Below are 114,999 nucleotides of genomic sequence, written 5' to 3'. Positions count from 1 at the left end.
ACTACTTCAACACACGTCATGACAGCCAGAAATACGCATGGACCCTGCCGGTCGGCGCCCTGGCGATGATCTGCCTGGCCTATGTCACCGGGCCAAAACCTGTGGCGACTGCACCGGATGTGGCCAAGGCGCCAGCGGCCATCGAGTATCAGCCGTTGCCGGAAACCGCAGTGGGCGGTGGTCTCAAGCCAGCCGCCCCTGCCGCTCCAGCCCCGGCCGCCGAACCGGCTCCAGCCCAGGCTTCGACGGACTTTGGCAAGGTCCACAGCGTGATTGAACAACGCTGCACCGTGTGCCATTCGGCCAAGCCCACCAGCCCGCTGTTCAGTGCCGCGCCGGCCGGGGTGATGTTCGATACCCCGGCGCAGATCCAGCAGCAGGCGGCGCGCATCCAGGCGCAGGCGGTTGCCAGCCAGATCATGCCACTGGGCAACATCACCCAGATGACCCAGCAGGAGCGGGAGTTGATTGGTAGTTGGATCAATCAAGGAGCACGCACCAATTAACTGATCAGCGCAGATCACACTGTAGGAGCTGGCAAGCCCGCTCCTACAGTTGAGAGGTGCAGTGTTTTGAAGATTGGGTTTCACCTGGCAATTGACTGCCAAACAACACAAAAATAAAAAAGATCCGAGGTGTTGCATGTCCGAGTTAGCCGAGCCGCAGATTCCTGCCGCACCCGCCATGGTGCGGCTGCCCCTTTTGCAACTGATCCTGGTAGGCCTGCAACATGTACTGCTGATGTACGGCGGCGCAGTGGCCGTGCCGCTGATCATCGGACAAGCCGCGGGCTTGAGTCGTGAAGAAATCGCCTTTTTGATCAACGCCGACCTGCTGGTGGCGGGGATCGCGACCATGGTCCAATCCTTCGGGATCGGCCCGCTGGGCATCCGTATGCCGGTGATGATGGGCGCCAGTTTCGCCGCTGTCGGCAGCATGGTCGCCATGGCGGGCATGCCGGGTATCGGCCTGCAAGGGATCTTCGGCGCAACCATCGCCGCCGGGTTCTTTGGCATGCTCATCGCGCCATTCATGTCCAAGGTGGTGCGCTTCTTCCCACCGCTGGTGACCGGCACGGTGATCACGGCCATCGGTCTTTCGTTGTTTCCAGTGGCGGTGAACTGGGCTGGCGGTGGTGCTACCGCCGTGCAATTCGGCTCGCCGATCTACTTGGCCATCGCCGGCCTGGTGCTGGCCACCATTCTGTTGATCAACCGTTTCATGCGTGGGTTCTGGGTCAATATCTCGGTACTGATCGGCATGGCCCTGGGCTACGCCTTGTGCGGACTGCTCGGCATGGTCGACCTCGGCGGCCTGGAGCAGGCGCCGTGGGTGCAAGTGGTCACGCCCTTGCACTTCGGCATGCCCACATTCGAATTGGCACCGATCCTGTCGATGTGCCTGGTGGTGGTGATTATCTTCGTCGAATCCACCGGCATGTTCCTCGCGCTGGGCAAGATCACCGGCCAGGAAGTCACCCCGAAAATGCTGCGACGCGGCCTGCTGTGCGATGCCGGCGCGTCGTTCTTTGCCGGGTTCTTCAATACCTTCACCCATTCTTCTTTCGCCCAGAACATCGGCCTGGTGCAGATGACCGGGGTGCGTTGCCGCTCGGTGACGATCATGGCCGGGGCCTTTTTGATTGTCCTCAGCCTGCTGCCCAAGGCGGCGTTTTTGGTGGCTTCGATTCCTCCTGCGGTGCTGGGCGGCGCGGCCATCGCGATGTTCGGCATGGTGGCCGCGACCGGGATCAAGATCCTCCAGGAAGCCGACATTGCCGACCGGCGCAACCAGTTGCTGGTGGCGGTCAGCATCGGCATGGGCCTGATCCCGGTGGTACGCCCGGAGTTCTTTGCCCAGTTACCGTTGTGGATGAGCCCGATTACCCATAGCGGCATTGCCATGGCCACGCTTAGCGCGTTGTCGCTGAACGTGCTGTTCAACATCCTGGGCGGCTCAGAACGCCCCGCAGTTGCCCATACGCATTGATTCCTTCGTTACGACAAAAATAACAACGAACAGGGAACATCCACATGCACACCCTAGACCTGGGGCCGGCCACACGCCGTGCCCCATTCTCGCCCCCCGCGCTCTTTTACAGCGCACTTGAGCACAGGCTCTGGAGCCAGTATTCTCCGCGCCCGCTCGAATCGACTCAAAAAAAAACAGCGAATGTAAAAGCTGACTTAAAGGCCAACTTATCCCGGCCTTATGTTGGCTGCCAAAGTGCGCAAAAGTCCTCTGTATCCGACTGCATCCCATGTAGCCGGCGGGGATTTTTTGGCTTTTCAAACACTTTGGCGCAGCTCTTGCTAAAAGCATTAAAGCTGACCGAACAGACGATTTTTGCAGCGAACCAAAAGGCGCCACACCAGAGCGCCTGCGTAGAAGAAAAACCACAAAACTTTAGCTCGGGAGCAACCGAATGAAACGTACCGTGAACAGCCTGATGTTGGCCGGATCCCTGCTGGCCGGGGGCCAGGCAATGGCGGGTGACTTGCTGCAGTGGCAGAACAACAGCCTGACTTACCTGTGGGGCAAGAACTTCAAGGTCAACCCAGAGATCCAGCAAACCGTCACCTTTGAACACGCCGATGCGTGGAAGTACGGCGACAACTTCTTCTTCCTCGATCGTATCTTTTACAACGGCAAGGAAGACGGCAACGTCGGCCCCAATACTTACTACGGCGAGTTCAGCCCACGGCTGTCATTTGGCAAGATCCTGGATAAGGACTTGTCCTTCGGCCCGATCAAAGATGTATTGCTGGCGTTCACTTACGAGTTCGGCGAAGGCGACAACGAGTCCTACCTGGTAGGCCCGGCATTCGACCTGAACATCCCCGGCTTCGACTACTTCCAGTTGAACTTCTACCAGCGCCAGACCGAAGGCAATCGCCCGGGTGATGGTGTCTGGCAGATCACGCCGGTATGGTCTTACACCATTCCCGTGGGCAACTCCGACGTGCTGATCGACGGCTTCATGGACTGGGTGGTGGATAACGACAAGAACGCCCGTGGTACTTACCACGCCAACTTGCACTTCAACCCGCAGGTCAAGTATGACCTGGGCAAAGCCATGAACTGGGGCGCCAAGCAGTTGTATGTCGGTTTTGAATACGACTACTGGAAGAACAAGTACGGGATCCAGGACAGCGGCGCGTTCGAGACCAACCAGGACACAGCCAGCCTGTTGGTCAAGTACCACTTCTAAGGCCTCCCCTGTGGGAGCGGGCTTGCCCGCGATAGCGGAGTGTCAGCCAGCCCAAGTATTGGCTGATTCACCGCCATCGCGGGCAAGCCCGCTCCCACACAAGCCCGCGCCCCGATTCAGTTCGGGGTCAGGCCCAGGAACCGCTGCAACTCCTCGCGCTTGGCCAATGCATCGCGCCGCCCCAACTCGATCAACTCGCTGCAATACCCTGCCTCGAACAACAGATAGCTGAGCACCCCTGCCCCGCTGGTCTTGGTCGCCCCTGGCCCACGCAAGAACAACCGCAATGCCGCCGGCAGTTCCTGGCGATGGCGGGCCGCTATTTCGTCGATCGGCTGGCTGGGCGCAATCACCAACACATCGACCGGTGAAAGCCCCCGCGCGGCGCTGTTGGCCGGTTGCAGATGGCTGAACTGGTTAAGACGCTCCAGCAACTCGATGTCACTCTCGAGGCTGTCAATAAAGGTGCTGTTGAGCATATGCCCACCAATCTGCGCCAGGGTGGGCTGCTGGCCGGTGTAGCTGCGCTCCTGCGGCGCCGAAGGTTCAGGGGAACGCGGGTTGCCACTGACCCCCACTACCAGCACCCGGGTGGCCCCCAGGTGCAGCGCAGGACTGATGGGCGCTGATTGCCGGACGGCACCATCGCCAAAATATTCCTGGTCCAGTTTGACCGGCGCAAACAGCAATGGGATCGCCGAACTGGCCAGCAGGTGCTCCACCGTCAACTGCGTGGGCAGGCCGATGCGCCGGTGGCGCAGCCAGGCGTCGATGGTGCCGCCGCCCTGATAGAACGTCACCGCCTGGCCCGACTCATAGCCGAACGCCGTCACCGCTACGGCATGCAGGTGCTTGTGGCGGATCGCCTCATTGATACCTTCAAAATGCAGCTTGTCTTGCAGCAACTCCCGCAACGGCGAGCTGTCGAGCAGCGCCACTGGCACCGGCGAGCCCAGGCCCAGCAGGCTGCGGGAGAGGAAACGGCTGGCCTGGTGAATCACCCCCGGCCAGTCGCTGCGCAGCACCAGATGGCTGCGAAAGCCCTGCCAGAATGCGGTGAGGCGCGCGATGGCGGCAGTAAAGTCCATGGCGCCACTGGCCAGGCTCACCGCGTTGATCGCCCCGGCCGAGGTGCCGACAATCACCGGGAAGGGATTGGCGGCCCCCGGAGGCAGCAACTCGGCAATCGCCGCCAGCACCCCGACCTGATACGCCGCACGCGCCCCGCCGCCGGAAAGAATCAAGCCTGTGACCGGTTCAGTGGGGCGCATTGCATAACTCCATGGGCGAGGGACAATCCGTTTGTTCAGCGGCGCTTTTCGTACAACTTGGGCTCGCCCGGTGGCCGGCTCTTGAAGCGGCGATGGGCCCACAGGTATTGCTCGGGGCACTCGCGCACCGCAGTTTCCACCCATTGGTTGATGCGCAGGCAATCGACTTCGTCGGATTCACCGGGGAAGTCGCGCAACGGCGGATGAATCACCATGCGGTAGCCGCTACCATCGGCCAGGCGCTGCTGGGTAAAGGGCACCACCAACGCCTTGCCCAGGCGCGCAAACTTGCTGGTAGCGGTGACAGTGGCGGCCTGGATGCCGAACAACGGCACGAAAATGCTTTGCTTGGCGCCATAGTCCTGGTCCGGCGCGTACCAGATCGCCCGGCCGGCGCGCAGCAGCTTGAGCATGCCGCGCACGTCTTCACGCTCTACCGCCAGGGAGTCGAGGTTGTGGCGCTCGCGGCCACGGCGCTGGATAAAATCGAACAACGGGTTGCCGTGCTCGCGGTACATGCCGTCGATGGTGTGCTTCTGGCCGAGCAAAGCCGCGCCGATCTCCAGGGTGGTGAAATGCAGGGCCATGAGGATCACGCCCTTGCCTTCCAGTTGTGCCTGCTTGAGGTGCTCCAGCCCTTCAACATGGGCCAGGCGCGCCAGACGCTGTTTGGACCACCACCAGCTCATGGCCATCTCGAAAAAGGCGATGCCGGTGGAGGCAAAGTTTTCCTTGAGCAAATGTTTACGCTCTTGCGCGGACATCTGCGGGAAGCACAGCTCCAGGTTTCGCGCGGCAATGCGCCGGCGTTCGCCGGCCACCCGGTACATAAACGCACCCAGCACACGACCAATGCCCAGCAGCGCCCGGTATGGCAGTTGGGTAATCAGCCACAACAGGCCGAGCCCCAGCCATAGCAGCCAGAAACGCGGGTGAAAAAATACAGCTCGAAAACGCGGGCGATCCATTACAGATTCCGGTAAAGACAGGGCCGCGCATTCTACAACGGTTCGACCCGGCTTGCGGCTAGCGGTTGTTCTCGTTATAAGTCTCGACACTTTTCGTGACAAGCCGCTTTGCCGACCATGAGCCAAACTGAATCGCTAGACCAAGATCCCGTATTCCAGCTCAAGGGCAGCATGCTCGCCATTACTGTGCTGGAACTGGCCCGTAACGACCTTGACGCCCTGGACCGCCAGCTCGCCGCCAAGGTCGCCCTGGCGCCGAATTTCTTCAACAATGCGCCGCTGGTGCTGGCCCTGGATAAATTGCCGGCCGGCCAGGGCGCGGTTGACCTGCCCGGGCTGATGCGCGTTTGCCGCCAACATGGCCTGCGCACCCTGGCCATCCGTGCCAACCGTATTGAAGACATCGCGGCGGCCATCGCTATTGAATTGCCAGTATTGCCACCGTCCGGTGCCCGCGAGCGTGTGCTCGACCCGGTAGAAGCTGAAGTGAAGAAAAAACCGGAAAAACCGGCAGAGCCGACGGTCAAGCCTACAAGGATCATCACCTCTCCCGTACGCGGTGGGCAGCAGATTTACGCCCAGGGCGGCGACCTGGTGGTGGTCGCTCCGGTCAGTCCCGGCGCGGAACTTCTCGCCGATGGCAACATCCATGTATACGGCCCAATGCGCGGTCGGGCACTGGCTGGGGTCAAGGGCGATACCAAGGCACGGATTTTCTGCCAGCAATTGAGCGCTGAGCTGGTGTCGATCGCCGGCCAGTACAAGGTTTCGGAAGATTTGCGCCGTGATCCGCTGTGGGGGGCCGGGGTACAAGTCAGCCTGTCGGGCGATGTGTTGAACATCATCCGTCTTTAACGGATACTGCCGCATTTTCCAAGCATCTCTGGACTCTGATAGCACAGCGAAACCGGCAAGACTTGTGTAGGAATAATTGAAAGCTGGCGTTTCCCTTACGGGAGGCACATCTTTTTCCTACGAAGGCTGTCCGCCTGCAGCGAGTTTCAAGAGATGTTTTTCAGGGACTGAGAGGTCCTTTTTCCTTAGGGGTGAAACACCTTGGCCAAGATTCTCGTGGTTACATCCGGCAAGGGTGGTGTGGGTAAGACCACCACCAGCGCCGCTATCGGTACCGGTCTCGCTCTGCGCGGCCACAAGACAGTCATCGTCGACTTCGACGTCGGTTTGCGTAACCTCGACCTGATCATGGGCTGCGAACGCCGCGTGGTGTATGACTTCGTCAATGTGGTCAACGGCGAAGCCAACCTGCAACAGGCCCTGATCAAGGACAAGCGCCTTGAGAACCTGTATGTACTGGCCGCCAGCCAGACCCGCGACAAAGACGCGCTGACCAAAGAAGGCGTGGAAAAAGTCCTGATGGAACTCAAGGAAACCTTTGAGTACGTGGTCTGCGACTCCCCGGCTGGTATCGAGACCGGTGCTCACCTGGCGATGTATTTCGCCGATGAAGCCATCGTCGTGACCAACCCGGAAGTGTCCTCGGTACGTGACTCGGACCGTATGCTGGGCCTGCTGGCCAGCAAATCCCGGCGCGCCGAGAAGGGCGAAGACCCGATCAAGGAACACCTGCTGCTGACCCGCTACAACCCTGACCGTGTCAGCAAGGGCGAAATGCTCGGCGTTGAAGACGTCAAGGAAATCCTGGCCGTGGCTCTGCTGGGTGTGATCCCGGAATCCCAGGCGGTGCTGAAAGCATCCAACCAGGGCGTACCGGTCATCCTCGACGACCAGAGCGACGCCGGCCAGGCGTACAGCGATGCCGTTGACCGCCTGTTGGGAAAAACCGTGGAACACCGCTTCCTCGATGTCGCGAAGAAGGGATTCTTCGAGCGCCTGTTTGGAGGCAACTAAACAATGAAATTTCTCGACTTCTTTCGCGCCAACAAAAAGCCAAGCACCGCATCGGTAGCGAAAGAGCGTCTACAGATCATCGTGGCGCACGAACGCGGCCAACGCAGCACGCCGGACTACCTGCCAGCCTTGCAGAAGGAACTGGTCGAGGTGATCCGCAAGTACGTCAATATCGGCAACGATGACGTGCATGTCGCCCTGGAAAACGACGGCAGCTGCTCGATTCTGGAACTCAATATCACCCTGCCTGATCGTTGATCGAACAGGCGGTCGCCACGGCGGCTCCGTCACCTTGATCCCCTTTGGGGAACCGGGTGGCCGAGCCGCCGTTGGCGTTTGTTACGAGGCTGTTTAATGCCGTTGTCCAATATCCATATCCTTCACCAGGATAACGCTGTCCTGGTGGTGAACAAGCCTACCCTGCTGCTGTCGGTGCCAGGTCGCGCCGACGACAACAAGGACTGCCTGATCACCCGCCTGCAGGAAAACGGTTACCCAGAGGCGCGTATCGTCCATCGCCTGGACTGGGAAACGTCGGGAATCATCCTGCTGGCCAGGGATGCCGACACCCACCGCGAACTGTCCCGCCAGTTTCACGACCGCGAAACAGAAAAGGCCTACACCGCCTTGTGCTGGGGCCAGCCGGAACTGGACAGCGGCAGCATCGACCTGCCGCTGCGCTATGACCCGCCGACCAAGCCGCGGCATGTGGTGGACCATGAGTTCGGCAAACATGCGCTGACCTTCTGGAAAGTCCTGGAGCGTTGCGGGGATTGGTGCCGGGTAGAGCTGACGCCGATTACCGGGCGTTCGCACCAACTGCGGGTACACATGCTGTCCATCGGGCACCCGCTGCTCGGTGATGGCCTGTATGCCCATGAACAGGCCCTGGCCGCCTGGCCGCGCCTGTGCCTGCACGCGAGCATGTTGAGCTTTACCCACCCGCAAAGCGGCGAGCGCCTGCGCTTCAAGTGCCCTGCGCCTTTTTGAAGTGGTAACCCAATCCTCTGTGGGAGCTGGCGTGCCTGCTCCCACAGAGGTCTTGTGTTGCACTTAAGAAAGTAGCTTCAAGCCAAATCCTGAGCCAATACGGTAAACTCCGCGCATTGCTGTCTGGAGCTACTTATGCGCGAAGCGTTGAATCAAGGCCTGATCGACTTCCTCAAGGCCTCTCCCACTCCCTTTCATGCCACTGCGGCCCTCGCCCAGCGCCTGGAAGCTGCCGGTTTCCAGCGCCTCGACGAGCGCGAAACGTGGACCACCGAGGCCAACGGTCGCTACTACGTGACCCGCAACGACTCCTCGATCATCGCCTTCAAGATGGGCCGCCAGTCGCCCCTGCACGACGGCATCCGCCTGGTCGGCGCCCATACCGACAGCCCGTGCCTGCGGGTCAAGCCGCAACCTGAACTGCAACGCCAGGGCTTCTGGCAGTTGGGTGTGGAAGTCTATGGCGGTGCGCTGCTGGCACCGTGGTTCGACCGCGACCTTTCCCTCGCCGGCCGCGTGACGTTCCGGCGTGACGGCAAGGTCGAAAGCCAGTTGATCGACTTCAAACTGCCGATTGCCATCATCCCCAACCTGGCCATCCACCTGAACCGTGAAGCCAACCAGGGCTGGGCGATCAATGCCCAGACCGAGCTGCCGCCGATCCTCGCGCAGTTTGCCGGTGACGAGCGAGTGGATTTCCGCGCCGTGCTCACCGACCAACTGGCCCGCGAACATGGGCTGAACGCTGATGTGGTGCTCGACTACGAGCTGAGCTTCTACGACACCCAGGGCGCAGCGGTGATTGGCCTGCATGGCGACTTTATCGCCGGTGCCCGCCTGGACAACCTGCTGTCGTGCTATGCCGGCCTGCAAGCCCTGCTCACCAGCGAGACCGACGAAACCTGCGTGCTGGTGTGTACCGACCACGAAGAAGTCGGCTCCTGCTCGGCCTGCGGCGCCGACGGCCCGATGCTGGAACAGACCCTGCGTCGCCTGCTGCCTGAAGGTGATGAGTTCGTACGGGCGATTCAGAAGTCGCTGCTGGTGTCTGCCGACAATGCCCACGGCATCCACCCCAACTATGCCGACAAGCATGACGCCAACCATGGCCCGAAACTCAATGCCGGCCCGGTAATCAAGGTCAACAGCAACCAGCGCTACGCCACCAACAGCGAAACCGCCGGGTTCTTCCGCCACCTGTGCATGGCTGAAGAAGTGCCGGTGCAGAGCTTCGTGGTGCGCAGTGACATGGGCTGTGGCTCGACCATCGGCCCGATTACCGCCAGCCACCTGGGCGTGCGCACCGTGGATATCGGCTTGCCGACATTCGCCATGCACTCGATCCGCGAGTTGTGCGGCAGCCACGATTTGGCGCACCTGGTAAAGGTGCTGAGTGCGTTCTACGCAAGCCGCGACCTGCCCTGAAAGGGGCGGCGCTTGCCCTCATGCCGATCAGTTCTCAAAGCAGCGAAGATCAAATGTGGGAGCGGGCTTGCTCGCGAAGACGTCCGCCCAGCAAACATTGATATTGACTGACTCACCGCTTTCGCGAGCAAGCCCGTTCCCACAGGGGATCTGCGCTTAACTGAACGGCATTAGGGCTTGCCCGCGATGGCGATTCCCACCGCACTGCGGCGCTATCTGACACACATCAAGGCACCCCGCGCCAATCCCGCCTAGACTGACACTCATCCCTCAACGACAAGGCCGTCCCCACCATGATCCCGATGTCCGCCTTCCACGCCATGCTCATCCCCATCCTCACGGGCATGATCCTGCTGGCCGTTGGCTTCAACTTCCGCGACAAAAACCTCGGTGTATTTGGCATGTGGATCGGCATGCTGCTGATCCTCGCCACCATCGTCTATCGGATCCTGGCGAAACTGGCCGAATAATAAATGCACTCGCATTGGGCATAGCGCCCTCGTACACTCGGGCGATCCATCGTATTCAAGGTTGACCGCCTCGTGCTTGCCCGTCTGTTTGCTCTGCCACACTGCCTGCTCCTTTGCCTGCTGATCCTGTTGCCCATCGCCCCTGCCCAGGCGGTCGGCCTGCCCGGCATCCTGGGCAGCACCACCAAAGCCCAGCCACAGGCCGACGTGCCGCTGGGGCAGTCTTTGGACGAGGTGATCAAGACCCTGGAAAACGACCAGCAGCGCACCAAGCTGCTGGCCGACCTGAAAAAGCTGCGCGAAGCCACGAAAAAAGCCCAGCCGGCTGCCGAGCAAGGGGTGCTGAGCCTGATCGGCGGCACCCTGGCCAGCCTGGAGCAACAGCTGTCCGGCGCCGACAGCCCACTCAATCGCTGGTCCGTCGAATTCGCCCAGGCCAGGACCGAGCTGGGCGCGCTGATGCTGCCCGCCAGCGAATGGCTGCCGATTATCTTTGGCTTTGCCGTGGTGTTGATGCTCTGGAGCCTGCTCGCGGCCGCGCTGATCTGGCTCAGCCATCGGGTGCGCCTGCGCTTTGGCCTCAGTGAAGAATTGCCGCAACACCCCAAGACCTGGGACATGCTGCGCTTTGCCCTGCGCAAGCTCGGCCCCTGGCTGATTGCCCTGGTGATCACCGTCTACCTCAGCTACGCCCTGCCCTCGTCCCTGGGCAAATCCCTGGCGATGGTGCTGGCGTACGCGCTGGTGGTCGGCACGTGTTTTTCGGCGATCTGCGTCATTGCCTTTTCCGTGCTCGACGGCCCGCACCGTCACCGGGCGCTGTATATCCTGCGCCACCAGGCGTTTCGCCCGCTGTGGCTGATCGGCAGCTTCGCCGCTTTCGGCGAGGCCTTGAGCGATCCGCGCCTGACCGAAGCCCTGGGTACCCACCTGGCCCACAGCGCCGCGACCGTCGCCAATGTCCTGGCGGCACTGTCCACCGGCGTGTTTATCCTGCGTTTCCGCCGGCCCATCGCCCACCTGATCCGCAACCAGCCACTGTCCCGGCGCCTGACCCGCCGCGCATTGAGCGATACGATCGAGATCATCGGCACCTTCTGGTACTTGCCTGCGCTGCTGCTGGTGGGCATTTCGCTGTTTGCCACCTTCGTGTCGGCCGGCGACACCAGCACCGCCTTGCGCCAATCATTGCTGTGCACGGTGTTGCTGGTGCTGTGCATGGTGATCAACGGCCTGGTGCGCCGCCACGCCCTCAAGCCCCAGCGCGGGCACAAGCGCCATGCGCTGTATTCCGAGCGCCTGAAAAGCTTTGTCTACACCCTGGCCCATCTGATGGTGTGGCTGGTATTTATCGAACTCGGCCTGCGGGTCTGGGGCTGGTCGCTGATCCGCTTTACCGAAGGCGACGGACATGAAATCAGCGTCAAGCTGTTCGGCCTTGCCGGTACCCTGCTGTTTGCCTGGCTGATCTGGATCCTCAGCGACACCGCGATCCACCACGCCCTCACCCGCTCGCGCAAAGGCCTGGCCAATGCGCGGGCGCAGACCATGATGCCGTTGATCCGCAACGTGCTGTTCGTGACCATCTTCATCATCGCCGCCATTGTCGCCCTGGCGAACATGGGCATGAACGTCACGCCCCTGCTGGCCGGTGCCGGTGTGATCGGCCTGGCCATCGGTTTTGGTGCGCAGTCACTGGTGGCGGACTTGATCACCGGCCTGTTCATCATCATCGAAGACTCCCTGGCCATTGATGACTATGTGGATGTCGGCGGCCACCTTGGCACCGTCGAGGGCCTGACCATCCGTACCGTGCGCCTGCGCGATATCGACGGCATCGTCCACACCATCCCGTTCAGCGAGATCAAGAGCATCAAGAACTACTCGCGGGAATTCGGCTACGCGATTTTCCGCGTAGCGGTGCCAGCCAGCATGGACATCGACACCGCGATCAAGCTGATGCGCGACGTCGGCCAGAAAATGCGCGCCGACCCGCTGCAACGCCGCAATATCTGGTCGCCCCTGGAGTTCCAGGGCGTGGAAAGCTTCGAGTCCGGCAACGCCATCCTGCGTGCGCGCTTCAAGACCGCGCCGATCAAACAGTGGGAAGTGTCGCGGGCGTTCAACCTGTCGCTCAAGCGCCACCTGGATGAGGCCGGGATGGACCTGGCGATGCCGCGCTTGAGCGTGCAAGTGGTGACGGCGGCGAGTGGGCCGCAGGAAGCTCAGGTCACATCCACCCCGACATGAATCGCATCATGGCGCCAGAACTCCAGATCGCAGTCGATCAGGCGCTGATGCTGATCGTAATTGACCCGGGCGATCCGCAGCCCGGGGCTGCCCGCCGAGACTTTCAAGGCGGCTGCCGCTTCTACCTGTAGAGAAGTCGGCACAATCTCAAAGCGCACGCGCCCGTAGTGCAGGTCGTACTTGCGGGCGTACAACTCAGTCATCGACTCGTTCAGGTCACACGCCAGGATCCCCGGAAAATACTGGGGGTTGAGGTAGTGCTCCACATACAGCACAAGCCGCCCATCAATACGCCGCCGCCGGCAGATCTGGATCACGCTGGACAGTGCCGGCAGTTGCAGCCACGCGCAGACCGCGGCCGAAGCCGGTTGCAGGCGTGCCGAGATGACTTCGGTAGAAGGCACTCGCCCCTGAGCGCTGACCATGGCGTGGAAGTGGCTGCGCTGCATCAGGTTGTAGGCCAACCGGGGCGGCGAGACAAACCAGCCACGGCGCTCCTCGCGGTAGATCTGGCCCTGAGCCTCCAGTTGCAGCAAGGCCTCGCGCACCGTAATGCGGGTGGTACTAAACAACTCACTGAGTTTGCGCTCGGCGGGCAGCTTGCTCGTCGGGCTCAACAAACCGTGGCTGATCTGCTCTTGCAGCGCCAGGCCAATGGCTGTCACCGCTTTGGTTGCCTCATCACGCATCAACGTTACCTATCTGGACTAGGCCAGCACTGTTTGGGTGCGCCAAATGCCCCTGGAATGAGCGGCGGCTGTTGCATGCCAGCCTAGGCATCACACATGACCGACAGATGACAGCGCCTCGTGACACTGCCCCACACGCCCTGCAATACATCGGCCAAGTCCAAGAATTACGGGGGCCTGGCCTTGGTCTACGCTTACCCGACAAGTACCTGCCCAGGCGCTTTAAAAACGACACCGACATAAAACTGTCATCCATCGCGCCTAAATTGGCTCGTGTATTGCTGACCTAGACCAAACCCACCGCGCCATCAAAAAATCGCAGCGTTGAAAACGCCCAAAGGAGCTTCGGATGAAACAGCTTTTCCTGGCATCACTGTTAGGCTCGACCATTGCCATGTGCACCGCCGCCATGGCCGCTGACACCGATTTGAAAACCCTGGAAGCTGCCGCCAAGGCAGAAGGCGCTGTGAACAGCGTCGGCATGCCCGATAACTGGGCCAACTGGAAAGGCACCTGGGAAGACCTGGCGGCCAAGTACGGCCTCAAGCACATGGACACCGATATGAGCTCGGCCCAGGAAATCGCCAAGTTCGCCGCAGAAAAAGACAATGCCAGCGCCGATATCGGCGACGTGGGCGCAGCCTTCGGACCGATTGCGGTCAAGCAGGGCGTGACCCAACCCTACAAGCCAAGCACCTGGGAACAGATCCCGGATTGGGCCAAGGACAAGGACGGCAACTGGGCCCTGGCCTACACCGGCACCATTGCGTTTATCGTCAACAAAAAGCTGTTGCACGGCTCCGAAGTGCCGACCAAGTGGTCTGACCTGAAAACCGGCAAATACAAGGTTTCGATTGGTGACGTGAGCACCGCCGCCCAGGCCGCCAACGGTGTACTGGCCGCCGCCCTGGCCACCGGCGGCGACGAGAAAAACATCCAGCCGGCGCTGCTGATGTTTGCCGAAATCGCCAAGCAGGGCCGTATCTCCCTGGCCAACCCGACCATCGCCACCATGGAAAAGGGCGAAGTGGAAGTGGGCGTGGTCTGGGACTTCAACGGCCTGAGCTACAAGGCCAAGATGGCCAACCCGGATGACTACGTGGTGCTGATCCCCTCGGATGGCTCGGTGATTTCCGGCTACACCACCATCATCAATAAATACGCCAAGCACCCCAACGCGGCCAAGCTGACCCGCGAATACATCTTCAGTGATGCCGGGCAAATCAACCTGGCCAAGGGCAATGCGCGGCCGATCCGTGCCGAACACCTGACCCTGCCACCTGAAGTGAAAGCCAAGCTGCTGCCTGACGAGCAATACAAAGGCGTGACTCCGATCAAGGACGCCGATGCCTGGGAGAAGACCTCCAAGGCGCTGCCGCAGAAGTGGCAGGAAGAAGTCATCATCAACATGCAATAAACCCTGGGTGGGAGCTGCCTTGCCGGCGATAGCGGTACGACATTCAGCACGTGTATCGGCTGATGCACCGTTATCGCAGGCAAGCCAGCTCCCACAGTTGATCCGGTTCCAGAAGATCCACCGAATCAAGCCCAATTTGTCGCGGAGCCCCTGCCCCTATGAAGCACAACGTCATCCTTGTGGTGCTCGACGGCCTCAATTACGAGGTCGCCCGGCATGCCATGGGGCATCTCCAGGCCTACGTCGGCGCCGGGCGCGCAGCGCTGTACAAGCTGGAATGCGAATTGCCCGCCCTCTCACGCCCGCTGTACGAATGCATCCTGACCGGCGTAACGCCGATCGACAGTGGCATTGTCCACAACAACGTTTCGCGCCTGTCCAACCAGCGCAGCATTTTCCATTACGCCACCGACGCCGGCTTGACCACTGCGGCGGCGGCCTACCATTGGGTCAGCGAGCTGTATAACCGCTCGCCGTTTATCGCCGCCCGCGACCGGCATACCGACGACCCGGCGCTGGCAATCCAGCACGGGCACTTCTACTGGAGCGATCATTACCCCGACGCTCACCTGTTTGCCGATGCCGAAAGCCTGCGCCTCAAGCACGCGCCGAACTTTTTGCTGGTACACCCGATGAACATCGACGACGCCGGCCACAGGCACGGCCTCGACACCGCGCAATACCGTAACAGCGCCCGCTCGGCGGACGTCATCCTCGCCGACTACCTGCAGGGCTGGCTCGACACCGGCTATCAGGTGCTGGTCACCGCCGACCACGGCATGAACAACGACCGCTCCCACAACGGCCTGCTGCCGGAAGAGCGTGAAGTCCCGCTGTTTGTGTTCGGTGATGCCTTCAGCCTCGAGCCCGAGGCCCAACCCAGGCAAACCGATATCTGCGGCACCATCTGCGCCCTGCTTGGCGTTGCCCACGACAAACCTGTCTGCCAGGAGCTGTTGAAGTGAGTTCAGTGATCCGTGGTAAGTGGCTGGCCGCCTTGTGCCTGGTGCCTTTCGCCCTGTTTTTTATCGTGTTCCAGATCGCGCCGCTGTTCTGGGTGATGGTCAACAGCCTGCAATCGGAAGAGTTCGGCTGGGGCCTGGCCAACTTCAGCAAGATCTTCAGCTCGAAGTTCTACTTGCAGGCGATCCAGTACAGCCTGGAGCTGAGTTTCTACTCCAGCGTCTTCGGCATCATCATTGCCGTGCTCGGCAGTTACTCGTTGCGCAAGGTGGATTCGCCGCTGCGCAACTTCGTCACTGCCTTCGCCAACATGACCAGCAACTTCTCCGGCGTGCCCCTGGCCTTTGCCTTCATCATCCTGCTGGGGTTCAACGGCAGCATCACCATCATGCTCAAGCAGGCCGGGATCATTCAGGACTTCAACCTGTACTCCAAGACCGGCCTGATCATCCTGTACACCTATTTCCAGATCCCCCTGGGCGTGTTGCTGCTGTACCCGGCCTTCGACGCCCTGCGTGAAGACTGGCGCGAGTCCGCAGCACTCCTGGGCGCCAATGGCTGGCAGTACTGGCGGCATATCGGCCTGCCGGTGCTGACGCCGGCGTTGCTGGGCACCTTCGTGATCCTGGTGGCCAATGCCCTGGGCGCCTATGCCACGGTGTATGCGTTGACCACCGGCAACTTCAACGTGCTGCCGATCCGCATTGCGGCGATGGTCTCCGGCGATATTTCCCTGGACCCGAACATGGCCAGCGCCCTGGCCGTCATCCTGGTGGCGCTGATGACCGTGGTCACCGTGGTCCATCAACTGTTGCTCAAGAGGAGCTACCATGTCTCGCGCTGAAGCCAGCCCCGTCGCCCTCTATCATCGCGTGGTGGTGTACCTGCTGTTCGCGATCCTGGTGCTGCCGCTGATTGGCACCCTGGTGTACTCCCTTGCCAGCAGTTGGTCGGCCACCATCCTGCCCGCCGGTTTTACCTTTGAATGGTATGTACAACTGTGGAGCGACCCGCGCTTTTTGCATGCCTTTGGCCAATCGCTGCTGGTGTGTGTCGGCGCGCTGATCCTTTCGGTGGTGCTGATCCTGCCGCTGCTGTTCGTGGTGCACTACCACTTCCCCAGGCTCGACGCGCTGATGAATATCCTGATCCTGCTGCCTTTCGCGGTGCCACCGGTGGTGTCATCGGTGGGCCTGTTACAGCTGTATGGCTCGGGGCCGCTGGCGATGGTCGGCACACCGTGGATCCTGATTGGCTGCTACTTCACCGTGGCACTGCCGTTCATGTACCGCGCGATCACCAACAACCTGCAGGCGATCAACCTGCGTGACCTGATGGACGCCGCCCAACTGCTCGGCGCCAGCACCTGGCAGGCGGCGATCCTGGTGGTGCTGCCAAACCTGCGCAAGGGCTTGATGGTGGCGTTGCTGCTGTCGTTCTCGTTCCTGTTCGGCGAGTTTGTGTTCGCCAACATCCTTGTCGGCACGCGCTACGAGACCTTGCAGGTGTACCTCAACAACATGCGTAACAGCAGCGGCCACTTCACCAGCGCCGTGGTCATCTCCTATTTCCTTTTCGTGCTGCTGCTCACCTGGGCCGCCAACTTCTTGAACAAGGACAAAAGCCAATGAGCTTCGTCAGCGTCCAGCACCTGCAAAAAAGCTACGCCGCCACCCCGGTGTTCAGTGATATCAACTGCCAGATCGCCAAGGGCGAATTCGTCACCCTGCTTGGCCCGTCCGGTTGCGGCAAATCCACGCTGCTGCGCTGCATCGCCGGGCTGACGCCGGTGGACAGTGGGCAGATCCTCCTGGACGGCCAGGATATCGTGCCGCTGAGCCCGCAGAAGCGCCATATCGGCATGGTGTTCCAGAGCTACGCGCTGTTCCCCAACATGACCGTGGAACAGAACGTCGCCTTCGGCCTGCGTATGCAGAAGGTCAACGCCGATGACAGCCACCAGCGGGTGCAGGAAGTGCTGCAACTGGTCGAGCTCAAGGACCTGGCCGGGCGCTATCCGCACCAGATGTCCGGCGGCCAGTGCCAGCGCGTCGCCCTCGCCCGCTCCCTGGTCACCCGCCCGCGCCTGCTGCTGCTCGATGAGCCGCTGTCGGCACTGGATGCGCGGATTCGCAAACACCTGCGCGAGCAGATCCGCCAGATCCAGCGCGAACTGGGGCTGACCACGATTTTTGTGACCCATGACCAGGAAGAAGCCCTGGTCATGTCCGACCGCATCTTCCTGATGAACCAGGGCAAGATCGTGCAGAGTGGCGACGCTGAAACCCTGTACACCGCCCCCGTGGACGCCTTCGCCGCCGGTTTTATCGGCAACTACAACCTGCTGGACGCCGAGCAGGCCAGCAAGCTATTGCAGCGTCCGGTCAGCAGCCGTATTGCGATCCGTCCCGAGTCCATCGAACTGAACCGCAACGGTGAGCTGGACGCTCTGGTGCGCAGCCACAGCCTGCTGGGTAATGTGATTCGCTATCGCGTCGAAGCCCGGGGCGTTGAATTGGTGGTGGACGTACTCAACCGCTCGGCCCAGGATCTTCACCCAGACGGGCAACGCCTGGCACTTTCCATCGATCCCAGCGCACTGTGTGAGGTAGCCTGAGGATGCAGTGTTTATTGAGGAAGCATGACTGATGGCTTTGGTAATTTTTGATCTGGACGACACCCTGATCCACGGCGACTGCGCCACCTTGTGGAGCGAACAAATGGGCCGCCTGGGCTGGGTGGACCCCGATTCGTTCATGCGCAAGAACAACGAACTGATGGCCGCCTACAGCCGCGGCGAGCTGGCCATGGAAGAGTTCATGGACTTCAGCCTGGAACCGATGATCGGGCGCACCCCGGAAGAAGTCGCGCACCTGGTCGAGCCGTGGGTGGAAGATATTATCGAGCCGCTGATCTACAGCGACGCCACCAAGACCATCGCCCGCCACCGGCAGAACGGGGACCGGATCCTGGTGATCTCGGCCTCGGGCACGCACCTGGTCACGCCGATTGCCGCACGCATTGGCATTGATGAAGTACTGGGGATTGAACTGGACGTAGCCCACGGGGTGTACAGCGGCAAGACCGTGGGTGTACTGACGTACCGTGAAGGCAAGGTCGCCCGCTTGACGCAATGGCTGGAGCAGGAAGGTGAAAGCCTGGAGGGTGCGTATTTCTATTCGGATTCGCGCAATGACTTGCCGCTGTTGAGCAAGGTCGATTTCCCGCAGGTGGTGAACCCGGACCCGGTGCTGCAGGCCCACGCAGAACAGGCCGGATGGCCGATCCACCAGTGGGCCTGAAGGCCCATTTTGGGCATTGAAACCCAATCAAATGTGGGAGCTGGCTTGCCTGCGATAGCGGTGTATCAAGTTAAGGTCTGTTACTGACACACCGCTATCGCAAGCAGCCCCGCTCCCACCTTGGGCTGCATTTCAACCCTGGACTGGCCTCAAACCAGGCTCTCGTCGATCACCAGCACCAGCTTCCCGGAAATCTGGTTGGTCGCCAGCTCCGCAAACGCTGCTTCCGCGTCCTTGATCGGGAAGGTCTTGGCCAACTGCGGGCTCAGCCGCCCTTCGCCAAACAACGGCCACACTTGCTGGCCCAGATCGCTCAACAGATCCGCTTTGAATTGATCATCACGGCTGCGCAAGGTCGAGCCCAGCACCTGCACGCGCTTGGCCAGCACCTGCGCCAGGTCCAACTGGGCCTCGCGCCCGCCCATCAAGCCGATCAATACCCAACGCCCATCGCGGGCCAGGAGTTTGAGGTTAATGGCCGCATAGTTGCCGCCCACCGGGTCGAGAATCACGTCGAACGGGCCAAAATCCCCCAGGCTCTCGATGCCGTCGGTACGTACCACACCGCCCTGGGCGCCGAGGTCTTCGCAATAGGCCAGGCGGTCCGCCGAGCCGACGCTGACCCAACACGGGCTGCCAAAGGCCTTGCACAGCTGGATCGCTGCCGAGCCAACACCACTGGCACCAGCGTGCAACAGCACCTTTTCCCCGGGCTTGAGCGCCGCCAGTTGGAACAGGTTGAGCCAGGCGGTGCTGTACACCTCGGGCAGCGCAGCGGCTTCGGCCAGGGACAGACCTTCCGGCACCGGCAGCACGTGGCGCGCATCCACCACCACTTCATGGGCCATGCCGCCGCCCGCCAGCAGCGCACAGACCCGGTCCCCCACTTGCCAGGACGAGCCGGCGCCAACCTCGCTGATTACCCCGGAACACTCCAGGCCCAGCACCTCGCTGGCCCCGGGCGGTGGCGGATAGAGCCCTGCACGCTGTAATAAATCCGCCCGATTCAGGCCGGCTGCCGCCACCTGAATGCGAACTTGCCCTACATCGCACGTAGGACTCGGGGTCTCAACCCACTCCACATGACCTTCAACGCCTTGCAATGCTTTCACAGTGCCTCCATAGTGAGTCTGGACTGAGCCCGTTGCTGTAGCGCCGGGCTTTTTGCATTATGCGACCGGCCCAAATGGAACCGGCGACTTCAAAGACGGCCTAATATGCGTTATCAATTGCCCCCGCGTCGAATCAGCATGAAGCATTTGTTCCCCAGTACCGCCCTCGCTCTTTTCATTGGTCTCGGCCTGTTGCCGCTGTCGACCAATACGTTCGCAGCCAACAGCTGGGACAAACTTCAGCCTGATCGCGATGAGGTGATTGCCAGCCTTAACGTCGTTGAGTTGCTCAAGCGCCACCATTACAGCAAACCGCCGTTGGACGATGCGCGCTCGGTGATTATCTATGACAGCTATCTCAAGCTGCTGGATCCCTCGCGCAGCTACTTCCTGGCCAGCGATGTGGCCGAGTTCGACAAATGGAAGACCCAGTTCGACGACTTCCTCAAGAGCGGCGACCTGCAACCTGGCTTCACCATCTATAAGCGTTACCTGGACCGTGTCAAAGCGCGTCTGGACTTCGCTCTGGGTGAGTTGAACAAAGGCGTCGACAAGCTCGACTTCACCCAGAAGGAAACCCTGCTGGTGGATCGCAAGGAGGCCCCATGGCTGACCAGCACCGCCGCCCTGGATGACCTGTGGCGCAAGCGCGTCAAAGATGAAGTCCTGCGCCTGAAGATCGCCGGCAAAGAGCCCAAGGCGATCCAGGAGCTGCTGACCAAGCGCTACAAGAATCAATTGAGCCGCCTGGACCAGACCCGCGCCGAGGATATCTTCCAGGCGTATATCAACACCTTCGCGATGTCCTACGATCCGCACACCAATTATCTGTCGCCAGATAACGCGGAAAATTTTGATATCAACATGAGTCTGTCCCTCGAAGGCATCGGGGCCGTGCTGCAGAGCGACAACGATCAGGTGAAGATCGTGCGCCTGGTGCCGGCAGGCCCTGCGGACAAGACCAAGCAGGTCGCCCCGGCCGACAAGATCATCGGCGTGGCCCAGGCTGACAAAGAGATGGTCGACGTGGTCGGCTGGCGCCTGGACGAAGTGGTCAAGCTGATCCGCGGGCCCAAGGGCAGCGTGGTGCGCCTGGAAGTGATTCCCCACACCAATGCGCCAAATGACCAGACCAGCAAGATCGTGTCGATCACCCGCGAAGCGGTGAAGCTCGAAGACCAGGCTGTGCAGAAGAAAGTCCTCAACCTCAAGCAGGATGGCAAGGACTACAAGCTGGGCATCATTGAGATCCCGGCGTTCTATCTGGACTTCAAGGCCTTCCGTGCCGGCGATCCGGACTACAAGAGCACCACCCGCGATGTGAAAAAAATCCTCACCGAGCTGACCAAAGAGAAGGTCGACGGCGTGGTCATCGACCTGCGCAACAACGGCGGCGGCTCGTTGCAGGAAGCCACCGAGCTGACCAGCCTGTTCATCGACAAGGGTCCGACCGTGTTGGTGCGCAACGCTGACGGCCGCGTGGATGTGCTCGAAGACGAAAACCCGGGTGCCTTCTACAAGGGCCCGCTGGCACTGCTGGTCAACCGTCTCTCGGCCTCGGCCTCGGAGATTTTTGCCGGCGCGATGCAGGACTACCACCGCGCGCTGATCATCGGTGGCCAGACCTTCGGCAAAGGCACAGTGCAGACAATCCAGCCGCTTAACCATGGCGAACTGAAGCTGACCCTGGCCAAGTTCTACCGGGTTTCCGGCCAGAGCACCCAGCACCAGGGCGTACTGCCGGACATTGATTTCCCGTCGCTCATCGACACCAAGGAAATCGGCGAAAGCGCCCTGCCTGAAGCCATGCCGTGGGACACCATCCGCCCGGCTATCAAGCCGGCGTCCGATCCCTTCAAGCCGTACCTGGCCCAGCTCAAGGCCGAACATGACCTGCGCTCCGCCAAGGATGCCGAGTTTGTGTTTATCCGCGACAAGCTGGCCCTGGCCAAGAAGCTGATGGCCGAGAAGACCGTCAGCCTCAATGAAGTGGACCGTCGCGCGCAGCACACTGCGATCGAGAACCAGCAACTGGCCCTGGAAAACATCCGTCGCAAGGCCAAGGGTGAAGACCCGCTCAAGGAGCTGAAGAAAGAAGACGAAGACGCGCTGCCGACCGAACCTGAAAAGACCAAGCCGGAAGACGACGCCTACCTGAGCGAGACCGGGCGGATTCTGCTGGACTACCTGAAAACCAGTAAGGCAGTCGCCAAGCAGTAGATGATGGCAATTTAATGTCTCCGCTCCACTGAGCGTCATCAAACAGACATCATTCTGTCGTGAAATAAAGGACCGGGTACCCCAGGCACCCGGTCCTTTTTTTTCGACCGAGATCATCATGACCATGACCGAACAGCTGCATGCCCTGGGCTCCATCCTGGCTCAAGGCAGTCTGCACAGTCTGTTCCAACCGATTATCAGCCTCAGCGAACGCCGTATCCTTGGCTACGAAGCCCTGAGCCGCGGCCCGTCCAACAGCCCGCTGCACTCGCCCCTTGCGTTGTTTTGCGTGGCGCGCCAGGCCGGACGCCTGAATGAACTGGAGATAGCCTGCAGGCAAAGTGCCTGCAAGCGCTTCAGCGAGCAGGCGCTGCCAGGCAAGCTGTTTCTCAACGTCTCACCCGAGTCCCTGCTGGAAACCACCCATCAACCGGGGCGCACCCTGCAGATGCTGCGCGAGTACGGAATCGCGCCCAGCCAGATCGTGATCGAACTCACGGAGCAAGCGCCGACCGACGACTTCCAACTGCTGCAGACCGCCCTGCACCACTACCGCGACATGGGTTTTTCGATTGCCCTGGATGACTTGGGCGCCGGTTACTCCAGCCTGCGCCTGTGGTCTGAGTTACGCCCGGACTACGTGAAAATCGACCGGCACTTTATCGACGGCATTCATCAGGATGCGCTCAAGCGCGAGTTCGTCGGCTCGATCCTACAGATCGCCAAGGCCTCCCGCGCACAGGTGATTGCCGAAGGCATCGAGTTGCCGGAGGAACTGGCGGTGCTCACGGAAATGGGCGTGGACCTGATCCAGGGCTACCTGCTGTGCCGTCCCCAGGAACATCCGCCGATCGAAGCAAGGTTGATGCTGGCCAAGCCTGACAGCACCAGCGTCTCGCTCAATGAAGACGCCAGTGACCTCAGCGCCCTGCTCAACGAGCAACCGGCCGTGGCCCAGGACACCGCCACAGCAAAAGTCCTGGAAGCGTTTCGCAGCCAGGCCAATCTCAACTCCCTGGCGGTCCTGGATGGGCGCGGCCAGCCCATCGGCATCGTGCATCGGCACTCGTTGTCCGACGTCCTGCTCAAGCCATTTGCCACCGACCTGTTTGCGCGCAAGCCGATCAGCCGCCTGATGAGCGACGACTTCCTGGCCGTGGAGTTGAGCCAGTCGTTGCAACAGGTCAGCCGCCTGCTGACCAGCCGCGCGCGGCAGCGCATCGAAGAAGATTTCATCATCACCCAGAACGGCAACTACCTGGGCCTGGGACGAGTGATCGACGTGCTCAAGCTGATTACCGAACTGAAAATCCAGCAGGCGCGCTACGCCAACCCACTGACCCTGCTACCGGGCAACGTGCCGATCCAGCAGTGCCTGACGCGACTGTTGCAGCAGCAGCGCGAATCGGTGATTTGCTATGTGGATATCGACAGTTTCAAGCCGTTCAATGACATCTACGGCTATGGCCGAGGCGATGAGGTATTGCTGTGCCTGGCACAGTGCCTGAACGACCGGGTGGACCCCAGCCGCGATTTTGTCGGGCATATCGGCGGCGATGATTTTCTCCTGGTACTGGGTGCCCAGGACTGGCGCAAGCGTCTCAACCAATTGGTGGACGATTTCCAGACCCAATGCCGGCGCTTCTACCGCAGCGAGCATTTGGACGCGGGCTGTTTTATCGCCCTGAATCGCCAGGGGGTGCGCCAGGAGTTTGCCTTGCTGTCGCTGTCCATTGGCGTGGTGCACCTGCATCCGCTGAGCTGTGGATATCTGGATGCCAGCCAGTTGGCGGAACTGGCCTCGCAGGCCAAGCATCACGCCAAGAACGTGGCCGGCTACAGCATCCACGTCCTCGACAGCCGCGAACTTCTGTAAGGCCGGCCCTTACAACTGCTCCAGGCGTATCTGCGCCAGCGGATGCCCGGCCTTGGCGGCAATGGTCCACCAGCGTGCGGCTTCGGCCGGGTCTGGGGCCTTGCCCAGGCTGCCCGCCAGGCTCAACACCCCCACCTGATAAGCGGCCTTGCCATCACCGGCCTGGCCCGCCAGGCGCAGCAAGCGCACGCCCTCTTCCCGCGCGCCAAGCCCTTGGCCGCGAAAGGTCAGGATATGCCCATAGAAACTTTGGGCCTCGACATTACCCAGGTTGGCCATGCGCGCAAACTGACCCTCCAGCCAGTGCCAGCCACGGGGCTGACGCACAAACCATGACCAATGAAACAACCTGCGGGCCAACCAATAGCTGGCGTACGCTTTAAGCTTCCAGAACACTCAGGCCTCCGCTGACTCAGGATATTCGTACTCGAACACACGCACCACTTCCGAGGCATGCCACGACGCCGCAGCAACGCCATCGGACGGTCCGCAAAAGCGCCCGAGGCGCTCGACACATTCAAAAAAACCGGTGCGCGGCAAGCGGCTGGCGCCCTGGCTGATCACCAGTGAACTGCGCAGCGGTTGATCCGCCTTGGCATCCAGAGCCGCCAGGTGCTCCAGGGCGGCGGTCAGGGTTTGCATGGCTGGCGTGGGGAATTGCAGACGCTCCAGCAACGCACGGTAGGTCAAAAGATGTCGCTGGCGACGGGCCTGATCGAGTTCATTGAGCAACCCATCCCAATGTTGACGACTGATGCGCACACTCACACTTCATCCCTCCAACCCGCAATCCCCAACTCCCAGGCCAGGCTGCGACGAATCGCAGCATCCGGCTGGCGCTCACCACTTTCAATCAACCCCAGGTAGGACGGGCTGATGCCCACGGTGCGGGCCAAGGTCTCGATGGCCAGGCCTTTGGCTTCGCGCAGGCTGCGCAATTGTGCCAGGGGACGCAGGTCCTGCTCGGTAGCGACGGGAGGGGTCTGTGCGGAAGAAGTGGCGGGTTGCGGCACACCGGCGGCTTTTAGCAGCGCCTGGTACTGAGCCCATGGCAGAACCGCGTATTCGGGTTCGCCATCCCGTGAAATGATTTGTATATCCATGACTGCCCCGTAGGATCACAACACTTACGAAGTAAGTACTTTCCTTAGGAGTGTAATCCTAACAGCCCCAAAGAGCGCAGGGGGATAATCCGCGCCTTCAGTTTTTTTTCGGGTTTTCCTGCTCCAGAAGCTGCGGCGTTGCGGGCAGACGCTCCACCACCACCAGCTTCTCCGGGCGCTGGCGTTCACGCCAGGCGCGGAAGGCACTCAACTCGCCGTCCAGGCTCTTCATGACCCAGGCCAGTACCGCAATGTCATCGAGCATGCCGAACATGGGCAAGAAGTCCGGGATCGCATCAATCGGGCTGAGGAAGTACATCAGCCCCGCCACCACCGAGATCAGCGCCTTGGGGCTAATAGCCCGGTACTCGCCACGCCAGTAGGCCAGGCACAGCGCCTGAAGCAGCTTCAGGTCGTCCTTGAGCTTACCCAGGCGATTGCCCTGGCTTGAGCCTTTGGCAGCCACAGCGAACAACAGGGTGGGCAGGCGCCCACGCCCGATCAGGCGGGCGGCCAACGGTAGGAAGCGGGTGAAATTCCAGGGTGCTTTCATCGTCACTCCAGTTCCAGGCAAGAGAAAAGGTTATCCACACAACTTGTGGATAACCTTGTGAACAGAGCCCATTTTCGCGGCTGAAAGCCACGTAATACAAGGCCCTGAGTCAGATCGGGCGTTTTTTGCGCACATAAAAAAAACCCAAGAATTCATTGACTTGAAGCGCGCCTGCGGCTAGCCGTGCCGAGGTATTGCATCAGACTGCTCTAAGTCGCAGGTGTTCGTTTTGATTTGCCCCACGGTCAACTGTGGGAGCTATCGAGCCCCAGCGAGGCTGCGATGGCGGCGGCATGGCCAACAGGAGTGTTGCCTGCACCGCTATCGCAGCCTCGCCAGCGCTCGACAGCTTCCATACGGATTGGATCAAGCCCCACACCAGAAACAACAACGCCCCGTAAAACGGGGCGTTGGGTGTTTTGCAGCGGCTTACTTGGCAGCCGGTGCCTCAGGCGCATCGGCCTTGGCCGGGTCCTTGATTGCCAGCAGCTCCAGGTCGAAGACCAGTACGGAGTTGGCTGGAATTGCCGGGCTCGGGCTCTGGGCGCCATAGGCCAGGTCGGACGGGATGTACAACTCGACCTTCTCACCCACGTGCATCAGTTGCAGGCCTTCGACCCAACCCGGGATCACGCCGCTGACCGGCAGGTCAATCGGGCTACCGCGATCCACGGAGCTGTCAAAGGTGGTGCCGTTGGTCAGCTTGCCGGTGTAGTGAACAGTCACTACGTCGGTTGGCTTGGGCTGGGCGCCTTCGGCTTTCTTCACGATCTTGTACTGCAGACCGGAAGCGGTGGTGACTACACCGTCTTTCTTGGCATTTTCTTCGAGGTATTTCTTGCCGGCAGCTGCCGACTCTTCACTCATCTTGGTCATGCGTTCTTCAGCACGCTTCTGCAGTGCGGAAAACGCTTCCACCAGTTCTTCGTCTTTCAGCTTCTGTTCTTTCTTGCCGACGGCATCTTCGATGCCTTGGGCCACGGCCTTGGAGTCCAGGTCGTCCATACCTTCCTGAGCCAGGCTTTTGCCCATGTTCAGGCCGATACCGTAGGAAGCTTTCTGCGCCGGGGTTTTCAGCTCTACGCTGGTTTGCGAATCACAACCCGCAAGTACCAGGCTAACCAGGGCCACCGCCGCCGCCAACCGATGCTGTTTCATGCTATTTCCTTGTTCATGCGCCAAAAGGGCATTCGAATAAAGTCGCGAGCTTATCAGGCGGCCACGACCAATGGCTACCGGCATGTGAGCAGGAAACTTCTGATAAGTTCACGTGTTTAAAAGCATTTTCATCTGCCCCAAAGCCCGGCGAAGGACAGCAGGCAAGCCGAAAACCGCCGCAACAGACCGATCATGGCTACTTGCCGCCTGCTACGCTCGGTGGCATAAGGACGCAACAACTCGACAAGGATAGTTATCTTGCGCATTTTTTCCCGTGTTTTACTCCTGATCCTGTCATTTATGGGACTGGCCCTGGCCGTGGTCCTCTATTACGTGGTCAACCCCAAGCTGCCGGATTACGTGCCGGTGCAGCAGGTGCACTACCAGGACCAATGGACCGCCACCGACCGCCAGGTCTACTACTTCACGCCCCAGGGCACCCAGGTCAAGGGCCTGCGCTATAACTGGTTCACCGCGCTGGAGCTGCCGTTTTCCCAGCAGCGTTTTGCCGAACCGGCCAACCTGGCGCGTTTCGGTTTCCTCGTGGACCCGCGACAACAGGCCACAGCCCAGAACCCTGGCAACCTGCCCGTCGGCTTCGCCCGGCACAAGAATGCCGGCAGCGACGACGAGTTTCTCGATATCACTTGTGCCGCCTGCCACACCGGCGAATTGCACTTCAATGGCCAGGCCCTGCGCATCGACGGCGGCGCTGCACAGCATGTGCTGCCCTCCAGCGTGCCGACCCTGCGCGGTGGCAGCTTCGGCCAGGCGTTGGTGGCCAGTCTCGCCTCCACCTATTACAACCCGCTGAAGTTCAGGCGCTTCGCCCACAGCGTGCTGGGGGATCAATACGACGCCCAGTACGATCAGTTGCGCCAGGACTTCAAAAAGTCCCTGGACAACTTCCTCAAGGTGGCCTGGAACGATACCCACCGTGGTCTCTACCCCACCGAAGAAGGCCCGGGGCGCACCGATGCGTTCGGCCGCATCGCCAACGCGAGCTTTGGTGATGCGATTTCGCCGGACAACTACCGCATCGCCAACGCGCCGGTGGACTACCCGCAACTGTGGGACATGTGGACCTTCGACTGGGTGCAATGGAACGGCTCGGCCCAGCAACCCATGGCGCGCAATATCGGCGAAGCCTTGGGCGTAGGCGCGACCCTGGCGTTCTTCGACAACGCCGGCCAGCCGCTCAAGGGCGATGCACGCTACCCTTCCAGCGTACGCGTGCGTGACCTGAACCGCATCGAAGAAACCCTGCAACGGCTCAAGCCGCCGACCTGGCCTGAAGCGCTGTTCGGCACCATCGACAAACCCCTGGCCGCCCGTGGCCGCGCGCTGTTCGCAGAGAACTGCGCAGCTTGCCATGTGCCCAGCGTGAGCGAAGTCAACGGGCGCCCGGTGCAGCAGTTGAAGATGCTGCCAGTGGACTACATCGGCACCGACCCAGGCACCGCCAGCAACATTGCCGACCAGCGCTACGACCTCAGCGCCCTGCAATGGGACCCGGCCGAACTGGCGCAGTTGAATGTGGAGTTGCACCCGACGCCGACCGAACCGCTGGACTTGCGCAGCCTGTCCGTGGCCAAGGGCCTGGCCTATGTCACGGCGTTTGTCGAAGAGCACGCCTACCGCGCCGCCGGCATCACCCCGGCCGAACGCCCGCGCCTGGACGGCTACGGCCTGCCTATCGGCGTGCGCGAACTGCGCGCCTACAAGGCCCGCCCCCTGGCTGGCGTGTGGGCCACGCCGCCGTTCCTGCACAATGGTTCGGTGCCGACGATCTACCAGTTGCTTTCGCCCCAGTACGAGCGCAGCCGCACCTTCTATAAAGGCACCTTCGATTACAACCCGCGTCACCTGGGTTATCGCACCGAAGCCTTTAAAAATGCGTTCCTGTTCGATACCCGCATCACCGGCAACCACAACAGCGGCCACGAATTCCGCGCCGGCAAGCGTGGCAATGGGGTAATTGGCCGGGGCCTGGAGCCTGAGGAGCGCTGGGCGCTGCTGGAATACCTCAAAGTACTGGGCGGCCCCCTGGAGCAACAACTGCCATGACTTCCCCATTTCGATACAAGGACCGTTCCATGCTCGCTCGACTGTGGCTGCGCCTCGGCGCGTTTCTCGGCAAGACGCTGTTATGGCTGGTGGGCCTGGGCCTGCTCGGCTGGTTGCTGGCGACCCTGTGGTTTGCCTGGCACCACCGCGGCCCGGTGTCGGCCGATGAACAGATTCCACCCGGCGAAGCCGCCATGACCCAAGGCATCATTCAGACGGCCGTGCGTATCGTCGACCAGCACCGCGAAGGCACCCGCTACCTGCGTGATGCCCATGCCAAGGCCCATGGCTGCGTGAAGGCCGAAGTCAGTGTGCTGCCAGGTCTCGACCCGGCGCTGCGCCAGGGCGTGTTCGCCGAGCCGGGCAAGACCTGGCAGGCGATGATGCGCCTGTCCAACGGCAACGCTTATCCACAGTTCGATAGCATCCGCGACGCCCGCGGCTTGGCGATCAAACTGCTGGACGTGCCGGGCAAGCAACTGCTGTCCGATCAGCAGGCGCGCACCGAGCAGGACTTTGTGATGTTCAGCCACCCCAACTTCTTTGTCAGCGACGTGACGGAATACGCGCAGAACGTCGGGGCCCAGGCCGATGGCAAGAAGGCCATGGCGTTTTTCCCCAGCCTCGACCCGCGCAGTTGGCAGGTGCGCCATCTGTTCATAGCCCTGGCGACGTTGGCGCCGGCCCCCGCCAGCCCGACCGAGGCGACATACTTTTCGGTATCGCCCTACAAATTTGGCACGGCCAACGCCAAGTTCCGCGTCGCCCCGGACCCGCAAAGCTGCCCGGAGTACAGCTTGCCCAAGCAGAACCAGGACTTGCCGAACTTCCTGCGCAGCGCCTTGAGCCAGCAGTTGTCCACCGACCGGGTCGACGCGTGTTTTGTGTTGCAGATCCAGCGCCAGAACCCACAGAAATACATGCCCATCGAAGACACCAGCATCGAATGGAAGGAAAGCGACGCGCCCTACGAGAGCGTGGCAAAAATCCGCATTCCGGCGCAGGACTTTGATACCCCAGCCTTGAACCTGGCCTGCGACAACCAGTCGTTCAACCCATGGTTTGGTGTGGAAGAGCACCGGCCGATTGGGGGGATCAATCGGCTGCGCAAGGCGGTGTATGAAGCGGTGAGTGATTATCGGCATAGCCGCAACGCCCCGTGAACAACGCCCGCGCTGACGTCAGCAAGAACGCCTCACCGCGTCATCGTTAACGATCATCGCGGGCAAGCCCGCTCCCACCGAACAGCCCCTGCGGCGTTGTATCGGACGCCGTCAGCAACCATTGCTGAAAACTACGCGCTGCCGAAGGCGGGTTGCGATGCTGTGGTTGCATCAGTTGCAGGCGGCCACGGCTGTGCATGTGGTGCGCCAAGGCCAGTTGCAGGCGCCCGGCAGCCAGCTCGCCTTCGAGCAAGCGCTTCCAGCCCAGGGCCACGCCATGCCCCATCACCGCCGACTGCATCAGCAACTGATAGCTGTTGGTGCGCAAAGCGTGCCGGGGCGTGTGGTATTGCGCGCCGATATCGGCGAACCAGTCGGTCCAGGTCAACCAATCGTGATAGTGGTCCTCGACGATCAACAAGGTATGGCTGTGCAACAGGTGTTGGGCGTCGCGTATCGCGCCATAACGCTCGATGTAGGCGGGGCTGCACACGGCGATGACCTGCTCGCTGGCAAACACCGGGGTCAGTTCCAGGCCAAGGGGCGCCGGCAGTTCGTCGAGGTGGTAGAACAGGCCCAGGTCATATTCGCTGACATCCAGGTGGCTCGGGCTTTCACTGCACAGGATGCGGATATCCAGGTCCGGGTACGCATGCTGGAACGCCGGCAGCAGCGCGGCGAGCCAGATCGAGCTGATGGTCGGCGTGCTGGCCAGGGTCAGTTGGCGATCGGCACCGCGTCGGCGCAGCTCCGCCGACTCACGGTCGAGCTCGCGCAGCAGGCGCTGGATGGTGCGAAAGTAACGCACCCCGGCCGGGGTCAGGCTCAGCCCCAACGCCAACCGATAAAACAGCGGCCGTGCCAGGTCCTCTTCGAGGCGCTTGATCTGCCGGCTCACCGCGCTTTGGGTCAGGTTCAGTTCGTGGGCCGCCTGGGTAAAGCTCAGATGACGGGCGGCCGCTTCAAACGTCTGCAAACAATTGAGCGGTGGAAGGTCGACATTTCGGCGCGACATGCAGGGATCCGTGGCTGATCAGATGAGCAGGCATCCTGCCATTTGCCCGCTCACAACGCGACCCGCGCGACCCGTTTGCTCCAGGTGCGGTGATGCACCTGCACCCCGTTTTCCAGGGCCTGCTGCTGCGCCTCAATGTAGAACCACTGGGCGTCGGCGCGCACCTGCAGGCGGCTGTCGACCGCCACCGACCACGGCGCTCGCTCGACGCGGTACTGCCAGTGGATATCGGCCTGGGTCGACAACGGGTCCCAGGGCAAGGTGCGATATTGCTCGGTACAGCGCTGGTCCACCGCCAGGCCATGCTCGGTGAAACGCACGGCGCCCAGGTCGTCCTCGATGGTGACGCAGACTTCGCCACTGCCCACATCCTCGCTCAAGGTGCGTTTAGGCGCTGCCGCCCGCAGCACCTCCAGCGCAACCGGGCTAGCCGCTTGCGGGGCCTCGAACGGGCACGGCACGGCCGCGCCGCTGAAGATCGGCAATTGCACACGCTGCACGGCGGGCAGCACAGTCAGGGTGGTCAACTCGCGACTGGGCCACAGCAACGGGAAGCTCGCGGTACTCAGGGCCAGGCGCAGGCGGTGGCCGGCCGGCACGCGCACGCCGACGTGATCCAGGTTCAATTGCACGTCCATGGGCTCGCCCGGCACAGGCGGCGTCAGACGGGAGAAATCTTCACGTAGGACAAGGTTAAGCACGCCGTAGGTGATCTGCGTGACTTGGCCGTCGGGCGCCACCGCATTCAGACGTGCCACCAGTTGCCCGCAGGGGGTATCGCTGGCCAGGCGCAGGTGCAAGCGCACATCCCCCAGCAGCGCCAGGGGTTCAGCCAACGGCGGCGAGTCGAAACACAGCGACTGCGCATCGTCGCGACGCTGATCGGTGGGGCCATCGGGGCCGAACCAGATGGCGCAGTACTCGCCCTGGTGCAGACCGGTGGTCAGTGGCGAACAGATACTGCGCGGGCCGCCCAGTGCCTGCTGGCCGGGGCTGAGGCCATGGTCGTTGAGGCTGTAGTCGGTCCATTGCACCTGGGGATCGGGCCAGCCCGAGGTCTGCACCCAGATCCCTGGGCGCTCGGCATAACTGCCCTTGGGTGCCAGCACATCCTGTAGGTAAAAGGTGCAGGCAGCGTCGTCCATCACCCGATTGTCGATACCTTTAAGCCAGTGGTCCCACCAGCGCCTGGCCTCCTGCAGGAAGCCAATGGCCGGGTTGGGCACGGCGAAGTGCGGGTACTTGTGAATCCACGGGCCGATCATGGCTTTCTTCGGTCCCGGCAGATGTTGCATCAGGCGCGGCACCGCATTCTTGTAGGCATCGCCCCAACCGCCCACGGCATACACCGCCGCCTTGATCGCCGAGTAGTCCTCGCAGACCGAACCGTGACGCCAATAGGCATCGCGGGTCTGGTGCTGCAGCCAGGTCTCGGCCAGCAGCGGCATGGCGTCGAGGCGTTGTTGCCACAGGCTTTTCCAGGCATCGCCGACCAGTAGCGGGTCGGGCGCCGCCGCGCTGAAGTTGAGCATGGTCGCGGCCCAGCCGAAGTTCTCCAGCAGCAGGTTGCCGCCCTTGTAATGGATGTCATCGGCATAGCGGTCATCGGTGAAGCACAGGGTGATGATCGCCTTCAATGCTTCGGGCTGGCGCGCGGCGACTTGCAGGCTGTTGAAGCCGCCCCAGGAGATGCCCATCATTCCCAGGTTGCCGTCGCACCAGGGCTGCTGGCACAGCCAGTCGATCACTTCGAGGGCGTCATCCTGCTCCTGCAACAGGTACTCATCGGCCATCAGGCCCTGGGACTCGCCATTACCGCGCATATCGACCCGCACGCAGACATAGCCCTGCCCCGCCATCCACGGATGGGTCAGCGCATCGCGTAGCGCCGTACCATCACGCTTGCGATAGGGCAGGTATTCGAGGATCGCCGGGAAGGCCTGCACACTGGCGGTGTCAGGCAGCCAGATACGCGCTGCCAGTTGCGTGCCGTCGCTCAGGGGGATCAGGCAGTGCTCGATTTCAAGGACCTTGTAGGCAAATTCGGTGACGATTTCCATCGGTAACTCCAGCAACAAAGAGGCAAGTCAGCGGGCAAAATCCGCCACGGGGCTGGCACCACGCAGGCCAGGTTCGACGTGGACCGCAGGGGCCTTTACGTCCAGCAGCGCGGGGTTCTTCAACCAGTAGAGCAACGACGTGCTGGCCAGCAGCACCAGGATCATTCCCGGCAGGCCGCCGAGGTTGGAGAGCATCTTCACCCCGTCGATGCCGACAAAGGCCACCATGACCCACGACACCGTGCCGATGATCACGCCCCAGACAATCTTCAGCAGCGGGTTGCCGTCCAGGTCCGAATCGGCGGTGACGCCTTTGCTGCACAGGTTGGCGATCACGTCGGTGCTGGAGTCGGCGGCGGTGACAAAGGAGATAAAGGCAACAAACAACAAAAACGCGATCATCAGGCCGCTGGCCGGCAACTGCTGGAACATCTGGTACAGCACATGCTCCACGCCTTGCTCGTTGAGCACGCGGTTCAAACTGCCATCGCCGAGGGCATCGAAGTACAGGCTGCTACCGGAGAAAATGCAGATCCACAGCGCGGTAAACAGCGCCGGGTACAACATATTGATCTGGATAAATTCGCGCACCCTGTAGCCCCGGCCGATCTTGCCGAGGAACAGCGCACTGACCGGGGCCCAGGCGAACCACACCGACCAGTAGAACACCGTCCAGCTCTGCGGCCAGCTGTCGCCACTGGCGGCACCGGTGGACAGGCTGCGGCTGAAGAAGGTGTCGAGGTACACCCCCAGGGACTCGACGCCCAGGCTGAAGATGTACAGGGTTGGCCCACACACCAACACGAACGCGCCCAGGGCCAGCATGATCCAGGTGTTGAACGACGACAGCATGACGATGCCGCGCTGCAGGCCGCTGGCGGCCGAGGCGACAAAGGTGAACACGATCACCGCGATGATCAGGCCCAGGCGCAACGGCGTGGTCTCACCGCCGATGTACTGGCTCAGGCCACCGGACAGGGTCAGCGCCCCGGTGCCCAGGGACGACGCCATGCCTGCGACCAGGGCGAACATCGCCAGGGTGTCGATCAACCCGGCATAGCGTTTGACCCGCTCGGCGCCGAGCAAGGGTTGCAACATGGCGCCAATCGAGAAGTGGCTGCGCAGGTTGTAGAACACCAGGGCAAACACCAGGGAGGGCACCAGGTAAATCGCGTAGGGCGTGAGGGTCCAGTGCAGGAACATTGTCGACAAGGCAAAGCTCTTGGCCGCCGCGCTGCCCGCCTCGATCGGCAGGCTGGAGGGTGGCGAGTACAGATGGTAGAGCGGTTCGGCCGTGGTCCAGAACAGCACGCCCACCGCCAGGGTGGTGCACAGCGCGACCATGAACCAGCGCCATTTGCTCAACAGCGGCGTGGCGCCCTCCCCGCCGATACGCACCTGGCCCAGGGGCGAAAAATACACAATGGCCGTGAGCACCAGCATGGCGAAAGAACCGGCACTGAATAGCCAGGAAAAGTTTTGCAGGATCACCGTATTGAGCTGTTTGCTCACGGCGAGGAATGCGGTGAGGTCAACGTAGCTGGCGATCACCGCCGCCAGCAAGATCAGAAAGGTTGGCCAGAAGACCAAAGGACGCAATGGGTATTTCATCTCGTGCGCTTCCCCAGACAGACTATTTTTATTGCCTTTGCAGGCCATTGTTAGAAGCGGGCACTGTGCCGCCTTGAAGTCTTCGCGTGGCTATAGATAAGCGTGGGTGCCGGCCGCGGTGCAATCGACCAATGGGTATGGGGGTATTCCGTCAGGTCATGGCTGAGCAAGAGCAAAACCGCGATTGCTGTGGCGAGCGGGCTTGCCCGCGTTGGGCTGCGTAGCAGCCCCAAAACCATCCCACCGGGTCTATCTGGAACACTCGGTGGCGGCCCTACTGGGGCCGCTGCGCGACCCAACGCGGGCAAGCCCGCTCGCCACAATAAGCCCGCTCGCCACAATTGATTCTCAGGTTTTAGGGTTTTTATCCGCCCCCCTGTAAAGAGTTCATATAGTTTGCCTGTTCGCCATAACGTTTACGTCGCCGCTATTGAGTAACTAAGTCCAAACCCTCTACCGTCACCTCCTACCCCAACACCCGTAGGAAGTTATCGTGGAAAGTTCAACTTTAGGCATGGTCGTCCTGTCGATGATTGCGCTCTTCGGCACTGCCGCGTTTTGCTTCGAACACCTCGCTACCCGCAGCGAGAAGAAAAAGAAAACCAAATAAGCGGGTCGTCAACCTCAGCAGCACCCCAGCGTTTAAATGACGGGGCTCGCCGTACTGATGGGCAAATGGCTGACCCGGGGCTTCACCGGAACCCACCATGCCTTGCCGGAACGTTATACCTATCGCCTGCTGGGCATCGACCCACAGGAAACAATGGGCTGGGCCCGCTTCGGTTCGGCGCTGTTGTTATCGAACGCGGCGTGCTGGAACTGGCCCAGCGCGATCGCCTGAACGACCCACAGGAACACCGCCTGGTGGAAGCCTGCATGAGCCAACTGGCGATTGCCCTGGAGCGTGTGCATTTCGTCGAAGTGGCGCAAAGCAACCTGGTGCAGATGGAAGGCGAAAAAATGCGCAACACCCTGCTCGGTGTCGCCGGGACCGCCTTGCGCCTGAACCGCCAATGGCACTCGCTGGAAGAAATCGTCGGCAGCGCGCCGGCCAATCTGTCATATTGCGCATCTACGGCAAAAGCTGGAGGTGGATCCGGCGCCGCCGCAGTACTTTATTACCGAATTGCAGGTGGGCTACCGGCTGGTGGGGTTGTAGGACAGCAAATCCCAGGCACAAAAAAGCCCGCTCAATGAGCGGGCTTTGCGTGGTGACCTGGCGTTCAGCGTTCCAGGTAACCGAATATGGCGCAGCGGACGGGACTCGAACCCGCGACCCCCGGCGTGACAGGCCGGTATTCTAACCGACTGAACTACCGCTGCGCGTAGCGTTGGACGTAATGGTGGGTGATGACGGGATCGAACCGCCGACCCTCTGCTTGTAAGGCAGATGCTCTCCCAGCTGAGCTAATCACCCTTTACGTTCGGTGCGGGGCGCATCATATACGAAAAATCCGCAATGTGTTGATTTAAATGCAATTTATTTAAAATATCTTTTCGCCGGCAGCCTACGCCCCGGAAAACCGGCGCGTGGAGCGGGTAAACGCGAGCCTATTGGTTACCCCGCCCCAGCCCCACAAAAGGACGACGCGGCGCTCTCAGGTGCTTCGCGAGCAAGCCCGTCCCCACAGAAAGGCAAACCCCAGACAGCAAAAAGCCCGCTCGATGAGCGGGCTTTCCGTGGTGACCTGGCGTTCAGTGTTCCAGGTTACCGAATATGGCGCAGCGGACGGGACTCGAACCCGCGACCCCCGGCGTGACAGGCCGGTATTCTAACCGACTGAACTACCGCTGCGCGTAACACATGAAGCGAATGGTGGGTGATGACGGGATCGAACCGCCGACCCTCTGCTTGTAAGGCAGATGCTCTCCCAGCTGAGCTAATCACCCTTCGTTTCGGTGTGGCGCGCATTCTACGGAGCGTCCCCTGGTCTGGCAAGCACTTTCTTAAATCTTTTTTTTCAGCCCTTCCAATGGCTTAGGCAGGGTTGGCCTCAGGCCTTATCAAGAGAATAATGCCCCACTTTGTATAAAGGAGAGACTCACCCCATGTGGTTCAAGAACCTGCTTATCTATCGCCTGACCCAAGATCTGCCTGTTGATGCCGAGGCGTTGGAAACTGCAATGGCCACCAAACTGGCGCGCCCTTGTGCAAGCCAGGAGTTGACCACTTACGGTTTCGTCGCGCCTTTTGGCAAAGGCGAAGACGCGCCCCTGGTGCACGTCAGCGGTGACTTCATGCTGATCGCTGCGCGCAAGGAAGAACGTATCCTGCCGGGTAGCGTGGTGCGTGATGCGGTGAAGGAAAAGGTCGAAGAGATCGAAGCCGAGCAAATGCGCAAGGTCTACAAAAAGGAGCGCGACCAGATCAAGGATGAAATCATCCAGGCCTTCCTGCCTCGTGCGTTTATCCGTCGCTCGTCGACCTTCGCTGCCATCGCGCCGAAACAGGGCCTGATCCTGGTGAACTCGGCCAGCCCCAAGCGCGCCGAAGACCTGCTGTCGACCCTGCGTGAAGTGATCGGCACCCTGCCGGTACGCCCACTGACCGTGAAAACCGCGCCGACTGCGGTGATGACCGACTGGGTCACCACCCAGAAGCCAGCCGATGACTTCTTCGTGCTCGACGAATGCGAACTGCGCGACACCCACGAAGACGGCGGCATCGTGCGCTGCAAGCGCCAGGACCTGACCGGCGAAGAAATCCAGCTGCACCTGACCACCGGCAAAGTCGTGACCCAACTGTCCCTGGCCTGGCAGGACAAGCTGTCGTTCATGCTCGACGACAAAATGACCGTCAAGCGCCTGAAGTTTGAAGACCTGCTGCAAGACCAGGCCGAACAGGACGGCGGTGACGAAGCCCTGGGCCAACTGGATGCCAGCTTTACCCTGATGATGCTGACCTTCGGCGACTTCCTGCCGGCGCTGGTGGAAGCATTGGGTGGTGAAGAGACCCCGCAAGGCATCTAAACGCGCACGCTCAATGTAGGAGCTTGGCCTGCGATGGCGGCGTATCAGTTACAGAGTCACTGACTGACACACCGCTATCGCAGGCAAGCCAGCTCCCACAGTTGATGGGGTTACCACTCCCAGTACTCTAATAATAAGGACATCGCCATGCGCGCACTCGCCGCCTTGAGCCGTTTCGCCGGCACTACCTTCGCCTACTGGGTGCTGATTTTTGCTGTGCTCGCCTTCCTTCAGCCCCACTGGTTTATCGACCTGAAAAGCGCCATCGTGCCGCTGCTGGGCCTGGTGATGTTCGGCATGGGCCTGACCCTCAAACTGGAAGATTTCGCCGAAGTCGCGCGCCATCCGTGGCGCGTGGCCCTGGGCGTGATCGCGCAATTTGTGATCATGCCCAGCGTGGCCTGGCTGCTGTGCCAGACCTTCAACCTGCCAGCGGAAATCGCCGTTGGCGTGATTCTGGTCGGTTGCTGCCCTAGTGGCACCTCTTCCAACGTCATGACGTGGCTGGGCCGTGGCGACCTGGCGCTGTCAGTGGCCATCTCTTCCATCACCACCCTCCTCGCCCCGCTGCTGACGCCGGCCTTGATCTGGCTACTGGCCTCGGCCTGGTTGCCGGTGTCGTTCATGGACCTGCTCTGGTCGATCCTGCAAATGGTGTTGCTGCCTATCGTGCTGGGTGTCTTGGCGCAGCGTCTGCTGGGTGAGCGCGTACGTCATGCCGTCGAGGTGCTGCCGCTGGTCTCAGTGGTCAGCATCGTGACCATCGTCGCTGCCGTGGTGGCTGCAAGCCAGGCGAAGATTGCCGAGTCGGGCCTGCTGATCATGGCGGTGGTGATGCTGCACAACAGCTTTGGCTACCTGCTGGGTTACCTCACCGCCCGCGTATTCGGGCTGCCACTGGCCCAACGCAAGTCATTGGCGCTGGAAGTCGGCATGCAGAACTCCGGGCTGGGCGCCGCATTGGCCAGTGCGCACTTCTCGCCACTGGCGGCGGTGCCCAGCGCGTTGTTCAGTGTCTGGCACAATATTTCCGGGGCGTTGTTGTCGACGTATTTCCGCCGGATGAGCGAGAAGGAAGATCGCAAGGCCCTCGCCGAAACTTGATCGGCTGCGGGCTTTTCGGCACTCTACGAACCTTCGCGGGGACGACCCCGCGACTCGTTTGAGCACTTACCAGGGGACGACCCCACTTCTAAAAGGAAGGTCTTTATGTCCTGGGTCATTCTGTTTTTCGCCGGGTTGTTTGAAGTTGGCTGGGCCGTCGGCCTGAAATACACCGACGGTTTCAGCAAGCCAATGCCCACCGCCCTGACGATTGCCGCCATGGCCGTCAGCCTCGGCCTGCTGGGGCTGGCCATGAAGGAGCTGCCGCTGGGTACCGCCTATGCCATCTGGACCGGCGTCGGTGCAGTGGGCACGGTGATTGCCGGGATTATCCTGTTTGGGGAGTCCATGGCGCTGTTCCGACTGGCCAGTGTGGCGTTGATCATTGCCGGGTTGATCGGGCTCAAGATTAGCGCGTAAGCCACTAACGCTATCGCAGGCAAGTCGAATCGTCGACTTGCCTGCGATGAGGCCCTTAAATCCGAAAACCTACCTGACACTCCCCCGCAACGCCCCAACCTGTTCCTGCAAGGCCTGTGGCGTCGCCTGCTCCACCGCCAACGGCGGCCCCGCCACCAACGTCACCCGCGACCAGATCCGGTGAAAGATCCCCTTGTTCGGGTCACGGCTGAAAAAGCTCCCCCACAACCCCTGCAACGCCATGGGAATCACGGGTACCGGGGTTTCCTCGAGAATCCGTGTCACGCCACTCTTGAACTCGTTCATCTCACCGTCGGCAGTCAACTTGCCTTCGGGGAAGATGCACACCAACTCGCCATCCTTCAGGTACTGGCTGATGCGCTGGAAGGCCTTTTCGTAGATCTGCAGGTCTTCATGGCGTCCGGCAATCGGAATGGTGCCAGCGGTGCGGAAGATAAAGTTGAGCACCGGTAAGCGGTAGATCTTGTAATACATCACAAAGCGAATCGGCCGACGCACCGCGCCGCCAATCAGCAATGCATCGACAAACGACACATGGTTGCACACCAGCAACGCCGCGCCTTCGTCCGGTATATGTTGCAGGTCGCGATGCTGCACGCGGTACATGGAGTGGCCGAGCAGCCAGATCATGAAGCGCATGGTGAACTCGGGAACAATCCTGAAGATGTAGGTGTTGACCGCGATATTAAGCAGCGACACCACCAGGAACAGCTCGGGGATCGACAGCTTGGCCACACTCAACAGCACGATGGTGACAATCGCCGAGACCACCATGAACAGCGCATTGAGAATATTGTTGGCGGCAATCACCCGCGCCCGCTCGTTTTCAGCGGTACGCGACTGGATCAAGGCATACAGCGGCACGATATAGAACCCGCCAAACACCCCCAGGCCGAGGATGTCAGCCAGCACCCACCAGGCCTGGCCGTACCCCAACACCGCCAGCCAGTCGTTGGCCTGGACGTTTTGCGGGAAGCCGCCGGAATGCCACCAGAGCAACAGGCCAAACACCGTCAGGCCGAATGAACCAAAGGGCACCAGACCGATTTCCACCTTACGCCCGGAGAGTTTTTCGCAGAGCATCGAGCCCAACGCGATACCGACCGAGAACACCGTGAGAATCAGGGTCACCACGGTCTCATCGCCATACAGCCACTCTTTGGCGTAGGCCGGGATTTGCGTGAGGTAGATCGCCCCGACAAACCAGAACCACGAGTTGCCGACAATCGAGCGCGACACGGCGGGCGTCTGCCCCAGGCCCAGGCGCAAGGTGGCCCAGGACTGGCTGAAGATGTTCCAGTCCAGGCGCATCTCGGGGCTGGACGCCGCGGCGCGCGGGATACCCCGGCTGGCCAGGTAACCCAGCACGGCAATCGCGACAATCGCAGTCGACACCACCGGCGCGTACTGCGCAGAGGACATCATGACCCCGGCCCCGATGGTCCCGGCGAGGATCGCCAGGAATGTGCCCATTTCCACCAGGCCATTGCCGCCCACCAACTCCTCTTCGCGCAAGGCTTGCGGCATGATCGAGTACTTCACCGGGCCAAACAGCGCCGAGTGGGTGCCCATGGCAAACAGCGCCAGCAGCATCAGTTCCAGGTGGTTGGTCATAAAGCCGACGGCCCCCACGGCCATGATCACGATCTCGCCGAGCTTGATTGCGCGGATCAACGCATCCTTGTTGAATTTCTCGCCAAACTGCCCGGCCAGGGCCGAGAACAGGAAGAACGGCAGGATAAACAGCAAGGCGCACAGGTTGACCCAGATCGAGCGGTCACCTTCGATGGTCAGCTTGTAGAGAATGGCGAGGATCAACGACTGCTTGAAAATATTGTCGTTGAACGCCCCCAGGGACTGGGTAATGAAGAACGGCAGAAAACGCCGTTTGCGCAGCAAAGTAAATTGCGAGGGGTGACTCATCGTCAGTGTTCCTGCGTGGCCTGAAGGCTTTATTGATTTTTCAGGCCACGACTTTACCTAATCCTGCTTACTTATTCCCCAATCCTGCAATGCACGGTGAAACAAACAGCTCACCTTTATAGGCACCCTGCACCGTGCGCTTGCTGACCACCAGCCACATCAGGGCCAGCGCGGCGACCAGCACGCTGCCGGTCACGCTGAAAAATGCCAGGTGCAAAGTACTGCCCAGTTTCAACGTGGTCAGGGCATACACCCCCAGCGGGAAGGTAAACCCCCACCAGCCCAGGTTGAATGGAATCCCGGCACGCAGGTAACGCAGGGTGATCAGCACCGCGATCAACATCCACCACAGGCCCAGGCCCCACAGGGTGATGCCGGCAACCAGCCCCAGGCCGGCGGCAATCTCGCCGATGCCGGCAAAGCCATTGGCGGCGAAGATCGCCGGCGCGTCCTGGCCCAGCAGCAACATGCCCAGGGCGCCGGTGCCGATCGGGCCCAGGGCCAGCCAGCTCGACGCGGCCATGTTGGCGTGGGGCAGTTTATGCAGGGCCATGCGCAGCATCAGGATCGTCAGAATGCTGAACGCAACCGGCAAAGAAAACGCCCAGAGCACGTAGCTGGTCACCAGCATCACCAGTTGCGAATGGGCGTCGACCAGATGCGGCGCCAACAGGCCACCACTGGCGGCGGCGACTTCGGCAGCCACCACCGGCAACAGCCAGACCGCTGTCATCTGGTCGATGCTGTGTTCCTGGCGGGTAAACATCATGAACGGGATCAACACCCCGCACGCCAGGGCCATGGCGACGTCCAGCCACCACAGGGCCTCGGCCAGTTGCACCACGCCCTCGCCCCAGCGCGGCAGGCCAAACAGCAGCAGGCCATTGATAATGGTCGCCAGGCCCATGGGGATGGTGCCGAAGAACATCGAGACCGTGGAGTGTCCGAAGATTCGCCGCGCCTCGTGAAAAAACATCACCCAGCGCGCCGCGTATAAACCGCTGAACAACACAAACAGAACGATCGTCAGCAGCCACAGCCCTTCGGCGATGGCATAGACACCCGGCAGTTGCACCGGCAATTGCGCCAGGGCCAACGCCAGCACGCCGGTGCCCATGGTGGCGGCGAACCAGTTGGGGGTGAACTGGCGAATCACTTCCCTGGGGGCGGCCAAATGGCTGAAAGGTTTGTAACTGGGGGTGATGCTATTGGGGCAGGTCATGGCTCAATCCTCTTCCTCGTATGAGGTTGAGCCCATGATAGAAGCCTAAGGAATATCTATATAACGGGTAATATCTCTAACTGTTATCTGTTTTACCTATATGAAGACCTGGCCGGCGCTTGCCTCATCAAGCCAATCAAGGCGCCGAGGGCCAATACGATCAACACCCCGCCGTAGCCATAAGTGGTAGCGATCAGGCCAAAACTGCGGGTCAGGTTGCCCGCCAACAGGGTCGGCAGGCAGAACGCCAGGTAACTGAGGACGTAGAACGCTGACATCAACCCGGCCCGCTCATGGGGCAAAGCCAGGGGGACTACACTGCGCAACGCGCCGAGAAAACCTGCGCCAAATCCGCTGCCAGCCACCAGCGTGGCGAAGAAAAACAAGCTCAGGTTGGCGCTGTGAACCGCACCGAGGATCAGTGTGACGCCCACGGCCAACAGGCCGGCTCCCAGGCGCAGCACCTTGTCCGCCGGGCGATTGCGCAGGCTGAAAATCATCACCGCACCGCTCAAGGTCAACACCGCGACCAGGCCGCCACCGATCAGGTTGGAGGTGGATCCGGTCGCCGCCCTTACCAGCGACGGCGCCAGCGACAAGTAGAAACCGCTCATGGCCCACACCGCGATATCCACCGGCAGCGACAGCCACAAGGCCCGGCGCGCCTGGGCCGGCACATGCAGGGTCGGCCATAGCGAGGCGAGCGCGCCAGGGATGGGGCTGACGCTTTCCGGCAAGCGCCAGACATACAGGCTCTGCAACAGCATCAGCGCGAGCAAGGCCCAATAGATCAACTGGGTCGGCAGCGGCGCGAACTCCACCAGCACACTGCTGCCCATGGCGCCACAGGCCATGCCCAGCAATGGCGCGACACTGTTGACCAGCGGGCCCTGCCGACGGTCGGTGTCGAGCAACGCAGCGCCGAGCACGGCGGTGGCCATGCCTGTGGCAACCCCCTGCAAAGTGCGGGCGGCGATCAGCCAGGCAACACTGTCGGCGTAGATAAACAGCAGCATCGCCAGCATATTCAGCACCAGCGCGGCGAAGATCACTGGCTTGCGCCCCAGGTAATCCGACAGCGAACCGACGGTCAACAACGCAGCCAGCAGGCTCAAGGCATAGACGCCGAAGATCAGCGTCAAGGTGCCAGCAGAAAAGTGCAGGCCCTCCTGGTAAAGGTGATACAACGGCGTCGGCGCGCTGGAGGCGGCGAGAAACGTCAGCATGGTGCTCGCTAGAAACACCAGGCTGGAACGATGAGAAGTGACACTGGACATGGGCACGCTCCGCTAAAGCTAATATTTTGCTTTTGTGGAGTGTGCTACTGGGTCGCGCTTAAAGCAAATTCTTTGTGTTAAGGTTTTGGCATGGCGATAAAAGAAGGCCTCCGCCCGGGGGGCCGTAGTGCCCGGGTACAAGAATCGGTTCATTCGGCGGTGCGCCAGCTACTGCAAGAGCAAGAGCGCGCCAGCGTGACAGTACCGCAAATTGCCGCACGCGCCGGGGTCACGCCGTCGACCATCTACCGGCGCTGGGGCGACCTCGCAGCCCTGCTCGCCGACGTCGCCCTGGCCCGCATGCGCCCCGACAGCGAGCCCGCCAACACCGGCAGCCTGCGCGGCGACCTGCGAGCCTGGGCCGAGCAGTACCTGGACGAGATGAGTTCGGAACCGGGGCGCACGATGATGCGCGATGTGCAGTGCAGCCAGACGCCGGGGTACTGCGTGACGATTCTGGGTGGGCAACTGCAAGTGATCCTGGACCGTTACCAAGGCAGCGGCCAGGCATTGCCCAGCGTGGATCGACTGATCAATCTGCTGGCGGCGCCGACGGTGTTTCGAATTCTGTTTGACGCGGCGCCGATGCGGGTTGAGGAGTTGCATGAGCTGATTGAGATTGCCCTGCACACCTGACCCGACTGTGTGTATGCGGGCTTATGTGGGAGCGGGCTTGCCCGCGATTGCAAGGTGTCAGTCAATACCTCTTTAACTGACCCGCCGCTATCGCGGGCAAGCCCGCTCCCACATATGCCCACACATCTTTAGACCTGGCTTAGGTACGCATCCCACGCCCGCTCACCAGCAGCCGTGCACAGCCCAGATACAACACCACCGTCGCCACGATCATAAAGGTGATCGCCACGCTGATCTTGATATCCGACACGCCCAGGATCCCGTAGCGGAAGGCATTGACCATATGCAGCACCGGGTTGGCCAGCGACACGGTCTGCCAGAACGGCGGCAGCAGGGTAATCGAGTAGAACACACCGCCCAGGTAGGTCAGCGGGGTCAGCACAAAGGTCGGGATGATCGAGATGTCATCGAAGTTGCGCGCAAACACGGCGTTGATAAAGCCCAGCAGCGAGAAGATTGTCGCCGTGAGCACCACCACCAGGATGGTCACCCCCAGGTGATGCACCTGCAGGTCGGTGAAGAACATCGACAGCACCGTCACAATCGCCCCGACCATCAAGCCACGCAGCACGCCGCCCAGGGTGTAGCCGATCAGGATGGTGTGTGGCGACACCGGCGAAACCATCAATTCCTCAATGGAACGCTGGAACTTGCTGCCAAAGAAACTCGACACCACGTTGCCGTAGGAGTTGGTGATCACCGACATCATGATCAGCCCCGGCACGATGTATTCCATATAGGTGAAGCCACCCATATCGCCAATCTGCCGGCCGATCAGGTTCCCGAAGATCACGAAGTACAGAACCATGGTGATCGCTGGCGGTAGCAGAGTCTGCGGCCAGATGCGCATAAAGCGCTTCACTTCGCGGTAGACGATGGTGTTGAGCGCTACCAAATTGGGTTGGAACTCGGAATTCATACCGCCACCTTCGCCAGATTCTTCTCCACCAGGGACACGAACAACTCCTCCAGGCGATTGGTTTTGTTGCGCAGGCTCTGCACTTCAATGTTCTGCAAGGCCAGTTGGCTGAACAGCGCGGTGATGCCCACGGTTTTATCGACCTGCACTTCCAGGGTATGGCTGTCCACCAGGCGGTTGGGGTAGCCGATCAGCGCAGGGGGCGCGGACAGGTTGTTTTTCAGGTCAAGCAGGAACGTCTCCACATGCAACTGGCCCAGCAAGTTACGCATGCTGGTGTTCTCGACAATGGTGCCGTGGTCGATGATGCCAATGTTGCGGCACAGCTGTTCAGCCTCTTCCAGGTAATGGGTGGTGAGGATGATGGTGATGCCTTTCTGGTTCAGCTCGGTGAGGAAGGTCCACATTGAGCGACGCAATTCAATGTCCACGCCGGCCGTCGGTTCGTCGAGGATCAGCAGGCGCGGCTCATGCACCAGGGCGCGGGCGATCATCAAGCGCCGCTTCATGCCGCCGGACAAGGAACGTGATGGCACGTCGCGCTTGTCCCACAACCCCAGCTGGGTCAGGTACTGCTCGGCGCGCTCCTTGGCGATTTTCGGCGGGATGCCGTAGTAACCGGCCTGGGTCACGACGATATCGAAGGTCTTTTCAAACTGGTTGAAATTGAATTCCTGGGGCACCACACCAATGCAGCGCTTGAGCGCGGCCGGGGATTTATCCAGGTCATGGCCAAAGATATTCACCGTGCCACTGGTCTTGTTGACCAGGGTCGACAGAATACCGATGGTGGTGGATTTGCCGGCACCGTTGGGGCCGAGCAATGCGAAGAAATCACCTTCGGCGACATCCAGATCAATACCACTCAGGGCCTGGAAACCGTTGCCGTAGGTTTTGGTTAGCTGCCGGATGGACAGAGCGGAACTCATATCGGATTACGCACCAAGGAAGGGAATAGAAGAAATAGATAAGGGCGCGCCACACCTAATACAACCGCAGCGCACGGCAAGCATGGTGCTTGCCTGCGCCGCACAAGTACAGTCACCTGTATTAATAGTCAGTATTAAGTCAACGCTGTCATTACCGCTTTTTGATAGGCCGGACGTTGCTGCAAACGCCGGTACCACGCCTCCAGATGGGGCATCGCCGGGCGTTCGATCGGCATCTCGAACCAGGCATAAATAAAGCTGCCCAGGGGAATATCACCCATGCCGATCTCGTTGCCGGACAGGTAGGGCTGCTCAGCCAGGGCCTGGTCCACGGTTTTCAACACCTCGATACAGGCATTGCGCCCGGCATGGATGCTGTCCCAGTCCTGCCGCTCGGCCGGCGTGCGCAAAATGCCCCAGAACACCGTCTTGAACGGTTCGGCAAAGGTCGAGGTGGTCCAGTCCATCCACTTCTCGGCATTGGCCCGCGCCTGCAGATCGGCGGGGTACCAGCTCGAAGCCTGTTTGGCGCAGAGGTAACGCACGATGGTGTTGGATTCCCACAACACAAACTCGCCGTCCTCGATCATCGGCACCCGGCCATTGGGATTCAATGCCCGGTACTGCGGTGTATCGACCACACCAAAGGCCCCGCCCGCATCAATTGCCTCATAGTCCAGGCCGAGTTCCTCGGCGCACCACAGTGCTTTCCTGACGTTTGACGAATTTTTACGACCCCAGATCTTCAGCATGACCGCCTCCCAGTGGATGAATGCCGGAGCAGCATACGCCGGTTCAGCCGCGACTCAAATCGCTCTGCATATCACCTAACAATTGCGGCGAATGCTCGCCAAACAGGTGCGGGTAACACTTTTCCAGGTGGGCAAAGAAGAATTCCTCGGGCACCTCGGCAAATTGCCCATGGTCCACCACATACTCCATGGAGCGCTGGCCCTGGCGGTTGAACGGGTGGAAAACGCTGTCGTTGATTCCGTCGAAATCCAGGGGCGGCACATCGAACAATTCGCACAATTGCTGGTTGAACGCCGGGGTCGCCTTGACCCAGCGCCCATCCAGATACAACTCCGTGTAGCCATGCATGGCGAACACATCACTCTTGAGCAACTCGATCAGGCGCGGGGTCGACAGATGGTTGCGCACATCGGCCAGGCCAATGCGCGACGCTATGCCGCAATGCCGGGCGCACGCCGCCAGCAGGGTGGCCTTGGGCACGCAATAGCTCTGCCCGGCAGCCAGGGCGTAGCTACCACGCAGGGTTTGCGGATCGCGGCTGAAGGTGTAAGGGTTGTAGCGCACCGCTTCGCGCACGGCGTAATACAGACTGACTGCCTGGTCACGGGGATCACGGCTCGAACCGCGATGTTTTTCGGCGAACTCCACCACCGTGGGGTGGTCACTATCGATGAAGCGGCTGGGACTCAAGTACGCATTCATGGGGATTTTCTCCGAGGCGAGCCTGGAGTCTAACCACAGGCCCGACCGAGGGTTAACGACGATTCGGCCAAATGTCGGCGCCTGCTGCCTGTGACTGTCGAGCACTTCCCGCCACACCACGTAACACCCTCAGGCACCGTTTTTCCGGATGCCGGCTAAGCTCTGAGGGTGCTTCTGCCCCTGGTTTCACGGAGGATTGAATATGCTGTTGTTGTGGATACTGGTTCTGGTGCTCGGCATTGCCTACCTGGCACACCGTCGTACCGCGCCCCTGCCCGCCCTGGGCGTGGTCGCCGTCTACCTGTTGGCGATGGGCGCCTTCAGCCATGCCCCGGGCTGGTTGCTATTGGTGTTCTGGGTGCTGCTCGCGGTAGTCGCCGCCCCCCTGCTGCTGCCCGACCTGCGTCGCCAGTATTTCACCGCACCGCTGTTCAACTGGTTCCAGAAAGTATTGCCGCCGATGTCCGAGACCGAGCGCGATGCCATCGACGCCGGGACCGTGTGGTGGGACGGCGAACTGTTCAGCGGCCGCCCCGACTGGGACAAGCTGCTGGCCTACCCCAAGGTACAGTTGACCGAAGAGGAACAGGCTTTTATCGACGGCCCCACCGAGGAGCTGTGCGCGATGGTCACCGATTGGGAAATCGGCCAGGCCATGGACCTGCCGGCAGCGGCCTGGGACCATATCAAGCAACACGGTTTCTTCGCCCTGATCATCCCCAAGGAGTTCGGTGGCAAGGGCTTTTCCGCCTACGCCCACTCCCAGGTGGCAATGAAACTGGCGACCCGCAGCGGCGACCTCGCCTCCACCGTCATGGTCCCCAACTCCCTGGGCCCGGCCGAGCTGCTGTTGCACTACGGTACCGACGAGCAACGCAACCACTACCTGCCGCGCCTGGCCCGTGGCGATGACATCCCGTGCTTTGCCCTGACCGGCCCGCTGGCCGGCTCCGATGCCGGCGCGATGCCCGACACCGGGGTGATCTGCAAGGGCGAATGGCAAGGCAAGGAAACCCTTGGCCTGCGCCTGAACTGGGAAAAACGTTATATCACCCTGGGCCCGGTCGCGACCCTGCTGGGCCTGGCCTTCAAGGCCTATGACCCGGACCATCTGCTGGGCGAGGAAGAAGACCTGGGCATCAGCCTGGCGCTGATCCCCACCGACACCCCCGGCGTGGAAATCGGGCGCCGTCATCTGCCCCTCGGCGCGGCATTCATGAACGGCCCCAACTCCGGCAAGGATGTGTTCATTCCCCTGGACTTCCTGATCGGTGGCCAGGAAATGCTCGGCAAGGGCTGGATGATGCTGATGAACTGCCTGTCGGTCGGCCGTTCGATCTCCCTGCCGGCGGTGGGCACCGGTGCAGCCAAGTTCACCAGCCTGGTGACCGGCCAGTACGCCCAGGTGCGCGAGCAGTTCAACGTACCGCTGTCCGCCTTCGAGGGCATCCAGGAAGCCCTGGCCCGTATCGGCGGGAATGCCTGGTTGATGGACAGTGCGCGGATGCTCACCGCCAATGCGGTCGACCTGGGGGAAAAACCTTCGGTGCTCTCGGCGATCCTCAAGTACCACCTGACCGAGCGCGGCCGCGAGTGCATCAGCCACGCCATGGACGTGCACGGCGGCAAGGGCATCATCATGGGCCCCAACAACTACCTGGGCCGCAGCTGGCAGGGGGCGCCGATCTTCATCACCGTGGAAGGGGCGAATATCCTTTCGCGCAACCTGATGATCTTCGGCCAGGGGGCGATTCGCTGCCATCCATTCGTCCTCAAGGAAATGGCCCTCGCCGGTCGTGAAGATCGCGACCAGGCACTCAAGGAGTTCGATGGGCTGTTGCTGCAACATATCGGTTTTGCGGTGAGCAACGCCGCCAGCACCCTGGTGTTGAACCTGGGCCTGGGCCACTTCGAAAAAGCCCCGGGCAACCGCTTGAGCCAGGGTTACTTCCGCGCCCTCAACCGCCAGGCCGCCGCGTTCGCCCTGCTGGCAGACCTGAGCATGATGCTGCTGGGTGGTGAGCTGAAGCGTCGTGAACGCCTGTCGGCACGGCTGGGGGATGTACTCAGCCATATGTACCTGGCCTCGGCGGCGCTCAAGCGCTACCACGACCTCGACTCCCCGGATCATCTGGAACCGCTGTTTGCCTGGGCCATGGAAGAAAGCCTTGGCCAATCGGAACGCGCGCTGGATGAGTTACTTAGCAACTTCCCCAACAAAGTGCTGGGCTGCCTGATGCGGGTCATCGTGTTCCCATTCGGGCGTCGCCATAAAGGCCCGTCCGATGCACTGGACGCTGAAGTCGCCGCAGTGATTGGCCGAGCCAAGGGCGACCCGACCCTGGAAGAACTGCTGGCTGGCTGCTATCGCCCGCAATCGGCGGAAGATCCGGTCGGCGCGTTGCAACACGCCTATGACCTACTGGGTGCCAGCCACCCGCTGCAAAAGAAACTCCACAGCGCCCTCAAAAGTGGCCAGGTCAAGCCGCGCGCCGGGGAACACGCCATCGACGCCGCACTGGAAGCAGGCGTGCTGCAACCGGCTGAAGCGCAAACCCTGCGCGACGCGGAAGTGGCGCGGCGCAAGGTGATCGACGTGGATGACTTCAGCAAAGAGGAGCTGGCCCAGGCGCCCGGCAGAGTCCGCTGAGACCAACCGTCATATAAAAACGGGCGCGAGAGCTATATACTCTCGCGCCCGTTTTTGCTTTTGAGGACTTACTCTCGTGTCCAACGTCGTTGCCGATCATCTCGTCTTGCTCGACCACCTGCGCAGCATCCTGGTTGCCGTCGGCGAAGCCGAACAGGTTCCCGAGGAAAGTCACGCGCTGTTCCTGGAACGCTTTGATGAACTGCGGGCCCTGCTGCCCATCGACCCGATCGAAAGCCAATACCTGGGCCAGGACATGATGAGCCAGGTCATCCTGCGCTACCCGCAGATTGCCCATCTGGTACCGCGCGACCTGTTGTGGTTCTTCGGCGGTGACTGCCTGCACTTCATGCCCGACGATGAACTGGACCTGTACCAGGCCCTGGAAGAACGTCGTTTCGAAGCCGAACAGAACGACGAACCGTTCGACTGGAACCAGGAAAAGCAATTGCTGGCCATGTCCAACGACCAGCCCAAGCACTGATCTCAAAAGCACCAAAGATCCAAATGTGGGAGCGGGCTTGTGTGGGAGCGGGCTTGCCCGCGATAGCGGTGTATCAGTCAACCAATGTATCGACTGACACTCAGCCATCGCGGGCAAGCCCGCTCCCACACTAACCTGCTCCACATTCTCGATCGCGCGCCTACCGCCGACGCAATGTAGGCTCCTTAGCCATGCACTCCACCAGATAATCAATAAACACCCGCAATTTCGGCGGCAGGTAGCGTGTGGGCGAATGCAGCAACCAGGCATCCCCATGGTACGAGGCAATGAAATCCCATTGCGCCAGGACCTGCACCAACCGCCCCTCCTCCAAGGCATGCCGCGCGGTGAAGTACGGCAAGCTGCCAATCCCTACATCCTGCAACACCGCATCCAGCCGCACCCCCGTGTGATTGGCCGCATACCGCCCGCGTACCCCTACCGTCACTGTCTTACCCGCCTGGCGGAATTTCCAGCGCGCATCCCCCGGCGTTTCGCCCAGGTAGATGCAACTGTGCCCCAGCAAATCATGGGGATGCAGCGGCGTACCGTGGGCGGCCAGATACTGCGGCGTGGCACACAATAAATGTTCAATCGGTAATAACTGGCGCCCTACCAACCCCGGTGGCGGGCTGTCGGTGATGCGGATGCTCAGGTCGACATTGTCATCAATCAAATCCACCTGCCGATCTTCGAGGATCAACTGCACATCGACCTTGGGATAACGCCGCAAGAACTCCGGCATATGCGGATGCACCACAAACCGCCCGACCGCCTTGGGCACACTGACCCGCACCAGCCCTTCGGCTTCGTGGGTGTACTGGCCGCTGATTTCCATCACCGAGCGCGCCGCGCTGACCATTTCCTGGCAGCGCTTGAAGACCTCTTCGCCACCTTCGCTCAAGCGCAATTTGCGTGTGGTGCGCTGCAGCAGCCGCGTGGCCAGGGCCTGTTCCAGGCGCGAGATGCTGCGACTCACCGCCGATGGCGACGCCCCCAGTTGGCGCGCCGCCTCGGAGAAGCTGCCGGTTTCCACCACCTTGACGAAAATCGCCATTTCGCCCAGCAGCGGCAAAGGAAGATTGATGCTCATGACGCACAAGTCCATTGAGATTTCAGCGGATTATCACCCATTGGCGCACTACTTATACTGCTGTTTAGAACCCTGATGCGGATGTAGACGATGACCCAGCGCCTGTTTTTTACCCATGACCACCTGGTTGCCGATGTTGATGTGCTGGAGTGCACGCCGTTTGAGCAGCAGTTTGCGGTGGTGCTGCACTCCACCATTTTCCACCCCCAGGGTGGCGGCCAGCCTTTTGATACGGGGTGGCTGGGAGACAGCAACGTGTTGAGAGTGGTGCAGGAAGCCGAGCGCATCGTGCACTACGTGGACCAGCCCGTCGCACTCGGGATCCAGCAAGCGCGGGTCGACGGCGAGCGCCGCGCCCTGCATACACGCCTGCATTCGGCAGGGCATCTGATTGGCAACGCCGGTGAGACCCTGGGCTGGATGCCGATCAAGGCCCACCACTGGCCAGGCGAAGGCAAGATCAGTTTTATCCGTGGGGAATTCGCCCAGAACATGGAGGCCGATGCCCTGCAACAACAGGTCAACCAATGGATCGCCGCAGATTTACCGCGCCAAATGACGCTGCAAAGCGGCTCCCGGGAAGTAGGTTTTGGTGATCTGCCGCCCTACGCCTGCGGCGGCACTCACGTACAGGCCCTCGCCCAAGTCGGCCAGGTCACGATCCTCGGCCTGTCGGAGAAGAAGGGCACGTTGTCGGTGCGCTACAGCCTCGACTGACAGATTGATGGCAGGCGGCGTTTTATTATTGAGATAGGACATCACCGCGCAAGGGGCTCCCCTGGAGCTTGTGGGTGATGCTAGTGTGTGAAAATGTTTCCGACATAAAAATCGGAAACCTCCTACTCACCACCTGCAAAGGAATGCCCCCAGCAATGGACTTCTCCCTCAAGCACCTGGCCGCCGCCACCCTGATGGTCGCCAGCCTGTCCGCCGTTACCGCACCAGCGTTCGCCAATATCACCCCGCAACAGAGCGCGACCATCCTCAAGACGTTCAATGACGCCTCGATCAAGGACTTCCGCACCTTCCTCGGCAGCCTGGCCAAAAGTGAACTGGGCAAAACCGCCGACTTGGGCCCGGCAATCAGTGCTTTTCTCGATAACAAACGCCTGTCCGCCGAACAGCAAAACGAAATTCATCGCCTGCTGGGCCTCTACGCCCGGGTGAAATACGGCGCGGCGGCTACCGAGACCCTGCGCGAGCTGGTGGCCATACCGACCTTCCAGGTAGAAGGCGTAGCCCAGCACGACAACCCTGAATTCATCAAGATCGCCGACAAGATCAAGAGCCTGGCCCAGGCGTTCAACCTGAAGTTCCGCAATATCGACAACCGCGTCTACGAAATTTCCCTGGAAGGTGCCGGCGACGAAGTTGTGGGCATCCACGCCCACGCCGACGTGGTGCCGGTGACCCCGGAAAACTGGGTACTGGCCGATGGCACCCGCCTCGACCCGTTCAAGGTCACGCTGATTGGCGACCGCATGTACGGCCGCGGCACCGAGGATGACAAGAACGGCATCGTGGTGACGCTGTATGCGATGAAAGTGATCAAGGAAGAAAACCTGCCCCTGGCACGCAACTTCAAGCTGCTGGTGGACACCACCGAAGAAACCACCGGCGACGCCATTCCCTACTACTTCGAACACAACCCGACGCCCAACTACAACCTCGCGCTGGACGGCGGCTACCCGGTCGTCATCGCCGAAAAGGGTTATGGCACGGTCATGGCCACCTTTGCCAAGCGCAAAGCCGACGGCAAAGGCGCCGAAATCATTGCCATGACCGGCGGCCTGGCGACCAACCAGATTCCTTCGGCCTCGGTGGCCACGTTGCGTAGCGACAGCCCCGCCGAACTGGCTGCCAGCCTGCAACAGGCCGGGAGTGCATTCGCCAAGGCCAATGGTGGCGATTTCACTGTAGATGCCAAGGTCGTCGACAAAGACGTCAAGCTGACCGTCACCGGGGTATCGGCGCACTCTTCCGAACCCGAATCGGGCATCAACCCGGTGGCGCGGATGCTGGTCTTTATCAACAGCCTGGACGGCAAGGTTGCGTTCAAACACAACGAGATTACTGACGCTGCCCGCTATGCCGCCGATAACTGGGGCCTGGATTACCTGGGCGGCAAATTGGGCGTGGGCTTTGCCGATACGTTCATGGGGCCACTGACCACCTCGCCGACCTTTGTCGGCATGGACGAAAAAGCCTTCAAGCTGGCGGTCAACCTGCGGGTGCCAAAAGGTAAATCCCCAGAAACGCTCAAGAAAGAGATCGCTGACAAGCTGAGCGCCTGGAGCCAAAAGACCCATATTGCGCCAGCCTTCGATTACTCGGTCGCCGCGCCGATGTACCGTAACCCCGAGGGTGAATGGGTCAAGGCGCTGCTGGCCGTGGCCACGGAAAACCTGGGCATGAAGCCTGAGTACGGGACTTCGGCTGGCGCAACCTCGGTGCATGACCTGCCCAATGGCGTGCAATTCGGCCTGGCCCGCCCCGAGGTCAAATACACCGGGCACACCGACAACGAGTTCAAGACCACCGAGCAGTTCCTGCTGGACCTGCAGATCGTGACGGAAATGATGGGCCGTATCGGGCAGTTGCCGAAACTCTGACCCAGCACCTGGACCCGCTTGTGCGGCGGGTCCATTTGCGCAGGCTTGAATTGCAGACAAACAAAAACGCCGCTCATCACTGAGCGGCGTTTTTGTTGAATATGGAGCGGGAAACGAGACTCGAACTCGCGACCCCGACCTTGGCAAGGTCGTGCTCTACCAACTGAGCTATTCCCGCAAATGGCGTCCCCTAGGGGACTCGAACCCCTGTTACCGCCGTGAAAGGGCGGTGTCCTAGGCCACTAGACGAAGGGGACACGCTAACTGAAACACATGGTGTGTATTCCAGTGCCCAGAGGCCTTGTCCGAAGACTTGGTCCTGGTTTCACTCAGTGCCGCCCGAAAGCCACACTGTTTAAAAATGGAGCGGGAAACGAGACTCGAACTCGCGACCCCGACCTTGGCAAGGTCGTGCTCTACCAACTGAGCTATTCCCGCAATGGCGTCCCCTAGGGGACTCGAACCCCTGTTACCGCCGTGAAAGGGCGGTGTCCTAGGCCACTAGACGAAGGGGACACACGTACAACATTCACTCCCTACCGCGTTTCGCTGTGTGCTTTACGCTGTAAGTGGCGCGCATTCTATGGATGGATTGAAAGGTCGTCAACCCCCAAGGATAAATTTATTTAAATCAATGACTTCGCCCCGCTTTACCGCCACTGTCGGAGTTTCTCGCCGTCCAGGCTTTGGCGCCTATATTCTGGCGCCCGACAAGACGTTATAGTCCTGACCCGCGAATGGTGGCAATGTGCATCTATTCAGAGTTACTACATATACAGATGAAAGCACTGACTCATCTCGTCGAAGAGTCCTATCCGCCGCAAGCGCCAATCACTACACTTCAACGCACATCCTACAAAGAGGTCACACCGGTGACACCACTCATGATCACCCTGCTGGTAATAGCCGGGATCGTAATACTGATCGCCATTGGCTACATGAACCACGTGGTGGAAAACAACAAACTGGAAAAAGCCCGGGCCCAGATTGAGCTCAATGATCGGCTGCGCCGCTGTGGCGAGATCACCGAGACGTTCCCCGGCCAACTGATGACGCCGCAGCTCAAGCTGCTGCTGACCCGCCTGGAACTGAACGTCAACCAACGCATGCTCCACCTCAACAAATCCAGCAGCACCATCAAGGCCCGTATTGCCGAGTTGGAAGCACTGGTGGGCCAGGGCGAGTCGATCCCGGTGAACAACCCTCCAGGGCCGATCCAGACCGAGGCCAAGGCCAAGGATGTACGCTTCCTGCTCGAAGCCCTGCACGGCCAGGTCACCCGCGCCGCCCAGGACGGCTTTTTGCCCACCAACGAGGCCAAGCACTGGATCCGCGAAATCCGTCACCTGCTGGTGCTGCTGCACATCGAGTTCTTCAACAATCTTGGCCAACACGCGCTGCAACAGGCGCAGCCCGGCCAGGCGCGCCTGGCGTTCGAGCGCGGCGTGCAATACCTGCGCAAGCAGCCTGAACCGGCCACCTACAGCCAGCACCTGCAACTGCTGGAAAAACAATTGGCGCGTGCCAACTCCATGGTGCTGACCAACAGCCAGCAAACCGCCGAAGAGACCAATGAGCTGACCGCAGGCTTGAAAGCCGATGACGCTGATGCCGAGTGGAAAAAGAAAGTCATCTACGACTGATCCTCTCCTGCCTTGATTCGCCGGGTGCATGCTTTGCACCCGGAGCCATCATCCTGCCTCTACCCCTCGCTGCAATAACTCGCGTACAAAAGTGCACTTCATTCCGTAAACGAAAGAGGCCTTCATGCCAAGTGTCATCATTGATGGTCAGCCCCTGCACTACGTGGACCAGGGCGCGGGCCCTGCTGTCCTGCTCGGCCAGAGCTACCTGTGGGACCAGCACATGTGGGCACCGCAGATCGCCGCCCTGTCGCAACAGTACCGAGTGATCGTGCCAGAGCTGTGGGGTCACGGTGAGTCTGGCCCGCTACCGGCACAGACCCGCACCCTGGACGACCTGGCACGCCAGGCCCTGGCCTTGCTGGACCATCTGGAGATTGCCCAGGTCAACCTGGTGGGTTTGTCCGTCGGCGGCATGTGGGGTGCGCCGCTGGCGTTGCTGGCGCCCGAGCGGGTCAACAGCCTGGTATTGATGGATACCTATCTGGGCGCAGAGCCTGAGGCCACCCGCGAACAGTATTTCGCACTGCTCGGCGCAATCGAGGCCGCGGGTGCTATTCCAGATGCCCTGCTGGATATCATCGTGCCGATCTTCTTCCGCCCCGGCATCGACCACGACTCTGCGCTGTATCAGGACTTCCGTCAGTCCCTGCGCGACTTCCCCAAGGATCGCCTGCTGCAAAGCATCGTGCCCCTGGGTCGCCTGATTTTCGGTCGTGGGGATGCGCTGGAAGGCTTATCCCGCCTGAATGCTGATACGACTCTGGTGATGTGTGGCAACGAGGACCAGCCGCGCCCACCCGCAGAAGCGCAGGAAATGGCCGATCTGATCGGCTGCGATCTGGTATTGATCCCGGACGCAGGGCATATCTCCAGCCGGGAAAATCCTGATTTCGTCAATGAGGCACTGCTGACCTTTTTGGCCAATCACGCCTGATCACACCTTGAGTATCTCCAATGTAGATGAGATGCCGAGGCGCGCAGCTACACTCCCCCTGTGGGAGCGGGCTCGCCCGCGATGGCGCCCGTGAGTACACCTCAGGGTGTCAGCTCCCCCAGGGAACTCGTTCCGGCCCTGAATATGATCACAGCCGGAAATGCCCCACCATCCCCTTGAGTTCCGCCCCCAGTTGCGCCAACTCGATACTCGATGCCGCATTACCCTGCATGCTCAGCGCCGATTGATCGGCGCTGGCGCGGATACTGGTGACGCTGCGGTTGATTTCTTCGGCCACCGAGCTCTGCTGCTCGGCCGCGGCCGCGATCTGCTGGTTCATCTGCTGGATCAGCGACACCGCCGCGGCAATGCTGCCCAACGCACTTTCGGTTTCCAGGGCATCGCTGACAGCCAGCTTCACCAACTCGCCGCTGTGCTGGATATCCCGCACTGAAGACTGCGCCGCGCTGCGCAAGGTGCTGACCAGACGTTCGATTTCCTCCGTCGATTGCTGGGTGCGCCTGGCCAGGGCGCGCACCTCATCGGCGACCACCGCAAAGCCGCGCCCTTGCTCCCCGGCGCGTGCCGCCTCGATGGCGGCGTTGAGCGCCAGCAGGTTGGTCTGCTCGGCAACACTTTTGATCACCTCCAACACGCTACCGATATTCTGGATTTCGGCGCTCAGGCTTTCGATGCTGGTGCTGGCAGAGGTCGCCGAACTGGCCAGCAGCTCGATGCGCTGCAGGCTCTGGCGTACCACCTGCTGGCCAGTGTCGACCTTGTCGTCGGCGGTCTGCGCCGCTTGTGCGGCCTGCTCGGCATTGCGTGCCACATCGTGCACCGTGGCGGCCATCTGGTTCATGGCGGTGGCGACTTGCTCGGTTTCTTCTTTCTGGCTACTGACTTCGAGATTGGTCTGCTCGGCCCCCCTGGACAATGACTGGGCCGAGCTGGCCAATTGTTCAATCCCCGCCTGCAGCCCGCTGACCATATTGCTCAGGCCCCCGCCCATCTGCTGCATCGCCTGCATCAACTGGCCCATCTCGTCCTGTCGGCTCACCTCCATGCGCCCGCTGAGATCCCCGGCCGCAATCTGCCGGGCCACGGCAATCACGCTGCGCAGCGGCATCACGATCAGCCGGGTAATCAGCCACGCGGCAATCACCCCGACCAATAAGGCCAGGGCCGATGACACAATGATCAGCAAGCTGCTCTTGGCCAACTGCGCCTGCATCGACTGGTCCTGCGCGGCATAGGCCTGGTTGACCTGCGCCACCACTTGCGCGGCCCGCTCATGCAACTGTTGGTAGACGATCTTTTCCTGGGCCAGCAGGCCGGTGTATTCGGTGAGTTTTTCGCTGAAGGCTCCGATATGCCCGACCACTTCATTGAGCACAGTCTGATAGCCAGGATCCTTGACCAGGGTCTGCAGTTGCCCGGCCTGGGCCAGGGCCTGATCGGCCTGCTCGATGTGGCCTTGCCCGGCACTGTCCGCGTCGCCCTTGCGGCTCTGATCCAGGCGCACATGGGCTTCGTTCATGGCCTGCAACATCAGGCGCGAAACCTGCCCCACCTGCCCGGCCTGCTCGATAAACTCGGCGCCCTCTTTGCCTTGGCTTTCCTTGAGGTTATAGGCCCCATCGTCGGCCAGGCCGGCCTGCAATACATCGAGGTTGTTGGCGACACTGGACACCGACCAACTGGCCATTTCCAGCGCCAGGTCCTTGGCCTGGGTCAGCTCGACAAATTCGTCAAATGCCTTGCGATAGGCGCCCAGCGCCTGCTCGACCTCGCTCATGTTGAGCGCCTGGGCTTCGGCCACCAGGCTATCCACCCGTTGGTGCAGGACCTCGACCGTACTGGCATCGCTGCGCAATGCATACTCCTGCTCAATCAAACGCACATTCAGCAGCCCCTCATTGAGCGAAGACATGCCCTTGAGCCCCACAAAACGCTGGCCAACGGTTTGCAGGGACCACACGCCAATCGCCGCCACCAGGGCCGTCAACAGCAATACCAGGGCAAACCCCAGCCCCAGCTTCCTGGCCAGCCCAAGGTTGGCAAATCGTCGTTGCACGGCCGAAATCATTGCGCAAAGTCCTCTTGGGGTGGCGAACGCCAGCAAGTCCAGTATTCGTACAACGAGATTCGCAATCCCGGGCCCTGCAACACAAGACGTTGGCGCCACAATAATGGCAAAAAGCTACATCCCCGTCGTTTTCAGAATGGTGGAGGTCGATCCTGTGGGGCCCATGGCCTTGAACAATGCCAGGGCCCGATGATCGCAGGCATAGGCCACATTGATCCGCAGCCAGTCAGCGTGCTCGCCGGTCGGGCTGAACAACTCGCCGGAAGACAGCAAGACCCCAAGCTGTCGGGCCCTTGCGTGCACCCTTGAGCCATCCCCTGAACCCGGGCGCGCCCACACAAACATGCCACCTGCGGGCACCGCAAAAACCTCCCACTCTTCATCCTCCAGCACCTGCAAGGTCTTCGCCATCTCCGCGCTCAGCCGTCGGCGCAAGCGCTGTACCCATTTGCGGTAGGTGCCGTTGGTCAGGAGACTGGCCACCATCGCTTCGGCAAAGCGGGAAGTGCCCATACCGGTCAAGGTCTTGAGCTTGAGCAATTGGCTGATAAGGGCCGTGCTGGCGGTGAGATAGCCAACCCGCAGGGCGCTGCTCAGGGTCTTGGAAAAGCTCGAGACATAGATCACCCGATCATCATGGGCCAACGCCGCCAGGCGGATACAGGAAGCATGTTGCAGGTCGCCGTAGACATCCTCCTCGACAATCAGGAAGTCCCGAGTGTGGGCCAGGTGCAACAGACGCTCGGCGACCACCCGCGACAGGCTGGTGCCCGTCGGGTTGTGATAGAGGCTGTTGATGAACAGGCACTTGGGGCGGTGGCGGGCCAGCAGCGTTTCCAGGGCCTGGATATCCGGGCCGCTGCGGGTTCTGGGCACCTCCAGCAACATGACACCGTGGAAAGCCAACTGACGATACAGGTTGCCGTAGCCAGGGCTCTCGACCACCACCGTGTCGCCGGCCTTGAGCAAGGTGCGGATCAGCAGGTCCTGGGCATGGGTCGCGCCGTGGGTGGTGAGGATCTGCTCGGCAGTGCTGGCCACCTGGATCTGTGTCAGGCGCTTGTGCAATTGCTCACGTAGCGCTGGCAACCCCAGGGGCGTGCTGTAATTGAAAACCCCAGCGGTATCGGTACGGCTGATTTCGCGAATCGCATAACTGATGTCATCACTTTCACGCCAGGAGTCCGGCAGCCAGCCGCACCCCAGCTTCAACTCTCCCAACTGGTTATCGGTAAAGGCCCCCCACCTGCGTTCTGCCCCCTCATACCACTGGCACTCCGCCAATGGGCTGCTGGTCACCGGTTGCTCGGCGATAACAAACCCCGAACCGGCCCTTGAGGCCAAGACCCCTTCGGCCACCATGCGCTCCAGCGCCTCGATCACACTGGATTGACTGAGCAGGTTGTCCTGGGCCAGTTGCCGGATGGAAGGCAGGCGCGTTCCGGGGCTGACCCCGCTCTCCCGAATCCATGCGGCAATGGCGCTGACAATTTGCTGAACCACCGGTACAAGGGCTTGTCGATTGATCCCTAAATCCATGAGCCACCCCCCTTCAACTGTTTGGCATTTAACTCAAAACAGTTAAGCACAGAAGGCCAGGATCACCCTGTTCATAAATTTATTAAATCATTGATTTTATTGGATTATTTACCTATTGAAACACAATAACCCAGGGCATTTTGCCACCTGCGGAAACGCCCCACAGCACTGGAAATCACTTTCTCAGTGGTGCACGACGACCCGTCCTAAATAGCCGTCGCACCGCCATCCACGGCCAATGCCTGGCCAGTGGTGAACGCCGCGCCATCGCTGCACAGATACAGCACCGCGCTGGCGATTTCCCCGACCGTGCCAATGCGCCCGACCGGGTGCATGGCGGCGGCAAACTCGGCCTTGCGCGGGTCGGCTTCATAGGCACGACGGAACATGTCGGTGTCGATCACCGCCGGGCACACGGCGTTGACGCGGATTTTCTTTTTCGCGTACTCGATGGCTGCCGACTTGGTCAGGCCAATCACCGCATGCTTGGACGCCGCATAAATACTCATCTTCGGCGCAGCCCCCAACCCCGCCACCGACGCGGTATTGACGATCGCCCCACCGCCCTGGGCCAGCAGCAACGGCAGCTGATACTTCATGCACAACCACACGCCCTTGACGTTGACCCCCATGATGGCGTCGAACTCATCCAGGGTGCCATCGGCCAACTTGCCCTGTTCAATCTCGATGCCGGCATTGTTGAACGCATAGTCCAGGCGACCATAGCTGTTCAGCACTTGCTGCATCAGTTGCTGCACATCCGCCTCCAGGGTGACGTTGCAGCGCACGAACAACGCCTCGCCGCCCGCCTCGCGGATCAACGCGACGGTGCCCTCACCGCCCGCCACATCCAGGTCGGCGACCACGACCTTCAAGCCTTCGCTGGCGAATGCCAGCGCCGTGGCGCGGCCGATACCGTTGGCAGCGCCGGTGACCAGGGCGACCTGGCCGGAAAACGTCATGCTCATTGCTTATATCCTTGGATGAATGCCCGTGGGCCCAGCATAGCCAGGGCCAGGCGCCACGCGTCAGCACTATCAGAGGGCCGGTTGAGCGCCCATGCACGGCAGTGATAAGCCTGCCGGGCCCACTATCAAGCCAGCCTATCGCCGGGCATTCGCAGGTATCGGCCGACCTTGCTCCTGGCGCCTGGAAGGTCTATCACTTGAGGTTCATTTATCCAGAGTCCTTGCCATGACTGCCCAGACCAACCGCCAATTCCTGCTTGCCAAACGCCCGGTCGGTGCGGCCACGCGGGACACCTTCACCTACCAGGAAGTGCCGGTGGGCAACCTGGCGGACGGCCAGGTGCTGGTGCGCAACGAATACCTGTCCCTCGACCCGGCCATGCGTGGCTGGATGAATGAAGGCAAGTCCTACATCCCGCCGGTTGCCATCGGCGAAGTCATGCGCGCCTTGGGCGTAGGCCAGGTCATCGCCTCGAACACGCCGAAATTCGCGGTCGGGGACTACGTGAATGGCGCCCTGGGTGTACAGGATTACTTCCTCGGCGAGCCGCGCGGTTTCTATAAGGTCGATCCGAAACTGGCGCCGCTGCCGCGCTATCTGTCGGCGCTGGGCATGACCGGCATGACCGCCTACTTTGCCCTGCTCGACACCGGCGCGCCCAAGGCCGGCGATACCGTAGTGATTTCCGGCGCCGCCGGGGCGGTGGGCAGCATTGCCGGGCAGATCGCCAAGATCAAAGGCTGCCGCGTGGTAGGGATTGCTGGCGGCGCCGACAAGTGCAAGTTTTTGCTGGATGAACTGGGGTTCGACGCGGCCATCGACTACAAACACGAAGACGTGCCGGCGGCCCTCAAGCGCGAATGCCCAAAAGGCGTGGACGTGTATTTCGATAACGTCGGCGGCGATATCCTCGACGCCGTGCTCAGCCGCCTCGCGTTGAAGGCGCGGGTGGTGATCTGCGGGGCCATCAGCCAGTACAACAACAAGGAAGCCGTGAAGGGGCCGGCCAACTACTTGTCACTGCTGGTCAATCGGGCGCGCATGGAAGGGTTTGTGGTGATGGACCATGCGGCGAACTTTGCCGCCGCCGGGCAGGAAATGGCCGGCTGGATGGCGCAAGGCAAGCTCAAGAGCAAGGAAGATATTGTCGCGGGACTGGAGACGTTCCCTGAAACGCTGATGAAGCTGTTCAACGGCGAGAACTTTGGCAAGTTGGTGCTGAAGGTCAACTGACACCCCACAGCGCCCTTGTGGGATCGAGTGCCAAGCGGCACACCGTAAGCAACTGTGGGAGCTGGCTTGCCTGCGATAGCATCACCTCGGACTGACTGAAAAACCGAAGTGCCTGCATCGCTGGCAAGCCAGCTCCCAGATTTTTAGCGCAAAGGCATCAGGCGATTTCGGCAACCACCGCCGCCAGGGCCTTGGCCGGATCGGCCGCCTGGCTGATCGGACGACCGATCACCAAGTAATCAGAACCCGCATCCAGCGCCTGGCGCGGCGTAAGAATCCGCCGCTGATCGTCCTGGGCGCTGCCCGCCGGACGAATCCCCGGGGTCACCAGTTGCAGCGTAGGATGGGCAGTCTTCAACGCCTGGGCCTCCAGCGCCGAACACACCAGGCCATCGAGGCCGGCTTTCTGCGCCAGGGCCGCCAGACGCAGTACTTGCTCCTGGGGCTCGATATCCAGGCCAATACCGGCCAGGTCCTCACGCTCCATGCTGGTCAGCACGGTCACACCGATCAGCAACGGCTTGGGACCGCTGCGCTGATCCAGCACCTCACGGCACGCGGCCATCATGCGCAGGCCGCCGGAACAGTGGACGTTGACCATCCACACGCCCATCTCGGCCGCGGCCTTGACCGCCATCGCGGTGGTGTTAGGGATATCGTGGAATTTCAGGTCGAGGAACACCTCAAAACCCTTGTCACGCAGGGTGCCGACGATTTCTGCGGCACAACTGGTGAACAGCTCCTTGCCGACCTTGACCCGGCAGAGCTTGGGGTCCAACTGGTCAGCCAGCTTCAGTGCGGCGTCACGGGTGGGGTAATCCAGGGCGACGATGATAGGAGTCTGGCAGACGGACATTGGAATGGGCTCTCAGGCAAGTCGAAATCGGCGCGGATTGTAGCGCAAGCAGCGGCTTTGCGGGATCCGATGATCGGTAAATCCTCGGCAAGCGCCTATTTTTCTGGGAGAACCGACTAATATTTCAAAGTAGATACATTCACGACACGCCTGCAACATGCCCCGACAGTAGCCTCGCCCGCAGGTGACGGCAAAAACGTGACTACCCTGGACCTAGCCATTGCCGGCTCCTGCAAAGGATCAGCTCACCTTGTCCTCGCGACGAACCTGCGCCTGAGTCGCGCTCCAATCCGTCAACAGGCTATACGCCACCGCCAACAAGGTCGGCCCGATAAACAAGCCGATAAAGCCAAACGCGATCAAGCCACCAAATACCCCCAGCAACACGATCACCAGTGGCAGGTTACCGCCGCGGCTGATCAGGTAGGGCTTGAGCACGTTGTCTACGCCACTGATGATGAATGTGCCCCAGACGCCGAGGAACACCGCGTAGGTGTAATCGCCCTTCCATACCAACCAGGCCGTGGCCGGGATCCAGACCAGGGGCGGGCCCATGGGGATCAGGCTGAGCAGGAAGGTGACGATGCCCAGCACCAGTGCCCCGGGCACGCCGGCAATCAGGAAGCCGATCAGTGCCAGCAATGCCTGGGCGGCGGCGGTGCCGATCACGCCGTTGACCACCCGTTGCACCGTACCGGCCACCAGGTCGATGTAGTAGCCGGCGCGATCACCGATCAAACGCTCCAGCAGCCGGTGAACGAACATCGCCAGGCGTGGCCCGTCGCGGTAGAAAAAGAATACAAACACCAGGCTGAGGGTCAGTTCGAGGATGCCGCCGCCGATCTGCGCGCTGCGGGCCAGCAGCCAGTTGCCGACCTGCCCCAGGTAGGGCTTGATCGTGACCATCAAAGCCGCGCCCTGCTGGTCGATACTGTCCCACATGGCCACCAGCCGCTCTCCCACAAACGGGATCGAGCCCAGCCAGCTAGGTGCTTCGGGCAGGCCGTCGACCTGGAGGTCCTTGATCAGCGCCACAGCATCGCGCACATGGTCGGCCAGGTTGAAGCCCAACCACACCAGTGGCACTGCCACCAGCAACATCCAGCCCAAGGTCAGGATCCCCGCTGCCAGGGACTCGCGGCCGCCCAGGCCGCGGGTCAACAGGCGCATCAGCGGCCAGCTGGCAAACGCCAGCACCGCGCCCCAGAACAGCGCCGACCAGAACGGCGCCATCACCCAGAAACTGGCACCAAACAGCACCAGGAGCAGGATCTGCACCAGCAGGCGATCATTGTTGAGCATGTGCTTTCTCGAAAAGAAGTCTGTTGAGGGAGAGCTTAGGCGAACGGCGCGGGTCCGTTCGCCCTGGAACGATCAGCGGATCACTTGCAGATGCAGGCCCTGGGTCTCGCCAGTAGCGGTTTCCAGGCGCGCCGCACGCACGCCCTTGTCGATCAGGCCCTGGCGCCAGGCTTCAGCGTTGGGTCCGCTCAAACTGACCCGCAAGGTGGTGTCGAGGTTCAATCCACGGGAAATCAGGGTCAACCATGTTGCGTCGGGCTCAGCCCCCAGCAAAGGGAAATCCAGGTCGCCGGTGCTTTTCAGTTCGCGCAGCAGTGTGGCAGAGGTCGGCAGCAATTGCCCCAATGGCGCGCTGGCGTCCATTTGCTCAACATGCAGGTAAGCCCGGCGATTGCCGCGGGTGATGCCGTACAGCGCCACCAGAGAGTTGTCCTGAGGGGCGGCCAGGCGCAGCAAGAGGAATTCCTGCTGGCCATCGGCGCCGACCAGCTTGGCATTGCCCAACACTTCATTGGCCCAGAGGCTGCTTTCGCCACAATCACGGGCCTGGCACCAGAACAACAACTGCGCGCCCTGTTCTTGCAACGCCTCGCGCGTGGCTTTGAAGGCCGTGCTGGAACTGTGCTCGGCAGGCAGTTCATAGGTGATGGCGGTTACTTGGCCACGGGCCGTGGCCTGACCGTCGTAGCGCAACTTGCCACTGATCTTGCGGATCGCGCCCATGGGGTAGATGCGTTCTTTTTCTTCGGTGGGACGGTAGTCGACAATCTGCGCATCCACCTGACGGGCCACGCTGGGCAGATCCTGGCTTCCCGGTAGATCAGCAGCGAAGACCAACGGGCTGATGCAGCACAGCCCAAGCACACGGATAATTCCCTTGGCACTACTCATCGGATCGGTGCGCCTTGGCCGGTGGATGCCTTCGCGGTATTCGGATTGTTCATGGTTGACTCCCTTTCAATCTGCCCAGCCTCGACAGTTGCCCCCGCCAAGTCAAGGCGCGGTGAAGAACCGATTGAAACAGTCTGCAACAAGAACCGCTCCCGACTCGTCATTCAGGTGCAAATGATGGCCACCTGCAAGGGTGGTGACAGTGAACGGCACCTGCGCAAGCAGCTCGGGATGTTTGGCCAGCATGCCTTCTTGCGCGACCACCAACTGTGCAGGGCACGCCACTCGACGCACGAAGGCCATGGCCTGTTCTTCCGTCAGGCGTATTGGCGAGGCCAGGGTCAGGCGGCTGTCACTGCGCCAGGTGTAGCCGCCCGGCACTGGCATCAAGCCGCGCTGGGCCAGGAGTTCCGCGGCTTCACGGCTGACGGCCACCACGCCTTTCATTCGCGCTTCCACCGCCCGGTCGAGGGTGCCGTACACCGGTTTGCGTTTGTCCTGCAGGTTGATTTGCGCCTGCAGGGCCATGCCCAGGCGCTCGGCGGGGTCCTCGCCGGTGGCGGTCGGCGGGATCACGCCGTCGATCAATGCCAAGTGCGTCACGCGCTCCGGCATGGCCCCGGCCAGCACCGTGGAAACGACTGCCCCCAGGGAGTGACCAAGTAATGCAAAACGTTTCCAGCCCAGCTGTTCGGCCACTTGCAGCACATCAAACACGTAATCCCACAAGGCGTACCCCGCCCCAGCCGGGCGGTGGGCCGAGTGGCCGTGACCGGCCATGTCCAGGGCGACAATGCGCAAACCCTGCAGCTTGGGCGCCAGGCGCGCAAAGCTGTTGGCGTTGTCCAGCCAGCCATGCAGGGCGATCACCGGCAGGCCGTCTTCCGGGCCGAACAGATGGGCCGCCAGCTCAATGTGCGGCAGGCTCAGGCGCACTTCTTCGACAGGCGTGGTCATGCGCAACTGCGCTCGCGGGCTTCCCAACGGGTAAACAGGTTCTTGATCAGGGTCGCCGTGTCCTGCGGCCGCTCCAGGGGAAACATGTGGCCGCCGGGCATGGTCAGCATCTCGCCCATGGGCAGGCGTGCGACGCCGCTGGCGTGATGGCGCATCACCACCCGGCTTTGCCGGCCGCGTACTACGGCCAGTGGCACTTTCAATTGGCGGGTCTGGCCGGGGCTGGTGTGTGGCACGCCCCGATAAATGCTGATTTCCGTGGCCGGGTCGAACCGCAGGCGCAGGCGATCGCCGACCTGGTGCAGACCATGTTGCAGGTAGGCCTCCAGGCAGTCCGGGTCAAACCCGCGAAACAGTGTCTTGCCGGAAAAATACTGACGCGCGGCGTCCAGGTCGCTGAACTCTTCGCGCCGGCCCAGGGTGCGGCCAGCCGGGGTCAGGCGGTCGATCAGGCCAAAACGCTTGGCCGCGCGGATCACCCAGCGGTCGGCCAGGGTCAGCACCGGCGAGTCGAGCATCACCACCCCGCGATACAACTGCGGGCAACGCAGGGCCGCGTGCAAATGCAGCACCCCGCCCAATGAGTGGCCGACGCCCCACACCGGCTCCGGTTGCTGCTCCAGGTGGTGGATCAGTTCGTCCACCAGGTTCTGCCAATTGTCATCCACCGGAAACCGCGGGTCGTGGCCGTGCTGCGACAGGTGCGCCACCGCGTACTCCGGGGCCAGGGCATCGAACAATTTGCCGTAGGTCGCCGAAGGAAAGCCATTGGCATGAGTGAAAAACACATGTTGCGACATAACCAACCCATCATCCAAAACAGAATTCGATTGTCCTCACGCCTGGCCGCTACAGCAATGACTGTAACTGCCAGGAATGATGACACTCACGCCACACCTATCGCGCCGGCGGGTTCTCGCCCAGGGGCACCACGGCCATGGTCAGACGCGACACACAACTGGCCTTGCCCTCGTCACTGGTCAGGCGGATGTCCCAGACATGGGTGGTGCGCCCGATGTGGATCGCCCGGGCCACCGCCGTCACCCGCCCGGAACGCAGGCCGCGCAGGTGGTTGGCGTTGATTTCCAGGCCCACGCAATAGAACTTGCTGGCGTCGATACACAGGTAGCTGGCCATGGAGCCAACCGTTTCGGCCAACACCACCGAGGCCCCACCGTGCAGCAGGCCATAGGGTTGATGGGTGCGGTGGTCGATCACCATGCTGGCGGTCAGGGACTGGTCGTCGAAGGTCTCGAAACGGATATCCAGCACTTCACCAATGGTGTTTTTCTGGATGGCATTGAGTTGTTCGATATTGGGGAGGGTGCGCCACAGGCTCATTGCAGTGTCCTTGTTGATTTTATTTGGGTGCTCAATCCTGCCACAGCACTGCCTCGGAACGTGCGCTCCAGGCCTGGAACTGTGGGCCGTAGGTTGACTCGATCACGTTGCGCTTGATCTTCAGGGTCGGTGTCAGAAAGCCGTTTTCCACGGCCCAACTGTCTTTCACCACCACCAGTTGACGCAAGCGCTCATGTTTATCCAGCACCTGGTTGACCTCTTCCAGCAGGCGCTCCAGGCTGCCATGCAAAGATTGCCGGGCCTCGCCGGCGGCCTCCTGCTGGCCCACTGCAGACAGCACGCACAAACCCATCGGCGCGCTCAGGCCATCACCCACCACACACACCTGCTCAATGCGCCCGTGCTCCGCCAGGCGGTTTTCGATGGGGGCCGGGGCGACGTACTTGCCCTTGCTGGTCTTGAAGATCTCCTTGAGCCGCCCGGTCAGGCGCAGGCGGCCTTCGGCATCCTGCTCGCCCTTGTCGCCGGTACGCAGGAAGCCGTCTTCGGTGAGGGTCTCGGCAGTCTTCTGCGGGTCCTTGAAGTAACCGAGCATGGTCGCGCCGCTGCGCACCTGGACTTCACCGGCCGGGTCAATGCGCACCTCCACGTCCGGGCACGGCAGGCCGATCCAGCCAATCTTCTGCTGGCCGGGGCGACAGACATGGGAATAACCACAGCTTTCGGTCATGCCATACACCTCCAGCACATCCAGGCCCAGGCGCAGGTACCAGCGCAGCAACGCCTCGGGCACCGGCGCCGCGCCGGACAGGGCCACCCGCACCGCGTCCAGGCCAAGCCCGGCGAGCACCTTGCGCCCGACGCGCTTGCCGATAAATGGCAGACGCAATAGCAGCTCCAGGCGTTTTTCCGGGATTTTGCCGTACACCCCCATCTGGAACTTGGTCCAGATGCGCGGCACGCCAAACAAGGCCGTGGGCCGGGCGCGTTGCAGGTCGGTGAGGAAGGTGTCGAGGCTTTCGGCAAAAAACACCGTTTGCCCGGTGTAGATCGCAGCCATCTCGACAAACATGCGCTCGGCCACATGGCACAGCGGCAGGTAGGACAGCAGCCGGTCGCCCTCCCCCAGGCCGAACAGCTCGGTGCCTCGGGTTGCCGCAAACGCCAGGGCGCCGAAGGTGTGCATCACGCCTTTGGGCAGGCCGGTAGTGCCGGAGGTGTAGATGATGGTGGCCAGGTCCGTGGCAGCCGGCGCCGGGTCATCCTGGATCGGTGAGCAGGCCTGCAGGTCGGCCCAAGTGAAGTCGAACGGGCCCTCGGGGCACAGCGGCAGGCTGATGGTCGCAAGCCCGGCCTTGATGCCTGGGGCCATGGCCGGCCAGTCGTCGAGCTTGCCGATAAACACCAACGCCGCCTCGGAGTGCTCCAGCACGTGGGCCACGGAGTCGGCGGTGAGGTTGGGGTACAGCGGCACCGAGACATGCCCGGCCATCCAGATCGCCAGGTCGGCGATAATCCAGTGCGCGCAGTTTTTCGAGATCAGGGCAATGTGCGAGCCCTGGGGCAACTCCCGTGCCCGCAGCCAATGGGCGGCGCAACGGGCCTGGTGGCCGACCTCGCCCCAGGTGAGGGTCTGCACCTCGCCGCCACCCGTGGGCTGGACCAGGAAGCGCTGGCGCGGATGGCGCGCCTCACGTTCAAAGAAGACCTGCAGCGGCAAACGAAAAGCGACAGACATGGGACGCGCTCCTGTGTGTTCCGATGGTAGCCAACCAAGCACTTGCTTGGTGGACTATTCCATGCACACAGGAGCACTGCAAGTCGCTTGCAGGCAGAACGCAATCAAACTGTGGGAAAGGGCTTGTGTGGGGGTGGGCTTACTCGCGATTGTGCCGTGTCAGTCGATACATTTAGCGACTGATACATTGCTATCGCGGGCAAGCCCGCTCCCACATTGTGCCCAGGTGCGCCTTGGGAACTAAGGGTTTTTCACGTTGTTGAGGCTCATCAGCCCCGCCAGCGGGAAGTCCCCTTCCAGCTCCGCCAGGCTGGCGGTGTGCATCGGTTGCGGCTGGCGCTGGTGCCCGTGCTGCAAAAAGCTGATCAGGTTGCCCACCAAAGGCTGATGGCTGACCAGCAGCACATTGTCATCGGTGTCGAGTTTTTCCAGGACTTGCAGGGGGTTGCCGTCCGGCGTCAGCCACGACACGGTGCGGATTTCTGGCACAAACCCCAACGCCTCGCGCACCAACTGGGCGGTCTGTTGCGCCCGCACATAAGGGCTGGCGATGATCGCGCTGATGGGCAGGCCGATCAGGTGCGCGGCGCTGTGCAGCACTTCTTCGCGGCCACGCTCGGTCAGGTTGCGCTGGGCATCGCTGGGTGCATGGGACTCGGCTTCACCGTGGCGCAACACCCACAGCTTCATAGCTTGGGCTCCTCATCGCGCACCGGGTGCGGGGCTGGCGGCACGCTGTGGGCGGCTTCGCCTTCCGGGGCGCGCGGGGTTGGCCAATCGGCAAAGGGCCAGGGTTTCTGCTCACTGTGGAAGCTGCCAAAACGGCCAATCTGCGCGAGGAACTGGCTGAGGCTGTCGCCAAAGTTCATCAGGCCCAGGTTCGGTGCGCCGTAGATCAGGCGGTAGATCAATTGCACCACCACCAACGCCCCGAGGATGAACTGCGCCACTTGCCAGACCAGGGCAAACACCAGCATCCACAGGATGCGCAGGGCAATGGATTCATACTTGGGTGCTGCTTTCGGATCGTTCATCGCGGGTTCCTCAGTTGAAACCACTGGTGGAAATAAAGTCGACATCAGTCTTGGGCTCGGCACGCATCAGCAACTCGATGACCTGGTTCAAGGTGCGCCCTTCGAACAGGATCGCGTGCAGGCCGGCGACCAACGGCATATAGACCCCGGTTTCCTGGGCCTTGGCCTTCAGTACTTTGAGAGTATTGACCCCTTCGGCCACTTCACCCAGGCGGGTGACGGCATCTTCCAGGCTCAGGCCCTGGCCCAGGGCGAAACCGACCTGATAGTTGCGGCTTTTCGGTGACGAACAGGTGACGATCAAGTCGCCCACCCCGGCCAGGCCAAGGAAGGTCATGGGGTTGGCGCCCTGGTTGACCGCAAAGCGGGTCATTTCCGCCAGGGCGCGGGTAATCAGCATGCTCTTGGTGTTTTCCCCCATGCCCAGGGCCACCGCCATGCCGGCGATGATGGCGTAGACGTTTTTCAGCGCGCCGCCCAGTTCTACGCCAAAGCGGTCAGCACTGGCATAGACACGGAAGGTACGGCCATGCAGCACGGCCTGCACCTGTTCGCACAGGGCTTCGTCTTCACTGGCGACCACCGTCGCGGTCAAGGCATGTTCGGCCACTTCCCGCGCAAGGTTCGGCCCGGAGAGCACACCAATGCGCGCCTGGGGCGCGATTTCTTCGAGGATTTCGCTCATCAGCTTGAAGGTCTGGGCCTCGATACCTTTGGTCAAGCTGACCAGCATCTTGCCCGCCAGCCGCTCGGCATGGGGCGCCAGCACCGAGCGCAGGGCACTGGAGGGCAGCGCAACGAAGCACAGGTCGCAGTCATCCAGGGTGGCCTGCAGGTCCGTGACCGGCGTGACCGCAGCGTGAATCTTGATGCCCTTGAGATAACGGGGGTTTTCGCGGTTGACCCGGATGGCCTCGGCCTGTTCGGGATCGCGCATCCACTGGCGCACCTGATGGCCGTTTTCGGCCAGCAGATTAGCCACGGCGGTACCAAAACTTCCGCCTCCCAGGACCGCAATTGGGCGCTGTTCAGTCATATGCAATCCGTTAATCCATAAGCAGTGGCGATGGCGGCATTATACGGGCCGGCCAGACGGCGACCAGCCCTTCTGTGTTTTCCGCATTTGTCGGAAAATGGCCGAATAGACCACAGTAATTGCGATGGTGCCGACTGGCAAAAGCGCCCGCCTCAGTTAACATGGGCGGCTATCCGCAATTATCAAGGCCGTGCCGTGTATTTGGGCCCTCCTCCTCGTTCATCTCTGTTTCTGGCGCTGTTGGTCAGCACGCCGTTGCTGGCCGACGATCTGTTCCTCGACAACCAGCCACTGCCCCAGGTCCTGACGGCGACCCGACTCAAGCAGTCGGCCGCCGCCGTACCTGGCAGCATGACGGTGATCGACAGCGAACTGATCAAGGCCAGCGGCGCGCGGGATATCGCCGAGTTGCTGCGCCTGGTGCCGGGGATGATGGTGGGCTACACCTCGGGCAACCAGGCTGCCGTCAACTATCACGGCACCAACGCCAGCGAAGCGCGGCGCATGCAGGTGCTGATCGACGGCCGCTCGGTGTACCGCGCCGGCCTGGCCACGGTGGACTGGAGCGATATTCCGGTGGCCATGGAGGATATCGAGCGGATCGAGGTGTTCCGTGGGCCCAATACCGTCAGCTACGGCGCCAATGCGCTGATGGCGGTGGTCAATATCCTCACCCGCTCGCCGGCCAACAGCCAGGGCACCCGGATGAAAATGATCCGGGGCGAGCGCGGGATCAACGATTGGTATGCCAGCCAGGGCCTGGGCTGGGACACCGGCAACCTGCGGCTGTCGCTGTCCGGGCAGCAGGATGACGGCTTTGACAGCGACCGCGTGGGTGCCGACTACCGCGACAGCCGGCGCCTGAGCCGCTTCAGCCTGAAGGTCAGCCAGACCCTCGACCAGCAGCAAAGCATCGACTGGCAGATCAACGCCAAGGAAGGGACCAACCAGCGGCCATACACCTACAAGCCGGTATTTGCCGGGATTACCGATGGCGGTACCGATTCCGACGTCAGCGCCAAGGACTACGCCGCCTCCCTGCGCTGGAACTTCGATTTCAATCCCGACCACAGCCTGTATATCCAGGGTTCGGCGCAGCAATGGGATCGCCGGCAGATCTGGAAGGCCTGTGATGCCAAGGTCTCGTTCAGCCCGCAGTTGACGCAACTGTGGCAAATGAACCCCAACTACGCTGAAAAGTTGGCGCGGCACATAAAGGATTTTGAAAACGGCAGCCCACCACCCGGCTCCCCTGCCGAGCAGGCATTGGCCGAAGAAGTCCTGAAACAATGGAATGAAGGCGGCAAGGAAAGTGTCTGCGGCAATATCGACCAAAGCACCAAGGAAAGCCGCTACGACCTGGAAGTGCAGGACACCCTGAGCCTGTCCGACAGCCTGCGTCTGGTCAGCGGCATGAATTACCGCTACGACCGCGCCGACTCCGACACCTACTTCAATGGCCGGCTGGACGACACCACCTGGCGCCTGTTCGGCCACCTCGAATGGCGCGCCAGCGAACACTGGCTGTTGCAGGGCGGGGCGATGTATGAAAACACCCAACTGAGCGATAGCTCGCTGACGCCCAGGGTCGCGATCAACTATCTGATCAACCCGCGCCACGGGCTGCGGGCGGTGTACTCCGAAGCCATCCGTTCGCCGGACATGTTCGAGAACAACGTCAATTGGAGCTATAAGGTCACGAACCTCAGCTCCCCCACCTACGGGCAGAACGCCGGCCAGTATTTCGTCAAGACCCGGGGCCCGGGCGACCTCGACAGGGAACTGATGCGCTCCCGGGAACTGGGCTATAACGGCTTTTTTGCGGATATCGGGCTGAACCTTGACGTCAAACTGTTCTATGACGAAATCACCGGCATGATCAGCGAGCCCCTGCGCAATAACCAGTACATCGCCAGTAACAGTAACAGCTCGCGGTTTACCGGCACCGAAACCCAGCTGGACTGGCACCTGAGCGCCGCCGACCGCCTGCGCCTGACCTATGCTTACGTGGATGCCCACGCCAGCAACGCGCTGGACCGGCAACAGACCGCGCGCAACAGCGGCTCGGCCGGCTGGATGCGCGAGTGGGGGCAAGGCTGGTCCAGCGCGTTGTTCTATTATGGCAACGATGCACTCAACCAATATCGCTTTGAACGGGTCGATATGCGGGTCGCCAAACGCATCGCCCTGGGCAAGGCCAACTTGGAGCTGGCCGGCATGCTGCAACAACGCCTTGACCGCCAGCCCACTACCCATGTCGACAATAACTACGACCAGCGCCATGTCCTCTACTTCAGCGCGGAGCTAGAGTTCTGACATGAACCCTGCCCAGTCAAGGATGACCGCCCTCTTCCGCGCCAAGTTCTGGCGCCGCTGCCTGCTGCTCGTCAGCCTGGCATTGGCCGTGCCCGCGTGGAGCGCCGAAATCCTGCTGACCGCCGCCGAGGATGGACCCGGCGTGCAGGCATTCACTCAGGCCCTGCGCGAACAGCGCCCCGCCGATAGCGTCACCTTCAAGGCCCTGCAAGACATGCCCGCCCCCGGCCAATTACCGACCAGCACCCGCCTGATCCTGCTGGACCTGCCGAGCCTCGACTGGCGCCTGCAGGACCCCCAGGGCCCGGCCACCCTGGTGCTGCGCATCAGTCGCCTGCAAGCCCGCGAGCGCCTGGGCAGCCATGTGCCCGGCAAGATCAGCCTGCTGTGGAGCGATCCGCCCCTGGACCGGCAGCTGCGCCTGATCGCCAATATCCTGCCCCAGGCCCGGCGCATTGGCGTGCTGTACGGTAGCGACAGCGAATTCCTGCTGCCGGAACTGCGCCAGCATGCCGCAGCCCTGGACCTGGAAATCGTCGCCCAGCACTGGGACAACATTAATGACAGCCGCCCGCTGCTCAGCCTGTTTAAAAACAGCGATGTGTTGCTGGGGCTGGATGATCCCCAACTGTACAACCCGAAAACCGTGAAAAACCTGCTGTTGAGCAGCTACGCCAGGCAACTGCCACTGATCGGCCCCAATGCCGGCTTCGTGCGGGCGGGCAGTCTGGCCAGTACCTACAGCGATCAGGCCGACTGGCTGAATGTGCTTGACCGCCTGCTTGATCACGCGCCGGCCGGCTGGCCGCGCTCGCTGTACCCGGAACACTTTAAAGTCGTGGGCAACCCGCAAGTGGCGCGCTCGCTGGGGATCGAAGTGGTGGACGAGACCACCGTCGCAACCCGATTGGCCGAAGGGGAAAAACACCCATGACCTTGGTTCGCCGCTGGGATATCAACACCCGCACCCAGATCATCACCCTGGGCCCGGCCCTGTTACTGACGCTGCTACTGATCAGCTTCTTTACCTTCGTACGGATCCAGGACTTGCGCCAGGAACTGGACCACACCGGCCAACTGATCGCCAACCAGTTGGCCCCGGCCACCGAGTACGGGGTGATCTCCGGCAACAATGACGTGCTCGACAGCCTGCTGCGGGCGACGCTGGCCACGCCCCATGTGCGTTTCCTGGAAATCCAGGACAGCGCGGAAAACATCCTGGTGTATGTCGAGCAGCCGTCGGAAAAGCACGACCGTTCGCTGTCGGTGAAAGTTTTCCAGGCGCCGATTCGCCTGCAGCATATCCAGTTGGGCAACGATTTTTTCCAGGACAGCACCGCGCAGCCCAAGGCGCCACAGGCCGACTATCTGGGGCGGGTGATTGTCGGCATGTCCAATGACGCCTTCAGCCAGCGCCAACAGGAAATCCTTTTCAAGGCTGGGATCCTCGCGCTATTCGCCCTACTGTTCACCTTCCTCCTGGCGCGACGCCTGGCCGCCAGCCTGTCGCAACCGATCAGCGCCATGGGCCATGCGGTCAACGCGATCCAGCAGGGTGATTACAAGACCCCGCTACCGATTGTCGACGACTCCGAGCTGGGCGACCTGTCACGGCATATCAACAACCTTGCCGAAGGCCTGCACCATGCCAGTCGCGAACAGCAGCAGGCCATGGCCCAGTTGATCCAGACGCGGGAGGAAGCCGAGCGCGCCAACAGCGCCAAATCCGACTTCCTGGCGATGATGAGCCATGAACTGCGCACGCCGATGAATGGCGTACTGGGCATGCTGCAACTGCTCGAAACCACCGCCATGACCGACGAGCAGACCGAGTACGCCGCGCTGGCCTCGGAGTCCACCGAGCACCTGCTCAAAGTCATCAACGATATCCTCGATTTCTCGCGTATCGAACGCTCGGCCCTGGAGCTTGAGCATATTCCGTTCAACCTGGTGGACCTGATCAACAGCTGCGCCCAGGCCTTCCAGCACAGCGCCATACAGCGCGGGCTGGTCCTGGAGTTGTCGATCCCGCCGGGCATGGAAGCGCTGCGCGTGCAGGGCGACCCGACGCGGATCCGGCAGATCCTGGTGAACCTGATCGGTAATGCGCTGAAATTCACCGAGCAAGGCACGGTCAGCGTCGAGCCGAACTGGCAGACCCTGGACCACGAACTGCTGTGGTTCACCTGCACCGTGCGCGACACCGGGATTGGTATTTCGGCCGAGCGACTGGAACTGATGTTCGACGCCTTTCAACAGGCGGACAGCTCTATCTCCAGGCGTTACGGCGGCACCGGCCTGGGCCTGCCGATTGCCCGGACCCTGGCCGAGCGCATGGGTGGCACCTTGCGCGCCCAGAGCGACGAAGGCCTGGGATCGGTGTTTACCCTGGAAATCCCCCTGGCGATCTGCCAGCAGAGCCTGCCGCAGATTGCTCCGGACGCGCAGCACAAAGCCGGCGCCGGTGAAGGCCGCCATGTGTTGCTGGTGGAGGACAACCCGGTCAACCGCACCGTGGTCCAAGCCATGCTGCGTAGCCTGGGGTTTGAGGTGAGCGTCGCCACCGACGGCGCCGAAGCGATCCGCAGTGCCGAGAGCCTGATCTTCACCGCGATCCTGATGGATTGCCGGCTGCCGGTGATCGACGGCTATGACGCCACCCGCCAGATCCGCCAATTGCCCGGCTGCGCCGACCTGCCGATCATTGCCCTGACGGCCAATGCGCTACAGGGCGATCGCGAAGCCTGCCTGGCCGCCGGAATGAACGATTACCTGGCCAAGCCGTTCAAACGCACGGATTTGCAGCAAATCCTACAGCGCTGGGTGCATTAGATGGGCAGCATCAGCCAACTGCGACTGGCGTGAAAGACGAAAGTGCGGCAGTCTTAGGCACCCGAGCGGGCCTATAAATGAGTCCGGTTTAAAATTTCAGTGCACAAGTGTACATTCATGTCCTTGATGCTGTGACTTTCACTACAACGCAATAGTCTACCTGTAGGCTGCCGACGTGAGGCAAGCACGCTTCAGTCGGTCGGGAAGATTTACCCGGCCCTGCCGCATGGGATTATTGAGGAGCTCGCATGACCAAACAAAACGCCTTTACCCGGGAAGACCTGCTGCGCTGCAGTCGCGGTGAGCTGTTCGGCCCAGGTAACGCGCAACTGCCCGCCCCCAACATGCTGATGGTGGATCGCATCACCCTTATCAGCGAAGAGGGTGGCAAGTACGGCAAAGGTGAATTGGTCGCCGAGCTGGATATCACCCCGGACCTGTGGTTCTTCGCCTGCCATTTCGAAGGCGATCCGGTGATGCCGGGCTGCCTGGGCCTTGATGCCATGTGGCAGCTGGTCGGCTTTTTCCTCGGCTGGCAAGGCCTGCCAGGTCGCGGTCGTGCCCTGGGTTCGGGCGAAGTGAAGTTCTTTGGCCAGGTCCTGCCGACCGCCAAGAAAGTCACCTATAACATTCAAATCAAGCGCGTCCTCAAGGGCAAGCTGAACCTGGCCATCGCCGATGGTTCGGTGAGCGTCGACGGTCGCGAGATCTATACCGCCGAAGGCCTTCGCGTCGGCGTGTTCACTTCCACTGACAACTTTTAAGGGTTATCCGCATGCGCCGCGTCGTTATCACTGGTCTGGGCATCGTTTCGTGCCTGGGCAATGACAAAGAGACCGTCTCCGCTAACCTGCGTGCAAGTCGCCCTGGCATCCGCTTCAACCCGGAATATGCCGAAATGGGTCTGCGTAGCCAGGTTTCCGGCTCCATCGACCTTCCCCTCGAAGAACTGATTGATCGCAAGATCTATCGCTTCGTTGGCCATGCCGCAGCTTATGCCTACCTGGCCATGAAAGACGCGATTGCCGACTCCGGCCTGAGCGACGACCAGGTGTCCAACGTCCGCACCGGCCTGATCGCCGGCTCCGGCGGCGCGTCGACCTTGAACCAGATGGAAGCGCTGGACATCCTGCGCGAGAAAGGCGTCAAGCGCGTTGGCCCGTACCGCGTCACGCGGACCATGGGCAGCACCGTTTCCGCGTGCCTGGCCACGCCCTTCCAGATCAAGGGCGTGAACTACTCGATCTCCTCCGCCTGCGCCACCAGTGCTCACTGCATTGGCACTGCGGTCGAGCAGATCCAGTTGGGCAAGCAGGACATCGTGTTCGCTGGTGGCGGTGAAGAAGAGCACTGGAGCCAATCGTTCCTGTTCGACGCCATGGGCGCATTGTCCACCCAGTACAACGAAACCCCGGAAAAAGCCTCCCGTGCCTACGACGCCAAGCGTGACGGTTTCGTCATCGCCGGCGGTGGCGGCATGGTGGTGGTCGAGGAGCTGGAACACGCTCTGGCCCGTGGCGCGAAAATCTACGCGGAAATCGTCGGCTACGGCGCGACTTCCGACGGCTACGACATGGTCGCGCCAAGCGGCGAAGGTGCCATCCGCTGCATGCAGATGGCCATGGCCACCGTTGATACCCCAATCGACTACCTGAACACCCATGGCACCTCCACTCCGGTGGGCGATGCCAAGGAAATGGAAGGCGTGCGTGCGGTATTCGGCGACAAGGCTCCGGCCATCAGCTCCACCAAGAGCCTGTCGGGTCACTCCCTGGGCGCCGCAGGCGTTCACGAAGCGATCTACTGCCTGCTGATGATGGAAGGCAACTTCATGGCCGGCTCCGCCAACATCGACGAGCTGGACCCAGCCGTTGCCGATATGCCGATCCTGACCAAGACCCGTGAAGATGCCACCATCAACACGGTCATGAGCAACAGCTTCGGCTTCGGTGGCACCAATGCCACCCTGGTGCTCAAGCGCTGGCAGGGTAAGTAATACCCCGCAGGTTGTGCTTATGAAAACGCCCCGACTGGTTCGGGGCGTTTTTTATGGGGTGGGGTTAACTTTAGACCGCGTCGGCTTCATCGCAGGCAGGCCAGCTCCCACATTGATCGCATTCCAACTCGGTCGAGTGTGGGCTTGCCTGCGATGGCGGTCTTCAGCCCTACACCGAAAACCTCGCCACCATGGTGTTCAGATCCACCGCCAAGCGCGATAACTCCTGGCTCGCCGAACTGGTTTGATTCGCCCCTGCCGACGTCTGCATCGACAGGTCGCGGATATTCATCAGGTTGCGATCCACCTCCCGCGCCACCGCTGCCTGCTGCTCCGAGGCGCTGGCAATCACCAGGTTGCGCTCGTTGATCAGGGTAAACGCCGAGGCAATCTCCTCCAACGCCGTGCCCGCTGACTTGGCAATCTCCAGGGTCGCACGCGCCCGGCCATTACTTTGTTGCATGGAACTGACCGCCTGATCGGTGCCCTGCTGAATCCCGCCGATCATCTGTTCGATTTCCTGGGTCGATTGCTGGGTGCGATGGGCCAAGGCCCGCACCTCATCGGCGACCACCGCAAAACCACGCCCGGCCTCGCCGGCCCGCGCCGCCTCGATCGCCGCATTCAACGCCAGCAGATTGGTCTGCTCGGCAATGGAGCGGATCACATCCAATACCTTGCTGATGCCGTACACCTTCTGCGCCAAATCCTCGACCTGGGTGGCATTGGCGGTCACATCGTCGGCCAGTGACTCGATCGACAGCACCGTCTGGTGTACCTGTTCGCGCCCGTGCTGGGCAATGCGATCGGATTCGCGCGAGGCCTGTGAGGTAGCTACCGCGTTACTGGCCACCTCCTCCACCGCCGCCGTCATCTGGTTGACCGCCGTGGCGGCCTGTTCGATTTCCTGGCTTTGCTGGTGCAGGCCACGGGTGGCGTCTTCGGTGACCGAACTGAGCTCCTCGGAAGCGGAAGCCAGTTGGCTGGAGGACTGGGAAATACGCTGGATGGTCTCGCGCAGGTTTTCCTGCATGCCCTTGAGCGCCTGCTGCAGGCGCGCTGGCTCGTCCTTGCCGCTGACGGTGATCTCGCCGGTCAAGTCGCCGCTGGCCACCCCTTGGGCGACCCTCAGCGACTGCGCCAGTGGCGACACGATGCTGCGGGTCAACAACACGGCCAGGCCGATGGTAATCAGCGCAGTCAGGGCAATCATGCCGATCACCCCTATCCGGGATTGACTGAACACTTGCTGGGCCAGTGCCGCCGCCTGATTGGCGCTGACCTTGTTGAGAGTGACCAATTCGCCCAGGGTACCGGCCATGGTATCGGCCAGATGATTCATCTCGCCATTGACCACCTCGATCGCATCTTCCAACTGGTTCTGCCGGGACAACGCCATGACCTGCTCCTGGCGTTGCAGGTACTGTTGCTGCTCAACCTTGAAGCGGTCGAACAGTACCTGGTCTTCGGGCAGCACAATCAACGCTTCATACAGCAACTGCGCGGTGTGCAACTGCTTTTTGATTTCGAGGATTTTTTGCTCATTCTGCGCCACCGCCTGAGGGTCGCGATTGACCAGCAGGCGCAGGGTCAAAGCGCGTATGCGCAGCAGATCCTGACTCATTTCACCGGCCGCCATCACACTGGGCAGCCAGTTGGTTTCCACCTGGTCGGACTGCTCGCGCATATTGGCCATTTGCAGCAAGGCGAACCCGCCCAGCACAAATACCATCAACGCCACCAATCCAAAACCCAGGCCTGCACGCGGAGCGATATTGAGACTTCTGATACTCATTGCGCTGATTCCTTTCAAGAGCGCTGCATCCACCTGCAGCGAGTTGCTCTTGAAAGGTATCGGCGTCTTCGGCTTTTTGCGTAAGACGAAAACGCGATATCAAAACGCCTTTATCTACTGAGTCTATTAGTGTAGCGATTCAGCGCACGGTAAAGCTCTTCTGGGTCAGCAGGCGATCACCCTGGAACACCATGAACCGCCACTCGCCCGGCACCACTTCGTGGCTTTCGGTGAACTCGTAGGCCATCACGTCCTGAGGCGCACCGGGCACCAGTTTCTGGGTCACTTCGAACTTGTCATGCCGCTGGCCATCGGCCGTGCGGATGCCTGGAGTGAAGTAGAGCAAAGTCAGCGGCGTGTCTTCGGCCACCTTGCCGAGCAACTGGTAACGCAGGCCAAACTTGGTCCCCAGCTTGGCCGGCACTACGGTGGTGGCCTGGATCTGCTCGTTGCTACGGCGCAACACGCGCTCGCCCGATTGCAGCTCGGCTTTCGGGCCTTCGAATACGCCGAATTCCACCGGGCCTTCGATACGGACTTCGGCACTGGCCAGGCCGCTGATCATCATCAATGCCGCCAGGGCGCTTAAACGGGTGAGGTGCATAGTGGGCTCCTTGAGTGAGATGGCGGGAGCTTATGACACCGGTATGACGGGACGATGACAAACCCGATCAACGCGCCTTGGGCAAAATCGCCAGGAAATTGTCCCGTGCGACTTTTCGCGCAACGTCTTCAGGCAAGGCATCGAGGAAGGGATTAAAGCTGCGCATCTCCTTACCCAACTTGTTGAACCGCCCTACTACATCAGACCCCAGCATAAAGCGCTCCGGGAAGCGCTCTACCAGCGCCAGCCATTGCGGACGGGGCTTTCCCGCCTCGTCCAGTAAATACGGGGTGAGCACACTCCAGGACAGGTCGATGTACAGGTTGGGATAGGCCTCCAGCATGCGGCTCAAGGTCGGCAACAGGAAGTCCAACTGCGTCTGGTGCCGGTGGATCTCCATGCTGGTGCCGGCATGGGCCCAGATAAACCGGGTATGCGGATGATTACGCAGTGGCTCTTCGATCTCCGCCAGGTACAAGGGGTTGCGCTCGCGCTTGGAGGTGATGTTGGAGTGCACCAGCACCGGCAGGTCATTTTCGGCGGCCAGGTGATAGATCCGCGTCATGGCCTCGTTATTGGCCCGAGGTGTGTCACCGGAGGTCAGCGCAGTCAGGTCATCATGGCGGGTGAAGACTTCGCCAATGCCCTGCCACAGGCCCGGATACAGGTCGAGCATGCGCTGGATATGGGCCTCGGAGTTCTTGTCGTTGGGGTTGAAGCCGCTGAGGAACGGGTGGAAATGCTGGCGCTGTTCGGGGGCCAGCTCGCTGACGGCTGCCGCGACGATTACATCGGTGGCGCTATACCAGTAGGCACCCGCGTCATCTCCGGCGTAATAGCGTGGGCGCTTGGGTTCGTCTTCGTGCCACTTCTTCGCAACCGGGACGCCGGAAATCATCACATGCTCGATGCGATTATCGGCCATGGCCTTGAGCAGCTTGTCCATGCCGGCCGTCTCCTGGAAGAAGTCGACGTAATGCAGGTGCGCGTCGCTGTAGGCATAGTCGCGGGCGTGTACGGTAAGGCTGCTGGCGGCGAGCAACAGGGCAAGACTCAGGCGGGTCCAGGGCACGATACAACCTCAATAAGGGATTAGTCAGGTAGACCAGCGGCGGCCTGCCGGGGTTCAGCCGATAAAAACACGGAACACTCAGGTGCCAGCATGCTCTATAACTGCATGATCTTCATCCTGCCACCCTGTGAGGTTTACCATGCCTGTTATCGTTAATACGCTGAACACCGAGAACTTTCGCCATAGCGTCAACATCAATAACCATGAGCTGTTTACCGACCTGCCCAAGAGCCTGGGTGGCGACGACTCGGCGCCCTCGCCCCACGATTACTTCGACGCCGCGCTGGCCTCATGCAAGGCCCTGACCGTCAAACTGTATGCGCAGAAAAAGGACATCCCCCTGACCGGCGTGACCGCGGAAGTCACCCACGACAGCACCGAGGAGCAAAAGGGCAAGTACAAGCTCAACGTCAAGCTGACCCTCAAGGGTGTGCTCACCGATGAGCAACGCACTGAGCTGCATCGCGTGGCCGACAAATGCCCGGTGCATAAACTGATGACCACCGCCGAGATCAGCATCGAGACCAAACTCGCCGAAGGTGCGTTCAGCCAGTAACACCGATTCCCTGCCTGGCGGGTTATGCTCAAGCCCTACAAACCCGCTCAGACAGGGATGCTCCATGACCACCGTGACTGTGATCCGCCCGCGCGCCGAAGATGTTGAAGGCCAGCCCATCCTGCGCCCGCTGCCCTCGCGGGAATGCCGTAGCGTCGGGCCCTTCGTGTTTTTCGACCATATGCTCCAGACCCGCTATGCCCCTGGCAGCGGCATGAATATCCGCCAGCATCCGCATATTGGCTTGTCCACCCTCACCTACCTGTTTGAAGGCGAACTCCTGCACAAGGACAGCCTTGGCTCCAATCAAGTGGTACAGGCCGGTGACGTCAGCTGGATGACCGCCGGCAGCGCCATTGCCCACGTCGAACGCACACCCGACGCGCTCAAGGCCAAGGGGTTCGATCTGCATGGCCTGCAAGTGTGGCTGGCCTCGCCCAAGGCACACGAGCAAGGGCCGGGGCATTACAGCCATCACCCTGCCGCCAGTTTGCCGGTCAGTGACAACCTCGGGGTGGTGATCCGCATGATCGCCGGCAGTGGCTTTTGCCTGGAATCACCGGTGCCAGTGCTGTCACCGACGCTGTATGCCGAGGTCCATATGCAAACCGCCACCACCCTGCTGATTCCGGATGAGCATGTGGAGCGGGCGGTGTATGTGCTGGAAGGTGATGCGCAGCTCGAGGGCGAACCCGTGGAACCCCATAGCCTGGTGGTGCTGCCGGCGGGCCAGAGCATGGCGCTGTTTGCCGAGACCGACTGCCATCTGGTGGTCTTCGGCGGTGCACCTCTGGATGGGCCACGGCGGATCAACTGGAATTTTGTCGCCAGTGACCCGGCATTGATCGAACAGGCTCGCCAACGCTGGGCGGCCGGGGATTGGCCGACAGTGCCGGGCGAGGCAGGGAGAATTGAGCTGCCTCTGAGATAGCTATCGCGGGCAAGCCCGCCCTCACACTTGGAATGCCCTCCAACATGTGCGGGCTTGCCCGCGATGGGGCCAACTCAGGCGCTAAATATTCAGCCCTTGAACACTTCATCCAACAAATTATGCATCGCCTGGAACGCTCGCCCAGCGGTCTTGGCGTCGTACATCATCTTGCCCGGCACATTCGCCTGCGGGTCAGTGAACGAATGCACCGCGCCACCGTAGCTCAGCAATTGCCAATCCACCCCGGCCGCGTTCATCTCGCCTTCAAAGGCAGGCAACTGCTCTTTGGGCACCAACGGGTCAGAAGCGCCATGCAGCACCAGCACCGAACCCTTGATGTTCTTCGCGTCTGCCGGGTTGGGCGTGTCGAGGGTGCCATGGAACGACACCGCCGCCTTCAGCGGCGCGCCGGTACGCGCCAGCTCCAGAGAGCAGCAACCGCCAAAGCAGAAGCCAAAGGTCGCCAGCTTCGAGGTATCGACAGCCGCTTCGGCCTGGCCTTGCAGTTGTTCAAGGGCCGCCTGCATGCGCTTGTTGAGCAGCCCACGGTCATTCTTCAACGGCATCATTGCCGCGCCGGCTTCATCACCGTTCGACGGGCGCACCTGTTGCCCGTATAGATCGGCGATCAACACCACATAGCCCTTTCCGGCCACGGCCTTGGCGATCTCTTCAGCGCCTGCGCTGACCCCCATCCAGTTCGGCGCCATCAACAGGCCCGGCAGCGGGCCCTGGTGGCTGGCATCGAAGGCCAGGCGGCTTTCATAAGACTGGCCATCAATCTGATAGACCACGGAACGCACGGTGACTTGGCTCATCATTTTCTCCGGTTGATATCCATGAAAACGAAAAACCCCGCCGAAGCGGGGTTTTCTTGCAGCGTTGTTAAACCGACAGTTCAACCAACAGCTTGTTCAGTCGGCGCACGTAGGCGGCCGGGTCTTTCAAGCTGTCCCCTGCGGCCAGGGCCGCCTGGTCGAAGAGGATGTGCGACAGGTCGCCAAAGCGCTCTTCACTCTGCTCGCCGTCGAGTTTCTCGATCAGCGGGTGAGCCGGGTTGAATTCGAAGATCGGCTTGGAGTCCGGCACCTTCTGCCCGCTGGCTTCCAGGATCTGGCGCATTTGCATGCCCAGGTCCTGCTCGCCAATGGCCAGGATCGCCGGGGAGTCGGTCAGACGGTGGGAAACCCGCACTTCGCTGACAGCATCGCCCAGGGCGGTCTTGATGCGTTCAACCAGGCCTTCTTTGGACTTGGCCACTTCTTCAGCGGCTTTTTTGTCCTCTTCCGAATCCAGGTTACCCAGGTCCAGGTCACCACGGGCCACGTCGACAAAGCTCTTGCCGTCGAAGTCGCTGAGGTAGCTCATCAGCCACTCGTCGATACGGTCGGTGAGCAGCAGCACTTCGATGCCTTTCTTGCGGAAGACTTCCAGGTGCGGGCTGTTCTTGACCTGGGCGTAGGTTTCGCCGGTCAGGTAATAAATCTTGTCCTGACCTTCCTTGGCGCGAGCCAGGTACTCGGCCAGAGACACCACCTGCTCGCCGTCTTCGCCTTGAGTCGAGGCAAAACGCAGCAGGCCGGCGATTTTTTCCTTGTTGGCGAAATCTTCAGCCGGGCCTTCTTTCATGACCTGGCCGAAGTTTTTCCAGAAGCCCTTGTACTGCTCAGGCTCGTTCTTCGCCAGTTTTTCCAGCATGTCGAGTACACGCTTGGTCAGCGCCGACTTCATGGAGTCGATGATCGGGTCTTTCTGCAGGATTTCCCGCGACACGTTCAGCGACAGGTCGTTGGAGTCGACCACGCCCTTGATAAAGCGCAGGTACAGCGGCAGGAAGGATTCCGCCTGATCCATCACGAACACGCGCTGCACGTAGAGCTTCAGGCCTTTGGGCGCTTCACGCTGGTACAGGTCGAACGGAGCACGGGCCGGGACGTAGAGCAGCGAGCTGTATTCCAGCTTGCCTTCGACCTTGTTGTGGCTCCAGCTCAGCGGGTTCTCGTAGTCGTGGGCGATGTGCTTGTAGAACTCCTGGTATTCCTCGTCCTTGACCTCGGTACGCGGACGGGTCCACAGGGCGCTGGCGCGGTTGACCACTTCCCATTCCTGGGCTGGAGCCTCCTCGCCTTCGGCCGCCGCTTGTTCTTTCGGCAGTTCGATCGGCAGCGCGATATGGTCGGAGTACTTCTTGATGATATTGCGCAGGCGCCAGCCATCGGCGAATTCATCTTCACCGGACTTGAGGTGCAGCACGATGCGGGTACCGCGGTCGGCCTTGTCGACGGTGGCGATTTCGAATTCGCCCTCGCCCTTGGAGGCCCAGTGCACGCCTTCGCTGGCGTCGAGGCCGGCGCGGCGGCTGAACACTTCAACTTTGTCGGCGACGATAAAGGCCGAGTAGAAGCCCACGCCGAACTGGCCGATCAGGTGCGAATCTTTCTTCTGGTCGCCCGACAGGTTCTTCATGAAATCGGCGGTGCCGGATTTGGCGATAGTGCCCAAATGGGTAATCGCATCTTCACGGCTCATGCCGATGCCGTTGTCTTCGAGGGTGACGGTCTTGGCGTCCTTGTCGAAGCTCACACGGATTTTCAGTTCCGCGCCACCTTCCAGCAACTCAGGCTTGGACAGGGCTTCGAAACGTAATTTGTCGACAGCGTCAGAGGCGTTCGAGATCAATTCGCGAAGGAAGATTTCCTTGTTGGAATACAGCGAATGGATCATGAGGTGCAGCAGCTGCTTCACCTCGGTCTGGAAGCCCAGGGTTTCCTTTTGAGTTTCCACACTCATGGTCATCAAACTCCAATTGGATGGCAGTGGCCGCACCCGAAAGGGTTAGCGGCGGGTTGTCATCAAAGTTGGGGGCTAAGACCAGGATTTCAAGGGCGGGCCTGCTCCTGAATCTTGAAATGCGCGCGAGCGGTCGCGATAGGTTCGGCCGGGGTGCTTTGCCAGGCAGTGATTGCCACATTGGCCACCCGCCGTCCCTGGCGCCAAACCTGGCAGGTGGCAAAGGTGTCGCGAAACTGCCCGGCCCGCAGGTAATCCAGGGAAAAATCGACGATCTTGGGCAAGCCTTTTTCAACCCCTGGGGTGCCCGTGGCCACCCATAAATGAAAGGCCGCCGACAGCTCCATAAAGCCTGCGATCACACCGCCATGGATGGCCGGCAATATCGGGTTACCAATATTGTCCTTGTTGGCCGGCATGCGAAACAGCAACTCATCCCCCAGGCGCGTGCATTCAACACCGATCAGCCTGGCGTAGGGGATCAGTTCGAGCAGCGCCTTATAGTCGCCCCGGTGATGGGCCTGTTGCATGCGGGTCTTGAATTGATGGGTCATGCCTGTTCTCCCTTGATGCTGCTGCCCAGTCCTTTGGTGCCTTTCAGGCGTTTGCCCATGCGCATGAACGTGCCCACCACATGGGCAATCGGCTGCTGGGGGTCATCCTGATAAGCGAAGCCACGGGTGAAAATCACATCGGTGGTCACCCGATAGCATTGGGCAAAGCCGAACACCGCCTTATGCGGCTCGGCCGGGTGCATGTAATCAATGCGCAAATCCAGGGTCGGGCAGACCTCAAACTCCGGGAGCACACACAGAGTGGCCATGCCACAGGCCGTGTCCATCAGGGAGGTCAGGGCGCCGCCATGGATAATCCCGGTTTGCGGGTCACCTACAATCTGCGCGCTATAGGGCAAGAGCAAAGTCATGCCCTGGGGGCTCGCATCATGTACTTGGATGCCCAGGACCTGACAGTGACGCAGGGCCGAAACAAAACGTGCGGCACGCTCTAAAAGGGGGCTATCGGTCATTGGATAAAGACTCTTATTAGTAGTGATCCGGCGAAACAAATACCCCGGAAGAAAGTTCCTGAGCGAAACAGCCTATATATCTGTGGGATTAAAGGAACTAATGCGTGCACCCCATGCTCGAAAGGCCAGTAGATATCTTCAATAAGGAGAAACACCCCATGCGCAAGACTTTCGCTGTTTCCTTGATGTTGGCTGCCGCCCTTGGCCTCGCTGCCTGCGATAAAAAATCCGAGGACAAAGCTCAGGATGCCAACCAGCATGCTGAACAAGCTCAAGAAAAAATGAGCGAAGCTCAGGATAAAGTGAACGACGCTGCAAAAGAAAACGCCGAAGCCGCCAAAGCCCAAGCTGAATCTGACGCCGCCGCCGCTAAAGAAGCTGCTCCAGCTACACCTGCAACCGGTTCCTGATACCGCGGTTTAAATACCACGTTGCAAAAGAAAGCCCGCTTAATAGCGGGCTTTACTTTGTGCGGAGCTTTTATCAAATCAGCAAAGTGCGAAATGTCGGACTAAGCATCAACAACAGTGAACACAGTAACCCCACCACCCACACCAGGCTGCGCTGCCATGCCAAGTCGGCCCAGTAGCACGCAAGATAGACTACCCGCGCAATCACAAAGATGATCGCCAGCCAATCAATCAGGTAGCCCTGGGTCTGAGTGGTATGGGCCATCAATACACCCACTGCAAACAAGATAAACGCTTCAAAACTGTTTTGATGAGCGGCCACTGCCCGTGCGCCGAAGCCGGTCAATTGCGCTTGCTGGCTGCGGGGAAGGTGGTTGTCATACCCGCCCTGCTCTTTCATGGCCTTACCCACGGGCATACGCGCCACGAAAATCAGCAGTGCACTGATAAATACACACCAGAACGGAATACTCACGATGTTGCCTCCTTGGTCGCTTCAGGCATCGGTGCCTCTGTAGGGGTATAGACCATGACCTCCAGAACGTCGGAATGAAATTCCCGGCGATACAACACCAGCACCACCCCGCTGCTCATCAGCATGAACAGCCAGGGGCTGACAAACCAGGCAAGCATGGTCATGCCGAAGTAATAGGAACGCAGGCCGAAGTTGAACTGGTTGGCTGCCATCGAAATCACCCGCGCAGCCCGTGAGGCGAACGCCTTGCGCTCCTGCTCGGAGACGTGGCGTTCACCGACCATCGGCGCCGAGCCAATCAGGATCGCCGCGAAGTTGTACTGGCGCATGCACCAACTAAAAGTAAAGAACGCATAGACAAACACCAGGGCCAGGCACAGCAGCTTGATCTCCGACATACCCTGGGACGCCTGCTGCACCATGGGAATGTCCGCCAGCAGCGAGACCGCCCGCTCCGAAGCCCCCAGCACGGTAAGGATACCGGCGAGGATGATCAGGGTGCTGGAGGCGAAGAACGAGGCATTGCGTTCCAGGTTGCCGATCACGCTGGCATCGGCGATGCGGTTGTCGCGCAGGAGCATGCGGCGCATCCAGTCTTCGCGATACAGGTGCAGCACACTGGCCAGGCAGGCCGTGTCCCGGGCTTTCCAGCTGGCGTAGCGGGTGTAGCCGCCCCAGCAGATGACGAACCACAGTGCAGCAAACAAGTGAATCAGGTTGGCTTCGACAAATGACATGCGGGTCCTCTAAACAATAGGGCTGGCTAACTCGGTCAGTATGGGAGCAGGCCGGCCCCCACACTGACCGTGCTCCTGATCTGGAAAATTCATCACCCTTTCGACGTTAGCCCACAAAAAAAGACACTGCCCACCGCCCATAAAAAATGCCCCGGATCGTTTGATACGGGGCATTTCGATGTCAGCGTGTGACGAGCGCTTTAGGCGATGGCTTCGCTGCGCTTGCCGAGCATACGGTCAACCCCGAATGCAGCCACCAGGGTAATCACACAAGGCACCAGCCAGGCCAGGCCTTGCTCGCTCAATGGCAGGTTAGCCATTTGCGCAGGCATCCAACCCGCCAGCCCCGCACCCTTAAGGGCGTCGATGGTGCCAAAGATAAACGACACCAACATCACCGGACCCAGGATGCGGCCATGCTCATGCCAGAAGTCTTTGCAGAAGCTCAGCGCCACCAGCACGATGCACGGCGGGTAGATGGCGGTCAGTACCGGGATCGAGAACGCGATCAGCTTGGTCAGGCCCAGGTTAGACACCAGCAGCGAAAACGCAGCAAGGATCACCACCAGAGTCTTGTAGGACAGTGGCAATACCCGGCTGAAGTACTCGGCGCAGGCACAGGTCAGGCCCACGGCGGTGACCAGGCACGCCAGGGAGATCAGTACCGCGAGGAAACCGCTGCCCAGGGAGCCAAAGGTGTGTTGAACATAGGCGTGCAACACGGCTGCGCCGTTGGCTGCACCGGCGGCCACTTCATGGCTGCCCGAACCGAGGCGGAACAGGCTGATGTACACCAGCGCCAGGCCCAGGCCGGCAATCAGCCCGGCAATGATCGCGTAGCGGGTGATCAACTGCGGCGACTCGACACCACGGGAGCGGATAGCGTTGACGATCACGATGCCAAACACCAGCGCGCCCAGGGTATCCATGGTCAGGTAACCATTGATAAAGCCCTGGGAGAACGGCGCGGCGACGTACTCAGGCGTAGCAACGCCGATATCCCCCGCAGGCAGAGCAAAGGCCGCGATCCCCAGGACCGCCAGCGCAATGATTTTCAGCGGCGCGAGAAAACGACCGACGGTATCCAACAGGCGCCCTGGGTACAGGGAGATGAAGAACACCAGCAGGAAGTACACCGAGCTGTAGAGGAACAGTGCCAGCGGGCTTTCGCCGGTCAATGGCGCCAGGCCGACTTCAAACGACACCGTCGCGGTACGCGGGGTGGCGAACAATGGCCCGACTGCCAGGTAGCACGCGGCAGCCAGGATGCCACCGGCGACCTTGCCGATAGGGCTGCTCAACGCGTCCATGCCACCGCCGACCTTGGCCAGGGCGATGACCGTAACCACCGGCAAACCGACTGCGGTGATCAGGAAACCCAGCGCCGCCATCCAGACATGCGGCCCGGACTGCAAACCAACGATAGGCGGGAAGATGATGTTGCCGGCGCCCACGAACAGGGCAAAAGTCATAAAGCCCAACGCCAGGATATCCTGGCCTTTCAACACTTTCATTTGAGGAAATACCACACTACTGAATCGGAATTTAGAGGGGGATTCCCTATGGATGAGGGAAATACTGCCGGCCCTTATGGGGACCGACCGGTCTAGCACGCGGCTTCCTTTTGGGATGCAGGCGCATAAAGAGGCGGCAAGAGTACCGAATTTGTCTGACAAACGCACTGTTGCGGGGCGAGCTGTCCGATAAGCGACACTTTGATGTCGCGTTTTCATACTTAATTTGGCAATGCTGTCCACTGTGGGAGCTGGCTTGCCTGCGATGCAAGCGGCGCGGTGATACAGGCAAGCCAAGGTGATGCAATCGCAGGCACGCCAGCTCCCACAGTGGATGGCAGAATGCACAAAGGCCACCCGAAGGTGGCCTTTGTGTGGTGAAGCGTCAGTTAAGCGCGAGGCTTACTTGATCGCCCAGCCAGTCAGCTCGGACAAAGCCTTGCCGATGTCTGCCAGCGAACGCACGGTTTTCACGCCTGCGTCTTCCAGGGCAGCAAACTTCTCGTCTGCAGTACCCTTGCCGCCAGAGATGATTGCGCCAGCATGGCCCATGCGCTTGCCCGCAGGGGCAGTCACACCAGCGATGTAGGAAACAACTGGCTTGGTCACGTGTGCCTTGATGTAGGCAGCCGCTTCTTCTTCAGCCGAACCGCCGATCTCACCGATCATCACGATCGCTTCGGTCTTCGGGTCTTCCTGGAACAGTTTCAGGATGTCGATGAAGTTCGAGCCTGGGATCGGGTCACCGCCGATGCCGACGCAAGTCGACTGACCGAAACCGGCGTCAGTGGTCTGCTTCACAGCTTCGTAGGTCAGGGTGCCGGAACGGGAAACGATACCGACTTTGCCTGGCAAGTGAATGTGACCTGGCATGATGCCGATCTTGCATTCGCCTGGAGTGATCACGCCTGGGCAGTTAGGGCCGATCAGGGTAACACCCAGCTCGTCGCACTTAACTTTAGCGTCCAGCATGTCCAGGGTAGGAATGCCTTCGGTGATGCAAACGATCAGCTTGATGCCGCCGAATGCCGCTTCCAGGATGGAGTCTTTGCAGAAAGGAGCTGGAACGTAGATCACGCTGGCGGTGGCGCCAGTTTGAGCTACAGCTTCTTTCACGGTGTTGAACACTGGCAGGCCCAGGTGCTCGGTGCCGCCTTTGCCCGGAGTTACGCCACCAACCATCTTGGTGCCGTATTCGAGGGCTTGCTGGGTGTGGAAGCTACCTTGCGAACCGGTAATACCCTGGCAGATAACTTTGGTGTCTTTATTGATCAGGACGCTCATTATTTGCCCTCCGCAGCTTTGACAACTTGTTGAGCAGCGTCGGTCAGGCTGGTTGCAGCGATGATGTTCAAACCGCTTTCTGCCAGTACTTTAGCGCCCAGTTCAGCGTTGTTACCTTCAAGGCGTACAACAACCGGGATTTTCACGCCGACTTCTTTCACTGCACCGATGATGCCTTCGGCAATCATGTCGCAACGAACGATGCCGCCGAAGATGTTGACCAGTACTGCAGCGACGTTGGAGTCGGACAGGATGATCTTGAATGCTTCGGTAACGCGTTCTTTGGTAGCACCGCCGCCTACGTCGAGGAAGTTGGCTGGTTTGCCGCCATGCAGGTTGACGATGTCCATGGTACCCATGGCCAGGCCAGCACCGTTGACCATGCAACCGATGTTACCTTCCAGGGCTACGTAGTTCAGTTCGAACTTGGCAGCGTGCGCTTCGCGCGGATCGTCTTGCGACGGATCATGGAAAGTCTTCAGCTTAGGCTGACGGTACATGGCGTTGGCGTCGATGTTGATCTTGGCGTCGAGGCAATGCAGATCGCCGTCAGCCTTGATCACCAGCGGGTTCACTTCCAGCAGGGCCAGATCGTGATCCTGGAACAGTTTGGCCAGACCTACGAAGATCTTGGCGAACTGGGCAACTTGCTTGCCTTCCAGACCCAGCTGGAAAGCCAGCTCGCGACCCTGGAATGGCTGAGCGCCAACCAGTGGGTCGATAGTGGCTTTCAGAATTTTTTCTGGGGTTTCGTGAGCGATCTTCTCAATGTCCACGCCACCTTCGGTGGAAGCCATGAACACGATGCGACGGCTCGAACGGTCAACGACAGCGCCCAGGTACAGCTCTTTAGCGATATCAGTGCACGATTCAACCAGGATCTTGGTGACTGGCTGGCCATTGGCGTCAGTCTGGTAAGTCACCAGACGCTTGCCCAGCCACTGCTGTGCGAAGGCCTTGGCGTCTTCTTTGCTGCGAACCAGCTTAACGCCGCCCGCTTTACCGCGACCACCAGCGTGGACCTGGGCTTTGACAACCCATTCAGTACCGCCGATTTTGTCGCAAGCTTCTGCTGCTGCTTCCGGGGTGTCTACTGCGTAGCCCTTGGAAACTGGCAGGCCGTACTCAGCGAACAGCTGCTTACCCTGATACTCGTGAAGATTCATGCTTTTTACCGTCTTCGTTAGGTACTGCGCATTCGGCGCTGCGCTCATTATGAGTGCCGCGCCACCTGTGACTGCTGCTTGCCCAGCTCCACCGCCCTAAGGCCGGCAAAGCTGCGCAAGACTGCGTCCAGCGGATATTCCGCGGTGAGTCTTGCGCGCAAGGCTCACGACGGGCAACCGCCGTGGTTTCTTATTATCTTGCTTAGCGCTTCTTCTTGTTGGCAATGTGGATGGCATGGCCATTCACTGCCAACGCGGCTTCGTGCAGCGCTTCAGACAGGGTCGGATGGGAGAAAACCATCATGCCGATGTCTTCGGCGCTGGTGCCGAATTCCATACCGATAGCGCCCTGCTGAACCAGCTCTGCGGCGCCTGGGCCAATCACGTGGACACCCAGTACGCGGTCAGTCTTGGCATCAGCGATGACTTTGACAAAGCCGCCAGTGTCGTTCGCTGCCATGGCACGGCCAGAAGCGGCAAACGGGAAGGTGCCGACGTTAACTTCAACGCCTTCAGCTTTCAACTGCTGTTCGTTCTTACCAACCCATGCAATTTCCGGGTGGGTGTAGATGACCGAAGGGATCAGGTCGTAGTTCATCTGGGTCTTGTGACCCTTGATGCGCTCAACCACCATGATGCCTTCTTCGGAAGCCTTGTGCGCGAGCATCATGCCGCGAACCACGTCGCCGATGGCGTAGACGCCAGGTACGGTGGTAGCGCAGTGATCGTCAACATGGACAAAGCCACGCTCGTCGATGGTCACGCCGCTGTCAGCTGCCAGCAGATCAGTGGTCACTGGACGGCGACCAACGGCAACGATCAGCTTGTCGAAAGTGATGGTCTGTTCGCCATCCTTGTCGGTGTAGGTTACGACAACTTCTTCGCCGTTGACTTTCGAACCGGTCACGCGAGCGCCCAGCTTGATGTCCAGACCTTGTTTGGTCAGGGTTTTCAGCGCTTCTTTGGACACTGCGGTGTCGGCAGCCAGCAGGAACGTGTCCAGGGCTTCCAGCACGGTCACTTGCGAACCCAGACGGGACCAGACCGAACCCAGTTCCAGGCCGATCACGCCAGCGCCGATCACGCCCAGGCGTTTTGGTACCGCTTGGAATTCCAGGGCGCCGGTCGAATCGACGATCACGTTCTGATCAACAGGAGCAGGCGGAATGTCGATTGGACGCGAACCTGGAGCCAGGATCACGTTTTCGGCTTCGATGATTTCAGTCGAACCGTCTGGCTTGGTGATTTCAACTTTCTTGCCGGCCAGCAGTTTGCCGTGACCTTGCAGGGAAGTGACGCCATTGGCCTTGAACAGGGTAGCAACGCCAGAGGTCAGGCCTTTGACGATGTTGGCCTTGCGGCCGACCATTGCTGGCACGTCCATGGTCACGCCAGCGTGGTTGATGCCGTGGATGGCAAAACCGTCCTGGGCTTCGTGGAATTTCCAGGAGCTGTCCAGCAGCGCCTTGGAAGGAATGCAACCGACGTTCAGGCAGGTACCGCCCAGGGCCAGTTTGCCTTCCTTGTCGGTGTATTTTTCGATGCAAGCAGTCGAGAGGCCCAGTTGAGCGGCCTTGATGGCGGCCACGTAGCCGCCAGGGCCCGCACCAATCACTACAACGTCAAATTTCTGAGACATGAAAATAGATCCTCTATTTTAGCGACAAGCTTCAAGCCTCAAGTTGCGAGCCAAGCTGCTCATTCCGGCAGCTTGCAGCTCGCAACCCGAAGCTGCTTCTATCAGATATCCAGGAGCAAGCGAGCCGGGTCTTCCAGCAGATTCTTGATGGTCACCAGGAACGTCACGGCTTCTTTACCGTCGATCAGGCGGTGATCGTAGGACAGTGCCAGGTACATCATCGGACGGATCACGACCTGGCCGTTGATGGCCATCGGACGCTGGATGATGTTGTGCATGCCCAGGATCGCAGCTTGTGGCGGGTTGACGATCGGGGTCGACATCATCGAACCGAAGGTACCACCGTTGGTGATGGTGAAGGTACCGCCGGTCATCTCGTCGATGGTCAGCTTGCCGTCACGGGCTTTCTTGCCGAAGCCGGCGATGCCGCCTTCGATTTCAGCCAGGCTCATCAGCTCGGCGTTACGCAGGACCGGTACCACCAGGCCACGGTCGCTGGACACGGCAACGCCGATGTCAGCATAGCCGTGGTAGACGATGTCGCCGCCGTCGATGGAAGCGTTGACTGCCGGGAAGCGTTTCAGGGCTTCGGTGGCCGCTTTCACGAAGAACGACATGAAGCCCAGGCGCACGCCATTGTGGGACTTCTCGAACAGGTCCTTGTACTTCGAACGCAGGGCCATGACTTCAGTCATGTCGACTTCGTTGAACGTGGTCAGCATGGCCATGTTCGACTGTGCTTCAACCAGGCGCTTGGCCACGGTGGCACGTACGCGAGTCATCGGTACGCGCTTCTCGGTGCGGTCGCCAGCAGCGAATACAGGCGCAGCGGCAGCTGGAGCAGCAGCCTTGGCAGGTGCGGCAGCCGGAGCGTTTTTCTTGGCTTCGACAGCAGCAACCACATCTTCCTTGGTCACACGGCCGTCTTTGCCGGTGCCTTTGATGGAAGCCAGGTTGATGCCGTTTTCTTCAGCCAGCTGACGCGCAGCCGGTGCAGCGATTGGATCTTCACTACCCGCAGCCGGAGCGGCAGCAGCAGGTGCGGCAGCCGGAGCAGCAGCGGCGGCTGGAGCAGCGGCAGCAGCACTGCCCTCTTCGATCGAACCCAGTACCTGGTTGGACAGGACGGTAGCGCCTTCTTCGGCAACGATGGCGCCCAGGACGCCGTCGGCTTCGGCCAACACTTCCAGAACAACCTTGTCGGTCTCGATGTCGACGATCAGGTCGTCACGCTTGACGGCTTCGCCTGGTTTCTTGTGCCAGGTGGCAACGGTGCCATCGGCAACCGATTCCGGGAATGACGGGGCTTTGATTTCGATAGCCATTATCTGTGGGTCCTTAAAATTCGGTTTCAGTCAGCGCGAAGGCGTTAAACAGTGAAAGCATCTTGCAGCAGTTTTTCCTGCTGCTCGGCGTGCATCGACGCATAACCACACGCAGGTGCAGCAGAAGCATCACGGCCGGCATACTCCAGGCTCAGGGCCTTGTTGTGGTTACCGATGCTGCGACGCAGATGATGCTGGCTGCTGTACCACGCGCCCTGGTTCATCGGTTCTTCCTGACACCACACCACGTGGGTGAGGTTGGTGTAAGGCGCGATGGCCTCCATCAGGTCGTCTTCCGGGAACGGGTAAAGCTGCTCGATACGCACGATGGCGATGTCTTCGCGGCCTTCGGCACGACGTTTTTCCAGCAAGTCGTAGTAAACCTTGCCGCTGCACAGGATCAGGCGAGTGACCTTGGCTGCGTCCAGGGTGTCGATTTCCGAAATAACGGTCTGGAACGAACCGTCGGCGAGATCTTCCAGGGTCGAGATGGCCAATTTGTGACGCAACAGCGATTTCGGAGTCAGCACTACCAACGGCTTACGCAGCGGGCGGATCACCTGGCGACGCAGCAAGTGGTAGATCTGGGCCGGGGTAGTCGGCACGCACACCTGGATGTTGTGCTCAGCGCACAATTGCAGGTAACGCTCCAGACGGGCCGAGGAGTGCTCCGGACCCTGACCTTCATAACCGTGTGGCAGCAACATGGTCAGACCGCACAGACGGCCCCACTTGTGCTCGCCGCTGGTGATGAACTGGTCGATCACCACCTGGGCACCGTTGGCGAAGTCGCCGAACTGGGCTTCCCAGATCACCAGCGCGTTTGGCATGGTGGTCGAGTAACCGTATTCGAACGCCAGAACCGCTTCCTCGGACAGGAACGAATCGTACAGATCGAAACGTGGCTGGCCTTCATACAGGTTCCGCAACGGGATGTAGGTGCCCGCGTCTTTCTGGTTGTGCAATACCGCGTGACGGTGCGAGAACGTACCGCGGCCGATGTCCTGGCCAGTCATGCGGATCGGGTGACCTTCGAACGCCAGGGTCGCGTACGCCATGGTTTCAGCGTAACCCCAGTTGATCGGCAGGCCGCCGGCTTGCATCTTCTGACGGTCTTCGTAGATCTTCGCAACCTGGCGCTGTACGACGAAGCCTTCTGGAATTTCCAGCAGCTTGGCGGACAGTTCCTGCAGGGTTTTCAGATCGAACGAGGTGTCATGACGTGCAGTCCAGGCGTGGCCCAGATACGGACGCCAGTCAACGAACAGCTCTTTGTTCGGCTCTTTGACCAGGCTTTTTACTACATGCAGACCATTGTCCAGGGCGTTGCGGTATTCATCGATCTTCGCCTGAACACGCGCGTCATCCAATACACCGGCCTTGGTCAGGCTTTCGGCGTACAGCTCACGGGTGGTGCGCTGCTTGGTGATCTGCTGGTACATCAACGGTTGGGTGCCGCTAGGCTCATCCGCTTCGTTGTGACCGCGACGGCGGTAGCAAACCAGGTCGATGACCACGTCACGCTTGAACTGCATGCGGTAGTCAATGGCCAGTTGGGTCACGAACAATACGGCTTCCGGATCATCCCCATTCACATGGAGGATCGGCGCCTGGATCATCTTGGCAACGTCGGTCGCGTACTCGGTAGAGCGTGCGTCCAGCGGATTGCTGATGGTGAAACCAACCTGGTTGTTGATAACGATGTGAACCGTGCCGCCGGTCTTGAAGCCGCGAGTCTGCGACATCTGGAACGTTTCCAGGACCACGCCTTGACCGGCGAAAGCCGCGTCACCGTGGATGGAAATCGGCAGAACCTTCTCACCGGTGGAGTCGTTGCGACGATCCTGACGAGCACGCACCGAACCCTCGACCACTGGAGAAACGATTTCCAGGTGGGACGGGTTGAACGCCATGGCCAGGTGAACTTCACCGCCGGTGGTCATCACGTTGGACGAGAAGCCCTGGTGGTATTTAACGTCACCAGAACCCAGCTCGACCTTCTTCTTGCCTTCGAACTCGTCGAACAGCTCGCGCGGGTTCTTGCCGAAGGTGTTGACCAACACGTTCAGGCGACCACGGTGAGCCATGCCGATCACGATTTCCTTGGTGCCGTAGGAACCGGAACGCTGGATCATCTCGTCAAGCATCGGAATCAGGCTCTCGCCGCCTTCCAGGCCGAAACGCTTGGTGCCTGGGTATTTGGTGCCCAGGTATTTTTCAAGGCCTTCGGCAGCGGTGACGCGCTCAAGCAGGTGGCTGCGCACATCGGCGGACAACACCGGACGGCCACGCACGCCTTCCAGGCGATGCTGGAACCAGTGGCGCTGCTCGGAATCGGTGATGTGCGTAAATTCAGCGCCGATGGTGCGGCAATATGTCTGCTGCAACGCTTCGTGAATTTCGCGTAGGCTCGCTTCCTCTTTGCCGATGAACAGGTCGCCGGCACGGAAGGTCGTATCAAGATCGGCATTGGTCAAGCCGTAGTGATTGATCGACAGGTCCGCAGGTGCAGGACGCTGCCACAGCCCCAGCGGATCAAGCTGGGCTGCCTGGTGGCCACGCATACGGTAGGCCTGGATCAGTCGCAGTACTTCAACTTGCTTCTTCTCGTGCTCACTGCTCACGCTTCCGGCGGAAACCGGCTGGGCGCGGCGCTGGTTCTTTGCCAGCAGCACAAATTGATCGCGAATTGTTGCATGCGATACATCGGTGGCAGCGTTGCCGTCTGAAGACAACGTCTGAAATTTGGTGCGCCATTCTTCTGGCACAGCGTTAGGGTCGTGCAGGTAGAGCTCATAAAGCTCTTCCACATAGGCAGCGTTACCACCTGAAAGATAGCCGCTGTTCCACATGCGCTGCATCACGCTTTCTTGCATGCTTGGTCACCCTCGATTTGGGGACACCACCGGCGAAAACACCGAGTTTGCTTGCAAAAGGCCAAGTGCAGCGACCAAAACAAGCCACTTAGGATCACGCTGATAGTTCGGGTACCAACCCGAATGCCCCTGCTTGTCTCATTTCTTCAAAATAAGAGCCGCGGCTTTGTAAGTCGCTGCTCAAGTTAAAACTACGGCGCCGGTTGAAGCCTGCGCCGTAGCATTTACGGGCACAACGGTCCTGCTTTTACTACAACGTCTTACACGCCGCTTTGCAGCAGCATGTTACGGATGTGACCAATGGCCTTAGTCGGGTTCAGGCCTTTGGGACATACGTTGACGCAGTTCATGATCCCGCGGCAGCGGAATACGCTGAACGGGTCATCCAGTGAAGCCAGACGCTCGGCCGTCTTGGTGTCACGGCTGTCTGCCAGGAAGCGATAGGCTTGCAGCAGTGCAGCTGGACCCAGGAACTTGTCCGGGTTCCACCAGAAGGACGGGCAAGAGGTCGAGCAGCAAGCGCACAGGATGCACTCGTACAGACCGTCGAGCTTTTCGCGCTCTTCCGGGGACTGCAGACGCTCGATGGCCGGAGCCGGCGTGTCGTTCTGCAGGAATGGCTTAACCTTTTCGTATTGCTTGTAGAAGATGCTCATATCGACGACCAGGTCACGGATAACCGGCAAACCTGGCAGTGGACGTACAACAAGCTTGTTCTTCTTGACCACGGCCGACAGCGGCGTGACGCAAGCCAGGCCGTTTTTGCCGTTGATGTTCATGCCGTCGGAGCCGCAGACACCTTCACGGCAAGAGCGACGATAGGAGAAACCCTCGTCCTGCTCTTTGATCAGGGCCAGCACATCCAGCACCATCAGGTCTTTACCACCGGTATCGACCTCAAATTCCTGCATGAACGGCGCAGCGTCCTGATCAGGGTTGTAGCGATAAACACTGACTTTCAACATGGCAGCCACCCTTAGTAAGTCCGAATCTTCGGTTCAAACGTCGGAACCGTCTTCGGCGAGAAGTTCACGGCACGCTTGGTTACGCGCTTGTCACCCGGGAAGTACAGGGTGTGGCACAACCAGTTTTCGTCATCGCGATCTTCAAAGTCTTCACGAGCGTGAGCACCACGGGATTCTTTACGAACCTCGGCGGCAATCGCAGTCGCTTCAGCCACTTCCAGCAGGTTTTGCAGTTCAAGGGCCTCGATACGAGCGGTGTTGAACGCCTGGCTCTTATCGTTGATCTTGACGTTGGCAATCCGCTTGCGCAGGTCTGCCAGCTGGGTAATACCCTTCTGCATGTATTCGCCAGTACGGAATACACCGAAGTAGTTCTGCATGCAGCTTTGCAGCTCGCGACGCAGGGTTGCTACGTCTTCGCCATCAGTACGCTCGTTCAGAGCATTCAGGCGTGCCAGGGCAGCCTCGATGTTGGCGTCGGTCGCGTCATCGTATTCGATGCCGTCGGTCAGGGCTTTTTCCAGGTGCAGGCCGGCAGCGCGGCCGAATACCACCAGGTCGAGCAGCGAGTTGCCGCCCAGACGGTTGGCACCGTGAACCGATACGCAAGCCACTTCGCCTACCGCGAACAGACCATGAATGATCTCGTCCACGCCTTCGGCGTTCTGGGTGATCGCCTGGCCATGAATGTTGGTCGGCACGCCGCCCATCATATAGTGGCAAGTTGGAACCACTGGTACTGGAGCAACCACCGGGTCAACGTGTGCGAAGGTCTTGGACAGTTCGCAGATACCTGGCAGGCGGCTGTGCAGCACTTCTTCGCCCAGGTGATCGAGCTTCAGCATCACGTGGTCGCCGTTCGGGCCGCAACCGTTGCCGGCGATGATTTCTTTAACCATCGAACGGGCAACCACGTCACGACCGGCAAGGTCCTTGGCGTTCGGAGCATAACGCTCCATGAAACGCTCGCCGTGCTTGTTGATCAGGTAACCGCCTTCACCACGGCAACCTTCTGTAACCAGTACACCGGCGCCGGCGATGCCGGTTGGGTGGAACTGCCACATTTCGATGTCTTGTACCGGCACGCCTGCACGCAGGGCCATGCCAACGCCGTCACCGGTGTTGATCAGGGCGTTGGTGGTCGAAGCGTAGATACGACCTGCACCGCCCGTCGCCAGCACGGTAGCCTTGGCGCGGATGTAGGTGGTTTCACCGGTTTCGATGCAGATAGCGATCACGCCGACGAATGCGCCGTCCTGGTTCTTCACCAGGTCAACCGCGTAGTACTCGTTCAGGAACGTGGTGCCGGCTTTCAGGTTGCCCTGATAAAGAGTGTGCAGCAGCGCGTGACCGGTACGGTCGGATGCCGCGCAGGTACGGGCAGCCTGGCCGCCTTTACCGTAATCCTTCGACTGGCCGCCGAATGGACGCTGGTAGATACGACCCTGTTCGGTACGGGAGAACGGCAGACCCATGTGGTCCAGCTCGAACACCGCAGCAGGGCCTTCCTGACACATGTACTCGATAGCGTCCTGGTCGCCGATATAGTCGGAACCCTTGACGGTATCGTACATGTGCCAGCGCCAGTCATCGTTCGGATCCGCAGAAGCGATGGCGCAGGTGATGCCACCCTGGGCCGATACGGTGTGGGAACGGGTCGGGAACACCTTGGTGATCACGGCAGTCTTGTGACCACCCTGGGCCAGCTGCAGTGCAGCGCGCATGCCGGCGCCGCCGCCACCAATAATGATGGCGTCAAAAGAAATCGTTGGAATGTTAGCCATGAATCAGATACCCCAGAGAATCTGCACACCCCAGACGAAGTAAGCGAACATCGCGACGCCGCATACTGCCTGGAAAAGGAAACGTACTGCAGTCGCGGACTTGCCCAGCGCCATCGGCGTCAGGTAGTCGGTCGCGATGGTCCACATGCCGACCCAGGCGTGAGCACCCAGGGCCACAAGGGCGAGCAGACTGAAGATACGCATCCCGTTGTGGGAGAACAGACCGTGCCATTGGGCGTAGCCAATGCCAGGGTTTGCAACGAGGTACCCGATCAGGAAAATGAAATAAGCCGCGAGAACGACCGCAGACACACGCTGCGCCATCCAGTCATAGAGGCCTGAACGCGATAGGTTCGTAACGCTGGTTACCATATCCAAACTCCTGCCAGAACGATCAGCACCACGGAAATGGCGATGATGATTTTCGAGCCCAGGCGGCCGCCTTCCAGCGTCTCACCGATGCCCATATCCATGATCAAGTGGCGCACACCGGCTACCAGGTGATACAGCAGAGCGGACAGGAGGCCCCATGCTACGAACTTGGCCAGCGGGCTGGTCAAGCATGCCTTCACCTCGGCGTATCCTTCCTCGGAACCCAGGGATTTGCTCAATGCATAAAGCATGATGCCCAAGCCCAGGAACAGGATGATGCCGGAAACACGGTGCAGGAACGACGTAACGCCGGTGATGGGGAGTTTGATGGTCCTTAGGTCTAGGTTTACAGGTCGTTGGCTATTCACGGCTTTTTTTCACACTGAAGAGCCCCTAACAATCAGGGCAAAGTTGTTGGGGAGTGCACTGGTCAGGTAAGCACCACCCAGGGAGTGCGACCCCCAATGAAAGCAAGCCCAAAAGCCCTTGGCGGTCGGTGGCCGAGTATAGACAGTTAGGCTACTAATGACAACGCGCACTCCTCACCCTAATAGCTGATTGCGCTGACGGGATAAAAGGCGTAAACGGCAGGCAATTTCGAGGAAAAAGTACGGTTAAAGCCTTCTGGAGCAAGACTTTAGGCAAATTGACATCTGGATTTATATCAATATAGTGGTGCGGGCCCTGCGTGGGGGGTCTGTCTGATGATTTGAAGCATAAATAGGAGGCCACATGGCTGACAAAAAAGCGCAGTTGATCATCGAGGGCGCAGCCCCCGTCGAGCTGCCCATTTTAACCGGCACCGTTGGTCCCGATGTTATCGACGTACGGGGCCTGACGGCCACGGGCCGTTTCACTTTCGACCCAGGCTTCATGTCGACCGCTTCTTGCGAGTCGAAGATTACCTATATCGACGGCGACAATGGCATTCTGCTACATCGCGGCTACCCGATCGAACAACTGGCCGAGAAATCGGACTACCTGGAAACCTGCTACCTGCTGCTAAATGGCGAATTGCCAACAGCCGAGCAAAAGGCCCAGTTTGTCAGCACCGTGAAGAACCACACCATGGTTCACGAGCAGTTGAAGACCTTCTTCAACGGCTTCCGTCGCGACGCGCACCCAATGGCCGTCATGTGCGGTGTAGTCGGCGCCCTGTCGGCCTTCTATCACGACTCCCTGGACATCAATAACCCGCAGCATCGCGAAATCTCCGCGATCCGCCTGGTTGCCAAGATGCCCACCCTGGCCGCAATGGTTTACAAGTACTCCATGGGCCAGCCCATGATGTACCCGCGCAACGACCTGACGTACGCGGAAAACTTCCTGCACATGATGTTCAACACCCCGTGCGAGATCAAACCGATCAGCCCGGTACTGGCCAAGGCCATGGACCGGATCTTCATCCTCCATGCCGACCACGAACAGAACGCCTCGACGTCCACCGTGCGCCTGGCGGGCTCCTCGGGTGCCAATCCGTTCGCCTGTATCGCCGCGGGCATCGCTGCACTGTGGGGCCCTGCCCACGGCGGTGCAAACGAAGCCGTATTGACCATGCTCGATGAAATCGGCGATGTGTCCAACATCGACAAGTTCATCGCCAAGGCCAAGGACAAGAACGATCCGTTCAAGCTGATGGGCTTCGGTCACCGGGTCTACAAGAACCGCGACCCGCGCGCCACCGTCATGAAGCAGACCTGCGACGAAGTGTTGAAGGAACTGGGCATCAACAACGATCCGCAACTCGAACTGGCCATGCGCCTGGAAGAGATCGCGCTGACCGACCCGTACTTCATCGAACGCTCGCTGTACCCGAACGTCGACTTCTACTCGGGGATCATCCTCAAGGCGATCGGCATTCCAACCAGTATGTTCACCGTGATCTTCGCCCTGGCGCGGACCGTGGGCTGGATCTCCCACTGGAAAGAAATGCTCTCCAGCCCGTACAAGATTGGCCGCCCGCGCCAGCTGTACACCGGCTACGAGTCGCGTGACATTACCAAGCTGGAAGACCGCAAGTAAGCATTCAACTGCTTAGCTGCATTGAGAACGGCCTCCCTTAGTGGAGGCCGTTTTGTTTGTGCTGCCTGACATACCGCTTTCGCGAGCAAGCCCGCTCCCACAGTTGACCGCATTTCAAAGGATGAACGCGGTCAACTGTGGGCTTGCTCGCGAAGGCTATAACGCAGGCAACACAGAACCCCAGGCAAAAAAACCCGGCCTTTCGACCAGGGCATTTCTTACTGAGCTACAACCTAAGCGGTTGACCGCCCCGCGCGCCCCAGGCCAGTCTGCGAACGCACAAACTGCGGGAAGCGCTTTCACCGCCGCCACCGACTTATCGGTGATGGAGAAGAGCCAGTGATCATCCAGAACAGCGCCGGGTACTCCCACAGCTGACCGCATCGCCCGGGCGCACATCATTCAACTGTGGGAGCCGGGCCTGCCCGCGATGAGGCCAGCCCAAACACTACAAATCATCCAGCCAAAAAAATGCCCCGGCCTTTCGACCGGGGCATTTCTTATTGAGCTACAACCTTAGTGGTTGACCGCCCCGCTCGCCCCCAGGCCAGTCTGCGAACGCACAAACTGCGGGAAGTACAGCGCCCGTTCTTTCACTGCCGCCGCCGACTTGTCGGTGATGGAGAAGAACCAGATACCCACGAACGCGATGATCATCGAGAACAGCGCCGGGTACTCGTACGGGAAGATCGCTTTTTCATGGTGCAGGATCGAGACCCAGATGGTCGGGCCCAGGACCATCAGGCCAACCGCACTGACCAGACCCAGCCAGCCACCAATCATCGCGCCACGGGTGGTGAGGTTTTTCCAGTACATGGAAAGCAGCAGCACCGGGAAGTTACAGCTGGCGGCAATGGAGAACGCCAGGCCGACCATGAACGCGATGTTCTGGCTTTCAAACAGGATACCCAGACCAATCGCCAGCACTGCCAGGGCGATGGTGGTGATCTTCGACACGCGAATCTCATCCTTCTCGTTGGCCTTGCCTTTCTTGATCACGCTGGCATACAGGTCATGGGACACCGCCGAAGCACCGGCCAGGGTCAAACCGGCAACCACCGCGAGGATGGTGGCAAACGCCACGGCCGAGATGAAGCCCAGGAAGATACTGCCGCCCACCGCGTTGGCCAGGTGCACCGCCGCCATGTTGTTACCACCCAACAGAGCGCCTGCTGCATCCTTGAACGCCGGGTTGGTGCTGACCAGCAGAATCGCGCCGAAGCCGATGATAAAGGTCAGGATGTAGAAGTAGCCGATAAAGCCAGTGGCATACAGCACGCTCTTGCGGGCTTCTTTAGCGTCACTCACGGTGAAGAAGCGCATCAGGATGTGTGGCAGGCCAGCTGTACCGAACATCAGGGCCAGGCCCAGGGAGAACGCCGAGATCGGGTCTTTTACCAGGCCGCCAGGGCTCATGATCGCCTCACCTTTAGGGTGAACCTTGATCGCCTCGGAGAACAGCAGGTTGAAGTCGAAGTTGACGTGCTTCATCACCATCAGTGCCATGAACGAAGCACCGGACAGCAGCAGCACTGCCTTGATGATCTGTACCCAGGTGGTCGCCAGCATGCCGCCGAACAACACATAGAGGCACATCAGGATACCCACCAGGATCACCGCAACATGGTAATCAAGGCCGAACAGCAGCTGGATCAGCTTGCCGGCGCCGACCATCTGCGCAATCAGGTAGAACGCCACCACCACCAGCGAACCACAAGCCGACAGGCTGCGGATCTGGGTTTGCCCGAGGCGATAGGACGCTACGTCGGCAAACGTGTACTTGCCCAGGTTACGCAGGCGCTCGGCGATCAGGAACAGAATGATCGGCCAGCCCACCAGGAAGCCGATCGAGTAGATCAGGCCATCGTAGCCAGAGGTGAACACCAGTGCGGAAATCCCCAGGAAGGACGCCGCCGACATGTAGTCGCCGGCAATCGCCAGACCGTTCTGGAAACCGGTGATCTTGCCGCCAGCGGCATAGTAGTCAGCCGCCGAATTGTTACGCTTGGACGCCCAGTAGGTGATGCACAATGTTGCGCCGACAAAGGCGACAAACATCAGGATCGCCGCAACGTTCAACGGTTGCTTGTGCACTTCACCGGTCAATGCGTCCGCCGCCCAAACGGCAGGAGCAAAAAGCGAAGCGCCGAATACAGCCAATAGACGACGGATCATTGCGCAGCCTCCTTGAGAATCGCATTGTTCAGGTCGTCGAATTCGCCATTGGCGCGTCGCACGTAGATGCCTGTGAGCACAAAGGCCGAGACAATCAGCCCAACCCCCATCGGGATCCCCCAGGTGATGGACGACTCAGGGCTGATCTTGGCCCCCAAGACTTGTGGCCCATAAGCAATCAACAGGATGAATCCGGAATACAGCCCGAGCATGATCGCCGAGAGAATCCAGGCGAACCTTTCCCTTTTTCTGACCAGCTCCTTGAAGCGCGGGCTGTTTTGAATCGAGAGGTAAATGCTGTCGTTCATTGTTTTTATCCTCGCAGCACAGCTTTTTATTATTGGGACATATCCACTGTATGCGGCTGCGGGAGAGGTTCCAGACGACCTTAGTCTTAGAACCAGTGTAACGAGGGTTTGGGAGGTGACAGAAACAATTGCGGGAGGGAGCTTATGGGAGAGCTGGCTTGCCCGCGATGGCGGTGAATCAGTCAGGTATCCATCAACTGATCCACCGCCATCGCGGGCAGGCCAGCTCTCACACAAGGCCCATCACCAATACTTTTCAGGGGGTCAAGGAGCGGTCCACTCAGCCACACGCTCAGGGTGCTTGGCCACCCAATCCTTGGCCGCCGCATCTGGCTTGGCACCTTCCTGGATAGCGAGCATTACTTCGCCGATTTCATCCTTGGAGGCCCACTGGAATTTCTTCAGGAATGCCGCGACTTCCGGGGCTTTCTTTTCCAGGCCCTTGCTGCCGATGCTATTGACCGTCTCGGCGGCGCCATAGATGCCTTTTGGATCGTCAAGGAAACGCAGCTTCCACTTGGCGAACATCCAGTGTGGCACCCAGCCGGTCACCGCAATGGAATCCTGCTTGTCTTCGGCACGGGTCAACTCAGCGATCATTGCCGCCCCGGAACTGGCCTGCAGCTTATAGTCCAGGCCATATTGCTTGATGGCTTCGTCAGTCTTGAGCATCACGCCTGAACCGGCATCAATGCCAACGATCTTGTTCTTGAAGGTGGTGTCGGTCTTCAAGTCCTCGATGGACTTGGCCTTGACGTACTCCGGCACGATCAAACCGATCTTCGCATCCTTGAAGTTGGGGCCGTAGTCGACCACTTTGTCCTTGTTCTTGGTCCAATACTCGCCGTGGGTGACCGGCAGCCAGGCCGAAAGCATGGCGTCAAGTTTGCCGGTGGCCACGCCCTGCCACATGATCCCGGTGGCAACCGCCTGCAGTTTCACGTCATAGCCCAGTTTTTGCTTGATCACTTCAGCCGCCACGTGGGTGGTGGCGACACTGTCCGACCAGCCGTCCACATAACCGAGGCTCAGGGTCTTGCTGTCGGCGCTGGCCAGTGTGGAACTCATCGCAACTACCAAGGTGGCAGCTGCGCCCAAGAGTCGTCGCATCTTCATAGTGCTTCCCCGAAAGTGCTGCGCCCGACGGATGCCGAGCGACGTCAACCTGTTGTCATGTGGTGCCGTTCGATCATCAACCTGCTGAACCTGTGGACCTGCTCTGACTACGACCTCAGCGGAGCAAGAAACGACATCACAACGCCAGCAGGAAAATTCCTAGGACGCAGCGTCAAAATCCCGCCCGAACTTTGCATGTCAAAATTATGCGGTCCCCCTGAAAACCGGCAAATACAGGTAAGATGCGCGGCTTTGTTCCCACACGGCCTGACCATGACCGCGACTGCCCGCTTCCCCTTCATGCCTTATGTATTTGCCTTGCTGCTCGGCCTGTTCGCGCTGGGCGGCTACTGGTATGGCCTCGGCCAGCCAGTAGTGCTGCCGGACGTCGCCAGCGCCAGCCACAAGTTGCAATGCGCGTCCTACACGCCCTTCGACAAGGACCAGTCACCGTTCGACCAGCCGTTCAAACTGCGCCCCGAGCGCATGGACGCCGACCTGGCATTGCTGGCCACGCGCTTTGAGTGCATCCGCACCTACTCCATGACCGGCCTCGAAGCCCTGCCGGACCTGGCGCGCAAACACGGCCTGAAGTTGATGATCGGTGCCTGGATCAACAGCAACCCGGTGGACAACGCCAAGGAGGTCGACCTGCTGATCGCCTCGGCCAACGCCAACCCTGACGTGGTCACGTCGGTGATCGTCGGCAACGAAGCCCTGTTGCGCAAGGAAATCACCGCCACGCAGTTGGTGAAGCTGATCGAAAAGGTGAAAAGCCAGATCCAGCAGCCGGTCACCTATGCCGATGTCTGGGAGTTCTGGCTGCAACACCCGGAAATTGCCCCGGCGGTGGATTTCCTGACCATTCACTTGTTGCCGTATTGGGAAGATGACCCGGCGGGGATCGACCAGGCCCTGCGCCATGTCGGCGATATTCGCCAGACCTTCGGCAACCGCTTCGCCCCCAAGGACGTGATGATTGGCGAAACCGGCTGGCCCAGCGAAGGCCGCCAGCGGGAAACCGCAGTGCCGAGCCGGGTCAACGAAGCCAAGTTCATTCGCGGTTTTGTCGCCATGGCCGAAGCCAATGGCTGGCATTACAACCTGATCGAAGCCTTTGACCAGCCGTGGAAACGCGCCAGCGAAGGGGCGGTCGGCGGTTACTGGGGGCTGTTTGATGCCGAACGCCAGGACAAGGGCATCCTGGCCGGCCCGGTCACCAATGTGCCGTACTGGCCGCTGTGGCTGGGCGTTGGCGGGCTGATCCTACTGGGCACCCTGGTGCTCGGCGGGCGTGTGCGCAGTACCCGCGCCGCGTTGTTGCTGCCGTTGCTGGGCGCGGTGGCGGCGGGCTCGATTGGCAGTTGGGCCGAACTGACCCGAGTGACCGCGCGCTTCACTGATGAATGGATCTGGGCTGGGCTGTTGCTGGCCCTGAACCTGTTGGTGCTGGCCCATGGGGCCCTGGCCTTGAGCGCTCGCCAGGGTTGGCGCGCACGGGCCTACGCCTGGCTGGAGCAGCGCGCTGGCTGGTTGATTGCATTCGCAGGGTTCGCCACGGCGGTAATGATGCTGGCACTGGTGTTCGACCCACGCTACCGCAGCTTCCCCACTGCCGCCCTGCTGCTGCCGGCGCTGGTCTACCTGCTGCGCCCGGTCAGGGGGCCACGCCGGGAAATAGCCCTGCTGACCTTCATCATCGGCGCCGGCATTGCACCGCAGCTGTACCGCGAAGGCTTGATGAACCAGCAGGCCCTGGGTTGGGCGCTGGTCAGTGTGTTGATGGTTGCAGCCTTGTGGCGCTGCCTGCGGGTGCGCAATCCCTGAGATCGCTATCGCACCGCTCCCACATTTTGATTTGTGAATACATTCAAATGTGGGAGCGGGTTTGCCTGCGATGAGCATCGGTATCTACACAACTCTTTAGCTTATTGGGTTTGTGTACATATCCGTTGCTGCGGTCACGGCCACTTAGGGTTCCGCCCTGACGGCGGCTCACTTTGGAGAAGCGCCAAAGTAAGCAAAACGCTCTTGCCCCACCACTCGGTGCCTCGCCTAGGCTCGGCATGCCCGCAGTCAGGCATTGCTCCGTGGGCCCGCCGCGATCGGCCATCCATGGCCGTGTCGCGGCTACCCCGGCATCCATGCCGGGGTGCCCACTGCGCAATACCTGCCTGCGGCCAGCGTGGTTTAACGGGGCGCCTAAGATCAAGATCAAAAGCCAGATCAAAAGCAGAGCAACAGCAATGCCAGAGCGCGAAGCTGCATTCCCCTGTGGGAGCTGTCTCGCCCTGCGAGGCTGCGATAGCGGTGTGTCAGACAACATAAAGGCTAGCAGTGCCGGCGCCATCGCAGCGATGCGGCGATCCGACAAGCCAGCTCCCACAGGAGTCCGCGCACGCTTCGACGATCAGGTCGGCTGTCAGGCCGCCTCGCTTTGCTTTTGATCTGAGGCGCCCCGTTAAACCACGCTGGCCGTCATCCGATATTGATTTGGGGGGTAACCCGGCAGGACGCCGGGTTAGCCGCGCTGGGCCATGGATGGCCCAGCGCGGCGGCCCCCAAAATCAATGTCGGATGACGGGCACACCGAGCCTAGGCGAGGTGCCGAGTGGTGGGGCAAAAGCGCTTTGGTTACTTTCGCGCTCTTCGAAAGTGACCCGCCGTAAGGGCGGAACCAATAGCCGCCGTAACCGCAGCAACGGATATGTACACAAACCTAAGAATCACTTAAAGAGATGTGTAGATACCTATGCTGCGATTGGCCCTATCAGGCAGCCCGAGGCGCCCTGACCAACCGCAACCCGGCAATCACCAAGGCAAACACCGCAAAATTGGTGTTGTACAACGCCAATGCCGGAATCCCGAACGCCAGCCCCAACACCGCCAAACCCCAACCGGCACGGCCTGGCAGTACAAACGCCAGCACCGAGGTGACCAGCGCCGCCCAGCCCATGACCTTGAAGTGGATCATCAAACCCAGGTTCGCCCGTAACTGGCACTCCCAGCGGCTGGCATCGTCAACGCAGATGCCCACCCACTGCCCGTCCTCCATAAACCCATAACGGGCGCCATAACTGGCAGCCAGCCATAACGGCAAGGCCAACAGCAGCAGGATCAGCGGCAAACGACGGGACATAAGGGCACTCCGATAGACGAAAACGGCGCCCAGCTTAATCTCCCCAGGGCCATTGGCAAGGGTTGCGCACAGATAACTATTCATCAAAGCGTGCCAAAGTGTATCGTCTGCATACTATTACCTCGATTCCTATGTTTTTTCCGATATTAAGTGCCGATGGCTGGCACTTCGGCGATAACGCGGTGGTCATAGCCTGCGAACTTCATTAAGCACGTTTCCTCTTAGGGATTTAGTCATGCTCCGTTCCTTGCGCTGCGCTGCCCTGTTGGGTGGCCTTTTTTTGAGTGCGTCAGCACTGGCGGTCGACGTCGACCCGGCCAGCTATGGCTATCCTTTGACCAACCCGTTCGAAGCGACCATCGCCACAACGCCACCGGACTTGCGGCCGGATTTGCCATCCATTGATGACATCAACCAATCCGACTACAACCTGAACATGCGCCCGGAGCGTGAATTCAGCCTGCCCGACAACTTCTGGGCGGTGAAGAAGCTCACCTACCGCATTGCCAAACAGGATCGCGCCGCGCCACTGATCTTCCTGATCGCCGGCACCGGTGCGCGTTTTGACAGCTCTCTCAACGAATACCTGAAAAAGCTGTACTACAAGGCCGGCTACCATGTCGTCCAACTGTCGTCGCCCACCAGCTTCGACTTCATCAGCGCCGCCTCGCGCTTTGCCACACCTGGCATCACCCAGGAAGACGCCGAAGACATGTACCGCGTGATGCAGGCCGTGCGCGCACAAAACGCCACGCTGCCGGTCACCGACTTCTACCTCACCGGCTACAGCCTGGGGGCGCTGGACGCGGCGTTCGTCGCCAAACTGGACGAGACACGACGCAGCTTCAACTTCAAGAAAGTGCTGCTGCTGAACCCGCCGGTCAACCTCTATACCTCTATCACCAACCTCGACAAGCTGGTGCAGACCGAGGTCAAGGGCATCAACAACAGCACCACCTTCTATGAGCTGGTGTTGAACAAGCTGACCCGCTACTTCCAGCAAAAGGGCTATATCGACATGAACGATGCCCTGCTCTACGACTTCCAGAACTCCAAGGAGCACCTGACCAACGAGCAGATGGCGATGCTGATCGGCACCTCGTTCCGCTTCTCGGCGGCCGATATCGCCTTTACCTCGGACCTGATCAACCGTCGCGGCCTGATCATCCCGCCCAAATACCCAATCACCGAAAGCACCAGCCTCACGCCGTTCCTCAAGCGTGCGCTGCAGTGTGATTTCGACTGCTACCTGACCGAACAAGTGATCCCGATGTGGCGCGCCCGCTCCGACGGCGGCAGCCTGCTGCAACTGATCGACCAGGTGAGCCTGTACGCCCTCGAGGATTACCTGCGTGACAGCCCGAAAATCGCCGTGATGCACAACGCCGACGACGTGATCCTCGGCCCTGGCGACCTGGGCTTCTTGCGCAAGACCTTCGGCGATCGCTTGACCGTCTACCCGCTGGGCGGCCACTGCGGCAACCTCAATTACCGCGTCAACGCCGACGCCATGCTGGAGTTTTTCCGTGGCTAAACATCTCCTGCTTCTTGCCGCCTTACTCTGTGCAGGCGTTGCCAACGCGGACAACAGCAAGGCTCATGCACCGACCGTGATCGACCAGGATGGCTTCAAGGAGCCCTTGAGCAAGCTCAAGTTCAACCCTGGCCTGGATCAGCGCGAGTTCGAGCGCTCGACCCTCAACGCCCTCAACGTCTATGACCCGCTGGAGTCGTGGAACCGTCGGGTGTACCACTTCAACTACCGCTTCGACCAATGGGTATTCCTGCCCGTGGTCGACGGCTATCGCTACGTCACCCCCAGCTTCCTGCGCACCGGCGTCAGCAACTTCTTCAACAACCTGGGCGACGTGCCCAACCTGATGAACAGCCTGCTGCAACTCAAGGGCCACCGCTCCCTTGAGACCACCGGCCGCCTGTTGGTCAACACCACTATCGGCATCGCCGGGCTGTGGGACCCGGCTACCGCCATGGGCCTGCCGCGCCAGAGCGAAGACTTCGGCCAGACCCTGGGCTTCTACGGCGTACCGGGCGGCGCCTACCTGATCCTGCCGATCCTCGGCCCATCGAACCTGCGCGACACCGGTGGCCTGCTCGTCGACTACACCGCCGAATCGCAGATCAACTACCTCAACGTGTCCGAGGTCAGCTCCAACCACCCGGAAATCTGGGCCCTGCGCGCAGTAGACAAGCGCTACCAGACCAGCTTTCGCTACGGCCAGATGAACTCGCCGTTCGAGTATGAAAAAGTGCGGTATGTGTATACCGAGTCGCGCAAGTTGCAGATTGCCGAATAACTTTACCCAGCGTGCAAAAAGGCCATCGAAACGTTCGATGGCCTTTTTTTTCGGCTGTCAGCAGCCCACCCCTCGGAACCAGTTCGTACGCCCCTGCCACTTAAAGTCCAGGCCCCCATGCTGATAAGCCCGACACAAAACAGGCTGACCGCACTCTGCCCACCTCGAACTTTCCAGTGGAACTTCAACATGACGATATCGGTTTCCCAACCCACCCTCACGGCACCCACCCTCGCCGCGCCCCCGGCGGCTGAATCCCAAGCCTCAACAAAACCTCATCTGGACGCCCCCAGAGGCGCCTATGGCCGACCGCGCGGCGATAATCGCAGCGCAGGGCAAATCTTCAAAGACACCCCGATCCTCAAGGACATCCTCAAACAAGATGGTCCTTTTGCAAGCAACTTCATCAATCAGCTTAAGCAGCAAACCGGCGATTGGAGCGCAGCCAACCGCGACCCCGAATCACGTGCCAATGCCGCCTATAACCTGGCCAAAGTGGCAACCTATATTGATGGCCGCGAGGACTTGGAGCGTCAGGGCCCAGCCCAGCAAAACGATCAGCACGTACAGGGTTTTGGCCAGTTCGGCAGTGTTTCCGCAGGCTCGGAAGCGCAGCTGTTCAAGGCGTTCAGCGAAAAAGGCTACAGCGCGCTGCGGTAACGCCTAGCCCCTCAAGGCGCGCCACGCCTTGCTCGCTACAGACACCAGCGCCAGCACCACCGCCCCGGCGATGATCCCCGCGACGGCATTGAGCAGGGTCGGCACCAGCCAGGAGATGCCACCGATACTCTGGCTCACGCTTTCAATCCAGTGATGCACCGCGGGCACGCCGTGGGTGAGGATGCCGCCACCGACCATGAACATTGCCGCCGTGCCGATCACCGACAGGCCTTTCATCATGTACGGTGCGGTTCGCAGAAGTCCGTTGCCGATATCACGTACCCACTGGCCGGGCTTTTGCGACATCCACAGGCCCAGGTCATCGAGCTTGACGATACCGGCCACCAGGCCGTACACGCCGATGGTCATGACCAGGGCGATGCCCGACAGCACGATCACTTGCTGCATCAACGGCGCATCCGCCACGGTGCCCAGGGTGATCGCGATGATTTCGGCCGAGAGGATAAAGTCGGTGCGGATGGCGCCCTTGATCTTGTCCTTTTCGAAGGCCACCAGGTCCGTTGCCGGATCGGCCACGGCTGCGACCAACTGGGCATGTTCGGCCTGATCTTCGGCCTTGCTGTGGAGGAATTTATGAGCGAGTTTTTCAAAGCCCTCGAAACACAGATAGGCGCCGCCGAGCATCAACAGTGGGGTGACCGCCCAGGGCGCGAAGGCGCTGATCAACAGCGCGGTGGGCACCAGGATCAGCTTGTTGATAAACGAGCCCTTGGCAACCGCCCACACCACCGGGATTTCCCGCTCGGCGCGCACGCCGGAAACTTGCTGGGCAT

At 60.6% G+C, this 114,999-nt stretch carries 102 protein-coding genes, 8 tRNA genes and 4 pseudogenes (2 of these 114 only partly in view); 47 read left to right on the top strand and 67 right to left on the bottom strand.

Going from position 1 to position 114,999, the window contains the following annotated elements:
- From K1X80_RS09730 to K1X80_RS09715, 4 genes are all read left to right on the top strand, one after another.
- On the top strand, positions 1-506 hold the 3' end of the coding sequence (locus K1X80_RS09730; RefSeq protein WP_057959037.1) for a urate hydroxylase PuuD. 793 nt of this gene lie to the left of the window's left edge; only the last 506 of its 1,299 coding nucleotides appear in the window; its start codon lies off the left edge, out of view; the stop codon is at positions 504-506.
- 136 nt (positions 507-642) lie between these two features.
- Positions 643-1,989, top strand: coding sequence for a nucleobase:cation symporter-2 family protein (locus tag K1X80_RS09725; protein WP_057440700.1), 1,347 nt, complete (start codon positions 643-645; stop codon positions 1,987-1,989).
- 44 nt (positions 1,990-2,033) lie between these two features.
- Positions 2,034-2,429, top strand: coding sequence for a hypothetical protein (locus tag K1X80_RS09720; protein ID WP_147283328.1), 396 nt, complete (start codon positions 2,034-2,036; stop codon positions 2,427-2,429).
- Complete coding sequence (locus K1X80_RS09715; protein WP_057440698.1) at positions 2,426-3,211, top strand: outer membrane protein OmpK; 786 nt, start codon at positions 2,426-2,428, stop codon at positions 3,209-3,211. Before K1X80_RS09720 ends, K1X80_RS09715 begins: the two co-directional genes overlap by 4 nt.
- Positions 3,212-3,327: 116 nt before the next feature.
- Here K1X80_RS09715 and K1X80_RS09710 read toward each other — a convergent pair whose 3' ends face one another.
- On the bottom strand, positions 3,328-4,482 hold the full coding sequence (locus K1X80_RS09710) for a patatin-like phospholipase family protein (protein ID WP_057440695.1): 1,155 nt from the start codon (positions 4,480-4,482) through the stop codon (positions 3,328-3,330).
- Positions 4,483-4,517: 35 nt separating this feature from the next.
- The gene (locus K1X80_RS09705; RefSeq protein ID WP_057440694.1) at positions 4,518-5,450 is read right to left on the bottom strand and encodes a lipid A biosynthesis lauroyl acyltransferase; all 933 of its coding nucleotides are present in this window, start codon (positions 5,448-5,450) and stop codon (positions 4,518-4,520) included.
- A gap of 117 nt (positions 5,451-5,567) precedes the next feature.
- Between K1X80_RS09705 and minC the strand changes: the two genes are divergently transcribed.
- The 7 genes from minC (at position 5,568) to K1X80_RS09670 (ending at position 12,454) form a co-directional block, all read left to right on the top strand.
- A complete protein-coding gene (gene minC, locus K1X80_RS09700; RefSeq protein WP_115127724.1) occupies positions 5,568-6,305 on the top strand; it encodes a septum site-determining protein MinC in 738 nt (245 codons plus the stop codon).
- 201 nt (positions 6,306-6,506) lie between these two features.
- Positions 6,507-7,319 (top strand): septum site-determining protein MinD, encoded by an 813-nt coding sequence (gene minD / locus K1X80_RS09695; protein WP_057440689.1) that lies wholly within the window; start codon positions 6,507-6,509, stop codon positions 7,317-7,319.
- Between the two features lie 3 nt (positions 7,320-7,322).
- Complete coding sequence (minE, locus tag K1X80_RS09690) at positions 7,323-7,577, top strand: cell division topological specificity factor MinE (RefSeq protein WP_003175252.1); 255 nt, start codon at positions 7,323-7,325, stop codon at positions 7,575-7,577.
- Positions 7,578-7,673: 96 nt separating this feature from the next.
- Positions 7,674-8,309: an RluA family pseudouridine synthase gene (locus tag K1X80_RS09685; protein ID WP_200660202.1), complete on the top strand. Its 636-nt coding sequence runs from the start codon at positions 7,674-7,676 to the stop codon at positions 8,307-8,309.
- A gap of 135 nt (positions 8,310-8,444) precedes the next feature.
- Complete coding sequence (locus tag K1X80_RS09680) at positions 8,445-9,734, top strand: M18 family aminopeptidase (protein ID WP_029300406.1); 1,290 nt, start codon at positions 8,445-8,447, stop codon at positions 9,732-9,734.
- Between the two features lie 293 nt (positions 9,735-10,027).
- Positions 10,028-10,204 carry a hypothetical protein gene (locus K1X80_RS09675; RefSeq protein WP_162947716.1) on the top strand — a complete coding sequence of 59 codons (177 nt, stop codon included), beginning with the start codon at positions 10,028-10,030 and terminating at the stop codon, positions 10,202-10,204.
- Positions 10,205-10,276: 72 nt separating this feature from the next.
- Positions 10,277-12,454, top strand: a complete 2,178-nt coding sequence (locus K1X80_RS09670) for a mechanosensitive ion channel family protein (RefSeq protein ID WP_115127722.1) — start codon at positions 10,277-10,279, stop codon at positions 12,452-12,454.
- Here the strand turns inward: K1X80_RS09670 and K1X80_RS09665 are convergent.
- Positions 12,430-13,143: a UTRA domain-containing protein gene (locus K1X80_RS09665; RefSeq protein ID WP_057959032.1), complete on the bottom strand. Its 714-nt coding sequence runs from the start codon at positions 13,141-13,143 to the stop codon at positions 12,430-12,432. The two genes, K1X80_RS09670 and K1X80_RS09665, sit on opposite strands and share 25 nt — an antisense overlap.
- Before the next feature lie 349 nt (positions 13,144-13,492).
- Here K1X80_RS09665 and K1X80_RS09660 point away from each other — a divergent pair, with 349 nt between their 5' ends.
- The 6 genes from K1X80_RS09660 to K1X80_RS09635 all read left to right on the top strand — a co-directional run bounded on the left by K1X80_RS09660 (position 13,493) and on the right by K1X80_RS09635 (position 18,825).
- Positions 13,493-14,560 (top strand): ABC transporter substrate-binding protein, encoded by a 1,068-nt coding sequence (locus K1X80_RS09660; protein ID WP_057440683.1) that lies wholly within the window; start codon positions 13,493-13,495, stop codon positions 14,558-14,560.
- Positions 14,561-14,718: 158 nt separating this feature from the next.
- Positions 14,719-15,525, top strand: a complete 807-nt coding sequence (locus K1X80_RS09655; RefSeq protein WP_170059800.1) for an alkaline phosphatase family protein — start codon at positions 14,719-14,721, stop codon at positions 15,523-15,525.
- Positions 15,522-16,367, top strand: a complete 846-nt coding sequence (locus tag K1X80_RS09650) for an ABC transporter permease subunit (protein ID WP_057959030.1) — start codon at positions 15,522-15,524, stop codon at positions 16,365-16,367. The genes K1X80_RS09655 and K1X80_RS09650 overlap by 4 nt, the downstream gene beginning before the upstream one ends.
- Positions 16,354-17,154 carry an ABC transporter permease gene (locus K1X80_RS09645; RefSeq protein ID WP_057440678.1) on the top strand — a complete coding sequence of 267 codons (801 nt, stop codon included), beginning with the start codon at positions 16,354-16,356 and terminating at the stop codon, positions 17,152-17,154. Before K1X80_RS09650 ends, K1X80_RS09645 begins: the two co-directional genes overlap by 14 nt.
- Complete coding sequence (locus tag K1X80_RS09640) at positions 17,151-18,140, top strand: ABC transporter ATP-binding protein (RefSeq protein ID WP_057445233.1); 990 nt, start codon at positions 17,151-17,153, stop codon at positions 18,138-18,140. Before K1X80_RS09645 ends, K1X80_RS09640 begins: the two co-directional genes overlap by 4 nt.
- A gap of 31 nt (positions 18,141-18,171) precedes the next feature.
- Positions 18,172-18,825: an HAD family phosphatase gene (locus K1X80_RS09635; RefSeq protein ID WP_120732310.1), complete on the top strand. Its 654-nt coding sequence runs from the start codon at positions 18,172-18,174 to the stop codon at positions 18,823-18,825.
- 149 nt (positions 18,826-18,974) lie between these two features.
- Here K1X80_RS09635 and K1X80_RS09630 read toward each other — a convergent pair whose 3' ends face one another.
- Positions 18,975-19,937: a zinc-binding dehydrogenase gene (locus tag K1X80_RS09630; protein WP_198792477.1), complete on the bottom strand. Its 963-nt coding sequence runs from the start codon at positions 19,935-19,937 to the stop codon at positions 18,975-18,977.
- A gap of 138 nt (positions 19,938-20,075) precedes the next feature.
- Between K1X80_RS09630 and K1X80_RS09625 the strand changes: the two genes are divergently transcribed.
- Both K1X80_RS09625 and K1X80_RS09620 read left to right on the top strand, forming a co-directional pair.
- Positions 20,076-22,157, top strand: coding sequence for a carboxy terminal-processing peptidase (locus K1X80_RS09625; protein WP_169989423.1), 2,082 nt, complete (start codon positions 20,076-20,078; stop codon positions 22,155-22,157).
- Between the two features lie 118 nt (positions 22,158-22,275).
- Positions 22,276-24,033: a bifunctional diguanylate cyclase/phosphodiesterase gene (locus K1X80_RS09620; protein ID WP_057440674.1), complete on the top strand. Its 1,758-nt coding sequence runs from the start codon at positions 22,276-22,278 to the stop codon at positions 24,031-24,033.
- Positions 24,034-24,042: 9 nt separating this feature from the next.
- Here the strand turns inward: K1X80_RS09620 and K1X80_RS09615 are convergent, their stop codons facing one another.
- The 5 genes from K1X80_RS09615 to K1X80_RS09595 all read right to left on the bottom strand — a co-directional run bounded on the left by K1X80_RS09615 (position 24,043) and on the right by K1X80_RS09595 (position 26,847).
- Positions 24,043-24,429, bottom strand: a complete 387-nt coding sequence (locus K1X80_RS09615; RefSeq protein WP_057440672.1) for a tetratricopeptide repeat protein — start codon at positions 24,427-24,429, stop codon at positions 24,043-24,045.
- Positions 24,430-24,801 (bottom strand): hypothetical protein, encoded by a 372-nt coding sequence (locus K1X80_RS09610; protein ID WP_057440671.1) that lies wholly within the window; start codon positions 24,799-24,801, stop codon positions 24,430-24,432. It lies immediately after the preceding gene.
- Positions 24,798-25,136 carry a helix-turn-helix transcriptional regulator gene (locus K1X80_RS09605; RefSeq protein ID WP_115127719.1) on the bottom strand — a complete coding sequence of 113 codons (339 nt, stop codon included), beginning with the start codon at positions 25,134-25,136 and terminating at the stop codon, positions 24,798-24,800. Before K1X80_RS09605 ends, K1X80_RS09610 begins: the two co-directional genes overlap by 4 nt.
- Before the next feature lie 97 nt (positions 25,137-25,233).
- Positions 25,234-25,689 (bottom strand): YkvA family protein, encoded by a 456-nt coding sequence (locus K1X80_RS09600; protein ID WP_032863275.1) that lies wholly within the window; start codon positions 25,687-25,689, stop codon positions 25,234-25,236.
- A gap of 429 nt (positions 25,690-26,118) precedes the next feature.
- A complete protein-coding gene (locus K1X80_RS09595) occupies positions 26,119-26,847 on the bottom strand; it encodes an FKBP-type peptidyl-prolyl cis-trans isomerase (protein ID WP_057959025.1) in 729 nt (242 codons plus the stop codon).
- A gap of 258 nt (positions 26,848-27,105) precedes the next feature.
- Here K1X80_RS09595 and K1X80_RS09590 point away from each other — a divergent pair, with 258 nt between their 5' ends.
- Together K1X80_RS09590 and K1X80_RS09585 are read left to right on the top strand one after the other, a co-directional pair.
- Positions 27,106-28,914, top strand: coding sequence for a di-heme-cytochrome C peroxidase (locus K1X80_RS09590; RefSeq protein ID WP_120732306.1), 1,809 nt, complete (start codon positions 27,106-27,108; stop codon positions 28,912-28,914).
- Between the two features lie 29 nt (positions 28,915-28,943).
- Positions 28,944-30,077, top strand: coding sequence for a catalase family protein (locus tag K1X80_RS09585; protein WP_220172827.1), 1,134 nt, complete (start codon positions 28,944-28,946; stop codon positions 30,075-30,077).
- A 46-nt stretch (positions 30,078-30,123) separates the two neighbouring features.
- On the opposite strand, the gene K1X80_RS09580 is transcribed toward K1X80_RS09585, so the two are convergent.
- The 3 genes from K1X80_RS09580 to K1X80_RS09570 are packed head-to-tail and all read right to left on the bottom strand — an operon-like array spanning position 30,124 to position 34,763.
- Positions 30,124-31,092 (bottom strand): LysR substrate-binding domain-containing protein, encoded by a 969-nt coding sequence (locus K1X80_RS09580; protein ID WP_198817907.1) that lies wholly within the window; start codon positions 31,090-31,092, stop codon positions 30,124-30,126.
- A 50-nt stretch (positions 31,093-31,142) separates the two neighbouring features.
- Positions 31,143-33,152 (bottom strand): CocE/NonD family hydrolase, encoded by a 2,010-nt coding sequence (locus K1X80_RS09575; protein WP_220172826.1) that lies wholly within the window; start codon positions 33,150-33,152, stop codon positions 31,143-31,145.
- Between the two features lie 27 nt (positions 33,153-33,179).
- On the bottom strand, positions 33,180-34,763 hold the full coding sequence (locus K1X80_RS09570) for a BCCT family transporter (RefSeq protein WP_057959020.1): 1,584 nt from the start codon (positions 34,761-34,763) through the stop codon (positions 33,180-33,182).
- 646 nt (positions 34,764-35,409) lie between these two features.
- Here K1X80_RS09570 and K1X80_RS09565 point away from each other — a divergent pair.
- Together K1X80_RS09565 and K1X80_RS28380 are read left to right on the top strand one after the other, a co-directional pair.
- A complete protein-coding gene (locus tag K1X80_RS09565) occupies positions 35,410-35,604 on the top strand; it encodes a hypothetical protein (RefSeq protein ID WP_198800033.1) in 195 nt (64 codons plus the stop codon).
- Between the two features lie 219 nt (positions 35,605-35,823).
- Positions 35,824-35,922, top strand: a pseudogene (locus K1X80_RS28380) (DNA-binding response regulator); the annotation flags it as partial.
- An 87-nt stretch (positions 35,923-36,009) separates the two neighbouring features.
- Here K1X80_RS28380 and K1X80_RS09555 read toward each other — a convergent pair.
- The 4 genes from K1X80_RS09555 to K1X80_RS09540 all read right to left on the bottom strand — a co-directional run bounded on the left by K1X80_RS09555 (position 36,010) and on the right by K1X80_RS09540 (position 36,653).
- A tRNA-Asp gene (locus tag K1X80_RS09555) sits at positions 36,010-36,086 on the bottom strand.
- 18 nt (positions 36,087-36,104) lie between these two features.
- Positions 36,105-36,180, bottom strand: a tRNA-Val gene (locus tag K1X80_RS09550).
- A 301-nt stretch (positions 36,181-36,481) separates the two neighbouring features.
- Positions 36,482-36,558: transfer RNA gene (locus K1X80_RS09545), tRNA-Asp, on the bottom strand.
- 19 nt (positions 36,559-36,577) lie between these two features.
- Positions 36,578-36,653 (bottom strand) — tRNA-Val (locus K1X80_RS09540).
- A 159-nt stretch (positions 36,654-36,812) separates the two neighbouring features.
- Here K1X80_RS09540 and rdgC point away from each other — a divergent pair.
- From rdgC to sugE, 3 genes are all read left to right on the top strand, one after another.
- Complete coding sequence (rdgC, locus tag K1X80_RS09535; protein WP_057438902.1) at positions 36,813-37,733, top strand: recombination-associated protein RdgC; 921 nt, start codon at positions 36,813-36,815, stop codon at positions 37,731-37,733.
- A gap of 147 nt (positions 37,734-37,880) precedes the next feature.
- Positions 37,881-38,837 (top strand): bile acid:sodium symporter family protein, encoded by a 957-nt coding sequence (locus tag K1X80_RS09530; protein WP_057438901.1) that lies wholly within the window; start codon positions 37,881-37,883, stop codon positions 38,835-38,837.
- 105 nt (positions 38,838-38,942) lie between these two features.
- Positions 38,943-39,257, top strand: a complete 315-nt coding sequence (sugE, locus tag K1X80_RS09525; protein WP_057438900.1) for a quaternary ammonium compound efflux SMR transporter SugE — start codon at positions 38,943-38,945, stop codon at positions 39,255-39,257.
- 69 nt (positions 39,258-39,326) lie between these two features.
- Here the strand turns inward: sugE and K1X80_RS09520 are convergent, their stop codons facing one another.
- From K1X80_RS09520 to K1X80_RS09510, 3 genes are all read right to left on the bottom strand, one after another.
- Positions 39,327-41,201 carry an MFS transporter gene (locus K1X80_RS09520; RefSeq protein ID WP_057438899.1) on the bottom strand — a complete coding sequence of 625 codons (1,875 nt, stop codon included), beginning with the start codon at positions 41,199-41,201 and terminating at the stop codon, positions 39,327-39,329.
- 67 nt (positions 41,202-41,268) lie between these two features.
- Complete coding sequence (locus K1X80_RS09515) at positions 41,269-42,423, bottom strand: TDT family transporter (RefSeq protein ID WP_057438898.1); 1,155 nt, start codon at positions 42,421-42,423, stop codon at positions 41,269-41,271.
- A 92-nt stretch (positions 42,424-42,515) separates the two neighbouring features.
- On the bottom strand, positions 42,516-43,700 hold the full coding sequence (locus K1X80_RS09510) for an MFS transporter (RefSeq protein ID WP_220172825.1): 1,185 nt from the start codon (positions 43,698-43,700) through the stop codon (positions 42,516-42,518).
- A 90-nt stretch (positions 43,701-43,790) separates the two neighbouring features.
- Here K1X80_RS09510 and K1X80_RS09505 point away from each other — a divergent pair, with 90 nt between their 5' ends.
- Positions 43,791-44,336 (top strand): TetR/AcrR family transcriptional regulator, encoded by a 546-nt coding sequence (locus K1X80_RS09505; protein ID WP_198817905.1) that lies wholly within the window; start codon positions 43,791-43,793, stop codon positions 44,334-44,336.
- Between the two features lie 139 nt (positions 44,337-44,475).
- Here the strand turns inward: K1X80_RS09505 and K1X80_RS09500 are convergent, their stop codons facing one another.
- The 4 genes from K1X80_RS09500 to K1X80_RS09485 all read right to left on the bottom strand — a co-directional run bounded on the left by K1X80_RS09500 (position 44,476) and on the right by K1X80_RS09485 (position 47,639).
- Complete coding sequence (locus tag K1X80_RS09500) at positions 44,476-45,255, bottom strand: ABC transporter permease (RefSeq protein ID WP_057438896.1); 780 nt, start codon at positions 45,253-45,255, stop codon at positions 44,476-44,478.
- A complete protein-coding gene (locus tag K1X80_RS09495) occupies positions 45,252-46,184 on the bottom strand; it encodes an ABC transporter ATP-binding protein (RefSeq protein WP_057438895.1) in 933 nt (310 codons plus the stop codon). Before K1X80_RS09495 ends, K1X80_RS09500 begins: the two co-directional genes overlap by 4 nt.
- 134 nt (positions 46,185-46,318) lie before the next feature.
- Positions 46,319-46,936 carry a glutathione S-transferase family protein gene (locus K1X80_RS09490; protein ID WP_057959011.1) on the bottom strand — a complete coding sequence of 206 codons (618 nt, stop codon included), beginning with the start codon at positions 46,934-46,936 and terminating at the stop codon, positions 46,319-46,321.
- Between the two features lie 43 nt (positions 46,937-46,979).
- Positions 46,980-47,639 carry a transglutaminase family protein gene (locus K1X80_RS09485; RefSeq protein WP_057438894.1) on the bottom strand — a complete coding sequence of 220 codons (660 nt, stop codon included), beginning with the start codon at positions 47,637-47,639 and terminating at the stop codon, positions 46,980-46,982.
- Positions 47,640-47,841: 202 nt separating this feature from the next.
- Between K1X80_RS09485 and K1X80_RS09480 the strand changes: the two genes are divergently transcribed.
- Together K1X80_RS09480 and K1X80_RS09475 are read left to right on the top strand one after the other, a co-directional pair.
- Positions 47,842-50,289: an acyl-CoA dehydrogenase gene (locus K1X80_RS09480; protein ID WP_057959010.1), complete on the top strand. Its 2,448-nt coding sequence runs from the start codon at positions 47,842-47,844 to the stop codon at positions 50,287-50,289.
- Between the two features lie 76 nt (positions 50,290-50,365).
- Positions 50,366-50,773: a PA2817 family protein gene (locus K1X80_RS09475; RefSeq protein ID WP_057438892.1), complete on the top strand. Its 408-nt coding sequence runs from the start codon at positions 50,366-50,368 to the stop codon at positions 50,771-50,773.
- 160 nt (positions 50,774-50,933) lie between these two features.
- Here the strand turns inward: K1X80_RS09475 and K1X80_RS09470 are convergent, their stop codons facing one another.
- On the bottom strand, positions 50,934-51,866 hold the full coding sequence (locus tag K1X80_RS09470; protein ID WP_170059808.1) for a LysR family transcriptional regulator: 933 nt from the start codon (positions 51,864-51,866) through the stop codon (positions 50,934-50,936).
- A 90-nt stretch (positions 51,867-51,956) separates the two neighbouring features.
- Here K1X80_RS09470 and K1X80_RS09465 point away from each other — a divergent pair, with 90 nt between their 5' ends.
- Together K1X80_RS09465 and K1X80_RS09460 are read left to right on the top strand one after the other, a co-directional pair.
- Positions 51,957-52,583, top strand: coding sequence for a hypothetical protein (locus tag K1X80_RS09465; RefSeq protein WP_057959008.1), 627 nt, complete (start codon positions 51,957-51,959; stop codon positions 52,581-52,583).
- Positions 52,584-52,738: 155 nt separating this feature from the next.
- The gene (locus K1X80_RS09460; protein ID WP_057959007.1) at positions 52,739-54,478 is read left to right on the top strand and encodes a dipeptidase; all 1,740 of its coding nucleotides are present in this window, start codon (positions 52,739-52,741) and stop codon (positions 54,476-54,478) included.
- A 102-nt stretch (positions 54,479-54,580) separates the two neighbouring features.
- On the opposite strand, the gene K1X80_RS09455 is transcribed toward K1X80_RS09460, so the two are convergent.
- The 4 genes from K1X80_RS09455 to K1X80_RS09440 form a co-directional block, all read right to left on the bottom strand.
- Positions 54,581-54,656, bottom strand: a tRNA-Gly gene (locus K1X80_RS09455).
- Between the two features lie 3 nt (positions 54,657-54,659).
- Positions 54,660-54,735 (bottom strand) — tRNA-Glu (locus K1X80_RS09450).
- 105 nt (positions 54,736-54,840) lie between these two features.
- Positions 54,841-54,916 (bottom strand) — tRNA-Gly (locus K1X80_RS09445).
- A 2-nt stretch (positions 54,917-54,918) separates the two neighbouring features.
- A tRNA-Glu gene (locus tag K1X80_RS09440) sits at positions 54,919-54,994 on the bottom strand.
- Positions 54,995-55,350: 356 nt separating this feature from the next.
- On the opposite strand from K1X80_RS09440, the gene K1X80_RS09435 reads away from it, so the two are divergent.
- Both K1X80_RS09435 and K1X80_RS09430 read left to right on the top strand, forming a co-directional pair.
- Positions 55,351-56,121 (top strand): hypothetical protein, encoded by a 771-nt coding sequence (locus tag K1X80_RS09435; RefSeq protein WP_057438889.1) that lies wholly within the window; start codon positions 55,351-55,353, stop codon positions 56,119-56,121.
- 124 nt (positions 56,122-56,245) lie between these two features.
- Entirely contained in the window at positions 56,246-57,058 is an 813-nt protein-coding gene (locus K1X80_RS09430) for an alpha/beta fold hydrolase (protein ID WP_120732290.1), read from the top strand.
- Between the two features lie 148 nt (positions 57,059-57,206).
- Here K1X80_RS09430 and K1X80_RS28520 read toward each other — a convergent pair.
- From K1X80_RS28520 to K1X80_RS09415, 4 genes and pseudogenes are all read right to left on the bottom strand, one after another.
- Positions 57,207-57,803 (bottom strand): annotated as a pseudogene (locus K1X80_RS28520) (methyl-accepting chemotaxis protein); the annotation flags it as partial.
- Between the two features lie 102 nt (positions 57,804-57,905).
- A pseudogene (locus K1X80_RS28515) lies at positions 57,906-58,292 on the bottom strand (HAMP domain-containing protein); the annotation flags it as partial.
- A 969-nt stretch (positions 58,293-59,261) separates the two neighbouring features.
- Positions 59,262-60,686 carry a PLP-dependent aminotransferase family protein gene (locus K1X80_RS09420; protein ID WP_216312412.1) on the bottom strand — a complete coding sequence of 475 codons (1,425 nt, stop codon included), beginning with the start codon at positions 60,684-60,686 and terminating at the stop codon, positions 59,262-59,264.
- 206 nt (positions 60,687-60,892) lie between these two features.
- Positions 60,893-61,654 carry an SDR family oxidoreductase gene (locus K1X80_RS09415; RefSeq protein WP_216312413.1) on the bottom strand — a complete coding sequence of 254 codons (762 nt, stop codon included), beginning with the start codon at positions 61,652-61,654 and terminating at the stop codon, positions 60,893-60,895.
- A 226-nt stretch (positions 61,655-61,880) separates the two neighbouring features.
- On the opposite strand from K1X80_RS09415, the gene K1X80_RS09410 reads away from it, so the two are divergent.
- Entirely contained in the window at positions 61,881-62,888 is a 1,008-nt protein-coding gene (locus K1X80_RS09410) for an NADP-dependent oxidoreductase (RefSeq protein ID WP_120732282.1), read from the top strand.
- A 157-nt stretch (positions 62,889-63,045) separates the two neighbouring features.
- Here K1X80_RS09410 and pyrF read toward each other — a convergent pair whose 3' ends face one another.
- The 10 genes from pyrF to K1X80_RS09360 form a co-directional block, all read right to left on the bottom strand.
- On the bottom strand, positions 63,046-63,744 hold the full coding sequence (gene pyrF / locus K1X80_RS09405) for an orotidine-5'-phosphate decarboxylase (RefSeq protein ID WP_057438885.1): 699 nt from the start codon (positions 63,742-63,744) through the stop codon (positions 63,046-63,048).
- Positions 63,745-63,984: 240 nt separating this feature from the next.
- Positions 63,985-65,046 (bottom strand): AI-2E family transporter, encoded by a 1,062-nt coding sequence (locus K1X80_RS09400; RefSeq protein ID WP_220172824.1) that lies wholly within the window; start codon positions 65,044-65,046, stop codon positions 63,985-63,987.
- 72 nt (positions 65,047-65,118) lie between these two features.
- Positions 65,119-65,937: a DUF4892 domain-containing protein gene (locus tag K1X80_RS09395; protein WP_057959001.1), complete on the bottom strand. Its 819-nt coding sequence runs from the start codon at positions 65,935-65,937 to the stop codon at positions 65,119-65,121.
- Positions 65,938-66,039: 102 nt separating this feature from the next.
- On the bottom strand, positions 66,040-66,894 hold the full coding sequence (locus K1X80_RS09390; protein ID WP_057438910.1) for an alpha/beta hydrolase: 855 nt from the start codon (positions 66,892-66,894) through the stop codon (positions 66,040-66,042).
- Complete coding sequence (locus tag K1X80_RS09385) at positions 66,891-67,694, bottom strand: alpha/beta fold hydrolase (protein WP_057438882.1); 804 nt, start codon at positions 67,692-67,694, stop codon at positions 66,891-66,893. Before K1X80_RS09385 ends, K1X80_RS09390 begins: the two co-directional genes overlap by 4 nt.
- Positions 67,695-67,791: 97 nt before the next feature.
- Positions 67,792-68,235 (bottom strand): hotdog fold thioesterase, encoded by a 444-nt coding sequence (locus K1X80_RS09380; RefSeq protein ID WP_057438881.1) that lies wholly within the window; start codon positions 68,233-68,235, stop codon positions 67,792-67,794.
- 31 nt (positions 68,236-68,266) lie between these two features.
- The gene (locus K1X80_RS09375; protein WP_057958999.1) at positions 68,267-69,934 is read right to left on the bottom strand and encodes an AMP-binding protein; all 1,668 of its coding nucleotides are present in this window, start codon (positions 69,932-69,934) and stop codon (positions 68,267-68,269) included.
- Between the two features lie 240 nt (positions 69,935-70,174).
- A complete protein-coding gene (sixA, locus tag K1X80_RS09370) occupies positions 70,175-70,624 on the bottom strand; it encodes a phosphohistidine phosphatase SixA (RefSeq protein WP_198817900.1) in 450 nt (149 codons plus the stop codon).
- Entirely contained in the window at positions 70,621-70,968 is a 348-nt protein-coding gene (locus tag K1X80_RS09365; protein ID WP_057438879.1) for a DUF4389 domain-containing protein, read from the bottom strand. The genes sixA and K1X80_RS09365 overlap by 4 nt, the downstream gene beginning before the upstream one ends.
- A gap of 10 nt (positions 70,969-70,978) precedes the next feature.
- On the bottom strand, positions 70,979-72,004 hold the full coding sequence (locus tag K1X80_RS09360; protein ID WP_057958997.1) for an NAD(P)H-dependent glycerol-3-phosphate dehydrogenase: 1,026 nt from the start codon (positions 72,002-72,004) through the stop codon (positions 70,979-70,981).
- A 195-nt stretch (positions 72,005-72,199) separates the two neighbouring features.
- Between K1X80_RS09360 and K1X80_RS09355 the strand changes: the two genes are divergently transcribed.
- The 5 genes from K1X80_RS09355 (at position 72,200) to fabB (ending at position 79,148) form a co-directional block, all read left to right on the top strand.
- On the top strand, positions 72,200-74,320 hold the full coding sequence (locus tag K1X80_RS09355; RefSeq protein ID WP_120732276.1) for a TonB-dependent siderophore receptor: 2,121 nt from the start codon (positions 72,200-72,202) through the stop codon (positions 74,318-74,320).
- Between the two features lie 22 nt (positions 74,321-74,342).
- The gene (locus K1X80_RS09350) at positions 74,343-75,254 is read left to right on the top strand and encodes an ABC transporter substrate-binding protein (RefSeq protein WP_057958995.1); all 912 of its coding nucleotides are present in this window, start codon (positions 74,343-74,345) and stop codon (positions 75,252-75,254) included.
- Entirely contained in the window at positions 75,251-77,152 is a 1,902-nt protein-coding gene (locus tag K1X80_RS09345) for an ATP-binding protein (RefSeq protein WP_057958994.1), read from the top strand. Before K1X80_RS09350 ends, K1X80_RS09345 begins: the two co-directional genes overlap by 4 nt.
- A 248-nt stretch (positions 77,153-77,400) precedes the next feature.
- Positions 77,401-77,916, top strand: a complete 516-nt coding sequence (fabA, locus tag K1X80_RS09340; RefSeq protein ID WP_057958993.1) for a 3-hydroxyacyl-[acyl-carrier-protein] dehydratase FabA — start codon at positions 77,401-77,403, stop codon at positions 77,914-77,916.
- An 11-nt stretch (positions 77,917-77,927) separates the two neighbouring features.
- Positions 77,928-79,148 carry a beta-ketoacyl-ACP synthase I gene (gene fabB / locus K1X80_RS09335; protein WP_057438874.1) on the top strand — a complete coding sequence of 407 codons (1,221 nt, stop codon included), beginning with the start codon at positions 77,928-77,930 and terminating at the stop codon, positions 79,146-79,148.
- 169 nt (positions 79,149-79,317) lie between these two features.
- Here fabB and K1X80_RS28510 read toward each other — a convergent pair whose 3' ends face one another.
- From K1X80_RS28510 to K1X80_RS09320, 4 genes and pseudogenes are all read right to left on the bottom strand, one after another.
- Complete coding sequence (locus tag K1X80_RS28510) at positions 79,318-80,181, bottom strand: methyl-accepting chemotaxis protein (RefSeq protein ID WP_374067573.1); 864 nt, start codon at positions 80,179-80,181, stop codon at positions 79,318-79,320.
- Positions 80,173-80,943 (bottom strand): annotated as a pseudogene (locus K1X80_RS28505) (MCP four helix bundle domain-containing protein); the annotation flags it as partial. The pseudogene K1X80_RS28505 and the gene K1X80_RS28510, both read right to left, overlap by 9 nt.
- Positions 80,944-81,082: 139 nt before the next feature.
- The gene (locus tag K1X80_RS09325) at positions 81,083-81,547 is read right to left on the bottom strand and encodes a DUF3859 domain-containing protein (RefSeq protein ID WP_057438872.1); all 465 of its coding nucleotides are present in this window, start codon (positions 81,545-81,547) and stop codon (positions 81,083-81,085) included.
- 67 nt (positions 81,548-81,614) lie between these two features.
- A complete protein-coding gene (locus tag K1X80_RS09320) occupies positions 81,615-82,619 on the bottom strand; it encodes an amidohydrolase family protein (RefSeq protein WP_057958991.1) in 1,005 nt (334 codons plus the stop codon).
- 139 nt (positions 82,620-82,758) lie between these two features.
- Between K1X80_RS09320 and K1X80_RS09315 the strand changes: the two genes are divergently transcribed.
- Together K1X80_RS09315 and K1X80_RS09310 are read left to right on the top strand one after the other, a co-directional pair.
- Entirely contained in the window at positions 82,759-83,175 is a 417-nt protein-coding gene (locus K1X80_RS09315; RefSeq protein WP_057958990.1) for an OsmC family protein, read from the top strand.
- A 64-nt stretch (positions 83,176-83,239) separates the two neighbouring features.
- On the top strand, positions 83,240-84,106 hold the full coding sequence (locus K1X80_RS09310; RefSeq protein ID WP_057958989.1) for a pirin family protein: 867 nt from the start codon (positions 83,240-83,242) through the stop codon (positions 84,104-84,106).
- An 89-nt stretch (positions 84,107-84,195) separates the two neighbouring features.
- Here the strand turns inward: K1X80_RS09310 and K1X80_RS09305 are convergent, their stop codons facing one another.
- The 4 genes from K1X80_RS09305 to K1X80_RS09290 all read right to left on the bottom strand — a co-directional run bounded on the left by K1X80_RS09305 (position 84,196) and on the right by K1X80_RS09290 (position 87,923).
- Positions 84,196-84,924: a dienelactone hydrolase family protein gene (locus K1X80_RS09305; RefSeq protein ID WP_216312415.1), complete on the bottom strand. Its 729-nt coding sequence runs from the start codon at positions 84,922-84,924 to the stop codon at positions 84,196-84,198.
- Between the two features lie 67 nt (positions 84,925-84,991).
- Positions 84,992-86,896: a molecular chaperone HtpG gene (htpG, locus tag K1X80_RS09300; protein ID WP_057438909.1), complete on the bottom strand. Its 1,905-nt coding sequence runs from the start codon at positions 86,894-86,896 to the stop codon at positions 84,992-84,994.
- Between the two features lie 89 nt (positions 86,897-86,985).
- On the bottom strand, positions 86,986-87,450 hold the full coding sequence (locus K1X80_RS09295) for a PaaI family thioesterase (protein ID WP_057958987.1): 465 nt from the start codon (positions 87,448-87,450) through the stop codon (positions 86,986-86,988).
- Positions 87,447-87,923, bottom strand: a complete 477-nt coding sequence (locus K1X80_RS09290) for a PaaI family thioesterase (protein WP_057438867.1) — start codon at positions 87,921-87,923, stop codon at positions 87,447-87,449. The genes K1X80_RS09295 and K1X80_RS09290 overlap by 4 nt, the downstream gene beginning before the upstream one ends.
- Positions 87,924-88,081: 158 nt before the next feature.
- On the opposite strand from K1X80_RS09290, the gene K1X80_RS09285 reads away from it, so the two are divergent.
- Positions 88,082-88,333, top strand: coding sequence for a hypothetical protein (locus tag K1X80_RS09285; protein WP_029292691.1), 252 nt, complete (start codon positions 88,082-88,084; stop codon positions 88,331-88,333).
- 73 nt (positions 88,334-88,406) lie between these two features.
- Here the strand turns inward: K1X80_RS09285 and K1X80_RS09280 are convergent, their stop codons facing one another.
- The 12 genes from K1X80_RS09280 to sdhC form a co-directional block, all read right to left on the bottom strand.
- Positions 88,407-88,808, bottom strand: coding sequence for an MAPEG family protein (locus K1X80_RS09280; RefSeq protein WP_057438866.1), 402 nt, complete (start codon positions 88,806-88,808; stop codon positions 88,407-88,409).
- Complete coding sequence (locus tag K1X80_RS09275; RefSeq protein WP_128593449.1) at positions 88,805-89,545, bottom strand: DUF599 domain-containing protein; 741 nt, start codon at positions 89,543-89,545, stop codon at positions 88,805-88,807. Before K1X80_RS09275 ends, K1X80_RS09280 begins: the two co-directional genes overlap by 4 nt.
- 200 nt (positions 89,546-89,745) lie before the next feature.
- Positions 89,746-91,059, bottom strand: a complete 1,314-nt coding sequence (gene brnQ / locus K1X80_RS09270; RefSeq protein ID WP_057444573.1) for a branched-chain amino acid transport system II carrier protein — start codon at positions 91,057-91,059, stop codon at positions 89,746-89,748.
- 402 nt (positions 91,060-91,461) lie between these two features.
- A complete protein-coding gene (gene sucD, locus K1X80_RS09265; protein WP_057438865.1) occupies positions 91,462-92,343 on the bottom strand; it encodes a succinate--CoA ligase subunit alpha in 882 nt (293 codons plus the stop codon).
- Entirely contained in the window at positions 92,343-93,509 is a 1,167-nt protein-coding gene (gene sucC / locus K1X80_RS09260) for an ADP-forming succinate--CoA ligase subunit beta (protein WP_003233235.1), read from the bottom strand. The genes sucD and sucC overlap by 1 nt, the downstream gene beginning before the upstream one ends.
- 202 nt (positions 93,510-93,711) lie before the next feature.
- Positions 93,712-95,148, bottom strand: coding sequence for a dihydrolipoyl dehydrogenase (gene lpdA, locus K1X80_RS09255; RefSeq protein WP_057958985.1), 1,437 nt, complete (start codon positions 95,146-95,148; stop codon positions 93,712-93,714).
- A 101-nt stretch (positions 95,149-95,249) separates the two neighbouring features.
- Entirely contained in the window at positions 95,250-96,473 is a 1,224-nt protein-coding gene (odhB, locus tag K1X80_RS09250; protein ID WP_057958984.1) for a 2-oxoglutarate dehydrogenase complex dihydrolipoyllysine-residue succinyltransferase, read from the bottom strand.
- 44 nt (positions 96,474-96,517) lie between these two features.
- Positions 96,518-99,349: a 2-oxoglutarate dehydrogenase E1 component gene (locus tag K1X80_RS09245; protein WP_057958983.1), complete on the bottom strand. Its 2,832-nt coding sequence runs from the start codon at positions 99,347-99,349 to the stop codon at positions 96,518-96,520.
- Positions 99,350-99,609: 260 nt separating this feature from the next.
- Positions 99,610-100,314, bottom strand: a complete 705-nt coding sequence (locus tag K1X80_RS09240) for a succinate dehydrogenase iron-sulfur subunit (protein ID WP_057438860.1) — start codon at positions 100,312-100,314, stop codon at positions 99,610-99,612.
- 11 nt (positions 100,315-100,325) lie between these two features.
- Positions 100,326-102,098, bottom strand: coding sequence for a succinate dehydrogenase flavoprotein subunit (gene sdhA / locus K1X80_RS09235; protein ID WP_029292672.1), 1,773 nt, complete (start codon positions 102,096-102,098; stop codon positions 100,326-100,328).
- 3 nt (positions 102,099-102,101) lie between these two features.
- The gene (sdhD, locus tag K1X80_RS09230; RefSeq protein WP_029292670.1) at positions 102,102-102,470 is read right to left on the bottom strand and encodes a succinate dehydrogenase, hydrophobic membrane anchor protein; all 369 of its coding nucleotides are present in this window, start codon (positions 102,468-102,470) and stop codon (positions 102,102-102,104) included.
- Positions 102,464-102,838, bottom strand: coding sequence for a succinate dehydrogenase, cytochrome b556 subunit (sdhC, locus tag K1X80_RS09225; protein ID WP_003172804.1), 375 nt, complete (start codon positions 102,836-102,838; stop codon positions 102,464-102,466). Before sdhC ends, sdhD begins: the two co-directional genes overlap by 7 nt.
- 364 nt (positions 102,839-103,202) lie before the next feature.
- Here sdhC and gltA point away from each other — a divergent pair, with 364 nt between their 5' ends.
- Positions 103,203-104,492 carry a citrate synthase gene (gene gltA, locus K1X80_RS09220; protein ID WP_003222994.1) on the top strand — a complete coding sequence of 430 codons (1,290 nt, stop codon included), beginning with the start codon at positions 103,203-103,205 and terminating at the stop codon, positions 104,490-104,492.
- 516 nt (positions 104,493-105,008) lie between these two features.
- Here the strand turns inward: gltA and K1X80_RS09215 are convergent.
- From K1X80_RS09215 to K1X80_RS09205, 3 genes are all read right to left on the bottom strand, one after another.
- Positions 105,009-106,667: a cation acetate symporter gene (locus K1X80_RS09215; protein WP_057958982.1), complete on the bottom strand. Its 1,659-nt coding sequence runs from the start codon at positions 106,665-106,667 to the stop codon at positions 105,009-105,011.
- Positions 106,664-106,975 (bottom strand): DUF485 domain-containing protein, encoded by a 312-nt coding sequence (locus tag K1X80_RS09210; protein WP_057958981.1) that lies wholly within the window; start codon positions 106,973-106,975, stop codon positions 106,664-106,666. The genes K1X80_RS09215 and K1X80_RS09210 overlap by 4 nt, the downstream gene beginning before the upstream one ends.
- A gap of 264 nt (positions 106,976-107,239) precedes the next feature.
- Entirely contained in the window at positions 107,240-108,091 is an 852-nt protein-coding gene (locus tag K1X80_RS09205) for a glycine betaine ABC transporter substrate-binding protein (RefSeq protein ID WP_057438857.1), read from the bottom strand.
- Between the two features lie 273 nt (positions 108,092-108,364).
- Here K1X80_RS09205 and K1X80_RS09200 point away from each other — a divergent pair, with 273 nt between their 5' ends.
- Complete coding sequence (locus K1X80_RS09200; RefSeq protein WP_057959006.1) at positions 108,365-109,918, top strand: hypothetical protein; 1,554 nt, start codon at positions 108,365-108,367, stop codon at positions 109,916-109,918.
- 943 nt (positions 109,919-110,861) lie between these two features.
- Here the strand turns inward: K1X80_RS09200 and K1X80_RS09195 are convergent.
- Entirely contained in the window at positions 110,862-111,230 is a 369-nt protein-coding gene (locus K1X80_RS09195) for a hypothetical protein (RefSeq protein ID WP_057958979.1), read from the bottom strand.
- A gap of 235 nt (positions 111,231-111,465) precedes the next feature.
- On the opposite strand from K1X80_RS09195, the gene K1X80_RS09190 reads away from it, so the two are divergent.
- From K1X80_RS09190 to K1X80_RS28115, 3 genes are all read left to right on the top strand, one after another.
- On the top strand, positions 111,466-112,764 hold the full coding sequence (locus K1X80_RS09190; protein WP_057438855.1) for a serine/threonine protein kinase: 1,299 nt from the start codon (positions 111,466-111,468) through the stop codon (positions 112,762-112,764).
- On the top strand, positions 112,757-113,545 hold the full coding sequence (locus tag K1X80_RS09185) for a VacJ family lipoprotein (protein WP_057958978.1): 789 nt from the start codon (positions 112,757-112,759) through the stop codon (positions 113,543-113,545). Before K1X80_RS09190 ends, K1X80_RS09185 begins: the two co-directional genes overlap by 8 nt.
- Before the next feature lie 117 nt (positions 113,546-113,662).
- A complete protein-coding gene (locus K1X80_RS28115) occupies positions 113,663-114,205 on the top strand; it encodes a hypothetical protein (protein WP_233096870.1) in 543 nt (180 codons plus the stop codon).
- 3 nt (positions 114,206-114,208) lie between these two features.
- Here K1X80_RS28115 and K1X80_RS09175 read toward each other — a convergent pair whose 3' ends face one another.
- Positions 114,209-114,999, bottom strand: partial view of a DUF808 domain-containing protein gene (locus K1X80_RS09175; protein ID WP_057958976.1) — the 3' portion only. 124 nt of this gene lie beyond the right edge of the window; the window shows 791 of its 915 coding nt (coding positions 125-915); its start codon lies off the right edge, out of view; it ends in the stop codon at positions 114,209-114,211.

Source organism: Pseudomonas sp. So3.2b, assembly GCF_019464415.1.
GTDB lineage: Bacteria > Pseudomonadota > Gammaproteobacteria > Pseudomonadales > Pseudomonadaceae > Aquipseudomonas > Aquipseudomonas shahriarae.
This window is presented reverse-complemented; position numbering and strand designations above follow the sequence as displayed.

Bases quoted from the DNA above. Each gene is read 5' to 3' on its own strand.
- K1X80_RS09510 (WP_220172825.1), bottom strand. From the start codon at position 43,700: ATGTCCAGTGTCACTTCTCATCGTTCCAGCCTGGTGTTTCTAGCGAGC.
- K1X80_RS09415 (WP_216312413.1), bottom strand. From the start codon at position 61,654: ATGAGCATGACGTTTTCCGGCCAGGTCGCCCTGGTCACCGGCGCTGCC.
- K1X80_RS09640 (WP_057445233.1), top strand. From the start codon at position 17,151: ATGAGCTTCGTCAGCGTCCAGCACCTGCAAAAAAGCTACGCCGCCACC.
- K1X80_RS09380 (WP_057438881.1), bottom strand. From the start codon at position 68,235: ATGAGCCTGTGGCGCACCCTCCCCAATATCGAACAACTCAATGCCATC.
- K1X80_RS09285 (WP_029292691.1), top strand. From the start codon at position 88,082: ATGCGCAAGACTTTCGCTGTTTCCTTGATGTTGGCTGCCGCCCTTGGC.
- K1X80_RS28510 (WP_374067573.1), bottom strand. From the start codon at position 80,181: ATGCAGGAAAACCTGCGCGAGACCATCCAGCGTATTTCCCAGTCCTCC.
- K1X80_RS09675 (WP_162947716.1), top strand. From the start codon at position 10,028: ATGATCCCGATGTCCGCCTTCCACGCCATGCTCATCCCCATCCTCACG.
- K1X80_RS09315 (WP_057958990.1), top strand. From the start codon at position 82,759: ATGCCTGTTATCGTTAATACGCTGAACACCGAGAACTTTCGCCATAGC.
- K1X80_RS09325 (WP_057438872.1), bottom strand. From the start codon at position 81,547: ATGCACCTCACCCGTTTAAGCGCCCTGGCGGCATTGATGATGATCAGC.
- K1X80_RS09680 (WP_029300406.1), top strand. From the start codon at position 8,445: ATGCGCGAAGCGTTGAATCAAGGCCTGATCGACTTCCTCAAGGCCTCT.
- K1X80_RS09465 (WP_057959008.1), top strand. From the start codon at position 51,957: ATGACCCAGCGCCTGTTTTTTACCCATGACCACCTGGTTGCCGATGTT.
- K1X80_RS09710 (WP_057440695.1), bottom strand. From the start codon at position 4,482: ATGCGCCCCACTGAACCGGTCACAGGCTTGATTCTTTCCGGCGGCGGG.
- K1X80_RS09365 (WP_057438879.1), bottom strand. From the start codon at position 70,968: ATGAACGATCCGAAAGCAGCACCCAAGTATGAATCCATTGCCCTGCGC.
- K1X80_RS09600 (WP_032863275.1), bottom strand. From the start codon at position 25,689: ATGAAAGCACCCTGGAATTTCACCCGCTTCCTACCGTTGGCCGCCCGC.
- K1X80_RS09580 (WP_198817907.1), bottom strand. From the start codon at position 31,092: ATGTCGCGCCGAAATGTCGACCTTCCACCGCTCAATTGTTTGCAGACG.
- K1X80_RS09195 (WP_057958979.1), bottom strand. From the start codon at position 111,230: ATGTCCCGTCGTTTGCCGCTGATCCTGCTGCTGTTGGCCTTGCCGTTA.
- K1X80_RS09655 (WP_170059800.1), top strand. From the start codon at position 14,719: ATGAAGCACAACGTCATCCTTGTGGTGCTCGACGGCCTCAATTACGAG.
- K1X80_RS09530 (WP_057438901.1), top strand. From the start codon at position 37,881: ATGCGCGCACTCGCCGCCTTGAGCCGTTTCGCCGGCACTACCTTCGCC.
- K1X80_RS09395 (WP_057959001.1), bottom strand. From the start codon at position 65,937: ATGAGTAGTGCCAAGGGAATTATCCGTGTGCTTGGGCTGTGCTGCATC.
- sucC (WP_003233235.1), bottom strand. From the start codon at position 93,509: ATGAATCTTCACGAGTATCAGGGTAAGCAGCTGTTCGCTGAGTACGGC.
- K1X80_RS09305 (WP_216312415.1), bottom strand. From the start codon at position 84,924: ATGAGCCAAGTCACCGTGCGTTCCGTGGTCTATCAGATTGATGGCCAG.
- fabA (WP_057958993.1), top strand. From the start codon at position 77,401: ATGACCAAACAAAACGCCTTTACCCGGGAAGACCTGCTGCGCTGCAGT.
- K1X80_RS09360 (WP_057958997.1), bottom strand. From the start codon at position 72,004: ATGACTGAACAGCGCCCAATTGCGGTCCTGGGAGGCGGAAGTTTTGGT.
- K1X80_RS09275 (WP_128593449.1), bottom strand. From the start codon at position 89,545: ATGTCATTTGTCGAAGCCAACCTGATTCACTTGTTTGCTGCACTGTGG.
- K1X80_RS09410 (WP_120732282.1), top strand. From the start codon at position 61,881: ATGACTGCCCAGACCAACCGCCAATTCCTGCTTGCCAAACGCCCGGTC.
- K1X80_RS09490 (WP_057959011.1), bottom strand. From the start codon at position 46,936: ATGCTGAAGATCTGGGGTCGTAAAAATTCGTCAAACGTCAGGAAAGCA.
- K1X80_RS09375 (WP_057958999.1), bottom strand. From the start codon at position 69,934: ATGTCTGTCGCTTTTCGTTTGCCGCTGCAGGTCTTCTTTGAACGTGAG.
- K1X80_RS09190 (WP_057438855.1), top strand. From the start codon at position 111,466: ATGCTCCGTTCCTTGCGCTGCGCTGCCCTGTTGGGTGGCCTTTTTTTG.
- K1X80_RS09585 (WP_220172827.1), top strand. From the start codon at position 28,944: ATGCTCGCTCGACTGTGGCTGCGCCTCGGCGCGTTTCTCGGCAAGACG.
- K1X80_RS09565 (WP_198800033.1), top strand. From the start codon at position 35,410: ATGACGGGGCTCGCCGTACTGATGGGCAAATGGCTGACCCGGGGCTTC.
- minC (WP_115127724.1), top strand. From the start codon at position 5,568: ATGAGCCAAACTGAATCGCTAGACCAAGATCCCGTATTCCAGCTCAAG.
- sdhA (WP_029292672.1), bottom strand. From the start codon at position 102,098: ATGGCTAACATTCCAACGATTTCTTTTGACGCCATCATTATTGGTGGC.
- K1X80_RS09210 (WP_057958981.1), bottom strand. From the start codon at position 106,975: ATGAACGACAGCATTTACCTCTCGATTCAAAACAGCCCGCGCTTCAAG.
- K1X80_RS09645 (WP_057440678.1), top strand. From the start codon at position 16,354: ATGTCTCGCGCTGAAGCCAGCCCCGTCGCCCTCTATCATCGCGTGGTG.
- K1X80_RS09715 (WP_057440698.1), top strand. From the start codon at position 2,426: ATGAAACGTACCGTGAACAGCCTGATGTTGGCCGGATCCCTGCTGGCC.
- sucD (WP_057438865.1), bottom strand. From the start codon at position 92,343: ATGAGCGTCCTGATCAATAAAGACACCAAAGTTATCTGCCAGGGTATT.
- K1X80_RS09240 (WP_057438860.1), bottom strand. From the start codon at position 100,314: ATGTTGAAAGTCAGTGTTTATCGCTACAACCCTGATCAGGACGCTGCG.
- K1X80_RS09595 (WP_057959025.1), bottom strand. From the start codon at position 26,847: ATGAAACAGCATCGGTTGGCGGCGGCGGTGGCCCTGGTTAGCCTGGTA.
- K1X80_RS09495 (WP_057438895.1), bottom strand. From the start codon at position 46,184: ATGAGTTCCGCTCTGTCCATCCGGCAGCTAACCAAAACCTACGGCAAC.
- odhB (WP_057958984.1), bottom strand. From the start codon at position 96,473: ATGGCTATCGAAATCAAAGCCCCGTCATTCCCGGAATCGGTTGCCGAT.
- K1X80_RS09685 (WP_200660202.1), top strand. From the start codon at position 7,674: ATGCCGTTGTCCAATATCCATATCCTTCACCAGGATAACGCTGTCCTG.
- K1X80_RS09480 (WP_057959010.1), top strand. From the start codon at position 47,842: ATGCTGTTGTTGTGGATACTGGTTCTGGTGCTCGGCATTGCCTACCTG.
- K1X80_RS09205 (WP_057438857.1), bottom strand. From the start codon at position 108,091: ATGAAGATGCGACGACTCTTGGGCGCAGCTGCCACCTTGGTAGTTGCG.
- K1X80_RS09200 (WP_057959006.1), top strand. From the start codon at position 108,365: ATGACCGCGACTGCCCGCTTCCCCTTCATGCCTTATGTATTTGCCTTG.
- K1X80_RS09345 (WP_057958994.1), top strand. From the start codon at position 75,251: ATGACCTTGGTTCGCCGCTGGGATATCAACACCCGCACCCAGATCATC.
- K1X80_RS09720 (WP_147283328.1), top strand. From the start codon at position 2,034: ATGCACACCCTAGACCTGGGGCCGGCCACACGCCGTGCCCCATTCTCG.
- brnQ (WP_057444573.1), bottom strand. From the start codon at position 91,059: ATGAAAGTGTTGAAAGGCCAGGATATCCTGGCGTTGGGCTTTATGACT.
- K1X80_RS09390 (WP_057438910.1), bottom strand. From the start codon at position 66,894: ATGACCACGCCTGTCGAAGAAGTGCGCCTGAGCCTGCCGCACATTGAG.
- K1X80_RS09400 (WP_220172824.1), bottom strand. From the start codon at position 65,046: ATGCTCAACAATGATCGCCTGCTGGTGCAGATCCTGCTCCTGGTGCTG.
- K1X80_RS09605 (WP_115127719.1), bottom strand. From the start codon at position 25,136: ATGGATATACAAATCATTTCACGGGATGGCGAACCCGAATACGCGGTT.
- lpdA (WP_057958985.1), bottom strand. From the start codon at position 95,148: ATGTCTCAGAAATTTGACGTTGTAGTGATTGGTGCGGGCCCTGGCGGC.
- K1X80_RS09485 (WP_057438894.1), bottom strand. From the start codon at position 47,639: ATGAATGCGTACTTGAGTCCCAGCCGCTTCATCGATAGTGACCACCCC.
- K1X80_RS09470 (WP_170059808.1), bottom strand. From the start codon at position 51,866: ATGAGCATCAATCTTCCTTTGCCGCTGCTGGGCGAAATGGCGATTTTC.
- gltA (WP_003222994.1), top strand. From the start codon at position 103,203: ATGGCTGACAAAAAAGCGCAGTTGATCATCGAGGGCGCAGCCCCCGTC.
- fabB (WP_057438874.1), top strand. From the start codon at position 77,928: ATGCGCCGCGTCGTTATCACTGGTCTGGGCATCGTTTCGTGCCTGGGC.
- K1X80_RS09515 (WP_057438898.1), bottom strand. From the start codon at position 42,423: ATGACCTGCCCCAATAGCATCACCCCCAGTTACAAACCTTTCAGCCAT.
- K1X80_RS09570 (WP_057959020.1), bottom strand. From the start codon at position 34,763: ATGAAATACCCATTGCGTCCTTTGGTCTTCTGGCCAACCTTTCTGATC.
- pyrF (WP_057438885.1), bottom strand. From the start codon at position 63,744: ATGTCCGTCTGCCAGACTCCTATCATCGTCGCCCTGGATTACCCCACC.
- K1X80_RS28115 (WP_233096870.1), top strand. From the start codon at position 113,663: ATGCTGATAAGCCCGACACAAAACAGGCTGACCGCACTCTGCCCACCT.
- K1X80_RS09295 (WP_057958987.1), bottom strand. From the start codon at position 87,450: ATGACCCATCAATTCAAGACCCGCATGCAACAGGCCCATCACCGGGGC.
- minE (WP_003175252.1), top strand. From the start codon at position 7,323: ATGAAATTTCTCGACTTCTTTCGCGCCAACAAAAAGCCAAGCACCGCA.
- K1X80_RS09625 (WP_169989423.1), top strand. From the start codon at position 20,076: ATGAAGCATTTGTTCCCCAGTACCGCCCTCGCTCTTTTCATTGGTCTC.
- K1X80_RS09385 (WP_057438882.1), bottom strand. From the start codon at position 67,694: ATGTCGCAACATGTGTTTTTCACTCATGCCAATGGCTTTCCTTCGGCG.
- K1X80_RS09215 (WP_057958982.1), bottom strand. From the start codon at position 106,667: ATGATCCGTCGTCTATTGGCTGTATTCGGCGCTTCGCTTTTTGCTCCT.
- K1X80_RS09505 (WP_198817905.1), top strand. From the start codon at position 43,791: ATGGCGATAAAAGAAGGCCTCCGCCCGGGGGGCCGTAGTGCCCGGGTA.
- sugE (WP_057438900.1), top strand. From the start codon at position 38,943: ATGTCCTGGGTCATTCTGTTTTTCGCCGGGTTGTTTGAAGTTGGCTGG.
- K1X80_RS09635 (WP_120732310.1), top strand. From the start codon at position 18,172: ATGGCTTTGGTAATTTTTGATCTGGACGACACCCTGATCCACGGCGAC.
- K1X80_RS09660 (WP_057440683.1), top strand. From the start codon at position 13,493: ATGAAACAGCTTTTCCTGGCATCACTGTTAGGCTCGACCATTGCCATG.
- K1X80_RS09245 (WP_057958983.1), bottom strand. From the start codon at position 99,349: ATGCAAGAAAGCGTGATGCAGCGCATGTGGAACAGCGGCTATCTTTCA.
- K1X80_RS09620 (WP_057440674.1), top strand. From the start codon at position 22,276: ATGACCATGACCGAACAGCTGCATGCCCTGGGCTCCATCCTGGCTCAA.
- K1X80_RS09725 (WP_057440700.1), top strand. From the start codon at position 643: ATGTCCGAGTTAGCCGAGCCGCAGATTCCTGCCGCACCCGCCATGGTG.
- htpG (WP_057438909.1), bottom strand. From the start codon at position 86,896: ATGAGTGTGGAAACTCAAAAGGAAACCCTGGGCTTCCAGACCGAGGTG.
- rdgC (WP_057438902.1), top strand. From the start codon at position 36,813: ATGTGGTTCAAGAACCTGCTTATCTATCGCCTGACCCAAGATCTGCCT.
- K1X80_RS09575 (WP_220172826.1), bottom strand. From the start codon at position 33,152: ATGGAAATCGTCACCGAATTTGCCTACAAGGTCCTTGAAATCGAGCAC.
- K1X80_RS09665 (WP_057959032.1), bottom strand. From the start codon at position 13,143: ATGCGTGATGAGGCAACCAAAGCGGTGACAGCCATTGGCCTGGCGCTG.
- sixA (WP_198817900.1), bottom strand. From the start codon at position 70,624: ATGAAGCTGTGGGTGTTGCGCCACGGTGAAGCCGAGTCCCATGCACCC.
- K1X80_RS09460 (WP_057959007.1), top strand. From the start codon at position 52,739: ATGGACTTCTCCCTCAAGCACCTGGCCGCCGCCACCCTGATGGTCGCC.
- K1X80_RS09290 (WP_057438867.1), bottom strand. From the start codon at position 87,923: ATGACCGATAGCCCCCTTTTAGAGCGTGCCGCACGTTTTGTTTCGGCC.
- sdhD (WP_029292670.1), bottom strand. From the start codon at position 102,470: ATGGTAACCAGCGTTACGAACCTATCGCGTTCAGGCCTCTATGACTGG.
- K1X80_RS09705 (WP_057440694.1), bottom strand. From the start codon at position 5,450: ATGGATCGCCCGCGTTTTCGAGCTGTATTTTTTCACCCGCGTTTCTGG.
- K1X80_RS09520 (WP_057438899.1), bottom strand. From the start codon at position 41,201: ATGAGTCACCCCTCGCAATTTACTTTGCTGCGCAAACGGCGTTTTCTG.
- K1X80_RS09350 (WP_057958995.1), top strand. From the start codon at position 74,343: ATGACCGCCCTCTTCCGCGCCAAGTTCTGGCGCCGCTGCCTGCTGCTC.
- K1X80_RS09500 (WP_057438896.1), bottom strand. From the start codon at position 45,255: ATGAATTCCGAGTTCCAACCCAATTTGGTAGCGCTCAACACCATCGTC.
- K1X80_RS09420 (WP_216312412.1), bottom strand. From the start codon at position 60,686: ATGGATTTAGGGATCAATCGACAAGCCCTTGTACCGGTGGTTCAGCAA.
- K1X80_RS09430 (WP_120732290.1), top strand. From the start codon at position 56,246: ATGCCAAGTGTCATCATTGATGGTCAGCCCCTGCACTACGTGGACCAG.
- K1X80_RS09310 (WP_057958989.1), top strand. From the start codon at position 83,240: ATGACCACCGTGACTGTGATCCGCCCGCGCGCCGAAGATGTTGAAGGC.